Here is a 115,343-nt window from a genome sequence, read left to right as displayed (position 1 = left end):
TCATATGCTTCGATAGTGTCAGCAGCAAATCGTGTTTGTTGATGTCTTGATACTCAGGATGCTGAGCCACTGCGTCAATAAGAAATCGCGTCACTGACAACACACGCTCAGGGATTTCACTAGTGTCCAGTTGAGTACTGTTAATCCTTGACGAAGTCAAGTATTGATACAAATAGTATATTTCTGCTTCGGGCAGCGTGGTATTGAGATACTCATTAAGATTCTTAATAACCCGACCGCACACATCTGCAAGATCTTCGTGACGCTTCATCATATCGTTGTCACAGATGTCTTCGCCATCATCAATATGCACCTTGGCATTCCGGAAACGTTCGATAAGAATGTATAAATGAGTGTAAAGATTCACACTATATGGATAAGGAATTTCACTATGTATAAGTTCCTCCACAAGTTCCAATTGATGTGAAACAAAAGCTGCGTCACGCTTCTGCACATACACATCTGGCTGCATAGATTGGCTGCTGACAATCACATCGTCCGACACCAATAGATCAGCAATAGCTTTGCGTATATTGGTTTCACTACCCTCAATCCAGATATAGTCACTTGATCTGTATAGCTCGAGATGGAAGTTATCAGCCATGCGTCGAAGAGCTTTCAAATCAGCGGAAATCGCAGATTCACTAATGAAGTATTTTCCCCAGACCTCATGCAAACGATAACGTTGAGGCGCAGTAATCAGGAGGCGCTTGATGACTTCATCACGACGTTCAACCGAACTCAGTACAGCAACATTCGTGGTTGCTGACGACTCATCTTTACGATCAAAGTAATTCTGCCAATTCAATCGGTAGCCACGACCTCGGCGAGAATCAATAACAGATCCGTCAGCAGACTCGCGATTCACATCTTTAACAATTCGTGAAACGGTTTTGGTAGATACATTCAGAGCATCAGAAAGTTCTGAACCTGAAACAAAATCCCGTCTATTCATCAAATAATTAATGAGTGATTTTTTTGCATCTGACGCCATTGCCGTGCCTCCTTACACACTTTGATAGTAATGAGCATTTTGGCAACTTCGGTGGCTCGTCATACACAACCTCGTCCGTTGACAACGGACATCGACACCTTCACTACCAATGCATCGCAATGCCGCTATATATGGTGTTGCCCGAATAGGCAGCGCAGTAGTCACACAACGTAACTGGGGATATATGACGTACAACAGCATCAACAGCTCATCGTAGAATTTCAGACTGAAAACATCATGCTCAGTCAGGAATTTGCTCCAGCCATCCCGAGAGATGGTCACGTTGTAGCACTCCCAAAGCTCACCTAAGCATTAGCTCCAAGTTATATACTGTGTGTATGTCAGCGCAGACCATCACGGTTAACCATTTGACCCGCGATTATGGGCCAAACAAGGGTGTATTCGACTTGTCGTTCGATATCGCAGCAGGTGAAGCATTTGGCTTTCTGGGCCCTAACGGTTCAGGCAAGACGACCACAATTCGTCATTTGATGGGTTTTCTTAAACCCAATTCTGGCACTTGCACCATATTAGGCAGAGACTGCTGGAAAGAACGCGATACTATACAAGCTCGAGCTGCTTACATCCCAGGTGAAATCGCCCTTTTCAACGACATGACGGGAAACAGTTATTTAGACTTTATACAGCGTTACCGGCATATTCATGGGTCACGGCGCCGACGTGAATTAACGGAACTCTTTGAGCTCGACGCTTCAGGTCCAATTCGCCGCATGAGCAAAGGAACAAAGCAGAAGATTGCTATTGTCGCAGCATTGATGTCACGTCCAGAAGTCCTCATTCTTGATGAAGCTACTAGTGGACTTGACCCTTTAATGCGCAATCGCTTCATCTCACTAATCGATGAAGAGAAACGTGGCGGAGCGACCATACTGATGTCAAGTCATATGTTTGAAGAAGTCGAACGTACATGCGACAGAGTTGGCATCATAAACCAAGGCAGGTTGCTTGCCACCGATTCTATCGACGCTCTCAAGGCACAACAGACACGGCGTTATGTCTTAGCCTTTGCGGATGAGACTTCAACGCAGCGCTTCTTGCAAGAAGATTTTGTTTGCAAAGTTCTACATCCGCAACACATTGAAGTCACCATCAGCGGGAATCTATCAGAATTCCTAGTTGCCTTGAGTCGTTATCCCATCACGAACCTGTTTACACCGGCACAAAGTCTCGAAGAGGTATTTATGCACTACTACAGGGACGGGGATCAATCATGAATGCTGCATTGTATCGTCGCGGAATTGCACAAACATGGAAAGTGCTGGTTATCATCGCCGTTGTGCTCACTATGTACACCGTAATTATCATCGGGATGTACAACCCCACACAAACTGAACTGTTGAATCAATTCATTGCATCGATGCCTGATGTAATGAATTCGCTGGGTATGAAAGCTCAAAGTGCACATCTCATAGCCTTCATCATCTCGTATCTTTACGGCATGCTGTTGCTCATTTTCCCTATGGTATTCACCGTGATCAGCGCTAACACTTTAGTAAGCAAACATATTGACCAGGGCTCTATGGTGACTCTTCTTGCAGCACCGATTAAGAGGCGACAGGTCATGTTGACTCAGATTACGGTGCTAATCAGTGAAATAGCATTGCTAGTGCTCTATCTCACAGCGCTAGAAATTACTGTCTCACAAATTCAATTTCCAGGGCAACTTGAAATTGGTACACTGCTGGTGGTCAATCTTGGGTTGTTTGGACTTCAATCATGCATCGCTGGTATAAGCATTCTCTGCTCAGCTATAGCTCAGGATTCGAGTCACGCACTACTCTTCAGCGCTGGCGTACCCACACTGATGTATGTGGTGCAAATGATGGCAAACCTTGGAGGAAATCTCAAAATTGCCCGATATTTCACTATGTTCAGCCTCTACTCCCCTGATGACCTAGTATCAGGGCAGACATGGGCGGCAGTTGGAGTGGTGGTGTTGTTCACCGCAGCCATTGTTCTATTCGTAGGTGCTGTGCGCATATTCAATACACGAGACCTCAACATCTGACGAATCATTCCCCAAGAGTTCTGTGCATGCAGGCACGCCTTGATAATTTCACTTAGCATTGCTTCACATCGTGCTATTCTCCACCGTGCTGTTTCGCACTCAACAGTGCTGTTTCAACTAGTACTGCTCAATACTGCTACTCACATATTGCTACTCATCTCAGGCGCTATTTTCCTATGTGCTGAAAAGATCATATCTAGCATCTGTACCAGCTCGCTGATGCTAGCGTCGAATGAAAACAAAGGTTAGGGAATCGAAGGAAAGGTGAGCAGTTACGATTCAAGACACTTGAGAAAGGCCTACTATTCGACTTCTCACAGCGTACTTGCAACTTCATTTTCCAGCCTTGCTGCTGTAGCAACATCAGGAGGAGAATGACATGGCACACGTCACTATTATTGGGGGTCACGGGAAAGTCGCGTTGTTGGCGAGCCCACTGTTCAGAGCGGAAGGCGATTCACTCACCTCTATCATCCGTAACCCTGAGCAGATAACAGAAGTTGAGTTAGGCGGAGCAGACGCCGTGGTACTCGACATAGAACATGCGTCAACTGACGAGCTCGCCAAGGTGTTCTCTGGAAGCGACGCCATAGTGTGGTCTGCAGGTGCCGGCGGGGGTGACAGCTCAAGGACCTATGCTGTCGATCGCGATGCTGCAAAACGCAGTATCGATGCTGCGGCAATTACCGGCATCAAGCGCTTCATTACTGTCTCTTACTACGATGCCGACCACCCAGAAGTATTTGGACCAGAAAGTTCTATGTACGCGTATGCGCAGTCGAAAGCTGCAGCGGATCAGTATTTGCGAAACTCCACATTAGATTGGACAATTCTCGGTCCAACCGCACTGACATTGGAAACGCCCAGCGGCCGCATCACTATAGATAAGGCGAGGAAAACTTCAACCATACCTTCGACTTCACGCGGCAACGTGGCGGCTGTAATCGTTGCTACGGTGCATGCTCCGAATACCATCGGTACTACGCTCAATTTCTATGACGGCGATACCGATATTCGTAGTGCACTACAGACAGTACAACCTCAGAAAGTCCTCTGATCACTGAATGTAGCAGTAGTTGCAAATCAGCACCAGCAACACTTTGAGAGCTTCTTAAAATCTGTTATCACAGTAGTGGTGAAGTGCAATTATCGTGGGTTTATGTACGTATAGATAGTATGGAAGCTATTATGCACCCGTGCTGGATCAAGGTGCACCCGTGCTGGACATCATCATGAGCTGGCAGAAAAGTGTTGCTCACATAATGTCAGTAGTATGTCGGCTATGCCTACGGCCACTCCTGTCACACAGACACCTCGCGGTCTCCTCGCGATAACCATATCCAGCGTAGCTTGGGGATTATTCCCCATCTATTGGGATGCTCTGCGCAGCGTCCCACCAAACACTGTGCTCGCATATCGAATCATTACCACGATGATAACGATGTTCGTACTGTTGGTACTACTACGAAAGCATCGTCACTTTATTGCTAGTTGTGCAAAGTTATGGAAAAACAAAAAACTCTTTCTACTGGCTGTTATCGCTGCACTACTGATCAGCGCGAATTGGCTGCTATATATCATTTTGGTGGGTGCAGGCAAGACTCTGGAAGCTTCAGCCTCATATTTTTTGATGCCAGTGATGAATATGCTCATTGCCATTCTTGTGCTACACGAACGCACCAATATATTCGGTTGGGTGTCCATTGCACTGGCAAGCATTGGAGTCAGCATATTTATCTTCGGCAGCGGTGGTGTACCCTGGCTGGGCTTAATTATGGCATTAACCTTCTGCGGCTATGGTCTACTAAAACGAGTAGTGCCTCTGGACTCGCTACAATCCATAACCTTCGAAACAGCAGTAGTCACTCCTCTAGCTTTTCTGTGGTTGATATGGCAACCAGGATTCGGGATTGTACATCAGCAGAGCACGATAATCGCGCTACTGATGGGTGCAGGAGTCGTTACTGCCGTACCGCTTATCACCTTTGCCTACGGAGTGCAGCACTCTCAGTATCTCACCGTTGGGTTTGTGCAGTATATCAACCCAACTCTGCAGTTTCTTTCTGCAATTTTCTTTCTCCACGAAGCCATTAACCACACAGTACTTTTGGCATTCTGCGTGATCTGGCTGTCACTGGCCGTGTACTCCTTCGCCTTGGTTGCCCTGCACCGGAAAACTGCGATACTGCACTCCGCTACAGCGTCGCAGACACAGCCACAGGCACCAACCGCACCTGTTTAGACACCAGCGGCGGCTGATTCAGTCTGAATTGCTGCCACATCAGCCTCTTTTCCGTTTGTGTAGGGATTTATTGCGAGTCAGCGACTATCAAAAAATCATAATGGCGGAATTCCAACGATTTCAACCAGCAAAATCGCCCGAATAGTAATAAATCCCTACACAACTGACATAGCAGTGGAATTTGCGGTGAAAGACCTCAACAAACGCCCAAGATTGCTCCACTAGTACTCCAATCGAGGACCCACCGAGTGCTAGCAACGAGATCTAAGAAGTATGAGTCATGCGAAATTACCATAACCGCACCAGGGAATGCCGCCAGAGTCTTGCCCAGTGCCTGCTTCGAATGCAAATCTAGATGATTCGTGGGTTCATCCATAATAATTAACTCAGGATGTTCTCTAGCGCCTAGACACAATAAAAGCTTACGCAACTCGCCTGGTGAAGGCGACTCACCGGTAAGCAGCTTGTCAGGGTCAGCATTGAGTTGAGCCATGGCACTCAACACAGCAGCACGATCCTGGGATGACATATCTCGCAGCCTTTGCATCGCCCATGCGGCTTGGCGCTGACCAGTGATTTGGTCGATAGCAAGTACTGAAACACCATCTTGTTGTGCGTTAATACATTCAAGCACAGCACGGTATAACGTACTTTTCCCAGTGCCGTTTGGCCCCGAAATACCGATGTGATCATGCGGCCCCACGCTTAGCGTCGGAACAATCACACCACGTCTTGGTGCATCACGAGGAGCATTCGCATCTGACGAAGCATACGGTAATAAACCTTCTTCGATTCTGATCAATTCCTTACGGTGACTGACCTGAGCATCTAACCACATATCACCGTCGTAACGTTTACTCGCTGTTGTTATGCCGTCAACCCGATGGTGTGCAGCTTGCACTTGATGATCAATACGTGCACTAGCAGCACCGGCACGGGCATCTTTACCTGTTACAATGGCAAAACGTCGTTTAGCACGGGCATCGTGGTCTTTTCTATCGATCTTGTCTCCGCGCCTTTTTGCCGCAGATTGAGCTGCCTCATATACTCGATGAGCTTTAGCCGAGTCAATTCTGTTTGCAGTACGTTTGGCTTCTTTTAGCTCTTGAGAGGCACTGTCTGCCTCAAGTTGCGCTTGAGATGCGGCTTGCGTGTAATTGCCTTTCCTCATGGTCAGTACAGTCAGATTGTGTCCATTGCTGTGCTTTCGTTCCATGAAGAGACACTGTTGCACTGTGGCATTAATCAAATTGACATCATGCGAAATTACGATTCCTATACCCTGAAAATGTTGCATCACCGTTGCGATTGCTTGTGCAGTCACTTCATCCACATGGTTGCTTGGTTCGTCAAAAATAAGCACATCAGGATCTAATGCTAATGCGCAAGCCAACTGAACACGCTTCTGCTCACCACCTGAGAGAGATTCGAAACGCCATAACCACGATTCTTCAAGATTCAAATCATCTCTGATACTGATTGCTAAGGCTGACCAGTCTGAGGCAAAGTCCTCTATATTCTTCGGCCGAATCGTATTATCTTGTGGGCAATATCCAAATATCACATTCTTTGGCGAGGGCGTGATAGTCCCATGTGCTGCGGGAATGTCGCCCATAATCACACGTATGAGCGTGGTTTTGCCTATGCCATTATCTCCGAGAACGGCCGTCCAACCTTGTGAGAAAGTCACATTGGCGCTATCGAACAGTGTGTTCGATGTACCTATTTGAGTAACAGTGATGTCATTGAGCGTTAATACCGTGCGTTGAAACATTATTCCTCGATTCACATATCAAGATGAAGGTTGATAGATGTGTGATGACGAGAACGGAATGCCTCAATGCTAACGAACATGTGGGAATTATTAGCGAGCTAAGGGTCTGATGATATAGCTGCTTACTGGTAAGTCATTAAGTAATCAATTTCCACAGACATTGCAGTATTGAGGCATACTTCAAGCAACTTTGGCTATATGCCGCCTCGTCTGTTATCGGGAAATCGTCAGAAGAACTCCTTGTTTGCAGTTCCCTTGGCATTTGGGGGAACCTCACGTGTTACTGATGCGAGTGTAGCAAGACCTCCGCCGTTTGTGTAGGGATTTTCTATTATTCATGGCAAGTCGTTGCACGAAAACGTTGAAATATCAACACATTCGACAGTACTCATTCAGCGTTTCTTTCCAAATCCCTACACAATCGTAAATGACCCTATGACATCAGGGATAAAGCGAGTTTTTTGAAGGATTGAGCCAAGGCTGAATTATCGAGTGCCCCATCTTTGTTGAGCACTGCTGGACGTCCCGACTCCGCAGTTGTACGCATATCGGTTTCCAAGGGCAATTGTGACAATAACGGCACTGGATATTGCAGAGCATGCGTCAATCGCTCGGATACCCGTTCGCCCCCACCCTCACCAAAGATATGTAGATGCTCACCTTGATGATCGAACCAACTCATATTCTCGACAACGCCGCGAACCTTCATAGGTACTTGCAAAGCAACTAGACCAGAACGTACTGCAACCTCTGAAGCAGAAGGTTGAGGAGTTGTCACAATCACCAGCTCAGCATTAGGCAGGGTCTGCGCAACCGAAATAGCCATATCTCCCGTGCCTGGAGCAAGGTCAAGAAGAAGTACATCAGGCTCACCCCACCACACATCGGAAAGAAACTGCTCGAGTGAACGCTGCAAACGTGGACCTCTCCACAGAATCGCACGGTCTGCACCCGTGAACATTCCAATGGACATAAGCTTTACTCCCCACGCAGTCACTGGCATCAGCATGCCGTTGAGATTCGTAGGTTGAGTGTGCACACCAAAAATTGAAGGCAGTGAAAATCCATAAATATCAGCATCGATTGCTGCAGTGTCATACCCAAGCGAAGCAAAGGTAGCTGCCAAATTCGCAGTTATCGAGGATTTTCCTACGCCACCTTTACCAGAGGCAATAGCAAAAATCCTAGTTTTCACATCTTTTTTCGTGAATGGGTTGCTTCTTCTGGCCTCTTTAAGCCCCTCCACCAAGTGCGAGAGTTTCTCTTTACTCATCGATGACACTTCAATATGTGGAGTTAAATCAGCTGAAGGATATGAAGAAATGGCGCCCTTAATTTGATTAGTAATAGTCTCGGAGAGCGGGCACCCTTTCACGGTTAGCTCGACTTGAACCACAACATCGTATGCGGCAATACCGTTCTCGACAGACGGCACTCTCGGCACTGCTTCTATAGAAACAATCATGCCCATATCTGTAATTGACCGGCCAAGTTCAGGATCGATAACTTTGCTCAATCGCTGATAGAGATGTTGCTCGATGCTTTGCGAAGCAGACTCTTCGTTGGTGTGCATCATGGTCATACTCATGTTTGACTCATCTCCTCATTCAACCTTGCTCAACTACCCTAATGCTGCTGCTCATACAATATTGTGCAGAGCCGGTGAAAACTCCCCTGCGCAGTCTTGCCTCATGCATCTTGCACGAGACGAGACGAGACAGTGCAGCATGCACACCTACATACGACACGTCAACAATGTGGATCGAGATATCACAAACATGCATACTCCTCAGAGCCACCGCCTGAAACGACTACACTAGGCATCTTTTGGTGAACCATGTTGCAACAAATGCTCGAACTCAGCCTCATCCAACATTGGTATACCTAGACTTTCAGCTTTTACTGCCTTTGAACCTGCGTTCTCGCCCACCACCACATAGGTGGTTTTCTTACTCACCGACCCAGAGGCTTTGCCACCACGTTCAATAATCGCCTCTTTTGCTGAATCCCGCGAAAAATTCTCAAGACTGCCTGTAACAACTACGGTCATACCGCTAAGGGTTTGCGTAACAGTATGCTCTTCAACGTTCATGCCCACACCTGCACGTTTCCAAGCTTCCAATATGTTGCCACGCCAGTCACCTGAGCTTTGGGCTGCAGCAAACCAATGCACAATCGATTCAGCAATCTCCATGCCCACACCATCAAGTTCTGAAAGCTCCTCAACGCTGGCCTGCCCTAAGGCATCTAAGGAACGGAAACGCGAAGCAATCATATGAGCTGATGTTGGCCCAAGATGACGAATCGACAAGGCTACTAGTACACGCCACAAATCGGCATGTCTCGCATTATCTATTTCTTCGAGCATACGCAGCGTATTTTTTGAAGGCTTCCTAGTGGCGCCTTCCTCATAATCCACGTCGGCAACTGCCTCACCAGTCATGCCGCCTTGATCATCATGAGTATCGAGGTCGCTTGCATATTCCGTGTCGCTAAGGTTATCAACGTCGCCGATGCTTGAAGTCTGATTGGTGAACGCATAACGCTGATACCACAGTCCACTACTGCCGACTTTGCGACGTTGGCGACGGACTTTACCTTGAATGACTTCCTCGGTCACCTCAATAATCGGAGCTTCCCGCCAAACACGTACATCTTGCAGCTGCTCGACAGTCAAATCAAAGAGTCCTGCCTCGCTAGACAGCACAGCTTGTTGCGCCACAGGCAATTGCAAATTTGCTGGCACTTCGTAAGGTTCCGGTTCTTCCCCAGGTCCGACAATAAGTTCACGGATTTCCGGAGCAAACACATCCACACTTTGGGGGCGATTATCTTCGGGGTTGGTTAGCGCAATTGCACTCTGCTCCCCTAGATGCTCAATATCTAAGGCTTTACGCGATGCAATATGGATTACCCGTTCAGTAAGTTGAGCTGGACAGGACTCCACGTTAGGGCAACGAATGTCAATATCGCCTTCTTTTGCAGGAGCTAACAATGCGCCACAGCTCGGGCAATGAGTTGGCATCACAAACTCATGCAACTGTTGTTCACGGCCTTTGCGTCGTTCAACCACAGGACCCACAAGCTCTGGAATTACATCTCCAGCTTTACGCACCACCACTGTGTCACCGATCAGAACACCTTTGCGCTTCACTTCGGAAGGGTTATGGAGAGTCGTTCTAGAGACCGTGGAACCAGCTACATACACCGGTTTAAGCATGGCGACAGGCGTAACACGACCCGTTCGACCAACTTGCACGGTAATGTCAAGCAACTCTGTGTTAACTTCCTCGGGTGGATATTTATAGGCAATCGCCCATCGAGGTGCTCGTGCAGTTGAACCAAGACGACGCTGTAAAGCCAAATCATCAATTTTTACGACGATACCATCTAGAGCGTGCTCAATATCTGCGCGATGCTCACCGTAATATTCAATCATCGTGAGAATATCGGCAAAAGATCCTACTTCGCGATTATGCGGTGATACCGGAACACCCCAACGCTGGTACAACTCGTAGGCCTGAGATTGATCCTTGACTTCATCATGACCAGCGTGGGAACTTTCACTACCCCAACGAAGCGTGCCAATGCCATGTGCATAAAAACTTAAGTGCCGAGATGCTGTGATTTGGGGATCTTTTTGACGTAATGAACCTGCCGCGGCGTTTCGAGGGTTAGCAAAGGGTGGTTTACCCGACTGAGCCTGCTGCTCATTTAATGCAGTAAAATCCTCGAAGCGCATAAACACTTCACCACGTACCTCGACCATCTCAGGAATGTCGTTCTTAGGGCCACCCAAGCGTCTGGGAATTGTGCCAATGGTTCGAACGTTGAGAGTAATATCCTCGCCCGTAACACCATCACCGCGAGTAAGTCCTTGGTCAAGCACGCCATCTCGATAGATCAGATTTAGTGCCAGACCATCAATCTTCACTTCGCAAGTCATCGGCAAAGACTGGCTCTCAGACCAATCTAAATCACGTCGAACTCCGTTATACCAATCTCGAAGTTCTTCGATGCTAAACACGTCATCAAGACTCATCATCCGAGAGGGGTGGCGTACAGACGTGAAATCATTGGAAAAAGTACCACCAACACGATGTGTAGGTGACTGAGGGCTATCAAGAGAGGGAAACAGCCGTTCGAGCTCCTGCAGGCACAACATACGTGCGTCGTATGCAGCATCTGAGGACGTTGGAGCATCATCAAGGTAATAAGCAATTTGGTCGGATTCAACCCAAGCAACCAACTTGGTCCACAGCCTTCTGGCTTCAGTACTCGATAGCGTACCCACATCGACTTGTTGTAACGCTAAAGCATCAGCGTCGGTCGGCTGCATGTTGTCAATCCACTCACGACTGCCTGCCACGTTTACAGCACTGTCTGACGAGTTATCAGAAGAACTTTCGGTAGATTGATATCCTTGATCTGGCATATCTGACATATCTGGCGTACTGGCGATAGATTTCGGATCTAATTGCTCAGGCATTCAATGTCCTCAAGAATTGGGCTTGCACCACATCAATACCGCCGTTTTCGTCGTCATTCATCCTCGCTGAAGCAACCGAAAGTGTGCGGGCAGGAACAAACATACCGTGATCAACACAAACCCGTGCTGCATCACGCACGATTGAGGCAACTTCTGTGCGGGGCCACACTGGAAGGTCATAATGATGTAGCACTTGTTGAGCCTCCTCTACGGTCTGAGGAACTGCTACACACTGAGATTGAGCACGAGCATGAATCTCTTGCAGCTCAGCTTGAAGAGCAGGTATCTGGCCAGGGCTGATATGTTCACTCATCACGTATGCAGCCGTAGCAATGTCAAATTCATCCCGCATCCACGAAGCATAAGCCAAACGATAGTATGCAAATGATGCATCGTCTCTATCCAAAGCAACTCGCAAGGCATTCAGGGTTGCAGCACGAGCAGAATCCCAGTCCTCATTACGCGCTAGTTGCACGGCTAATTTCAAGTGCGACAGCGGATATGCCGGAGCATACGAGACCATAGTATTCAAATGAGGCAATGATTCTTCAGCACCACTGAGTTGCGCGAGCACATCCGCAAGCTCCATATGCGCGTAAAAGAGATTGTCTGGGATCAGTACCGTTGATTCGCCAGGAGTTGCAAACAAACGGTTATAGACCACACGTTCTGCATATGAATTGAAATATCGAGGTATGCCATCGCCAACAGCAAAGTGGGCATCCATTTGTTGAACGGCTGCTTGGGCTGTCTGAAGTGCTTGCTCAGTTTGACCAGAAAACAGTAAATCTCTGGCTTTCACCCGTTCTTTGTCGAGATCATTAGCAAAAGTGAAATCAACATCAGGGGTGTCCGTTCCATCAATCAAAGCACTAGTAACCTCGGAAGCCAAGGCAAGCAGTTCTGGATCGTTAACCTCGGTAATAATCCCCATAGCCTCTTGCGCCTTTTGCACCGATGGCATCTGCTCATTCTTTGCCAACTGGTGGAAATCGTTCACCGATCTCTGCAACACATCCATGCGCTGAATAGACAGACCATTCGCATTTCTGGCTCCAAGGACTTTCGCAACTTCACCTCCAAGCTGCATATCAGTCAGTTCAGGTTCTTCTTGAGAAGCGTGAGGAGCGAATATGTCATCTCTAAGATCAAAATCAGCATTAACAGGTTTGAGACCACCTTTGCCATCCACATTCATTACTGCCTCAAATGAGCGGAAAAACTCTTTAGGATGATTAAGACCCTCTTCACCCAATGCTTTCAGGAAGCTCTTGCGTTCAAACGTCACCGTAGCCATATTGCGTACAGTCGGGTTGCGGTGCAGAGCGCTGAGTGGGTCTTCCTGAGCGTCGTCATTATCTAATATGGCTGAGCTTGGCATATCGCCGACACCCATATCATTCAAACCCATAGCGTCTGACCCAGCACCTCGAGCTTGTGAATCCTCGGTATCGTTATCTTGCTCGGAAGCGTCAGTGTGCCCATTGCCGTGTGCACCACTGTCTGATGATGATGGACCATCATGACGCACATCATCTTTACCGACGTTATCAGCATCATCATCAGGTGCCATGAAAGTCATTTCATCGAAGTCAACATCTCGCATCAAGCTTTGGAAGGTGCTATTCAACGAATCATCATGGTCGTGATTATCCGAAGCAGGTGATGAAGCGTGTGCGGGATCACCGTGTACGTCACCGTCTTTCGGATCAGCCTTGGACCCTCCAGGCGCTAGATGCCCTGTGCGGATACGCTCAAATGCAGCCAAAGCCTGGCTCATCAGCTGCGTTATTGCGGAATCCTGCTCCGCAACGGCCTCTTCTAATCCGATGGAATCAATATGCAGCGACACTCGTTGAACATTGCTATCAGCACCGAAGGCCAACGCTGCCATCATGATGCCAACACGAAGGTTGTAGTCAGCACTCATAGTGGCTTTTTGCACATCATCCAGCTCGACCCATGCTCGCTGATTTTCGTCATAACGACTATTGGGCATCATGGTTACACCTGCGGTAGTGAAGGCAAGAGCCACGTCTCCACCTTCAAGATTTGAACGCATTTCTACGTCGAATCGGTATGGTAAACGCAACCTTCTCAGAAGCAAAGACATCGTCTGCCGATACACCCACTCCGACGAACCCGCATCCGTTATATCCTCAGATTTGTCTGCAGCAAACTTTGTATCAGTTGGGTCAGGAAATTGTTCGTAAGTCTGAGCAGCAGCTTCCTGAGCCAATTCAACCAACATGAATGCGGCATATTTGCCGTCATCATGAACAGGATCGAAATTCTTGGGAAGTTGTTCGTCCAATGGCATTGCGGACAAAGCAGGGTTATTAAGCAGAGCAAAATCTATCTGCGATGCTTCAGCACGCGTGACTGTGTCCTCTGTGGGAAACACACCAAGACGAGAATTCCGCTCAAGCCAAGCACCTGTGGCTGCAAAACGGTTGAGATTACCCTCTATCTTCAAAGAACGTAAAGCAGCTGAGAATTCCAGCCCGGAGTCCCAAGAAAAGAAATAACTTCCGGAAAATGATGAGGTATATAGATGCAAGGGTTCAGCACCGTGGATTGACTCAAGACCCGGAGCTGGGTCAAGAGCTCCAGCCTCTCTCATAATGTCAGCGAAATGATCTTCTAAACCAGAAGCTCTCAATCCTTGAGCACGCGCATGTACCGTGTCTTGGACACTGCGTCGAATTGCGCCAATAGGGGCTTCTCTATTAAGACGACGAAATATATTACCGGACCCAAACCCAACTAGAAATCCCCGTATCTGTGGAAGCATATAACTGGCGAAGAAACTAATAGCCATAGCATCGCGGTACTCCAAATCCGTGCGCATGTCTGATGGCAGCGGCGTCCTCATCTGCTCAAGGGTGTAGCGATTGTCGTATTTCAACCATGAAGCCAACCAAGTTAGTCTGCCATGAGAATCACGGCCAACTACTCCACCTTGAATAGCATCAACTATCTCAGGTGAGTCATCCTCTACACCAAATCTTTGGCCGTAGGGGATGTTCACCTCGGTTTCCTTGCTCAACATGAATCTCGGCTGCATATCATGGGTATCCATGCCGATCTGAGTTCCGACAAAAATTCTGCCACGGTCATCTGCCACAGCCACTTGCGCAAAATGATCGCTATCTGGAAATACACCTAAAGCAAAGCCGGTACCTTTGAACTCTGGAAGCTGTGCCCAGCCGATGGATAATTCACCTGGTACTCCTGGAAAATCCTTGAAAATCCTTCGCTTTACCAGAGGACCAAGATGCTGAGAATTCTTTTGCAACTCTTGCAACACCATGTTCGAATCCATGTCGTCTACATCGCGATGTTCAGGATTCTGCCCTGTTTTCTGCGATAACGCCTGCTCAGAAATAGTCCTCAAGGTTGTTTCAAAGGCGTCACGGGTTTGGCCCAAGCGGTCAATCATGCCGTCCAGACCCAATGTGCGACGAATTCTGGAAGCCAGTCGCCTGCTGCGCTTATTGATATTAAATGGGATTCTTCGGCTGCGTGACATAGGGGTATTCTCCCAATTCAACCCGACATCTTGCCCTAAGAATAAGGCGTGAACACACGCTCATGATCTTGTGCATACACATACACACGTATATATAGCAAGGTGACTGTATAGAATAAGGTTCGTGATTGCTCCCCACCCTGCCAAAGCATGCCAACGCCATCGCTTGAGATACATTCTGGCTGTTTTGGCGGTATTGCTATGCGAATTACTCGTGTTTAACATGCCTCATCTGCTGTCCATGCGTTACCTCGACAATCACCCATCATCACAAGTATCAACCGTCATCGGCTCTGGACTAAGTAAAGATGAGCATGGACTGTTGACCGTAACGGAACCCACAAAAGCATATATTGAATTGCAGCATGTCAACACCAAAGTTGGCTACGTCAAGGTGAATTTCACCAAGCAGATTTCCCATTCCCAGAACTCTGAGAGTCAAGAAGTCACCACCAGTGTTCGAGTAAGACTTGATACTCTCAGCACTCAAGACGATAACCAAACATCATGGCACGCCAGCAGAGTTACCACTGTTCGCAACACTGTGCTCACCAGCAACTATCTTCGCAGCACCGAATCAACAACATCTGCAGACAAGTTGCGCTTATGGATTCAAGAACCCACTGGAACTACCATTACTATTTCAGGATTCAACGTCAATCCTCGAATTCCATGGCATGTTGATGTGATGCGAATAGCAATACTCGTTCTCATAGCATTAATCGTCATAGCCTTCTTACCACACTCATGGTTGTGGCGCACAAAATTTGACATAGCACAGCGCAAGCAACAGCTGCTCTTATGTGGCTTACTGGCTCCACTGGCGATACTCACCGCATACATCACCGTTCACGTCATCGTATGGCCGGGGCAACAGATATTCCACAACCCCAACGGGTACACCTATGATTTCAATCAATATGGCTACGTTGCTGATGCCCTATTGCATGGCAGACCGTGGCTCAATCTCAAAGTGCCCGACCAACTTCTGCTCAGTAGAAACCCACTCAACGTCGAGACCAGGCAACAACTCCTAGATCAAGGAACACAGCCTATCTACTGGGATTACGTGTTGTTTGAGGGACGTTGGTACTCATATTTCGGAGTGCTACCAGCTGTGGTGCTGTTCCTTCCCTACCAAGCCATAACATCTCTATGGGTACCTGGCGGGCTGATGCTACCTTCAGAGGCTGCGAGCGCTCTACTACTGTTCATCGCATGTGTGATGATGATTCTGTTGTGTGCACGCATCATCCACCGACACTTTAGTTCTATCCCAGTTGCTGTAATGGTTTTAAGCTCTCTAATCTGCATTACCGCTTCCAATATGGTGTATCTATGGCATAAAGGCAATTTCTACACGGTACCCTTCGCTGCCTCATTGGCCTTAAGCGCACTTGGTCTTTGGCTATGGCTCGGTGCACGAAGGGTCAACACGTCAACAGGGACACGATTATGGCGATATTCTGACATCCAAGGTACTTTGCGCGGTAACATCGTCACCACCTTGTCGCTTCGGCGCATGGCACTCGGTTCACTCTGTCTAGGCGCTAATATTGCTTGCCGACCGCCTTTCGTATTGCTGTGTTTGTTGGCAATTCCCATCTTCTGGGACGAGTTTGTATCGTTACTACCACGACACAGCAGACATCGTTACGCTGGCATCGTTGAAGCTCCAAATCACTTCGTCTCAATGCTCAAATTTGCTATCAGTGCAGTGCTTCCCGCCACGCTGGCTGTATTAGGTGCTTTAGCATATAACTATTGGCGCTTTGCTTCCTTCTTAAACTTCGGCAATCTGAATCAGGTAACTGTTGTCAATTTGCAGGAGTACCAAACTCCCCTTGACAATATTCCATATGTTCTTGGTTATTATTTCGTACAACCATTGAGTTTGAGTGCTCAATTTCCATGGGTGAACTACGCTCCTGCTCCACTGCCTAGATGGCAATATACCGAAAGTGGCATTGGAGGTCTGCTGATACTCTGCCCTGCATTGATACTCGTGGTATTACTTCCTGGGCTTCGACGATTGTTGCGTTCACGCAGAATCTATTCACTAGCCTGGTCTCTGCCTATATTGGGCTTCATTATTGCTACATTCGACACGATTGTTGGGGGTTTTGTTTGGCGATACATGGCAGATTTCGGTTTGCTCTTCGCTTTGGGAGCGATGATTGTACTGTGTGCTATCGCTGAGAGAAGGGGGTTACCAGACTTTAAGGCTCCTCATATGTCAGCAGCCACGCAACTTGACGCTCATAACAACCTAGCCAACAGCACGAGAGGAATCATTCTCGGGATGATCACAGCCCTTGTTCTCTTGGGCGTGCTGATTAGTCTGCTTGCAGGCGTAGCAATTGACATGCGCGCTAATCCTGACGCATATGCCAATATGCAAAGCTGGTTTTCATTGCTCCAGTGAGGAAGCACCTGCTGCTGATTAGCTCTACGCTTCAATGGATAGCTGTGAATGGACTTCACTCAGCACATCACGTACGTTGCTTGCAAATTCTGCATGTTCTGGCAATAATGACAGTGCCAAGAATCCGTTGGAAGCCATATCAAAAAAATATCCTGGTTGTGCCGTGAGTTTATGGTGTTTGATGAGTGCGAGTACTAGGTCATCTTCATCAATAACTGCTGGAACGCGCAGTAGCACATTCCAACCTCCCTCAGCTCGTAGGACATCAACCAGCCCAAAGTGATCCTCGGCTAACAGCTGTCTCAGCAAAGCATAGTTATCAACGATTCGCTGACGTACCAAAGCAAGTTGTGAGTCGATAAGAGCAAGCATCTGCGACATATGGCATGTGATAAGCGCGCTCATGGGTAGATAGTCATCAGCGATAGCATCCAATCGTATTTGTGCTTCTCGAACATCAGACTCGGGCCCTGAAAGTTGTATCCACCCAACTTTGGCGTGAGGAGCCGCAAGCATCTTGGAAAAACCATCCAGAGCAAAGGTCAGGACTTGCCGCTCTCCTGCAAATCTTCTTCTTGGAGATGCTTGCTCTCGATCTGTAAGCGCATAGTCAAAAAACACTTCATCGGCAATAATCGCTACACCATGCTGCTTGCAAAGTTCCACCACTGCTTTACGCTCTTCTTCGCGGACGTAAGATGCTGTGGGGTTGTTGGGATTAATCAGCACCAAAGCCTTGATGTGCCCTCCGACATCGTTGACCATCATTTCGCGAATTGCTGCTATATCGATGGTCCACGAACCGTCATAATGCAGTGGGTAACTGATGGCGTTAACACATTCCAATCGAGCAATCGATTCGATGAGTGGATAGCCAGGTTTCGGTATCAGAACAACATCTTCTGCATCGCATAACAACTTGATAAGCCAAGAGTATGCTTGCGATGTCGAGCTGAGTAAATAGATATCTTCTGGATCAACATTGCCCTGACTCTCTGTGCAGTTAGAGCTGTCACAGTATTGATAATTGCGGCGGCTGAGCATTTTTGACAGCATTATCCGAGAGTCTTGTGGTCCCTTCGGATCAGCATCATAAACTTGTGCAATAAGCTCAGGCCCCAATCCGTGTTTCGTCGGGTTGGAATCGTTGAGCTTGCATAAGGCATGCCCAGTACTTCGCGCTTGGGCCTCTGCGAGTGCTATGGGATTAGGATCATTGGGCACTGTTCTTGAAGAAAACCGTATAGCTGTGTTCACTGTATTAAAAGTACGCTACGGCCTCGGCACACGATCAGCAGCAACAACAAAGGCACTCTGTGGTAACGCGAAAACTCTTGAATTGCGCTACACACAAAGTGCCTGCTCTACGTATATTTGCCAGGTGTTCCTGTGAGGTATTGTTACTCTCCCCTAGTTACAACAATCAGCCGTAGAGATAAGTTTGAGAGATCAGTCCTGGTGAATGCTGGCGAAGTAAGCTGCACCAACAATGCCGGCTTGATTACGCAATTTAGCAGGGACAATTGGTGTTTTAATATCGATCAGCGGCAGGAATTTCTCGCTCATACGGCTAACACCTCCGCCGACAACAAACAGGTCAGGATTGAGATACGTTTCTAGAAGGCTGTAATACTTCGTCAGACGACCAGCCCACTTCTTGTAGCCAAGATTCTTCTGTTCACGAACTGAAGCCGCGGCATACTTCTCGGCATCCTGATCTTTCAAAGTCAAGTGACCTAACTCGCTGTTAGGAACCAATACACCGTCATAAATAATGGCAGTACCGATACCAGTACCAAGCGTGGTAGCAATGACCAAACCCTTCTCACCTTTGGCTGCACCAAACTGAACTTCTGCAAGACCAGCAGCATCGGCGTCATTTACTACGTTGACAGGACGGCCACATGCTTCGCTGAATACTTCCTGAACATCTACACCGAGCCAAGACTTGTCAAGGTTTGCCATGAAATCTAGAGTCTTGCCAGGCTTAATAGGGGCAGGAAAAGCAATACCAACAGGCACATCTTCAGGAACTTCAAAATGCTCAAGCATTTGCTTAGTAATCGCACCAACAGCTTCGGGAGTTGACTCCTCAGGAGTTAAAATCTTCCATCGCGGTTCTGCAAAGTCACCGATAGTCAAATCGACAGGAGCACCTTTGATGCCTGAACCGCCAATATCAATGCCAAATGCCTGCGCTGTCTCAATCATCCTTGATCTCCTTGTTACTGGAAACTCTTAGTGCCCATATACACCCACCGAAATGAATAGCATCGGACTGGTATGCATGCATCATATCCCTACCACATCCCATATGCCACGCCATATGACTTGGCAAAAGTAGAAATTACTTGACGCAAGCATAATAATATAGTTATGGCAGAACATACACGTCTGATTGACGCAATTGACATACGAAAAACCACCAGAAATTACGATCCAGAATCACTTGCTGAAGACCATATCCGAAAAATTAATGCAACAATCTCAGCAGTCAATACGCTCTCTGGACTACATATTCAGCTTATTAACGACTGTCCCGAGGTATTCGCTGAAGCCAATACCTCGGGGCATTTCACCAATGCTAACAATGTCATCGCGATAGTCGGTCCGAGTCAGTCGGCAATAAGCCATGAACAAGCAGGCTTTTATGCACAACGTATTGTGCTTGCTGCCACACTGTTTGGACTCGGCACTGGATGGGTAGCAGGTAGCTGGGATCGTCAAGCTGCAGAGCAACGCTGCTCTATAAATCCGGACGAAGCCCTGTATTTGGGAATCACCATTGGATATCCAGCAGATCAAGCTCGTATGCTCTCTTCAAGCTTCACAGAACTACGTGAAGAACAGCTAAACCATCGTTCATCAATCACGCTCGCGGAAGCAACTTCTGAGATGGACGATCATGAGCGTAATGCTGCTCCGAGCTGGTTTCTCGATGGTGTTAGAGCAGCATTGAAAGCACCTTCAGCGATGAATCGTCAAACCACACGCTTCCGCTACGAAGCCTCATCGAAGAGCGTCACGGCATATATCACTCCAGGAGCTTCAAGCCATTTTTTGCTCAATGATTTAGGTATAGCGAAGCTTCATTTTCAGATAGGTGCAGGTGGTGGCACCTGGCAGTGGGGAGATAAGGCTGCTTTTACTCGTCCGTAACAGCGTCGTACCGGTACCGAATGTTTGTGTAGGGATTTTCTTAATACTGGGCAGTATCGTGATTTGAGATCATTGAAATTGCAACGATTCTGATTAGACGCTTGCCTTGGTACAAGGAAAATCCCTACACAAACGCATTCTGCACTACTGAAGCGGCGGCATTGGCTTCCACGTAGAGTCGTGAAGAAGTTTTCTTGAATCCCACCACCCTGTTATCAGCTTTTTTATACCGGTGCCGAAGCTGCCACGATCCACAGCAACGAGTCTGATGACTTCTTTGGCAAAAGTAGCAGCAGTGCCGAGCCCAAATAGCATTGGACGATAATCACCGTGCTGCATAAAGTATCGGGCCATATAGCCCCTGTTGCGCATAATGTGATAGCGATTCATATCTGATGTTGAATTAAGCTGACGAACACCGGCAATATCCCAGTTGCCAATCTCTCTGGTTCTTCGCATCACCACATCAGGAACCACGATCGGCGTGGTCACTTTACTGGCAAGATACCCGTACAAGGTGTCATCCCAATAGATGAAGAATCGTGGATCAGGAAAACCAATCTTCTCGACCACACGTCTGGCGAAGAAACCACCTTCAAAACACATCGTATTCATCACTCTATAACCTGCTTGACCAAATGCTGCTGGTGCAATCGGGTCGGGGATGCCCATGGAAACTATGAAATGATACTGCCAATAAAACGGACCACCGTCATAATCTAGGCGTGAGCCTTGAATAACGTCATGGGTATCTGACCACTTCGCAAGTTTTTCAAGTCCTTCTGGTTCGACAGCGACATCATCGTCCATCACCCAAAACCACTGAGCTCCGAGTTCATATGCACGCTTCACTCCAGCTGAGAATCCACCAGCTCCCCCGAGGTTGTCACTCTGAGGGGCGTAAACCACACGACTATCACCACCGTGAGCATCAGCTATGGTTTTTCCCCATTGTGTGGTGACTCTGCTTTCGAACTCTTGAACCATCCGTGAAGTCTGGTCAGATTGCTCATTATCAACGATTACAACTCGCCAAGGAGCTGTCGTGAGTTTGAGTATTGATTCAAAGAGTGTCGCCAGCAGTTCCTGCCTGCGATAAGTCACCACAACAATTGCCACTTTATCCATGCTCTCTATTGTTGCACGCCTTAAATACCTATGCATCTGCTGTCATATTGAAACACGCCTACGCTTCATTGACCTTCCAAATCGCAACAGCAGGCCTTCTCCCTGAGCTTGACAGTCTGTGATAAATTGGTGTCGTCAGTTTCAGGGAAGGTGCAACTCCTTACTGGCGGTAACGGGAGCGTCGAAAATAATAACGACGACAACCCGAAGCCCGCGACCCGCGCAAGCGGCTGATTCGGTGAGAATCCGAGGCCAACGGTTACAGTCCGGATGAAAGAAACGAGGCTCAATATGAGCATGCCTTCAGATGGGTCAAAACCCTCGAATCCCAAAAAATCTTCGGCAGTGAGAAGAGATCCTCACTCGACCACGGATATTCAAGAAGGCCGTTGGTCAACACGACGAATCGCCATTTATGCATTGTTTGTAGCTCTATCGATAGTGGCCAGTTTTATCGAATTGCCGCTATTCCCTGCTGCTCCCTATTTGAAATATGACCCCTCAGGCATTGTTTCACTCATCTCTGGTTTCGCTTTTGGACCAATGGCAGCCGTGCTTGTAAGCATTCTGTCTTGGGTTCCTCACCTTTTCACTGATCCATACGGAGCTCTTATGGCCGTAGCAGTGGCTCTTTCTTTGAGCGTTCCAGCATCCTTGGTGTATCGCCGCGTTCACACCAGAAAAGGTGCTCTTCTCGGCATTATCGTTGGATCGATTTGTGCTCTAGCAGTAGCAATAATTGGCAATCTCATTATTACGCCCCTGTATGCGAATATTTCAGTCGCCGATGTAGCGAAGATGATTCTTCCCATTCTTCTGCCATTTAATCTCTTGAAATTAGCAATCCACGGTATTGTGACCTTCTTGATTTATAAACCAATCTCGATGTTGGTTCATCGCTGAGGAAGCATCGTATGAAACGACTGTCAGACTCGCCGGCATGCATAGTCAGCCTTCGTGATGTGGATTTCAGCTATGACCGAGGTAATACTTGGGCATTGAAAGATATCAACATTGATGTACATGCAGGCGAACGAATCTTTGTGGTTGGATCGAACGGTTCAGGCAAGTCAACTTTGTCTCGAATTATCGCCGCTTTCGTCAGTCCAGATGATGGTTTGATCTCGTATTTTGGCTCAGAAGTCTATGCCTTCGGCACTATTGATGCCGAAGGCTATAGACAGGCCAGGCACCGCATCGGAATGGTATTTCAGAATCCGGAAGACCAAATTGTCACCACTGTTACCAAAGATGATGTGGCATTCGGTCCAGAGAATCTTTCGGTACCACGTAAAGAGATTATCGAACGTGTAGAGCAATCCTTACAGCATGTTTCCATGACGACTTCAGCATTACGCGACCCTACAAAAATGTCTGGAGGGCAACAACAACGAGTTGCTATTGCCGGTGCACTAGCCATGCAACCAGATCTGTTAGTGCTTGATGAACCTGAAGCAATGCTAGACAGCGAAGGCAAAGAAGATGTGATGCAGGTCTTAGATGTACTGTCCTCACGCGGCACAGCAATCGTGCATATTACGCATGATTTTGAAGACCTCTCCAAAGCAGACCGTGTAATTGCTCTCGAAGAGGGTCGAATTATTGCTGACTGTCCCCCAGAAAAACTTCCTGATGCTCTATCAAAACTCAACACTGCAACTACACACGAAGATGACAATGTTGAAACTGCAACACCGTCTTCTCCGGTATTACCGCGAACGAGGCCGCTGGCAGAGGCGTCAACGCGCCCCTCTCCCAGCGATCACACCATACCCTCGCTGGGATGGCAGCCATCATTGCCCGCTGCTGACAACGTAATCGATGTTCGCGATGTCTCATTTCGTTTCAGCGATGGAGATCACGATGCCTTAACAGACGTCTCATTCCAAGCCAAGCAAGGTGAGGTTATCGCTATTGTCGGTCACAATGGATCGGGAAAATCTACGCTGTCACGGATATTGTGCGCTCTAGTGAAGCCAAGCTCAGGATTAGTTGATGTTTGCGGTATTCGATTGAGTGGTAATGGCACAAGTGCCAAACGACAATCGTTGCGTGCCCTGCGTCACAAGGTAGGCTACGTTATGCAACACCCTGAGCGTCAGCTTTTCGCGGATACGGTGCGCGACGACGTCGCTTATGGGCCCAAAAATCTAGGGTACTCCAAACAAGAAGTTCAACAACGAGTCGACGAAGCAATGCAGTTCCTTGGGATTGCAGTTCTCGCTGATCGTTCACCATTCGAACTATCGGGTGGACAGCAACGCTTGTGCGCCATAGCTGGGGTGATTGCTTGCACACCCGACGTACTTGTTATGGATGAGCCTACTGCCAATCTTGATACCGAAGCACGGACTCGGATGAACGATTTAATTGCCAAACTTAGCTCGCGTGGCGTTACGGTGATTATGACTACGCATTCCCTTAATGATGCCCTCAAACTCGCCGACCGCAGTCTGTGGCTTGAAGAGGGACAAGTCAAAGCTTTTGGCCCATCCAAAGAAGTGCTCGGCAGTTATCGTCATGTGATGTCCGAAGCAGCCACATCACGATCGTCGAGTGACCGTCAACTAGCTGAAGGTGACCAGCAGCAACACTCTAACAACAGAGCTTTCTGCGAAAGGTCGGATGCTCAAATTCAATCATCGCTGCTTAGTAAGATGGATCCGCGTGCAAAAATGTTGGGATGCTTAGCGATGATGTTAACCGCCTTCTTTATCACTACGCCGTATCAACTGGCTCTAGGCGCTGCTATGACACTGGTTATCACCGCCGCCTCACGCATACCCCCACTGCGCATACTGCATTCTGTACGCGTTTTTCTGGCTATGTTTGTCATTATGGGATTGCTCAATCTCTTCGTGGTACATACCGGTACTGTGCTCATTCAGTGGGGACCACTGCTCTTGAGTACTGGCGGTATATGGAGCGCTGTGCTCTATACCTGCCGATTCGCCTTGGTTATCATCTTGGGTGCTGTAGTTATGCAGACCACCACACCCACACAGATGACTGACGCCTTTGAATCATTATTGAAACCATTACAAATATTCGGCATACACACTCATGAAGTGTCTCTGGTCATGTCCTTAGCGCTTCGTTTTATACCGATTCTCACCAAAGAAACTTCTTCCGTTATAGATGCTCAATCGGCAAGAGGAGGAAGCGTTGAGAGTGGTGGAGTTTTGCAGCGTATCAGAGCAATCACAGCAATCATCGTTCCTGTGTTCGCAGGCACATTGCGCCATGCAGACAATCTTGGCTTAGCTCTAGATGCCCGTTGCTATGAAGGTGGCAATAATCGCACACATTTGCGTGTGCTTCGTTTCTCACACCGAGACACCATATTTGGCGTATTAGTTCTTGTCTATATTCTCACACTCCTGCTGATACCTTGAGATCATCAACGCATGCATTAAGCAACAATTCGGGCGCCATAGCGAGCTCCAAATCGCGATATATCAACGATTAATTCATCTCATGACCTGAGTCGTAGTGGCACATATACGCACTGTGCTTGACCTACTCTTAGGGCGTGAATCTCTTACGATGACTTTCGGATGCGTATTGTTAGTCCGGGAATTACAACGATGCCACGTCACCGAGAACATGGCGTAGTGCATGCATGTAACCACAGCACTCATAGCGTTGGAAATTGATGCGTCAATACTTGGTGCACGCGTAGGGGAAGAAGGGGATGCATGCAGCTCGCATGGAAAGAAATCCGACATTCAAAAGGACGATACGCCCTAATTATGGCGGTTATTGTACTCGTCGGATATTTATCGTTTTTCTTAACTGCTCTGTCTTATGGTCTTGCGCAAGCAAATCGCACATCAGTCGACGCTTGGGACGCTTCGAGCATACTGCTTTCAGACGATGCCAATGGCAATCTTGTCTCTTCATCAATAACTAAAGGCGAAGAGTCAACGATTCTCGGTAGCAGCGCGGGCAGTGATGATATCGGCCAATCAGGGAACAAAGCAATCGAGCCAGTTAGCGTGCTGCAGGCCGTAACGAAAATCAAGAAGTCAGGAACCGTTAGCGGTGAAGGCTTCAACACCGTCTTGCTTGGCGTACGAGAATCATCCACTCTGATTCCAGAACTGGTGAATGGACGCGCTGCCGACAAGGATACAGAAGCGGTTGCTAGTGAAAGCCTTTCAACAAAAGACGGTGTGCAACTCGGACAAACCGTGAGCGTAGGTAGAGCTGGGTACACATACAAGATTGTTGGGTTCACGAAGACTGCAGAGTACAACACCGAGCCGGTGATTTATGTACGCAATGGCACCTTCACACTGCCCTCCGCATATGCATCAATGGCTTCTACATCCGCTGCGACATCAACAACTGCAGCTAGTTCTCAACAGCAAACCAGTCAATCTGCAAGCTCAACGAATTCCGATGAGACCGTAGTAGCAAGCGGATTGGTAGTCAGAGATGCGTCCAAGCACATATCTCTTCCGAGTGACATGGTATCGCTCGATATGAACTCGTTTATCAACAACATTCCTGGTTATCAAGCTCAGGTGTTGACCTTTTCCCTGATGATTGGATTCCTGGTGGGGGTATCCGCTTTGGTGGTTGGAATTTTCATATATATCCTGACCATGCACAAACGGCACCTCTTTGGAGTGCTCAAGGCGCAAGGATATTCCAATGCCTTCATATCTCGTTCGATTCTTGCCCAGACCTTGATTCTTTCGGTACTAGGCACCCTGATCGGTCTATTGCTGGCTTTACTCACCATTGCTGTAATGCCTGTAACCGTTCCAATAACAGTGAGTACCTATTGGTTTGCAATTATTTCTGGTGTGCTGGTTGTATGTAGTTTGATTGGCGCCGCATTCTCCGCACGAGCAGTTTCATCTATAGACGCTATCGAGGCTTTGTCATGACATCAGCAGATACCAGTAATATGCAACCTTCACACGCTGTATTGGAATTCAGCGAGGTATATAAAGATTATCCGGACGGGGACACTACTGTACACGCTTTGACACCGACTACCTGCACTATTAACTCAGGAGAATTCGTCGCTGTTGTTGGCCCAAGTGGCTCCGGAAAATCTACGCTGTTAACCATCATGGGTGGTTTGCAAAAACCAAGTGGTGGTTCTGTGAGTTTAGACGGCAAAGAATATTCTCATATGTCCGCAAAGGAACTCGCTCGACTCAGATTCAACACTGTAGGCTTTGTATTGCAATCGTCGAATTTGGTTCCCTTCCTAACACTTCAGGAGCAACTCAAACTCCGGTCATCCTACGCACACGAGAAGTTTGATGCGCGTCGTGCTACTAGTCTGATGCAGGATCTCGATATTGAGAAGCTCAGCAACAAATATCCCGAAGAATTGTCGGGAGGCGAAAAACAGCGCGCGGCGATATGCGTTGCCCTATTCAGTCGTCCCGCTGTAATCCTCGCAGATGAGCCAACAGCCAGTCTGGATACTGCCAGAGCCATGGGAGTCGCAGACATTTTCGCTCGAGCATCACGTCGGGAAAACACAGCGGTCGTGATGGTGACTCATGACGAACGATTACTCAGCGAATGTGACCGTGTGCTCACCATTCAAGATGGTCATGTTGAAGAAAGCTCCCCTGAACAGGCATCTCAAACAGTCTGATTGTGCACAGGTCCGCCTTATATAGCCGTACACCAGAGGTAACTGCATCATCAGCACAGCTGAACGACGATTATTTTGTCATAGAGCTGCACTGTTGATGCAGTTATCTCTTCGTGTAACAGACAATCTACTAGTGCCTTGTATTACCGTTTTCTTGCGACGACAGAGAAGGTGAGCGGTATGTCTGGCATGCCCTTAGGCATGTGCCAGCCCTCATCGTTCTCTGAGAATTCCAAGATGGGCAAAGAACGCCACTCTGTGATGCGTTGCTCCCCTACTGCTACTATTTCAAGGCCGGCACCGAGTAAACTACCGATTATTTCTTGAAAATCGTGAGCCCAATTGTGGTTGTGACCGTGGGCAATAGTATTTTCCGAACCCTCGGTATATGAGGAGTGAGACTCATAAGAAACCTCAGTACCACTGAAATAATCTTGCACCACAGTCAGCCCCATGTTATCTAGTGCGAAGAGCAGCGGATGATCATCTCGAATCATAAATACTCCACCTGGTGCGAGTAACTCGGCAATAGACTGTGCCCATTGTTGCAAATCAGGGAGCCAAGTAATCGTACCTGCACTCGTCACCACCACATTGAAAGATCCTCGTTGTTCTGGCATTGCGGATGCAGCATAACGGGCATCACTTTCTACGAAATGAATATGTTCTCCTGCTCGCCGAGCAGTCTCCTTGGCATAAGACAGTGATACCGACGAAAAATCAAGACCCCATACCTCCTCAGCCCCCAATCTTGCCCAACTCAGAGTGTCGGTACCAATATGGCACTGTAAATGCATGAGTTTCTGACCGCGCAGGCTGTGGTGTGGCAGATATGGCCTCAAAACGGCCATATCTCGTCGTGCAACTGCGGTGGTTGCTTGTGGATCGTCGATGAACGCGTCTATATCGCCATAACCCCCGTGCATATGCACTTCGGCACGATCATTCCAATTGTCACGATTATCGTTGATATTCTGCATGATATTTGCATGTTCTGGTGTTACATTAATCAAAATTTTTTCCTCGATGTAAATACTGTATCGCTGAATGACAAAGCTCAGCCTTCAATAACGTATAGAGCACCCATGCTCAATACCGAGTGGAATATGTCGAATTGTTGTAGTTGCGCTGCATATATTGCACTATCTATATTGCACTGCGCATGCTACACCGTTCAAATCAAAGGATTTAACCGCGGTGCTACGCCTAACAAGGACGTCATGGGTGCTCACATCTTCATACATTCAAGTCAAGTTAATGGTATCACTGCTGGTGAAACACCCTGAAAGTTCTCACAACACCATTCATATTCATGTGTAAGCAACAGGTATTGACCATTACACCTTGAGCTGATGCTGTACCTGAGAACAAGCTGTGCGATAGTTGTTATGCAGTTCGCTGCCACGCTCCACACACCGACCCAACACTAAGGCTTCTTATGGCTCAGGCATCACTTCAGCAGATGTCCAATTGGCGACGCAATAGTTATCTGTTTCTGTTCAGCCAGTTCATGACCGGTATCACCTCGATGATTGTGCAATATGCCATTATTTGGTATCTCACGCAAGAATCTGGCTCGGCTACGATTTTAAGCTATGCCACGTTGCTAGCCATGCTTCCTATGGTGTTGCTCAGCCCATTTGTCGGAACCTTTATTGACCGTTGGAATAAAAAAGCGCTACTCATCGTACCTGATCTTGTTGCAGCAGCATTCGCTATTGTGCTGTCTGTCGTAGGCACGGTCAATTCAACGTTCCCGCTATGGCTGGTATTCATCTCACTCTTCGTGCGATCCTTAGCTCAGGCTTTCCAGATGCCTACAATCCAATCTATCTTGCCAACAATTGTGCCCGACAAAGAAATTACCAAAATCAATGGTCAGCTAGGCATGGTGCAGTCAGCAACAATGGTCATTTCTCCTGCTTTAGGAGCATTTCTCTATGCATTCATCCCCATCAACTACTTGATTCTGATGGATGTGCTTGGAGCTGTACTTTCAGTCGGCATTTTAGCCTTCATACGTATTCCTTCGAATCTCAGCAATATCGTTGAAAAACCACGAGTTATAGCGGATGCAGTATTTGGATTCAAACGTATTGCCAGCGCTCGCGGTTTGTGGTCGATGCTGATTATCAGTTCGCTGTTTACCTTGATGTTCATGCCTGCTGCAAGCTTGTACCCTTTGATGACCTTCCAATACTTCAAAGGAACAGTATTCCAAGCTGGCGTAGTTGAAATGGTATGGTCCATCGGTTCACTTGTGGGCGGTGCAATCATAGGCATATTCGGCAATTGGAAAGACCGTATGCGTCCCTCAATTCTTGCGATTCTTGTATTAGGTGTGGCCTTCGCTCTTAGCGGTCTATTGCCTGCATCCATGACAGGATTCATACTCTTCGTGGTACTCAATGCTTTCGCAGGCATGGCTATAGCTTTCCCCAGTACACTTCCTATGGCAATGATTCAGCAATCGTTCCCGCCAGACGAGCTTGGTAGAATTTTTGGCGTTTGCATGTCGCTTTCAGGTCTCGCAGGACCTGTTGGACTACTGTTTGTCGGACCACTTGCCGATGCCCTTGGTGTGGAGTGGATTTTTGTACTTTCAGGCATTGGGTCGCTGCTTTGCGGCCTGTTGATGTTCGCTGTACCATCCACGCGTCTCTATGATCGCCGATTGCAGCAACGTCTTGCACAAATTCCCGCTGAGCAACAGCTCATAGACGAATAATGGAGCATGTGAACGGTAAATTCATGTGGGATTCGCCTGAGTTTCCGTTTGTGTAGGGATTTTCCTTGTACCAAGGGCAACCGTCTAATCAGAATCGTTGCAATTTCAATGATCTCAAATCACGATACTGACCGGTAATAAGAAAATCCCTACACCAATGAATAAGATGGGCCACGAAATTTCATTTCGTGGCCCATCTTGGGTATATGTACCGATTGAGAAACTATTCTGCAGTCTCTCCATTATCAGTACCGGTATCTGCACTATCACCATCGGTGGAATCCACGTCGGTAGAGGTCACTGCGGATGCACCAACCAACTGAGGCGTATTCCCATCAGCATCTTGCTCAAAAGGTTTACCGACAAAGGTAAATTCTCCGAGTATTCCTTCGCCCTCAGCATCAACTAACACATGCTCGTTATCTCCGAGCTCTCCCATGAGAATCTTCTCGGAAATAGCATCCTCGATGTCGCGTTGAATGACTCGGCGCAGAGGCCTGGCACCCAGCAAGGGATCGAAGCCTTTCTGTGCAAGCAAATCTTTGGCTGCATCGCTGAGCTCAAGTGACATATGACGCTCGAACAAACGATCGTTGAGCTGCTGAACATCCAAATCAACAATCTGACGAACCTGCTGCTCATTGAGCTGCTGGAAGACGATGATGTCATCAAGACGGTTCAGGAACTCAGGGCGGAACTGCTGCTTGAGTTCGCTGGTGACTTGATCCTTCATCCGCTGGTAGCTGGTCTCGGTGTTGTTGCCGAGATTGAAACCGGTGTTGGCGGCACGGGCGATGTCCCGAGTACCAAGGTTGGTCGTCAGAATGATAATCGTGTTCTTGAAGTCCACCTTGCGTCCCTGACCATCGGTTAGATGGCCTTCATCAAGCACCTGCAAGAGCGTATTGAAAATATCCGGGTGAGCCTTCTCAATCTCATCAAAGAGCACCACTGAGAATGGCTTACGACGAACCTTCTCAGTCAGTTCGCCACCCTCTTCGTACCCTACATACCCTGGGGGTGCACCGAAGAGACGTGAAGCTGCATATTTCTCAGCGAACTCAGACATATCAACACGAATCAAAGCATCTTCGTCATCAAAGAGGAAGGAAGCCAGCGTCTTAGCAAGTTCAGTCTTACCGACACCAGTTGGTCCTGCAAAGATGAACGAACCTGCAGGGCGCTTTGGATCTTTAAGCCCCACACGAGTTCTGCGAATAGAACGAGACAATGCACTAACTGCTTCATCCTGGCCAATGATCCGCTTATGCAGCTCACCTTCCATATTGAGCAGTTTCTTAGACTCCGCCTGTGTCAGCTTAAACACAGGAATGCCAGTGCTTGAAGAAATCACTTCAGCGATAACATCCTCGTCCACAACCATGCGCACGTCGGACTCACCTTCGCGCCAGGACTGTTCCTTCTCCTTGCGCTCAGTTTCAAGCTTCTCTTGGCCGTCACGTAATTCAGCAGCCTTCTCGAAGTCTTGATCCTTGATAGCCTGATCCTTTTGCTCGCTCAGCTTAGCGATCTTCTCGTCAAGCTCACGAAGTTCAGGAGGCGCGGTCAAGCGCTTGATGCGCAGACGAGCTCCAGCCTCATCAATCAAGTCGATAGCCTTATCTGGCAAGTTACGATCCTGAATATATCGTGCAGAAAGTTCTGCTGCAGACTGTAGAGCACCATCGGTAATAGTCACATGATGGTGATTCTCATAGCGGTCGCGCAGACCTTTAAGAATCTCAATCGTTTCAGCGACTGTCGGCTCAGGAACCTGAATTGGCTGGAAACGGCGCTCGAGTGCCGCGTCCTTCTCAATGTACTTGCGGTATTCCTCAGTGGTTGTGGCGCCGATGGTTTGTAGCTCACCACGAGCCAACATAGGCTTGAGCATATCCGATGCACCAAGTGCACCGTCCGCTGAACCAGCACCAACGATAGTGTGAATCTCGTCAATGAACAGCACAATATCACCGCGAGTTTTAATCTCTTTAAGCACCTTCTTCAAGCGCTCTTCGAAATCACCACGGTAACGTGAACCAGCCACCATAGAACCAAGGTCAAGCGAATACACCTGCTTGCCTTTCAAGGTCTCAGGTACATCACCAACATGAATTTTCTGGGCGAGTCCTTCAACTACTGCAGTTTTACCTACACCAGGCTCACCAATCAGCACAGGGTTATTCTTTGTGCGACGTGATAGCACTACCATCACACGCTCAATCTCTTTGCTACGACCAATAACTGGATCAAGCTTGCCTTCCGCAGCCTCCTGAGTGAGATTGCGTCCGAACTGATCCAGAATGGCAGATCCTGTCTGTCCTTGCTTGTTTTGTACGCTACCTGCATTCGCCAAATCAGCTTTGGCTGCGTCAGAGCCTTCGTGACTACCACGAATTAGGTCGAATAGTTGATGTGCGGAGCTCTCCGAGATCCACACCCATCTTAATGAGGACTTGGGTTCCAACACCTTCACCCTCACGAATCAGCCCAAGCAGAATATGCTCGGTACCAATATAGCTATGGCCCAGTTGTAAGGCTTCACGCAAACTGAGCTCGAGCACTTGCTTGGCATGCGGTGTAAAGGGAATATGCCCATTTGGAGCAGCGTTCCCCTTGCCAATCATTTCCTCGACTTGTTTACGTGTGGCATCTAACTCCACACCTTTTGCCTCGAGTGCCTTGGCGGCGACACCTTCACCCTCACGAATCAGTCCGAGCAGCAGGTGCTCAGTACCAATGTAATTGTGTTGAAGGGCGCGAGCCTCTTCCTGCGCCAGCACGATGACGCGCCGCGCACGGTCGGTAAACCGTTCGAACATGCTTGTCCTTCCCTTTGAAACTGTCACTCACTCTACAGATTTGCGATGACGTTTATTCACAGCCGTTTCCCTATTGCGCTATGAACGCAAATTCGCGGTTATGCTGGTTTATATCAACCATGTTAGGAGTGTGACAGCGATGACACAGCAAAATGGCACTTATACGAGACAAGGACATGCAAACATCACCGCTGAGGCCGACATTGTTGTCGGTGTTGATGGTTCTGAAGAGTCCTTCGCCGCACTACGTTGGGCGCTCTCCGAGTCTGTTCTTAGCGGGCAGCATGTCAACGTGGTATTCGGTTGGACTGACTCCTGGAATGTGGGGGCAGAGCCTCAAGGCGAAAGCGAGTGGCGCGCTGTACGTTCCAGCATTAGCAAAGTGCTCAATAATTGGGTTAATACTCAGTGTGCTGACATACCCATCGATAAATCAACACTGAGCTTCACACCAGTCAAAGCCTCAGGGCCCGAAGCGCTGCTCGAAATCGGACAGCGAGCCCAACAGATTGTAGTTGGTAGACGCTCTTTGGGTCGTGTTGCGCGATGGTTCTTAGGATCAACCTCAGCATCGTTGGCTGAAGCGGCAACAGTACCTGTAACCATTGTCAGACTCCCAGAGCATGACGCGAATCAAGTTCAGCAGGACATTGAAGAGGCATTCACAGGATCTATTAACACCAGCGGTGAAGATGTCTCAGAACGCGAACAACATATACCTATTCAAACAAAATCTATCGCAGTCGGGGTCGATGGTTCCCGACTCTCTACTGCTGCATTGCAATTTGCAGTCCGTGAAGCGGCTTTGCACAAGGCTGAGCTACATGTGTTGTATTGCTGGCAACTCAAGGATTTAGGCACTATACAAGGTTACGAGAATGCAATAGCGCCTATCGAAGTTGGGCAACAAACTGCGGAGGCAACGCTCCATGACATCCTCAGTAAGGTCGATATCCCTTCCCACGTGAATGTGCATTCCCATGCATTCCATATCTCTGCTGCTAAGGGCCTTATCAATGTCTCGCAGTATGTCTCGTGGATTATTGTGGGTTCTCGAGGGCTATCAGGGTTGGACGCACATTTCTTAGGTTCTGTCAGTAAGCAAATGCTCACTATGACTGAGTGCACAGTTACCATAGTGCGTTGAGGCCAACAGGCACTTACTTGTCAGCTGTTACCTCGTTCTGCACGGGATTGTCATCCCTTGCAGCCTTGCGCTTACGCGTGTTGGAATGTTTTTTCGTGGCTTCAGTTGTTGAACTTGTGGTCTTGCGACGGCGACGTACGACTTTTTTGCCAGCTGTGTCGCGCTCAGCAGCTGCGTCATCCTGATCTTCGACATCAGCTTCCTCTGCTGGCATCGACGATTCCTCAGCGCTAATTTGTTGCGATTCGAGAATCTCTACCTCAGGGAGTTCCGCATCTGAAGCTGGTTCAGAGGACTGTGAAGACAGATTATCCATATCTACTGTCTTGATGGTGCGATGCCGTTCCACATCGATATGGAGATCATCGTACGCAGGCTCTGATTGCACCCAAAGTTGGCTACCTTCAGCGGCCTCGATTTCTGAATGTTCACCACATCCGTGGTCTAAAGAGACTACCTTGCCATCGTCCGGACTCCACTTGTTAGCACATACTCCAAATAAACGACCCAGCTCCCCCTGCAGAGGAATTAAAAATCCGCATTCCTCACAAGTCAAACCATCAGCTGTTTTGGTTGATAATGACTTAGGTCCATGCTGACCTGCATACCAGCGTTTAGCAGTTTCTGCTCTGCCTTCAGCAGTCATCACATGATTTCGGGTGAGATGAAAAGCTATTGCAGCATCGGCAAAATCTTCGGCATTACGCGCATATTCAGCAGAGTCTGGATTACTGCTGTCGCTTTGGGAATCAGTATCGCTCGATTCCTCCTGAGTGATATCGTCTGACGGTGTTTCAGACTCAGCGTTCGCGTGCTGTTCAGCACGCCTCAGCTCTTGCACATCGATTCCAGGCTCAATTCGAGGATCATCAGCCTCAGTACCCATCGCATCTGTAACAGAGAGGTCTTCGGGTAACAGGCGATCTTTCCAAGGAATCCATGCCGGAGGTAGCAAGGCACCTTGGGCGGGAATTAGTGACGACTCATTAACGGTCCATTTATCGAACTCGACATCGTGGAACAGCGTCACTGACCATTGCCAATTCTCGTAACCGCGAACATGCGAAACAAAGCGGAAGTCGGTGATGTTGTTTTCTTCATCGAGAGCGGTGACAAAATCACCGACTTCTTCTGCAGTGGCAGCAACTTCGAGAGCCACCGATTTGGCAAGCTCCTGTGGATCGGATAGTTTTTCAGACATCTAGAGCACCTTCGATGGCGACGGTTGATTAACGACTGTTCGGATGATTAATCCTGAACGTCGAAGTTATCAGCAACTGCTCGCAACACTGTTGCTAGTTTCCTTGAATCAGACGGTGACGGGTAATGGTGTCTACGCAGGCCATTGCCTGCAGAGTCCAGCAATTTGATGAGATCCTCTACAATTGCGACCATATCGTCAGGCTTGGGTCTAGTGGCCTTAACCACCGATGGAGCGGGGCCAACTAGAGTTAAGCCGAGCGCCTGCGGACCCTTTCTTCCTTCTGCAACGGAGAATTCGACCTTAGCGCCCTTGCGCAATGTAGATACGCCTGCAGGCAACGCACTTGAGGGAAGAAATACATCCTCACCGTCGTCGCCGGTAATGAATCCGAAACCTCTCGCGGCATCGAACCAACGCACTTTCCCGCTGGGCATATCTGCTCCTCACTGCATCGTAAATCGGCACGCTCACACGTGTGGCTTCATAAGAAACCGAATACCAAGTCTAGCGCAACCTCAGCCGCCCTGTATTTCTCTTAAGGGTCAACTTTTTTACTACCCCGATTCATTGGCGAAGTTGCACTAATTCACCATACGATACAACTCAAGGTCTACGCACTCCAAGAGCTCACAGCTGATGGTGTTCATTGGCAAGGTTCTGTGCAGTAGTACTTAGCGACTCAGAGCCCTGCTCTACTGAACGACTCGTTGCCCCGCCCTGCTGAGGAGCGGAAAATCCGTTCTGCTGCGTCGTGGCTTTGGTTGAACCATTTCCTTCTGTATCTGCTACTGGCGTTGTCACATCTGCTGAAGACTTATGCACTGTTTTATTGTGTTTATTGCTCTGTTTGCTCTTTCTACTGCTATGTTGCTTAGTCGTCGCTGCTGGTGATGGTGCATTCTGTTCCTTGTCTGCTGCTTTGCTCAACAAAGGCAAAATAACAGTAAACGTTAGACCGCCACCCTGTGTTTGGGTTGCACAAATCAGACCATGATGTGCTTTCACTACAGACAGCGCTATAGCCAAACCTAATCCAGTACCGCCTTTTTCACGAGCTCTCGAGGGATCCGCTGTATAAAAACGCTCAAAAAGCTGAGGAAGCGATTGTTCTGGAACTCCTGGACCATGGTCGGAAAATTGGACTACTGCATATCGCGTGCCCATGTTGTTGGCTTGACCAACCTCAGCTGCTTCGATGAATCTTGCGAGAGACGCGGCTGTTGAAGGCAAACGAGACAGTGCTGTGGCACTTATTGAAGCAGTCATGATGCCCAATCCAACCTGTACTGGTGAATCAGTGGGTGTGTATCGATGAATGTTTCCCACGATATTGGTCACGACTTGACGAAGCCGTGAAGGATCACCAGGGATTGTTACCTCTGGCACTATACCTGGTTTAAACGCAAATGAAGGTTCACTTTTGGATTGTCCAAAAGAAGCAGCAAACGTTGATGGAACTACTGTGCTCTTGCGGTTTAATGCTGCCAGGCCAGCGACATTGTCAGCTTTAACCTCGCCATGAATGCTCAAAGAACCGAAAGCGATATTTCTGCTTGGATCGAGAGCATGCAGATCATCGACAGCATCGTTAACCACAGAAGTCAATTTGACCTCTTGATGGATATCTATTCCTCGCCCCTCGTCAAGCCTTGCCAATGAGAGCAAATCCTCCACAAGAATCGCCATGCGAGTACTGGATGCTTCAATGTGTTGTATCGATTCGTCTGCGCGCTCTAAGGCTCCTGGATAATCACGTTGCATCTTGAAGAGCTCCGCATATCCGTGTATGGCAGCCAGAGGGGTGCGCAACTCATGACTGGCATCCGATACGAAGCGCTTCATCTTCTCTGTAGTTTCGGTCTGCTCATCAAAACTCTGCTCAATACGTGCCAACATCGCATTAAGAGAAGAAGACAACGAACCAACCTCGGTATTATCTGGTGCCGGTGGAATACGCTGAGACAGATCACCAGCTGCTATTTGTGCGGCTGTTTTTTCAATACGTTTCAGAGGAAGCAGCGTGCGCTGTATAGTCAGCATCGCCAGCAAAGCTCCGAGCAACACAATACCTATGCCTACGATGATGCTGTACTTTGTCAGGGTCTCAGTGGTGTCAAGTTGGTCGCTCAACGATAAGCCAATAAAGAGCACGCCATGAGACGCATCCTGCCCACTCCCCTGACCCTGAATTTCCCATTCCAAAGCCACTACTCGCCAAGGAGCCTGAGCCATCTTCAATGTTGTGCTATCGATCTGATTCTGATCTTGGCTCACAGAAGCGGTTGTAGTAAAAGGTTGGCCGATCTGCACACTTCCCATAGAGCCTGAGGGCGGAAGTACCGGCGCAGAGGTTACACCCGAAGACAGTGAAGGTGTCAGCGCTGTGGTCATTATCTGATATTTTGCATCGCGTATTTGAAGAAAATAATCAGTTGGCCCTACTCCACCCTTGCCATTATCTTCCTGACTTAACTGACGGATGTTATTAAAAATCAATGAAGCTTGCCTAGTTAACTGCTGATCAGTTTTATCTAACAAGTATCCACCAACAAGGTAACGTATGGCGAAGGTAATGCCTAATGTACCCATCACTAGAACCACAAGCATGCAAGCGACCAGTTTGGTACTCAACGGCACAGAATCCATTTGCCGCATCATTGGTGCGCGCAGTCGATCAAATCGGTGCCGAAAAGCATTGGTCTTCTTGTTTGCTGTGGGCTCATCAGGGCTTGCTGATGAGCCATGCAGTTGCTTGTTCACTGTACGCCCGAGACAGTCTTTGGCTCACGAATCATGTAACCAATACCACGTTTGGTTTGGATCAGAGGCACAACCTTATGGCTAGCACCTTGTCCATCTGTGGTTTCTATGCCGTCAACTTTCTTACGCAAATAGGAAATATATGATTCCACTATGGCCGCATCGCCACCCCAATCATATTGCCAAACATGATCAAGAATTTGAGCTTTACTCAATACGCGTCCCTCATTATCCATGAGGTAACGAAGCAATTTGTATTCGGTTGGACTTAGATCTATAGGTTGTCCGGAACGTGAAACGTCATGTGAATCCTCATTAATCTCAAGGTCACCAACACGAATAATTGGGTCATCTTCAACCTGCTCACGCGTTCTACGCAGTATTGCTCTAATACGAGCCACCACCTCTTCAAGGCTGAATGGCTTAGTCACATAATCATCGCCACCAACAGTCAAACCCATAACTTTATCCTGGGTATCATCTCTAGCGGTGAGAAATAGTACGGGTGCGTCGATACCCTCCTGACGGATACGGCGCGTGACAGTGAAACCATCGATGTCTGGGAGCATCACATCTAACACGATGAGGTCTGGCTGCACTTTTTCAATTACTTCAATGGCCTGGGAACCCGACGCGGCAGCATTGACCTCAAATCCTGAGAAATGCAAGGAAGCAACCAACAATTCTCGAATTGATGGCTCATCATCCACAACTACAATCGATGCTTCTATTTGCTTAGTCATGTCTTATAGCTTGACGCTATTGGCTGGAGGTTTCCTGAATACCATCTGAATTGTTGTTGGAATTTTTTGGCTCTCGCTCTTCTTGGATACTGTGTTCATCACTAGAATCAGCACTTCGCTCATTTCGATGAATGAGATATTGACGCCTTTACCTATGAGTTTTCCTAGTTTTTGCCCTACTGGTCGTCTCAGACTGTTCTTGATGATCTTCGCTTGAAGAATCAGAATCTGGATGCGTAGAGGCTTGATGCTGTTGTGAGGAAGCATCGTCAACAAGGCTCTCGTGATCCGAACGTCGAGTAGCTCTGCGGTTATTATGCCCTTTGCGAGTGCGTTTTGTTGCCATTGACCTTCGGGATGATTGTCTCCGTGAGCTTTGTTCATCACTTGAATGCTCTTGATCTTGCGATGTGGCGGCTTCATGTCTTTCACGCTGATGTCGGGTATGACGATCAGCACGTGAGGTGTTATTACCCAGTTTCTTCTTACGCTGATGGAATACGAACATAACTACTGCCGCGATAAGTAAGAGTACGAGAACCGCTATAAACACCGAAATACCAACATGCTGTGTCGTGGTGGTTGTCGAAGTCTGTTCAATCTGAGTAATTGACGACATCATATTAATCGCAGATTTTGCCCAATCTGGCGTATCACCCTCTGTAATCGGCTTCCACGCAGCATCCGACAATTCGTCCACAGTTGATTGTTGTTTGAGCCAGTCGTCAGAATTCCCTGAAACAGCAACTACCAAATTCCCATCTTGCGAGGCAACAGCCAACAACACGGTGTTAGCGGGAGGATCAGTCGACTCTAACACTGCACTAGTCCATTTTTCGGGATTACTGTTGCCAGAAAATGTGGACAAATACAGTAACCGTACTGTTACGCCAGTCTCACTTTTTGTCTTGACAATGGTGTCGTTCACCAGACTTGCCTGGGAACCGAGCAGATTCTGTGTATCAGTGATGGAATCAGTGACTGTCATGCCACCAGTACTGGCACTCTGTGAAGCTGATGCTGACGGCGTAGCAGAGCTAGTTGTTGAAGTACTTGCTGAAGGACTCTCATCTGCAACGGCTAACGGTGCTTGTAGTGCTGTAAACGAAGTGATGAGGAACAACATCAAGAGTACGACAGCTAACAAAGAGCTGTGTGACATACGGCTTTGTTGTTTATGAAGCAATCGAGATACCGCTCCGACACAGCTGCGCTCGTCCTCCATTAATCCCCCTTAGATGATTCAGTGGCACATTCGTCCACAGTAACGGTCGCTCTGTGTAAAGAATCCCAACGTGCCATATTCTCCACCTTAGCGGTTGCCTCAGCATCGTGGCTGAATTATATGAGTTCAGCATTTTATAACATAACAACAATAAGGATGTAACAATGACTAATTTTCAAGTTGATTCAGAACAAATCAGGACCTCAAGTGCAGCAGTGCAGCATTCCATTGAGGCGATACGTGATTCTGTACATGGCATGTATGGCAATTTACAAGGGCTTGAAGGCATTTGGACCGGTTCTGCAGCCACGCAATTCACCCAAATCTCGCAACAGTGGAGAAACGCGCAAATTCAGATGGAACAATCTCTCGAAGCTATCCAACGCGCCCTCACACAGGCATCATCGCTCTACGAGGAAGCAGAGAGTCAAGCGACAATGTTGTTCGTGAATTAGTAGATACTTGGCGTCATAACTATGCACCAGTGGTGTGTCTAGTTGTCACATTATCGAAGCAACAGTACAGCCATGCACAACGGGTATAACAATGAAGCTTGTAATACAAACAGTGCGGCACCCCTTCTGGGATGCCGCACTGTAATCTACGACTGATACGCGTAAAGCGAATCAATACTGCAAATCAGTAACCCATGTCAGGAGCCGCTGGAGCAGCTGCTGCCGGTGGTTCTGGCTTATTCGCTACTACCGCCTCGGTAGTAAGGAACAGACCTGCAATCGAAGCCGCATTCTGCAGAGCGGAACGGGTGACCTTCACTGGATCTGCAACTCCTGCTGCGAGCAAATCAACATATTCGTTGGTTGCAGCGTTAAAGCCCTGGCCGTCAGGAAGTGAACGGACCTTGTCAATGACTACGTCGCCGGAGAGCCCTGAATTCTGAGCAATCTGCTTGATAGGAGCTTCGATTGCGCGGAAGACAATAGCTGCACCTGTAGCTTCGTCACCTTCGAGATCAACAGTTTTCTCTGCCTTGGCAGAAGCCTGGATCAGCGCTACGCCGCCTCCTGGAAGCAAACCTTCCTCGATAGCTGCCTTCGCATTGCGAACAGCATCTTCGATGCGGTGCTTACGTTCCTTGGCCTCAACCTCAGTTGCTGCGCCAACCTTGATAACGGCAACGCCGCCGGCAAGCTTAGCCAGTCGCTCTTGCAGCTTCTCACGGTCATAATCAGAATCGGTGTTATCGATTTCTGCGCGAATCTGGGAAACGCGAGCCGCAACCTCGTCCTTGGAGCCACCACCGGAAACGATAGTAGTTTCATCCTTGGAAACGATAACCTTCTTGGCAGTACCAAGCACGCTGGTATCGATGGACTCAAGCTTGAGACCAAGCTCATCGGATACAACTTGTGCACCCGTAAGAATTGCCATATCTTGCAGCATCGCCTTACGACGATCACCGAAGCCTGGGGCCTTGACTGCACATGAGTTGAAAGTGCCACGAATCTTGTTAAGAATCAAGGTTGGGAGAGCTTCTCCGTCAACATCTTCAGCAATAATCAGCAGCGGCTTGCTGGTCTTCATTACCAGCTCTGCAATATGAACGACATCCTGTTGGCTGGAAAGCTTACCAGATGTGAGCAGGATATAAGGATCATCCAGTACAGCAGTCTGCTCGTCAGCATTCGTTACGAAGTAAGGTGCAATGTAGCCCTTATCGAAACGCATACCTTCGGTGAACTCAAGGTCCAGACCGAAGCGATTGTTGTCCTCAACGGTTACAACACCGTCTTGTCCAACCTTATCGAGTGCCTCTGCAATCTTCTCGCCAACCTCTGGGTCAGCAGCAGAAATTGTTGCAGTAGCAGCAATCTGATCTTTGGTTTCAACGTCCTTAGCAGCTGCAATCAGTTCCTTGACGATGGTGTTTGCGGCCTTTTCGATACCGCGACGAAGCGCGATAGGGTTGGAACCAGCAGTAACATTCTTCAGACCTTCGTGAACGAGGGACTGTGCCAGAACGGTAGCAGTTGTGGTACCGTCGCCTGCGACATCATCAGTCTTCTTAGCAACTTCCTTGACAAGCTCTGCACCGATGCGCTCGTATGGATCTTCGAGGTCAATCTCCTTAGCGATGGAAACACCATCGTTGGTGATTGTTGGAGCACCATAAGTTTTGTCAAGAACTACATTGCGACCCTTGGGTCCCAAAGTGACTTTTACGGTATCTGCGAGTTTATCAAGACCCGCAAGCATTCCTTGACGAGCTTCCTCGTCATAAGCAATAATCTTTGCCATTGTTTCCTCCATAATGGCTTGAGGTATACGTGCCCACCCAAGTCAAAAGAATAACCAAACCGTCAGCTGCCTGATTATCACTCTCACTCCTTGAGTGCTAACAGTGAGATTAGCACTCTGCCGGCTCGAGTGCCAACTTCGCGTGCTGCGAACATCATTCCGAGCGAAAAATAATCTTCCGCACCCGCTTGGAGATCCCCAATGAACTTTTGAATCAAAATTTGCATTCACTACGACGCAATACTTGATACGCAGTCTCCACAACACGGGAATGCGACATTACTGTGGACGAAAATCCCCTAATACAGAGAGAAAGCTGCGTTTGTGTAGGGATTAATCGGGGTATCTGTTTTAATAAATTTGCTTTTGCCTGCAATTCAGGCGTTTTCATATTGCTTCTACTGCGTGTATCACCAAAAATCCCTACACAAACGACTATTAAGGCTCTTAAGCTATGAATTCGACCCCAAATGCGACATATTGCACCGTTGCAATGCGCTTGACAGCCCAGAACCAGTCGTTCAAATCTTTACAGTTCAAATCTCGACAGTTTGAAACCTACACTCTTCAAAAAATATGCACAGTTACAACCTTCACAGTTCAAACGTGCACGGTTAGAACTTGACAATGGGCATGAAAAAAGGCCCCGGACTATGCCCGAAGCCTTGATCAGGACGATGCCCGAGGAATCTCAGATCTTGGAGACCTTTGTTGCTTGGAGACCCTTGGCCCCTTGCTCTACCTCGTACTCGACCTTATCGCCCTCATCAAGAGATTTGAATCCATCTGACTGGATAGCGGAGAAGTGAACGAATACGTCCTCGCCACCGTCATCGGGGTTGATGAAACCATAACCCTTGCCAGCGCTGAAGAATTTCACAGTGCCTTGTGCCATAACTAACTTCCTTAGAAAATGTGCCGCTTCACGGCAGAGGCGAAACTCACCGCTTCTTACCGGTCGGCTTAATCATTGTAAGCGAGATTTAACAGGAAACGCCGAAAAAACACTAATTCATCAAAACTACGACGACTGGTGCAGAGATATTCGATATTTGTGAAACTGTCGAAATTCCCAAAGTGCTGGCTATATTCTCTGCTGTAGCTTTATCGGTCTCGTTTTGATACCACACCACACTCGCCGACGGTAAAGTCCCCGTGGGATTGTCAGCAACCACATTGCTGTAGCCTGCCTGTGTCAACACTGCTTTTTTAGTAGCAGCATAACCGCTAGTACCAGTGCCGTTGATAACCCTTACACTGGTCGCTTTGTTAACAGTTTGAGAAGCAGTCGTTGAGGTTGAAGTCGAAGGTGACGAACTTGCACTGCTAGAAGATGCAGCTGAGGAAGCAGCAGCTGACGAACTTGTGGAGTCGCTTGCTGAGGACGAATCTGATGCAGTGGCACTGCTAGATGAATCACTCGCGCTCGCTGAAGTGCTCGATGTTTGCGAACTCTGCGATGCAGTCCACGGGAAGCGGATATTGTTGAGGCTTCCTGAGAACATCAACCAAGCCGCAAAACCCAGCAGCACTGCAACGACGAGAACCACTATGTAGGGCACTACCCTAACAGCTAGTGAGCGCGGTCCCCTATGAACACCGACTGGTCCTGCTGGAGGATTATCAAATTCGTCAGGCGTATACGTTTCGTGTGCGTCGCCCGCGTTGCGCTGTTGTGTCATTAAATCTCCTCATTCGGCTACACATGAGTGTAATGGGATATCAGGTCAACTACTCACATACAACTCACATACAGATGCGCACACTGCCCATACTCACTACATTCCTACGCACATACTACTGTGGAAAGCATGACAGAGACCAATGGCACCCATCCCAAAGCACTTTCTGAACTCGTTGATGCAGGTTGGGCGCAAGCCTTAAGTGGAGTCGAAGATGATATTCACCGCATGGGATCTTTCTTACGAGAGGAACATGCACAAGGTAGGCAATATCTTCCTGCCAGCAAAAATATTTTAAGAGCGTTTACCATTCCTTTTGACGACATCAAAGTATTAATTGTCGGCCAAGACCCTTACCCCACACCAGGACATCCAGTTGGACTCAGCTTTTGTGTTGACCCAGCGGTAAAGCCCCTTCCTGGAAGTCTGCGGAATATCTACAAAGAGCTTGTTGACGATGTACACGTACCTCAACCAACCAACGGCGATCTCACTCCTTGGACAAAACAGGGGGTGATGTTACTCAACAGATGTCTCACCGTGGCAGTCGGAGCGCCTGGAAGTCATCGAGGCAAAGGCTGGGAACACATCACTGATGCAGCTATTACCGCACTCAATAACCGCACGGATGAACATGGTCATATCAAACCCTTAGTTGCAATTCTCTGGGGACGGCAAGCCCAGAGTATCGCTCCTTTACTGACGAACGCTACAATCATCACCTCTGCTCATCCGAGCCCGCTGTCCGCACGCTATGGTTTTTTCGGTTCGCACCCTTTTTCACAAGCAAACGCTGCACTAGTGGCACAAGGAGCAGAACCTGTTGATTGGAGTCTGCGTTAAGGGACCCAATAGCATAAATTAGTCAGTGGTCAGAAACAGCAGTTACAGTGTTGTCTATGGCTTTATTCCCAGTGCAACCGCAGAACAGTATTTCACAACCGAAGCTGCCTTCACCTGAACCAGGGCAGAAGAGTCCGCTCAGCCGTGCAGATTTGGACAGAACCCGCGATTTAGTAGGTAAAATCCGCACACGCTTCGCACGCACGCTTGTGGGGCAAGACAATCTACGCGATTCGCTCATTGTCACCTTGATTGCCGCGGGCCACATTTTGATCGAATCTGTCCCTGGACTGGCCAAGACAACAGCCGCGCAGACTCTAGCAACATCAGTTTCTGGCAGTTTCAAACGCGTGCAGTGCACACCCGACTTAATGCCATCAGATTTGGTTGGCACTCAGGTCTTTGATTTCTCTGCACAGAAATTCACCACAATCATCGGTCCCATTCACGCAAATTTCGTGTTGTTGGATGAAATCAACCGCTCTAACGCCAAAACACAGTCAGCGATGCTTGAAGCTATGTCCGAAGGCAACACCACTATCGGCGGTGAACGCATTACACTGCCTAAGCCTTTTATGGTAATTGCTACACAAAACCCTATCGAAGAAGAGGGCACGTATAATCTTCCTGAAGCTCAGATGGACCGCTTCATGATGAAGTCACAAATGACGTACCCCACAGCTGATGAAGAGCAACGTATGCTCCATCTGCTGGCTGAACGTGGCTCTGATACCCCTGAATATCAACGCCTAGGACAAGACGATATTATTTCCATAGCTGATGTTGAATTCCTCAGATCTGCTTCGAGAAGAGTTCATATTTCGGACTCTATTGTCGAGTATGCAGTAGATTTAGTCGCCACGAGTCGTGGCGCTGGAAAACACCCAATACAAGGTTTGTCTAGTCTGGTGCGTCTAGGCGCGAGCCCACGTGCATCGATTGCATTAGTACGTATCGCGCAAGCCAATGCCTTGATTGCCGGACGTGACTACGTTGTACCCGAGGATGTCAAGCTCTTTGCACATGAGGTACTTCGCCACCGCATTCTGTTGACCTTTGAAGCTCTGGCCGACGATGTTTCCAGCGATCAAGTCATCGATTCTATGCTTCAGGCGGTGCCCGTACCATGAGTTCAGCTCAAGATTCAAGGGATCCGGTTCGCAGAAAAATCGAAGCCCTTGGCATCAAGCTCTCCTTACCCACAGTACGCAAAGCTCTAGGAGTGTTAGAAGGGGAGCATCTTTCTCACCGCTTAGGTGGCACGGGAGACACGATGGATATTCGTGCCTACGAGTCAGGCGATGAAGCTCGCTTCATTGATTGGAAGAGCAGCGCCCGTGCTGGTCGTCCGATGATTGCTCAACGCGAGCGTCTGACCACCAGCAGAGTGTGGATGCTTCTTGATGTTGGTCGTGAAATGAGTGGTAGCTGTGTTGGCGGAGAACGTGCCATTGATGTAGCAGCTAACGCATTGGCGATGTTCGCAGCATTATGTTTGCGACGCTCTGATGATATTTCTCTAGTACTGGCAGATGCTGTCAGCATTACCCGAATGCAATTCAGCGGAGGTTTCACCGAATTCGAGCATCGTCTTGACAACTCGCTTAATTCTCAGATGAAGCATCCCCGGCACATTGACGCTCTTTTGGACTATGCCAACACCATAAAGGACCGCAATGCTCTAGTAGTGCTGGCCACAGACGAAACTGCTCTTGGAGACCAGCAATTACACGCTATTAAACGATTAGCACAGAGCCATCCGATTGTTGTTGTCGATATTGCAACTATTAATCCTTTCAGCAGGCCCTCGGGATACCGACATGTGATTAATGCGCGCGACGGTCGTCGCGTACCTGCTTTTCTATCTCAACCAGATGTGGTTACGGCAGTTCAAACACATCGTGGATTCGCAACTGCGGCTCTACGGCAAGAACTCGACCATGCAGGTTCAACGCTGCTGCATTGCGCTTCGAGTGAGCTGATGTTTGGCGAATTTATCAGGATTATTTCTTCGAGCCTCACACGCTCAGGACGCAATCATCTGCTCACACCCAAGATGCTGAATCTCGGGGGAAAGAATGAGTAATTCCATTTTGGCGAGCATTGATGTCTCAAAGCTGACAGTCTTAGAACAATATTCACCAGTCATTTTTTGGTCTGGACTATTGTTATGCCTTCTAGCAGCATGTGCATTAATCATTCTCGCTAAATACTTAAGCCGTCCTCGCAAGACAAAAATACATACCGTCAGTTCACACAGTAGTGAAGCACGCTCAAACCCTTGGAGAATTAAGGTTAATGAGATCGTGAAGTCCTATGACAACCAAGACATCACCAAAGAAGAGGCTTTTTTGGCCTTGGCACAAACCGCGAGAGATTTCGCTTCCAACGCGACTGGAAGGAATATGGCCTCTCACACTTTACTTGATTTGAATCTCGAAGCACGCAATGCTCAGCAACGCGGACTCGATATGCTCAGAAGAACCATCGCAGCCCTATACCCACCAGAATTTGCAGATGCCTTAATCAATGCCCAAGCTCGTGAGACCAGCGTTGATGAAGCGTCAGGATGGGTATTGAATTTGATAGATCGTTGGGGGCGGTGAACACTTCAATGAATGCTTTATTAATTTGGCGTTGGCCCTGGGCCATGCTGGTAGCAGCTCTGATAGCTTTGGTACTGCTGGTAGTTGTATGGTTCCGTTCTCGGCGACGCCCGCTAGCTGCGGACCCGAAGCAAGATGCATTCAGCTGGAACATCAGCGCTGATCTTCATAACGAAGAAGTCTCTCGTCAATACCGCCTATGGACCACACTAAAGCGGATAGCTTTCGCTCTACTCACTTTGGCAATTATTAGTAGCGTCGCACTCATTGGGCGTCCCTCAACTGTGAATTCAGAAGATGAACAGTCCAACACCCGTGACATTGTGCTCTGCCTAGACGTCTCGGGATCTACACTCCCCTATGACCGCGAAATCATCTCTACCTATTTGGATCTTGTATCTCAGTTCCAAGGTGAGCGAATAGGTCTGAGCATTTTCAATTCCACATCACGCACCGTGTTCCCTTTGACCGATGACTACTCCCTGGTTACTAAACAGCTGTCATCAGCAAAGGAAATACTGGGAGGAGTACAGTCACAAGACGATATCGATAAGATGAGCGACAAACAATATCAACAAATTTCTGATTGGCTCGATGGTACCCAAAACATCAAAGATCAAACCTCGTTGATTGGTGATGGGCTCGTCAGTTGTGCTGCGATGCTCCCTGGATTTGGATACAGCAGCTCAACGCAGAACAGCAATAGCACACAACGCTCTGCTTCTATCGTTTTAGCGACCGACAATGTAGTTTCAGGCACGCCGCAATATACACTCCAACAGGCTCTAGATCTTGCGAAAAATGCTCAAATCAGCGTGGACGGTATTTTTGCCGGACCTGATGCAAGCCTCAATGATTCGACTACTAAAGCAATGAAGAACCAGATCGAGAGTGACGGCGGCGTATTCCTGAGCGAGCGATCAGGTGCGTCTATAGATGAACTCGTCAGGGAGATTGATACCAGACGCGGAGGTAAATCTCAACAGGCTTCACAGTCCAGTCTCCTAGATGCGCCTGGATGGTGGGTGTTGGTAATTTCTATCCTCTTTATAGGGTATGCGATCACTGTTTGGAGGCTTAGACGATGAACAGTGTGCTAGGAAATTTCACATTTGCCCCAGCTCTAGGTTGGATTCCAGCCATAATCATTTGTGCCGCATTACTTGTGGTAGCCATAGTAGGTATTGTGCTCTATCGACGTCGTGGCACCAGTTCAGATACCACGGTTTGGGCTTGCGCGCGCAGAAGCGCAATAGCTCTTGTACTCGCTGTTATGACACTCACGCCCAGTATGGTGACCAGCACCACTAGCAAGGCTGTGAACGCCACTGATGTGTTCATCGCTGTTGATGTCACGGGATCTATGGCTGTTAACGATGCCCACTACGATTCTGATACCACCATTACTCGTAAGGATGCAGCAGTTCAAGCTATACAAAGCATTACGAAGCTCTATCCTGATGCGAGTTTCGCAGGTATCCGATTCGGCGCTAGTGGCACACTTGATGTTCCTCTAACACCAGATAGCAATGCTATTGACACTTGGGCTCAAACGCTTTCAACTGAATCGACTTTTGCATCGTCAGGTTCAAATTTGGACGCTCCTTTGGACCAGCTGCTAATCCAGCTCAAAGCCGCACGAACTCAGCATCCAGATGATGCGCTCATCGTATATTACATATCTGATGGCGAACAGACCAGCACAGAAACAAGACGTTCATTCTCTTCACTACGTCAATACCTTGACGATGCCACTACCGTTGGAGTTGGCTCTAGCGAGGGCGGAAAAATTCCAGTAACCGATAGCACGGGCTCCAGTACAGGCCAGCAATGGGTTATTGATCCAAGCACTAAACAACCCGGTATCTCAAAGATGGACAGCAAGAATTTGAAAGCCATTGCTGACGAAATGAGTGGCAGATACATCGCGTTGGATGCAAACCATACCTTGGCGAATAGCGCATCCGCAGAAGCGTCGAAACAATATCGACTGACAATAACCCCTAAAGAGCGCATTGTCACAGCACCATTAATCTGGCCTTTTGCAATTGCATTGACCATACTCTTGCTTTGGGAGGCTGCTGCATGGTTAGTAACTTCAAGGAGAATGCTATGAGCACAACAACCAGCAATAGCAAGGCTTCAGCCGCCAAGAGCAAAGGACCTTTAGCGCTCCGCTTGGGATTGTATGTTGTGGCTGCACTAGTGCTCATAATTGGCATAATTGCAGCGTGCAATGCCATTGCTCTCAACACGTATAACCAGGCTACACAAAGTCTTGTCAGCAATATCAAGACAGCGAAGAAAGACACAGCCGATTTGGCTATGCTAAAAAGCTCACAGGAACAGACGGATTCACAATTCGCTGATGCGCAGGCATTGTCAGCAATATTATTACCGACAACAAACAACACCATCAAGCATAATGCTGAAACCTCGCGCAAACTAACAGCGCTGATTACGTCAGCACTCAAAGCACAACAATCCTCAACCACATCCTCTGACAGTAATCAGGCCGAAACTGATAAAAAGAGCACTAGTTCATCAACTTCTGGTTTGTCTCAGGAGGAGCGAGAGAAAGTTCAAGAGCTCCTCAAGCAAAATCAGGCAACACAAACTCCTACTCCGAGTGCATCATCGTCATCAAGTAACACCAGCACAAGCGAGAACGTGAAGCCCTGGTAGTTAGTCTTCACACTTGCGCCAAAGATATCCACATCACTTGAATCGATTACATATTCGACCACTCAATGCGATGTATAACAGTTAGTACCTCAATATCAGCTGAAATATGATTATGAGCAACAGATACAACACCTCAGCTGCACGGCGAAGCACTAATACATCGAGAAGTTATACGCGTATACCGCAAGGCGACACAGCTAATCAATTCTCTGAGCCGGTAATACTCACTTGTGAATGTCAGCGTGCAGCGCAGGAATGTCGCATAATACTTGCCAGGATTATTGCTGATTGCAATCTCACGGTCAAAGATATCCAACTGCCTCTCGCCTCTGCAAAACGCATATCATGGCAGGGTTCAGCGGCTCAATATTTTCGTAAAGAAATTATATCTCTCGAAAACTCGTTGCACACCATCGCTGAAGGTGCTCAAACACTTGGACAACGGCCAGATTTCAGGGCACTCTAATGTGGGAAGTATCAGCATCGGTATACGGAGACACCCACCAAACACAAGTGAATCTTGATGATTTAGACAGTCACGCACAAGCACTCTACCAAGTTGGCAGACAACTCGAAGTGTTGGGTAACGCTTGGTCCTGTGCAGTACTACAAATAGGCTCTCTTGCATCCAGAGCAGTGTGGTGCACGTCTGGCAACTCACCTGAGTTCTACAACGTGAATCGAAGCATAATCCAACACAGCACCATGAATGTGCAATCACTAATTTCTGCATGCAACACTCAGGCACGAAGAACTCATGATCTAGCGCAGCGTTGCACAAACATAGCCCAACTACTGTGGCGTGCCCGTGGAGTGTATTCGGATGCAGAATATCGAACATTGGCCTTCATCGGACGTGCTATACAAAGCACTGTCACTATTTCACCTGTTGGGTCTGTGTTGGGAGGAATTATTTCTGCAGGCACGTCCCTTGCATATGGAGCACTCAAAGAAGGCAGCTACAACGGAGCATATGCTGTAAGTGGCACAGCTTGGGCTCATGAAGGTGTGGTCGCCGCTGTAGCACAAGGAATTGGCCAGATACCAACCTTTCCCCTCGTCACTGGTCTTATGCACAGTAATGAGAGTAATCGTGCAGCAAGCCGCTTGGCACCACTGGCACAAGGTGTTGCATGGAGTCTCCAGTCAGATAATTTAAGGGTCACTCAACTCACACCAAGTAAGGTCGCATCTGAGAAGGTTCATTCGGTAAGCGCCGCACTTGAGCACCTTGATACACTCAGCGACCCAACATATTCGGGTTTGCCACACTCGACTCTTTCCATTCAGCGATACCGTAATGATTCAGGTGGCAACAGTTGGTTAGTGACCATACCAGGAACACAATCCGAAACAGATTCGCCCTTGGGTTGGGCACAAAATGTGCAGCTTATGAGTGACAATGACAATCAACGAATGCAAGCAGCGAGCGCCAGATTCGTACTTTCAGCAATGGAACAGGCTGGGATACAACCACAAGATAAAGTTGCGTTGGTAGGGCATTCCCAAGGAGGCATAGTGGCAGCTACCTTAGCCTCGCAGAGTAATGTCGCATACCGTATCGAACACATCGTTACTGCTGGCTCGCCAATAGCCAACCACCCTATCCCAAGCTCAACCTGGGTTACCAGCGTTGAAGTCGAAGACGAATTGGTATCGGCATTAGATGGTGCACCCAACCCGACTCGTCAGTCGTGGATCACAGTACGAGGGAAAGTACAGCCTAAATCAGTAACTACTGCCACAGTATCGAAATACATGGCGGCAACAGTGCTGAACAGTGGCGACAATAAGGAGCTGCCACACGGTATGAATTATCAACGTGCTACTTGGCAATCTGCTCAAGATCTCGGTGCCCCCGATACCGAAGAACACGACGAACACTTTTGTAAAACAATTAGTGGTGAGCTACAGGAAAGTCTGTATTTTCAAGGTCGCATGGTGCCCTAGAACCACGACGAACTCACTTTCACGTTTACGGCTCCGAGTAGGCTTTATCGCATGAAGATCACTGATATCAGCCCAGCAATCGCACTGAGCCCTCTTGACGGGCGATACCATTCCCAAACCGCTCCCCTGGTCGAATATCTGAGCGAAGCAGCCTTAAACCGAGAACGTATGCGCGTGGAAATCGAGTGGATGATTCTCCTCGCCAACGGTTTTGATAATGACGCTGCGCACCCAGACAGCCAAGCTGCGATTATCGGTGGCGTTACACCTTTTACAACAGAAGAAATTGCATATTTGCGTGCAATTCCCGAAGATTTTGATGCGGACAGCATTGAAGAATTAGCCAAAATAGAAGCTAAAACTCATCATGATGTCAAAGCAATTGAATATTACATTGATCGGCGACTTGATAACGCTAGTGCAACACTTGGTGCGCAAACAGAGCTCTCCCGTCTCAAACCTTTGGTTCATTTCGCCTGCACCAGCGAAGATATTAACAACATTTCATACGCCCGCTGCATCAAGAATGCAGTGCAACTTGTGTGGGTACCAAATGTGCAAACGATTGTAGATTTGTTAGGTTCACGAGCACAGCAGTACCGCGACTTAGCAATGCTCAGCCTCACACACGGTCAACCCGCAACACCCACCACACTTGGCAAAGAGCTCGCCGTTTATGTATACCGGATCAACCGTCAACTCAAGCACTTGGAGCAGCAGGACTACCTCGGCAAAATTAATGGTGCCACAGGAACCTTTGGAGCTCACCTTGCAGCATATCCTGAGGTTGACTGGGCCGCTGTTTCACGCGAATTCGTGGTGAATCGCATGGGTCTGACATGGAATCCGCTGACTACGCAGATCGAATCTCATGATTGGCAAGCTGAGGTCTATTCAACGATTTCTCATGTTAACCGGATTCTGCATAATCTCGCCGTGGATGTTTGGATGTATATCTCACGCGGTGTATTTGCGCAAGAACCAGTAAAGGGTGCCACAGGTTCTAGCACTATGCCGCACAAAGTTAATCCGATTCGTTTCGAAAATGCCGAAGCAAATATGGAAATATCTTGCTCTCTACTCGATACGCTCGCGCAAACACTTGTTGAATCGCGTTGGCAGCGAGATTTGACGGATTCCACGACCCAACGCAATGTCGGCTCTGCGATAGGATATAGCCTGCTCGCGCTCAATAATTTACTCGGCGGATTGCAGGCCATTCATCCCAATATTGCTGTTATTGAGGAAGAACTCAACAACAATTGGGAGGTTTTGGGTGAGCCTATCCAGACAGCAATGCGAGCAGAAGCTCTTCTCGGCAAAGAAGGTATGGATAATCCATATGAACAAGTCAAGGAATTGATGCGCGGGCACCACATCAGCCAACAAGATGTGCAGTCCTTCATTGATTCGCTGAACTATGATCCACAAACGGCGCAACGACTGAGAAACCTTACGCCTGCAACATACACAGGAATTGCGGATAGCTTGGTTGATTTCGCCACGCGATGAGTGCTCTGGAGGAAACAGAAACAAGCATGAACACGGATAGCAGCGGCGACGACACCACCATCGTCGAAGCGGATGCGACTGAATTATCATCGCGTATTAACGACACCCCACCTGAACGAGTACGCGATTTGGGCGATTTAGTGCGCATCATAGGCACACTCATAGCGGGCATACTCGTTGTGCTGATTGCTGTGTATCTTCGGGGAGTAACGCAAGGTATTGAGTCTGATGTGCATACTGCAAGTCAAGCACTCGATTGGCTGTATGACCTACCCACGTCGCTACTCCAGCAGTTCACCACTATCGTTGTGGTACTGATGGTGCTCTTCCATCTGCTATTCACTCGTGAATATCTTCAATCCATTACCTCATCCATAGCGCTATTCTGCGGATATGGTGCCATTTGGGCTATCTCAACCTTTATTGTTCACTCTGGGAATGAGACGATTATCAATGCGCTGAGCCCCTCAGTGATGATTAGTGGGGCAGCACTCCTTCCAGATATTTACGCTGGAATAGGAGCTTTCCTCAGCGCTGCTGGGCCACGGAGGCTTAGGGGCAGCGTGAAATGGGGATGGAACCTCTTATACGCTACGGCAGTTGTTGTTGTGGCCCTTTCCGCAAACGCTCTCAGTGGGGTGTTGCTCTCATTCTGCATCGGGCGCATTGTTGGTTTAGGTATTCGTTTCCTCGCGGGAACTCAAAATAAAGGCGCATGGGGATCAGCCATAGTTCAGTCATTAAAGTCCATTGGGATAACCGTCAACGCCTTGCGAGCTGTAGAAATTCCAGCATCGCCGAACCATTTCGGTACTGAACCATCGCTACATGATGACCTTGTGGAGGGTTCTCGTATCTACGAGGTAGAAGATACCAAAGGCAAAACGTATACGGTTTCAGTACTTGATGCCCAGAAGTATACCGCGGGCTATCTGATGCAACTGTGGCAGTGGTTAAAATTCTCAGGTATATCTATGAGGCGTGACCGGTCGGTCAAAGACACTACACAACATCACTTTGCGATGCTTCTTGGTCTGCGCAATCTCGGTCTGACCACAGTTAAGCCTTATGGGGTTGCTGAAAGTGGAGAGTCATCCATCCTAGTGCTGGAATCCGACGCTGCCTTGAGTTCGACTGATCTGTCTACGCTGAGCGACAGCAGCGTCAAGGAACTCTTACACTTCGTAGATACAGCACTTGAACATGGCTACACCAACAGAAGTATTACCCCAGAATCAATAGCTCATGATGCCACTGGGAAATTCTGCATCGCTGGTTGGCAGAACGGTGATTTCGCTAGTTCTAGTGCCAATGAGTCAATTGACCGCATTCAGCTCTTGACTTTGTTAGCTTGCACAATTGGTCATGATCGTGCCGTTGATATCGCCAAACAAGTGTGGGGCGATGACATGCTAATAGGACTTATCCCATTCCTACAGAAGGTTGCTGTGCCGGCAGCTACAAAAGCATTGCCCGGATGGGATAAGCATTTGCTTGCTGAGCTGCGTAACGATATTCGTGCACTGACATCTGAAGAGGTTAGCGAAGCAATTGAGCCTGTGACTCTAACGCGCTTCAATTTACGCTCATTTATGGCTTTAGTTCTGCTAGTTATAGCAGTTGCAGTAGTGCTCACTCAGCTTAATTTGCAGCAAGTAATTTATGCCATATCCCATGCAGAACCATGGATGGCGGTGCTGTGCTTTGTCTTCGGCATATTCGCTTGGATTGGTAGCGGCATCAGCTTAGGTGCCTTTATGGATGCTGACCGACGAAATTATCTAGGAATATTCATGGCGCAAGTAGCGGCGAGCTTTACCGCCGTTTCTATGCCTTCTGGCGTTGGTCCAGCCTTCGTTAACTTACAGTTTCTTAGGAAGAGTGGCTATCGCAACACCATAGCCACAGCAATTATGAGTGCAGTTATTGCTGTACAGTTTTTAACCACATTTTTGCTGTTGATTCTGATTGGTGTATTCACAGGGCGCAACTCGTTTTCCAGTATGATCCCGACCAACACTTTAGTAATTGTGTTAGGTGTTATCGCCATCGTAGCCTCACTATCTATGGCTATAACACCGATTCGGAAACTCCTCATTGATAAATTATTGCCTATCATCACCGGATATGCGCGCCAGCTTCTTGATGTACTCACCCAACCCAAACAGCTCATTATGAGTGCACTGGGTGCTCTGCTGCAGAGCTTGGCATTCGGTTTAAGCTTCTGGGCGGCATTAAAGGCTTTCGGATATCCAACCAATATCTTTGAGACAACATTCATTTTTATGTTGGCGAATACTCTCGGCTCTGCGGTGCCTACCCCTGGTGGTCTTGGAGCGGTTGAGGCAGCGCTCACCTTTGGTTTCTCAGGCCTCGGAGTTCCCACTGCTGTTGCGCTATCTGCAACGCTGCTATTCCGAGTAGCCACCTACTGGCTGAGAATTCCATTAGGCGCGCTGGCAATGAAGTGGCTCAACGCTCACAATCTTGTCTAAACAACACGCACGTACTCATCATCTTCTCTACATCGTCAATTCTCTGCTTCTACACCCCATGCGACTGTGAGTATCACGTGGCATGTTCATGATCTGTAACACTTGTGTAGGGATTTAACAAAGACGTCCTTTGCCTCAATCTCATAAAGACTGCAATCACGCCATTCTCATTTCTTGTATACTCCATCATGCGCCAGAAATCCCTACACAATCGAGTTTCAAACATCATTCAACAGCAAAAATGCTCGAGTATGATGATTTTTCCTCTTCGAGATTTACACAAACTTCCCTGAAGCCAAAAAATGCTGCGAAAACCCTGCTGAATACAGCAGTTTCAAGCAATCTGCGCTAGTATCGGATTGACAGTTGGGTTTCCAGTTAGGAAGGGGACCCCCGACAGAAGGATGCTTTATGGCATACAACAAGTCTGATCTCGTTTCGAAGATCGCACAGAAGTCAAACCTGACCAAGGCACAAGCGGAAGCAGCAGTCAATGCTTTCCAAGACGTTTTCGTTGAGTCCCTGACTTCAGGCGAAGGTCTGAAGCTCACTGGTCTGTTTTCAGCAGAGCGCGTGAAGCGTGCCGCACGCACCGGCCGCAACCCACGCACAGGCGAGACCATCAAGATTCCAGCAAGCTACGGTGTTCGTATCACCGCAGGCTCACTGCTGAAGAAGGCTGTAGTCAAGTAATTACTTCGCTCTCCTCACAGAGCCCAGTTCAAAAACCCCGATTACACAGGTGTGAATCGGGGTTTTTGTTTATCTCTTATCCACGAAGGTCTGAGCTCATTTACTGGTATCACCAATTGCTGTGTGGTTTAGGCTCATCCATTGCTGCCATAACAGCACGATAATCCTCACTGGCGGTTGCACTAAAGGGGTCAAGCATCTCAGCTTCAATCCTGTTTGAAGAAGCCAGAGAAATATGAGTCCAGTCGCATGCCCATAGGAAATCACTACGTAAAGCCTTCTCAACAAATGCTCCACGAAGTGCTGCACGCGTATCATCTGGCGGAGTATTTACAGACTTTCTGATGCTTTCTTCACTCAACAGCGATCTCATTGCCCCGTGATGCAATAATGCCGGGTACGTTACACCGTTGATGATGTCGTGATATTCAAAGTCGATCTGCTGAGCTCGAGCTTGAGCATACTCTTGCTTCGAAGAGTATCGTGCTCGTATACGTTCGAATAAGCTGAGTTTCGCAGCCCAATCAACCCAAGACGATAAATCACGCCACCGATGCGAATCTATGGTGTCCAAGGCATTCTCCCATAGCTCCAACACTTGCGCCGCATCAGGAAGAATACTGTTCATCGTTGCAGCATGTCTTGATACGAAGGATTGCGCAGCTTGCAAATAGACTCGCTGAATATCCAAAGCGCAGCTCGTCGAGCCACCAGATACACTGTCGGCAAGCTGAATTGACGATTTTCCTGTTATATCCTTGCTAACCGTGCTGATTGCTGTGCCAGGATCCAACAATGCATAGGGTTCAAAAACAGAGTTCGTTTCGTTGCTAACAGCTTCTTCGATTACCGATAGTACCAAATGTGTTGTTGCTAATTTCATCCAAGTGGCAATCTGTGAGCGATTGGAATCTCCAACAATCACATGAAGCCGCCGGTAATGATCTGGATCTGCATGTGGTTCGTCTCGTGTGTTAACCATGGGTCGAGAACGAGTAGTCGCGCTTGAAACCGCATCATCAAGAAAACGGGCACGCTGTGAAAGTTCAAATCCCTCGGGGCCAAGCAAACCTGCACCTGTGAACAGCTGTCGCGTCACTAGGAAGGGTATCAGCTCTCGTTCGATGGTCCGCAAAGACACAAAACGACGCAATAAATAATTCTCGTGGCAGCCGAAAGAGTTACCGGAAGAATCCGTGTTGTTTTTGAATACATGGATGGTGGTGTTGTTACCGTACTGTTGTCTTAACTGTTGCTGCGCATCCAGAGCCAGGCGCCCCATGATGCGCTCCCCTGCCAGATCCTGAGATAGAGCTTGCATCGGCGTACGCGCCTCTGCTGTCGCATACTCAGGGTGAGAACCGACATCAAGGTAGAGCCTTGCCCCATTCGAAAGATAGGTATTCGTGGAGCGAGAGCGTGTTACCACAGGTTGAAACATCATCATGGCGACTTGGCTGGCCTCGACCGGCTTCTCGTTTTCAGTAACGCTCACTCCATATTCAGTCTCAATACCGAAAATTCGTGAAAATCCTTTGTCGTGTATATCCTCAACAAATTCATCCGCTCTGGAGACATGCCTTGAACCGCGCAGTTGCGGCATCACTGCCCGCCCTTCTGCACAAAACTACTGACATACTCCTCAGCATTGCTCTCTAACGTTGACTCAATATCGTCGAGAACAGCATCAAGGTCTTGTACTTGTTGCTGGCTGCGTTCTTCTTCAATCGATTCTTGAAGCTCCTGTGGCTGCTGCTGTGCATTGCGCTGTATATGTTCCTGTGGCATTTTGCTTCACCCCTTGTTTATAAAAGCTTTCAAGTCTTTGACCCCAACCAGAACCCTAATTATGAACAGCTAAGCACACTAGATCAAGTATGGTCTCAAATCCTCGATAATCAAACCATTGGACGCGACTACATCGTTGTTGCGATCCCAATGGAGTCCATCACCGTTCCACTGCTCAATCTGACCTTGAGCTTCGCAAACCACCACCATAGCTGCTGACACCGCAGGAATATCCCAAGAGTGCAAGGTCGGCTCAAAATACGCATCATAAGTGCCATCAGCGACTTTGCACAAGTCTAAGGACGTTGGTCCTATTCGCTTAATATCCGCAGGTTTGCCCGCCAACGAACCCGCCGTGCGTAAAGCCCGTTTGGATTCTTTAGGGAAATATGACATGCCAAAACTCACCACAGAACCGTTAAGTGAAGAAGTCGTTGAGGGCATAACCTTTTCCCTCTTTTCGCCGTTTGGCGTACGTCGAATCCGAATAGCTCCTTGACCCTTAGCTGCCAGATACGTCGATCCCAAAGCAGGAGCATGCACAATGCCTAGAATAGGAGTGGCCTCACCATCTTCGCCAACTTCGAAAAGGGATATGGTTATTGACCATTCAGCCATATTCCTCACGTAATTAATCACACCATCTATATGCCCAACGCACCAATACTTTTTCCCGATCTCGCGATCGCTGCCTTCGTCTTCCCAAAAGCCGTCGAAAGGCTCAATACTAGCAATCCGTTCACGACAATATCGCAGCAGTCGATCGTCAACTTCAGAGGTGTATTGGCGTTCTTGCTGGGGGTGTAAAGCTCTGAGATCATGAGGATTTACCTGATCTTGCAAAGCGTATGAACCTGCCTGAATCGCCACTTGTGCGACTCGTGTGGTCAGTTCACGCAATTCCATGGTCGCTCCCCCTCTAATCTATTGTCCTCTGAAATAATACACATTACGTATGATGTAGCGTTGCGCTGTGTGCGTGATGCTCCATTTCACATCTCGTCAAGGCTTGCGCAGCATGTTGCGAGGAAATCAATATCGATTCGACTTCCTCTTTTCCATATGCCAGTGGGTCTGAAGTATCAAAACTACGCAATGTGCTAGAAGCGCCTGACTGAGTGCTGATGCAATCTCGTACAGTGATACTGCTCCACGACATCGCCACCACCTCATCTGGGAATACATCCAGTAATCGAGAACGCAGCCATGCGCGAGTATCAGGCGGTGCCTGACGCTCAGCAATCGCAATAGCTTCCTTGCTCACTGGGCAGTCGCAACGAGCTACAACTTTTTCAAAAACCGATGCGCCCGATTGCAACGATCCCCATGACAAATCTAAGGCTCGAAGTTTCGAATCATTCCAGCCGTATTGATCTGAAGAAGATACATTTGGGTAGTATCTGCGGCGAAGACCTTCCAATAATTGCCATTTTAATAACCATTCGAAACGCGACGCTTCAGTTACCAGCGATAATCGTTGCGTTGCACTGCACGAGGCAATATGCATCACATCATTCAACGAACGACGCCACATCACCATAATGCTCCGTGTAGCAGTATCTGGCCAGAGCACCTCGTCTGTTCCGTCTGTGCCATACACTCGCCGTGCAACTACACAAACCGCATCATATAAACGCTCTTGGATCTGCAATGCAGTGAGTTGAGTACCATTACGCATATTCAAAGCTTGATGCAAAGAAAGATCATGAGATACCTGATGCAAGGCACGCACAGGATCTGAGAATTCTACTTCGTCAAGCAACTCCTGAAGATTTACACCAACAATCTGGGCATGTTCAGTAAGCCACAGCAACATGCTAGTGGTGCCTAATTTCAACAGTTGAGGAACTTGCATGCGATTTGCATCACCAACAATTACATGAAGACGTCGGTATTCGCCACAATCGTGAGATTCATCTCGCGTGTTAACGATTGGTCTGTCAAATGTCGTTTGAAGTCCAATCGGTGTGTGTATATAGTCAGCCCTTTGGCTTAATTGATATCCCGAATATTCACTGCGCTCACCTACACCCACTCTGCCTGAACCAGTAAACAGCTGTCTGGTAACGAAATGTGCAGTCATCATCTTGCTAACTACAGCAAATGGCACAGCTCGCAAACTCCGGTAACTTTCATGGCTACCCCAGCTAGCACCTTTGCCATCAACGTTATTGCGATGCAGCACTATCTGTTTATGTGTTAACCGAGTAGCCTGCTGCGCTGCAACTCGCATCAACGCATCGCCAGCAGCGTCATAAGCTACTGCCTCAAAAGGATTAGTGCTTTCAGGTGAGGAGTATTCGGGGTGAGCATGATCTACGTAGATTCGCCCACCATTAGGTGCTATGACGTTAGTAATGTGCAATGACGGCGTATCCGTAAGCATTTCAGGACGGGCTGCGGCACGTTCAAGACGCGTACCCCGAGCATCATTAATAGGATCCTCTTGCCGGTAATCCCAACGAATATGTCTGCTGCGCTCATCGCTCGCACCTCGGACCACATCAAATGACAGGTGAATTGGGTCATAGCCACTAGCTGCGCTGTCAGAAACAGCATATTCAGTCTCTGTGCCCATCACCCGATGCACACTCATAGCGCCTCGTTCTCTGCTGTAATATGCGCTTCTTCACCTGTCACATCACTTACCGAGTCTTGTCGTGGCACAATACGTACCACACGTCCCTCACCAAGACCTGTAATCCGTGCCCATTGAGTGGGATCAGCATCACATACCGAATCAACAGTCTCAAGAAACTCGTCCCGAATCGCCTGTGCAAACATTGGTGCGTCCAAAGCAATATCTACACCATGCTCAATGGATGCCTTGACTGCTTGAGTTTTAGCTCGGTCTACGATGTTGCGCAGCATGGCGCCAGATACCAAATCTCCGAAGTAGATTGAGGTCCACACACCTTGCTCATCACTCACGTCACACACATGTCGGCTATTATTTCGAGCGTAAATATCTTTGACTAGTTCAGCAACCAGTACATCTGCATGATTCATATCGCCAAGGGGCAGATCATCTGTCAGATAGTGGCGAAGGATACCGTCTGCCTGTTGAGCATGAGGCCGATCCACACGAATTTTGACATCGAGACGGCCAGGGCGTAGCACCGCAGGGTCAATCATATCTACACGATTCGAGGCACCAATAACCATGACATTGTCGAGTGACTCGACACCATCGAGCTCTGCTAGGAACTGTGGCACGATGGTGGTTTCTACATCAGAGGAGACACCCGTTCCTCGTGTACGCAACAAAGAGTCCATCTCATCGATAAAAACAATCACTGGGGCGCCACTGGACGCACGTTCACGAGCACGTTTGAAGATACCTCTGATGATTCGCTCAGATTCTCCGACAAATTTGTTTAATAACTCTGGACCTTTTACGGAAAGAAAAACACCTGATCCAGCAGAGCTGCCTTCTGCAAGGCTGTTAGCAACTGCCTTGGCAATCATAGTCTTGCCATTTCCTGGAGGGCCATATAGCAAAATCCCTTTAGGAGGACGCAAACTATAGCGTTCAAACAGCGCACGATGTTGAAAAGGCAATTGCACTGCGTCACGTATGCGCTCTATTTGCTCGTCCAAACCACCAATATCGTTAAAGGTCACATCTGGAGTTTCTTCAAGAACAAGGTCACTATTGTCCTCGGATGGGAGCATTCCTAATGCAACATGTTGAGAATTGTCGAGTATCACTCGATCTGAGACTTTTAAGGATGCTGATGTTAAACCCTGAGCACAGGTGACCACAGTTGAGGTACCAGATACGTCTGTAACGATTACACGTTGACTATCAATGATTTCTTGCACGCTGCGAACCACACCAGTAACAGGCGTGTCTCTGGTTTGCACCAGCACAAGGCTCTCATTTAACAATACGAGTTGACCGCGCTGTAAATGTGCAGTATCAATCATTGATGAGACGGGCACAATCATGCGTCGTGAGCCAGAAAGCACTTCTGCATTGGCATGACTCACGCCTTGCTCATCCGTGTGAATGCTGTCGATACTTAGTAACACCGCAAAGGTCAATGGAGGTTGAGTTTGTTGCATCAACTGAGATTTTGCCTTGCCTAGCTCATGTCCTGCTCTCGTCAGAGCCTTAGCTAGAGCATGGTTCTTCTCACGGCTGGTGTCTAGTAAATCCCGCAATTCCTGTAATTGCTGTGCTTGCTCATGCTCAACACCAGCATGTTGATTCTCAGTCACCACCTTGCTTTGCTCCACTGAAATTGCCTCCATCTTCATGCTGTTCCGGTGAGCTCATAGTGCCCGAACGCTTTGAAGTGCCAACGTCGACACTGTTGTGTCTGGTAGCATCCGCATCTGGTAGCTGTGAGCCTTGACGCTTCTCAAGAACAAGATTACGCAACCAACGCACAATCAGCAGAAGTATTCCACAGGCGATAACTACAATAACGATATTTTCGAAAATACTGAGCACTCCAAGGATTGAACACCACTGCCCTCCTAAAACATATCCCAACGAAATCAGCAATGTATTCCATACAGCTGAACCAAGCACGGTCCAACCTGTAAAACGTAGGAATCCCATCTTATTCAGCCCAGCTGGAATCGATATCAGTGATCTCACGATAGGAATGATTCGTCCAAATAGCACCGACCACGTACCATATTTCACAAACCATCTGTCGGCTTTTTGTACATCCTTGCGACTGGTACCAGGTATCTTGTCGGCAATAACGTTGATCCGTTCAAGACCGATCAGGCGAGATGCTCCATACAGCACCCATGCCCCAACAACAGAACCGATTGTGGCCCACAAGATCGCTTCAACGATCGAGAGCCTTCCCCGTGCAGCTGTAAACCCTGCAAGTGGGAGAATTATTTCACTGGGAATTGGTGGGAAAACGGATTCTAAAGCTATTGCAGTGCCAACTCCGATACCCCCCGCTTGCTCCATTAAATTGACCAGCCAATTGGTCATTGCACCTATGATGCCGGATTCGCCAGTTGTGCAGACAGGCGCGGCCAGAACTAGTGCGTCTGGATTCATGTTGGCCATTGTCCCAGCAATTTCAGACAATCAGAAGCATGTCCGATGAAACTTTGCAAGCTCCGCACGAGTCCACACGCCTAATAGTTATGGACGTTGATTCCACTTTGATTGATGAAGAAGTTATTGATTTACTCGGGGAAGCAGCCGGTTCTGGTGACTGCATCGCTGATATCACTAGACAAGCCATGCTTGGTGAAATTGACTTCTCTGCTGCTTTAGCGAAGAGAGTGGCATTACTGCGAGGAATGTCCACCAAGGTGTTAGACACAGTTTTCAACAATCTTCATTTCACCAAAGGTGCTGTGGAGATGATAAACACCGCACATCACCGTGGGTGGAAGGTGGCTGTCGTCTCTGGTGGCTTTAGCGAACTTGTAGACCGTCTTGTAGAGCAAGCACACATAGACCATAGTCTTGCTAATCACTTGGAAATCAAAAACAACATCTTAACGGGTAACACCACTGGCCCAATAGTAACCAAAAGTACCAAATTAGAATCTCTACAACGTTGGGCCGCGCACGATGGCATACCTATGTCACAAACGGTAGCCATCGGTGATGGAGCCAATGACATTCCTATGATTCAGACAGCTGGAATCGGTATAGCTTTCTGTGCCAAACCTCTTGTGCAACAAGCAGCTCATTACTCGATTACACAACGCGATTTAATGCAAGTTATCAATATCATTGATGCTCATGACCGTGAGATGGAGCAACACCGCCACTGAAGGTCAGATAGCAAGCACTTCAACACAGTAACGTACTTTTTACGATGCTCGGGTGTGACGGAACGGATGCATTATTCGCCGCTGGCGTTGGCACTTCATACGCAACGCACGTCAGCGTCAAGGTGCGCTCCTCTCACCCAATCAGCTGCCTTCATTGCACGTTTACCCTGCGGTTTCACCATGATTAACTCATAAGGTCCAGTCAACGTGCCTAACCAAACATGTTTTTTGGAAAAGGCTAGATGGCCGGGGAGCAGAGACTGCGGTATTTGTGGATCACTTTGATCAGCAATTTTTCCTTCGACAACATGCAAAGTGGTGCCCTGAGTATTGCTCTTCATATCCTGTTGGGATGTCATGACACACCAAGCGCCAGGTTCAGGAGTGCAGGCTCGTACTTGTCGGTCAACCGCAAATACCGGTGCATTGAGATTGATATGAGCATCATCAACCGTGATTTTTTCCGCACGTTCATATGCACCTTGAGGCTGCTCAATCGCTATAGCTGTTCCATCTTGTACCGTTTGCAGAGCCATCATCAACAATTGTGCACCATCTATTGCGAGACGGTCCAGAAGTTCTCCCGAAGTTTCGTGTGCACCAATCGTGGTTGTGGATTGCGCAATAATAGGGCCTGTATCCATGCCAGCGGTAATACGAAATACCGTCGCACCGCTCAATGACTCCCCCGACCATATGGCTCGCTGAACTGGTGCTGCACCTCTCCATTGTGGCAGTAAGGAAAAATGCAGGTTATACCATCCAAGCTCTAGAGCATCGAGAACAGGTTGCCGCAGTATCTTGCCGTAAGCAACAACAGCTGCTAATTGCGCGCCGGTGCTTGTAAGTTGCTCGATGAAATCCGAATCCCTTGGGTCAGATTCGATGACTGGGATTCCGAGCTCTTGCGCTGCAACCTTCACTGGACTAGCTGCAAGATGTCTTCCTCGTCCCTGAGGTGCGTCTGGACGTGTAAGGACAGCTACAACTTCAAAATGCTCGCCGTCAGCCGCCAAAGCTTGTAAAGCAGGTACAGCAACAGTGGGTGTTCCAGCAAATAATACTTTCATGACGTTCTCTCTGACTCCCCATAACGCAATGGTATTCAACACTTTGGGTTGATTATTTTACCGACCCTAACACAATGCAAATCGCGGATTTCACAGTAATACTCGCATTTACTGCACCGCTGGAATGTCAATTCCTGATTCGATAAGCAATGCACGAAGTTTGTATGGGTCAGTAAAACGTATTCCCCTAATACCAGCCTCATTGGCTCCCACGATATTCATGGCTTTATCATCTATGAATATGGCCTTATGCGCTTCAATACCGAAACGCTGTAACAAGTACTCGTAAATCTTTACTGATGGTTTTCGAATGTCAATCTCTCCCGAGACAACCTTGCCTTCTAAAGAATGCAGTATTTCGTATCGTTCCCAGGCAATAGGGAATAACTCGGCCGACCAGTTAGACAATCCCCACACATGGATGCCAACGGCTTTGAGATCTTCTATAAGCTTGCGGGCGCCTGGTACCACTCCGGTAAGTGAATCCACGAAATTATCGCAATAAAATTGAAACACCTCAGCCCAATGATCTCCTTTATTCTCACGAAGCCACTCAATGGTTTCCTCGCAGCTGCCACCAGCGTCCATGCGATCATTCGCATCATAAAAACCTGAAATATCGTTATCAAGCAATTGATCGATGCTCTCTTGAGAATATCTACTCATCATCGCCGCTGCAGGGTCCCAATAGACCAGCACATTGCCGAAATCGAATATCACATCGCTGATGGGATTGCCAATTGCATTCGCTGCTTGCTTTTGCGCGATAATGACATCATTGTCCATATCAGGCTCGTTGGGCCAACCCTTCATTATATTTCTCCTATCGCTCTGAGTAACAAACGTTCTATCTATCGGTACTGTCTTGTGTGCACACCGTTCGCCGGAAGCTACAGGATGTGCGCCATGCTCACTCTATGATGCCATTGAACCTTGTCTTTAGCGCAAGCATAGTTTTTTGAGGCAATGCCCTGCTACACCGTGCCTACCCAACAGTGCTGTTCCAACTGTGCTGATCCAACCGTACTGTTCTAACCGTGCTGTTCTATGACAAAGCAATAGTAGAAGGTTTAGAGCAGGTTCTTAGGATCAATTTGAAATCTCAGCTCTTGTCTATCCCTTGAAGCTACGTGACGGCCTACAACAGTTCGTAAACGTAATGCCAACTCATCATGCTGCTCAGGAGAAACTCTCACTAACACGCGAACTCGATCATCAGAACCTTCAAATTGACGCGCACTAATAGTTCTTGGTTGAGGTATCGGCACTGGACCAAGGAATCCTGGTAAAGCACTGTCACCCTCACCAATTGTGGAAAAATCTCCTCCTATAGCACCGATTTGGGCAAGAGTGTGCATCACAGCATCTCTACCTCCCCAAATACACGCTGTAGCATAAATCGGAGGCATACCGGTTTCAGCCCGATCTTGCAATTCTCTGGAAGCCAACACTGTTGAGTTCCATGTCAGCAACGATTGAGCACAAATAGGGTCTGCTTCGCCTATTAGCAACGCTTGACCTGCCTTGGAACGAGGCTGGCACTGTGACACGATGCGCATCCAAGTATCGAGCGTGTCAACGCGAGCATCAACACCTGGTGCATACAAACCAGTCCAAGCATCAAGTATGGCTACGGCTTGGTATCCACTGTGTACGGGGGCATCGCATACTGGGACACCATCTGATGAAACGCTCACTACCGACCTCACATGAGGCTCAGCTCCCGGTGTAGCAATGACAATTTGAGGTTTGTTGGTGATCTCTTCAACAATGCCTCGGGGCTGGTGTGGTGTAGAAATCACTTGTGGCACATGTCGAAAGAGCTGTCTCAATTCTGCTGCTGTTCCTGCAGCTCCTACACGCACCAGTTGCAATCGTTCGGATGAGCAGTATGTACAATGCCAGTCAACTGCAATAGCACCGCACCACATACACTGTGGAGCTCCCGAAGCTTTAGGTTCTAGCGGACCAGTGCAACGTTTGCATTGCGCTCTGCGATGGCAGTGTGCACAACTTAATACTTGACGAACACCATCATACGGAACAGACAGCAGCACCGGTCCCGACTGCAATGCTTTTGTCAACACAGTTACGGCAGTGTGTGGTACACGAGCGCCGATGGTAGGATCCGCCAGTCGTGATAGCTCTTCCCTGTTCAGCCAGCGAATCCACGGCATACTATCTTTCACCACACTGGGTAAACCGCGAAGTGCCTCGCTAGGCCCAGTAACCAGAGATGTATCGCTTCTCGAGACTGAACACTCCCACTGACTTGCGACACTTCTCGCAAAGGAGATTACTGCAAACACACCATGATGATTTTTTGCCCTGAGTCGTTGTACTCCCCTGGCATTGGCATACGGCATATGCCCGTCTGCATTCTGATATACACCGTCGTCAACAATGGCAAATAACGCAGGACCCTGAACTGGGGCATACATCGCTGCGCGAGTGCCAATAACACAGCGTAATTGTCCACTTGCTAAGGCGCCATAAGACCGGTATCGTTCGGCGGGCGACATCGAACTCCCCAAACAAACATAGTCACCTGTCCATCCACCGTGTTCCACCTTGCCAGGCGCAAAACGTCGCATACCGATAGTTTCTAAGACAATGTCCATCTCTGCGAGAGAACGAGTATCTGGGAGTACCAGCACTACGGATTTTCCGCTGGTCAATGCCTCTATCATCATCCATGCAGCATCGCTGGCCCAACGCAAAGCACCAGGTAGAGTGTCAAGAATAAAAGCAGCAAAAGCATTTCCTGCAATACCTTGTTTTAATGATTGAGCTGCTTCGTAGGATGCGCTAAAGTGCTCTGATTCTTGCTCATGCCAAGCAAGTGTCTCTTGGCTCAAACGATAGCGAGTCTTACCAAAACCAGCACATGATCCGAAACGCTGTTCAGCATCAATACGAGCAACTCGAGGAGGCACAGCTAATCGCAGAATGTTTGCTCGAGTTCCCCCATAAGCCTCAGCGATATCAGTGATATCATCGCGTAATTCTTGAGGCACCAACACTTCTGGTGCCAATACTCGTTCAATGAACTTCAATGACGAAGCAGCAGTTTCACTTATCGCTGTACGTTTCCACACCACACCATTAACTAAGCGGCCACCAAAACGTACTCTAACAAGAACTCCTGGAATTGCGGTCTCATCATCGCGACTCTGTACTAGATAATCAAAAGACCTACCAAGATGAGTGGCTTGTACATCGAGCACCACCTGAGCTATCGGATTGTTCACTGCAGCGATACGCTGCACAGCAGCACGTTTACGTCGTTTCGGAGGTGCCAAACCATCGAGCGCAGGCTGTTGTGCGTCTGACTCAACCATCATGCCTCACCCTCAAGCTTGTCGACCCAGCTCACACAACGCGCTGGCTTATGAATGTCCTTGTCATGCAAGTCTGGCCTTGCAAACACGTGCCCATGAACAAGAACACCGTGCCCTGATGGACACGGTGCCGAAAAATCATGCGCTAACTTACCAATGAGGTAAGGACAGTACTGCTATTACAGATTGTCCTACTCAGATACGGCAGCCTTCAGCTCATCCACTTTATCAGTGTGTTCCCATGTGAAATCAGGATCAGTGCGACCGAAATGTCCATATGCTGCGGTCTTTGAATAAATTGGTCTGAGCAAATCTAGCTCGTCAATAATCGCAGCGGGGCGTAAATCGAATACCTTACGCACAGCCTGCTGAATGCCTTCGAAACTCACACCCTGCTCAGTGCCATACGTTTCAACGTTGATGCTCACTGGATCAGCTACGCCAATGGCGTATGCAATCTGCACTTCCACACGGCGAGCAAGACCAGCTGCGACAATGTTCTTAGCAACCCAACGCGCAGCATACGCAGCAGAACGATCAACTTTGCTTGGATCTTTGCCTGAGAACGCACCGCCACCGTGATGTGCTGCCCCACCGTAGGTATCAACAATAATTTTTCTGCCGGTCAAGCCTGCGTCTGCTGCCGGCCCCCCAAGAATGAACGAACCAGTTGGATTAACTAAAAGACGGTATTGCTCATGCTCTACTTTGTCACCACACACCTCATCAAGCACAGGCTCTATGACATTGTGCTGAAGTTCCTTCGCTAACCAGTCGCGGTCAACTTCAGGATCATGCTGTGTGGAAATCAATACCGTATTGACTTTAAGCGGTCGATTGTCCTCATCATATTCAATGGTGACCTGAGTTTTACCGTCAGGACGCAAATGGTTGACAATACCTTCTTTGCGTACCTGCGCCAGACGAAATGCCAGTTTATGCGCAAGATAAATAGGCAGTGGCATCAGCACATCAGTCTCATCGCACGCATAACCAAACATCACACCCTGATCGCCTGCTCCTTGCGATTCGTAACGTTCTTCTCTAGTCGCAGCAGACTCCTGCTCTTGAGAGAGCCGGTCGACACCTTGACGAATCTCTGCACTCTGTTCCCCCAAAGCAACGAGCACGCCACAGGAGTCCGCATCGAGACCAATTTCTGAGCTGGTATAGCCAATCTTGCGCAAAACTGAACGAACTTTATGCTGAATATCCGTGTACCCCTGCGAACTCACCTCTCCGAAAACGAAGAACTGACCTGTTGTCGCTGAAGTTTCTACAGCAACGTGGGAGTGCGGATCCTGTGCAAGCATATCGTCCAGAATTGCATCCGATATCTGGTCACAAACTTTATCTGGATGACCTTCTGTTACGGATTCTGCTGAAATGAGACGACGTTCTGGCATGTCCCTCTTACCCCCCCAAATATGATTTTGGCGCACCATGTGCGCCGTATCCGCGAAAGCGGTGGGGACCTTATGTTGACTCCTACGCCGAATCACGGATTCTTAATAATCCATTACATGGTATGTATCACACAATGCAATAAACACCGTGTAATACATACGATGTAACCACCACTGCCTTGATGAACAGTAGTGAATACAGTTGATATACCCCGCGCCAAATTACCTGCGCGGAACAGATGCTTAGTTTCCTTCGCTTAAATCGTCCTCAGCGAGAGTCTCCTCGAGAAGACCTTCGTTAATTTCCCTGAATGCGATAGACAGCGGCTTCTCCTGATTCTGATACTCCACCAATGGTCCTACGTTTTGCAATAGGCCTTCATTAAGCTGAGTGAAGTAGGAGTTAATCTGGCGAGCACGCTTTGCAGCAAAAATAGCGAGTGCATACTTGGAATCAGCATGTCTCATAAGGTCGTCTATCGACGGATCTACAAATCCCTGAGCTGTTGGCTCGGTACCGAATGCCATATATTCTCCAATACAATGTCTGCTGTTCGTTCAATCCCCGCGATTATACCGCGTAGCTGAGATTTTGTGAATATAGTAATAACGCTGTTATGGCTTCTTTTCGTCCAGTATTCGGCCCTCAGCAGCATAGTGTCGCCGATGCCCACTTGAATGAAGATATGCAAATGAGATCAGCCAAAATAATGAATGGACGAATGTTCGCAGGAGCCCGCGCCCTTTATAGGGCGGCAGGCGTTGATGAGAAAGACTTTGGCAAGCCCATCGTAGCTATTGCCAATTCATTTTCAGAATTTGTTCCAGGACACGTACACCTGAACAAGGTTGGCCGACTGGTTTCTCAGGCTGTCAAAGAAGCTGGCGGCATTCCTCGAGAGTTCAACACCATAGCAGTTGATGATGGTATAGCTATGGGCCATACTGGCATGCTGTATTCTCTCCCTAGTCGAGATATTATTGCTGACGCCGTCGAATACTCAACAAATGCTCATTGTGCTGATGCTCTGATTTGCATCTCAAACTGCGATAAGATCACGCCTGGCATGCTTCTGGCTGCTCTACGAATCAATATTCCAACCATCTTCGTTTCTGGCGGTCCTATGGAAGCTGGAACCACAGTAATGCCAGATGGTTCCGTCAAAGAGAATACTGATCTGATCGATGTGATGTACGCATCTGCCGACGATTCGATGAATGACGATGATGTGCTCGCTCTAGAACAAAGCGTATGCCCTACCTGCGGCTCTTGCGCAGGTATGTTCACTGCAAACTCCATGAACTGCCTCGCCGAAGCATTAGGATTGGCTCTTCCAGGCAATGGCACCACGCTTGCTTCTCATACTGCACGTCGTGCTCTGTTTGAAAAAGCTGGACGTGTAATTGTAGATCTGGCCAACCGCTACTATCACGAGGATGATGCATCAGTGCTTCCTCGCGCTATAGCTACCAAACATGCATTCGAAAATGCGATGACCATGGATGTGGCCATGGGTGGTTCTACCAATACAGTGCTGCATATTCTCGCCGCTGCACAGTCTGCAGATGTAGACTTCACGCTCAACGACATCGAGCGCATCTCACATACCGTTCCCTGCATATGTAAGGCCTCACCTTCTGGTGAATGGGAAATCTCTGATGTACATCGCGCGGGAGGCATCAGCGGCATTCTTGGCGAACTTGATCGTGGGAACGTTCTTCACCGTGATACCCACTCAGTTGATTATCCAAGTCTTGAAGCCAAACTTGATGAGTGGGATATTATGCGTCCTACATGCATTGATGAGGCGAAGAAGCTCTATCATGCGGCCCCTGGCCACATCATTTCCCCTGAGCCTTGGAATCAGTCTGTTGAGTTCGACAGCCTCGATACTGACCGCGAAAACGGTGCAATCCACGACCTTGCACACCCTGCGGTTACTGAGGGTGGACTAGCAATTCTCCGCGGCAATCTCGCTCCTGACGGCTGCGTAGTTAAAACCGCAGGCGTGCCAAAAGAGATATGGGAATTCCGTGGGCCAGCACTTGTTGTGGAATCGCAGGAAGAAGCTGTCAAAGTTATTCTCGACAACACTCTTCAACCAGGTCAGGCGCTCATCATCCGTTACGAAGGTCCAAAAGGTGGACCAGGCATGCAGGAAATGCTATATCCAACGTCCTTCGTCAAAGGCAAAGGTATTGGCAAGGATGTGGCGTTGATAACTGATGGTCGATATTCAGGTGGATCCTCAGGTCTGTCCATTGGGCATGTGGCTCCTGAAGCTGCCAGCAAAGGGCCAATTGCGCTGGTTAAGAATGGCGACATCATCAACATCGATATTCCTCATCGTGCCATCAACGTGGAACTCAGCGATGAAGAACTAGCGCAACGCCGTGCCGATCTCGAAGCTGGTGATGGTTATGTGGCACACCGTAATCGCCAAGTATCACTAGCGCTGAAAGCGTATGCTGCTTTCGCTCGTTCTGCGGATAAAGGTGCCACGCGAGATCCTGAACTCATTGAAAGTCTTTCAGGTCTCGCCTAAAACCAAGCGATTACAATAACTGCTTCAAAAGCACAGCAACTTTTCGATTCTGCAACGAGAGCTGTTCTTTTGGAGCAGTTTTTTGTATGCACTCATTGGCAATGAATCTCATTATTCTCTTATTTACGCGCTCAACTGGCACTGTTTATACAGCGTTTACCCTTAAGACTTTCAGGATTTAGATCGTTTTCATATCTTCACCATAGGAGCACTCATTCTTGGGAGCACCTATAGCGACGAATTGATATTCGAGCAACATGTGAAGAAGACCAAGGGGAATAATCCGATGACACGAAAAACTCACCATGCTCGCAAGGTCATCCTTGCAGCGTTAACAGCGAGCATTACCCTGTCCGTAGGCGGCTTTGGCACTGCAATGGCAGCGAATGTCACTTCCGCGCCCACTGAGCACGGAGCAGCCCAGCGCATTGCCACAATCGGTAACGGACAAGCAAAAAATGTGATTCTCTTCATCGGTGACGGCATGGGAGATTCAGAAATTACCGTCGCTCGTGATTATTTACACGGAGCTGCGGGGAAGTTTGAAGGACTTGATGCCATCGGGCAACCAGGTCAGCTCAACGATACAGAAGCTGGAACAGGCCAATACACCACGTACTCTGTTGGCGATGGCATCGCTGATAAAGGAAAAGCAAGCATCACGCCGGTCACGGATTCCGCTGCATCCGGTTCGGGCTGGGCAACAGGGACAAAAACTTACAACAATGCCATCGATGTCGATGCCAATGGCAACCCACAAATCAATCTTCTTGAATTAGCCAAGGCGGCCGGCAAAGCAACAGGTAATGTAACTACAGCTGAAATTCAGGATGCTACACCGGCAGTGCTTGCTTCACACTCAACCTTGCGCTCATGCTATGGACCGCAAGGTAAAACGGATGGCAGCTCGGACAATTCAGCAAAGAATTGCGAGGCATCCCAACTCCTGCAGAATGGTGGTATCGGCTCAATATCCGAACAACTGCTTCAGACCAGAGCAGATGTCACACTTGGCGGAGGCAACAAATACTTCAAGCAGACTGCGCAAGCAGGAAGTTATCAAGGCAAGACACTTGAACAACAGGCTACCGAACGCGGTTACAACTACATTACTGATCCAACACAGCTCGCTTCGGTCACCGAGGCCAATCAAGATAAGCCGTTGATCGGTCTATTCTCAAGTGGGAACATGCCCACACAGTATCTACCGTCCGAAGCTACAGCCCAAAATTCATCCAAGGATGGGTCCCCAACACAGTGCACCACTAATCCAGAATGGCTTGGCACATCCGGTGCCTCCCTTTCAGATATGACTGACTCTGCTATTTCTCTCCTCTCAAAGAACCAGAATGGTTCAAGCAACGGATACTTCTTACAAGTTGAGGGTGCCTCCATAGATAAACAAGATCACAATGCCAACGCGTGTGGTCAAATTGGAGAAACCGACGATCTCGATCAGGCCATTGCCACCGCACTGAAAAAAGTTGACCTAAGCAACACATTAATCATTGTCACTGCAGATCACGCGCACACTAGCCAAATCGTTGAATCACAACCTGCATATGCCTTGAGCACCGTGCTCAAATCCCCTGTTGACGGCTCAAAAATCGTTGTAGCTTATGGCACAGCAACCGCAGATGCCAAGAACGAGAACGGTGGTTACAACGGTGGCAGTATGTCGCACACCGGAACGCAACTGCGCATTGCTGCATCAGGTCCTGGAGCTCAGCGTGTTTCTGGTCTCACAGATCAAACAGACAATTTTTTCACTATCGCTAAAACTTTGGGGCTAGCGAGCAGCAGTCAAGAAATCGCTGCCTTATCTAATAACGCGAATGTGACCGTATCCAAAGATGGCGATGCCGTTAATGCGCAGATCACTGCTTTCAACGGTGATGCTTCAGTGTCCTACTCATTGAAAAATTCTGCTGGTACTACCGTTGCACAATCGGTGTCAGACAGTTCAGTGTCTGGATTGCGTCTCAACACTACTGCTGCTACACCAATAGACTTGAGCACATACCTCAATGAGGGTGAATCGTATACTCTCACGGTAAAGGGCTTGCAGTCTGGCGTTGAGAAAACCATCTCACTGCAAGGACCTGCCAAATTGGCATCAGGGTATATACCGGTAACCCCATCAGATACTGCTCAGCCGCAAGGCAAGAATACTGCCGGCAACAAGGTGATTAGTGATGTCAGCACTCTAGGTACCAAACAGCTGGGGCGCACTGGCAGCACGATTGTCGCAGTACTATTACTGATGCTCGCAGTCGGTAGCACCGGTGGTTTGATACTTGCATGGCGTAAAGGAACGTTCTCGAAGTAATGTATTGCGCTAAGAGATAGGTGCTGCTGCGTAGCACCACTTTGGCCCCGATCTGCGCTCAATGCAGATCGGGGCCAAAGCATAGTTCATTAAGCTGAATACAGCTAGATTAGAGTATCTATGACGTTTGTGAAGTATTAGGCATACTCTTTGCTGATAACCTTCCAGAGCTCTTCAGCAGCATGCTCAACCGTATCATTGGTAATGACTACGTCGTATTCCCCTTCACTGGCCAACTCCACCTTGGCAGTTTCCAATCTTTTCTTACGCTGCTCATCATTTTCTGTTCCACGCGACTCCAAGCGATGAATCAGATCCTCAAAACTTGGGGGTGCCAGAAACACATAGACCACATCGATCCCAAGCTCGACTGCTCTCTCTTTGACGCGACGAGCTCCCTGCAAATCAATTTCTAATATGGTTGGAATCCCTGCATCCATATGCTCTAACACTGGTTTCAGAGGAGTCCCATAGTGTGCCATATTATGCACGAGAGCAGTTTCTAGGAATTCTCCTCTGCGCTCCATTGCAGCGAATTCCTCCTCATCAACAAACCAGTAGGTTATACCGTGAACCTCTCCTGGGCGTGGTGCTCGAGTTGTTGCTGAAACAGACACCCAGACTTCAGGATGTGCAGCTCGAAGTTGAGCCTCTACAGTGCCTTTACCGACAGCAGTTGGCCCGGTGAGTACCACCAAACGGTGTTTTCCTAGGGGACTATCACTTGCCTGGCTCACTGCCTGCTCCTCTTCTTGTCACATACATATACAAAACCACATCTGACCAAAGAATAATGTTGACGGTATACCTCTACAGCGCATCATTCATTGTGTGGGATTATTTACCTGGGTTAATGCCTTTTTGATATCTTTGGCGATATCATCGGTAGCTTTTGCCAAGTCTTTGATTACAGGACCTTTCACAGCTATCGAACGAGACACAGTGACCAGCACATTACCATGAGTTCCGGCAAAAACGGTTTTAATATCTTTGGCTTCGGCACCTTGCCAACCGTAACCTGGAGAAAGAATTGGACCAGTGAACGCTGATGGGTCTACACCACTTTCTGTAATCCAATCACTTATGGTTGCGCCAATAATTAAACCGACTGAACCCAAACCTGTCATGTCCGCATTAAATTTTTGTGCTGTCGATGCAATGCCATACGCAACTGTTTTGCCCTTGTACGTACCTTTTTGCCGAATCGCAGATTGTAGGCTCGCACCTTCAGGGTTTGAAGTCAAGGAAGCCACAAACACTCCCCTACCGTAATTCAGCGCTTCATCAATCAAACCGCTTAAAGAGCGTGCACCGTAATACGGTAACAAGGTAATAGCGTCGGCAAGTAATGGAGCTCCTGGTTTAAAATACGCATCAGAAATTGCAGAAACTGTTGTGGACAGACCTCCGCGCAGACAATCAACTATGGTAATAATACCCATCTGTCTAGCAGCAAATAACACTCTCTCTAAAGCAGCAAATCCTTTAGCCCCATAACGCTCAAACATACTGGTCTGAAATTTCACAGCTGCTGCTCTGCCGTATGCCGCCTGCAACATACGCATAGAAAATAATTCAGCACCCTCCGCATCAACCTGATAACCCCAGTCAGTCAGGAGTTTGCGGTGGGGATCAATACCGACGCACAGAGGGCCAAAATGAGCCATTGATTTGCTCAAACGCAACCCAAAATCGGAACGTTGGGCTCGAATTTCCTCTGCGCGTCGGTCGGTCATCAGTTCACGCTGCCTTCCATGGCATAGAGCTGTTCAGCATGTTCCTGAATGCTCATAATCTGATAATCATCATTACGTACAGCCTCAATAGCCATCAGCACGGCTGAGAACTCAGTAATCGTGGTGAATTGAGGCAAATCAGCTGCTATTGCCGCAGCTCGAATGGAATAGCCATCAGAGCGTGAACCGCGAGAATTTGGAGTGTTGAGCACCATATCGATGACACCCTCCTCTATCAGCTGTACCACGTTCTTGCCCTGCTCGTGCCGCTGCTCATCAGTTCCCAGAGGGACGACGCTCGAATCAACACGAGTAGTGATCTTCTCAACAACCTGAGCCTCGATACCGTAACGGCGCAGCACAGAAGCAGTGCCCTCGGTTGCCCACAGCTTGAAACCTAACTCCTGCAGTTTGGAAGCCATAAGAGGGAGTTGACGCTTGTCGGTGTCATTGACTGAAAGGAATACATTCCCATCTGTGGGCAAGCCACCGTCATAGGCTGCAAGCTGGCTCTTCGCAAACGCATGTGGGAAGTCACGGTCGAAGCCCATGACCTCACCAGTTGAGCGCATTTCTGGCCCAAGAAGAATATCAACCGTACGTCCCACAGGAGTTCTGAAACGCTTGAATGGCAGCACAGACTCCTTCACTGCGACCGGCTGACCCAGACGGATATCCCCGCCGTCACCAGAGGGAAGCAACAAACCGTTTCTGCGCTGATCAGCAATGCTCTCACCCGCCATAATGCGCGCAGCAGCCTTTGCTAATGCCGTTCCAGTAGCTTTTGATGCAAAAGGCACAGTTCTAGAAGCTCTAGGATTTGCCTCAATCACATACAAAGTATTGGCCATAAATGCATACTGGACATTGACCAGACCACGTACATCACAACCACGAGCAATTGAGAGAGTCCCTTCTCGCAAACGCCGAATCTGGTCTTCCGACAAGGTACAAGGAGGCAAGGTACATGCCGCGTCGCCAGAGTGCACGCCTGCTTCTTCAACGTGCTCCATAATGCCACCGATGTACAGCTCTTCACCGTCAAAGAGAGCGTCAACATCAATTTCTACGGCATCCTGAAGGAATTTATCAATCAGCAATGGCGATGCGAGACGGCCAGAGACGATGGTGTCTGCCTTCGCTTCATCTAAGGCACGATTGACGTAAGTAGTCAGTTGAGCATCATCATAAACAATTTCCATGCCACGACCACCGAGCACATATGAAGGCCTCACCAGCACAGGGTATCCGATGCGGTGTGCCGAATCCATAGCCTCGTCTAGCGATAAGGCAGTGCCATAGCGTGGAGCATTCATATGTTCTTTGGCCAGAACTTCGCCAAAGAGCTCACGGTTCTCAGCCAAATCGATAGCCTCTGGAGAGGTGCCAAGAATGGGCACACCAGCAGCCTTAAGACGTGCTGCCAACGACAGCGGTGTCTGCCCACCGAGTTGCACAATAACACCCTTAACAGGACCCATCTTTTTCTCAGCCTCAAAAACTTCAAGTACGTCTTCGAAGGTCAAGGGTTCAAAATACAGACGGTCAGACATGTCATAGTCAGTGGACACAGTTTCAGGATTGCAATTGATCATGATGGTGTCATAATCTTTGCCTAATTCCTGAACTGCGTGCACACAGGTGTAATCGAATTCGATACCCTGCCCAATGCGGTTAGGACCTGAACCGAGAATGATTACCGCCTCACGTTCACGAGGACGCAATTCTGATTCATCCGCATAACATGAGTAGTAGTAAGGCGTCACTGCATCGAATTCAGCGGCGCAAGTATCGACAGTCTTATAGACCGGACGAATACCATAATTCCAACGCAGTTCTCTAACAGTGTTTTCTCCACCATCGCCGAGTCGACGGAGCTGCGCAATCTGAACATCGCTGAGCCCCGACTTCTTGGCTTTGCGTAATAGCCTGGCACCCAGTGTTTCAGCGTCCCGTACCTCTTGGGCAGTTTGATCCATCATTTCAATCTGGCGCAGGAACCAACGATCAATTTTTGTAGCAGCAAAAATCTCTTCGATACTTGCTCCACCCCACATCGCACGCTGTACTTGCAGATAGCGATGTTCAGTAGGCGTATGCATATCAATCAACAGCTGCTCAACCTCATCACGCTGTGGACGCTCGCCCTCCCAAGTGAAGTTCATATGGCGCTTGTCGATAGAACGAAGAGCTTTGCCCAAGGATTCCTGGAAATTACCCGCAAGAGCCATTGCTTCGCCCACAGACTTCATGGACGTAGTGAGTGTGGGGTCTGCACCAGGGAATTTCTCAAACGCAAAACGTGGAATCTTGGTAACCACATAATCAATAGTTGGCTCAAAGCTTGCAGGAGTGGATTGCGTGATATCGTTACGAATTTCGTCGAGTGTATATCCTAAAGCAAGTTTGGTGGCAATCTTAGCAATCGGGAAACCTGTTGCTTTTGAAGCGAGCGCAGAGGAACGAGAAACGCGCGGATTCATCTCGATGACAATGATTCTTCCAGTGTCGGGATTAACCGCAAACTGAATGTTGCAACCGCCAGTATCTACGCCTACGCCGCGAATAATCTTGATACCGATATCGCGCATACGTTGATATTCACGGTCAGTGAGTGTAAAAACGGGCGCAACCGTGATGGAATCGCCGGTATGTACACCAACAGGATCAACATTTTCAATTGGGCAGACGACTACGACATTGTCGTTCTTATCGCGCATCAGCTCTAGTTCGTATTCTTTCCAGCCTTCGATGCCTTCTTCAAGAAGGACTTCATTAGTTGGAGAATAGTGGATACCTGCACCAGCGATGCGGTGGAGCTCCTCTTCGTTGTGTGCAATGCCAGAACCGAGGCCACCCATGGTGAAACTTGGCCGTACAACGAGAGGGTATCCCAGCACTGCTACGGCAGCATCAACTTCCTCCATCGTATGAGCAATCATTGATGCGGCAGATTCAGCGCCAGCCTTTTCAACAACCTTTTTGAAGAGGTCACGATCCTCACCACGATCGATTGCCTCAAGTGAGGCACCAATCAACTCAACGTTATAGCGTTCAAGCACTCCCGCTGCGCCAAGTGCCATAGCTGCGTTCAGTGCAGTTTGCCCTCCTAGTGTGGGCAGTAAGGCATCTGGGCGTTCCTTGGCAATGATGCGCTCAAGTACTGGAGTCGCAATGGGCTCAATATATGTGGCATCAGCCATTTCAGGGTCAGTCATGATGGTTGCTGGATTCGAGTTCACCAGAATCACACGAATGCCTTCTTCATGGAGCACTCGGCAAGCCTGCGTTCCCGAATAATCGAATTCGGCGGCCTGCCCGATAACAATCGGACCAGACCCGATGACCATAACCGAATGAATGTCGGTACGCTTAGGCATTCGACTTCCCCTCCTTGGCATTACCCATCAATTCAACGAAACGATCAAACAAGTATGAGGCGTCGTGCGGTCCTGCCGCAGCCTCAGGGTGATATTGCACGGAAAATGCTGGAATATCAAGGCACTGTAGGCCCTCAACAACATCATCGTTAAGATCTACGTGCGAAACCCGAACCCTGCCGTAGCGCCCGTTATCGTATGGAGATTCCAGAGTTTCCCCAATTGGGGCGTCCACAGCGAAGCCGTGGTTATGCGCAGTGACTTCCACTTTGCCTGTGGTCAGATCCTTTACCGGCTGATTTATGCCACGGTGTCCGAACTTAAGCTTGTAAGTGCCAAATCCAAGAGCTCTACCGAGGAGCTGGTTACCTAAGCAAATGCCAAAGAATGAGTATTGATGATCGAGGATGGCACGCAATAAGGCAACCTCATCATCTGCAGTTCCGGGGTCTCCTGGACCATTAGAGAAGAAGACACCATCAGGCTGCAGAGCCTCTATATCTTCTATGGTGCTGCTCAGGGGCATCACATGTACGCGGCAACCGCGCTCTGCTAAACGGTGAGGTGTCATACTTTTGATGCCGAGATCTACGGCCGCAACGGTGAATAATGGTTCTTTGCCAGCAAATTCACCAGATGGTTCAACGGTGTAGGTGCTATTCGTGCTGACCTCACCAGTTAAATGTGACCCTTGCATCTGAGGAGTGGCCTTCACCCTAGCAATAAGCTCATCAGTGCTGCTCAAAACGCCTTGAGCATTATTGAGTGCTTCCCCAGAAAAAATTCCAGCTCGCATAACGCCACCTGAGCGCAGGTGACGAACCAGCTTTCGGGTATCGATGTCACAGATGCCGACGATTCCTTGCCCTACCAAGTCTTCGTCAAGACTGCCCTGTGCTCTCCAATTGCTCACATTAGGGCTTGGATCACGGACCACATAGCCTGAAACCCAGATTTTGGACGATTCCGTATCTTCCCCATTAACACCGGTATTACCGATGTGTGGGAAAGTTTGCACCACGATTTGTCGGTCGTAGCTCGGATCGGTCAGTGTTTCTTGGTAACCGGTCATTCCTGTTGCGAAGACGATTTCACCGCTCGTCTCGCCTATCGCGCCGAAAGGCTTGCCCACATACACTTGTCCGTCCTCGAGGACGAGCACAGCATCTTGTTGGGAAAAACTCTCGACTGCAATGGTTTCGGAATCGTTCAACTTCACCAAACCCCCTCTTGCAGCGGATATTCGTATCAAGGATACCGAGCTCCTTGGATAAGCTATCCTTGTGAATGTTCACTTTCCACAGTTATGTCTTGGACAGAATCGCTTGTTGTTTCTAGGTTTTCTGCCTTATCAGACTCTTCTTGACTATCCTCATCGTGCACTGTAACTCGTTCAGATTTCAGCTCTGCGTCTGTCTCACTGTTAAGTTCATCACGTTGCGCACTAGCGTTATCGCCTTCTGAAACATCTGCCTGACTTGGGGTTGCAATATCTTGCGGTTGCAAGTCCACGTCATCGTCACTCGATGCCACATCACCAGACTCAGAACCAATACTCGACGCTGCATCACTATCTTCGACGCTGACATCTGGTTCTTCTTGAACTGGTGCTACTACCTCTGCAATCTCATCACGATGGTCATTTACCGCGCTAAGTAAGCCATGAATAAAACTTGGTGACTCTGCATCTGAGAGCGTCTTCGACAGCGATATCGCCTCGTCTATAGCAACCTTCTCAGGAACCTCATCGTTGTAACGCATTTCCCATACTGCAATCCGCAAAATATTGCGATCGACTACAGCCATTCGTCTGACTTTCCAGGAAGGAGAGTATTCATTCAAGGCAAAGTCGATAGTCCTTTGATGCTCTTGCACACCTTGGATAATCTCAATCGCATATTCCGGTAATGGTGTTTGAGCACCAGGATGATCGATGCGTTCAGCAAGAAGGGACAGGATTTCCTGTCCCTTCTCGTCTGCCTCGTACAAGGTATTCAGCGCCCGTTTACGAGCGGTTGAACGTGCCATGAAGCTGTGTCCTCAGTTCTCTCTACCGAGATATGAACCATCACGGGTATCAACCTTGATGTGTTCTCCCTCGTTGATGAACAATGGGACCTGAATTTCTGCACCAGTTTCAACCGTAGCTGGCTTGGTTCCTGCATTTGACCTATTACCTTGTAGCCCAGGCTCAGTGTGAGACACCACCAAAGTCACCGATGCAGGTAACTCAACAGACAACGGATTGCCGTCATGGAAGCTGATAATGCAATCAGTACCTTCGAGCAGGAATCTCTCCTGGTCGCCAATCAAGTTCTCAGGGATATTCACCTGCTCAAAATTGGTCATATCCATAAACACGAAGCTGCCGTCATCACGGTATGAGTATTGCATCGTGCGATTGTCTACTGTCTCAAACTCGACCTTCATACCAGCATTGAAAGTCTTATCAACAATCTTGCCGCTCAGTACATCCTTCATCGTGGTACGCACGAAGGCAGGGCCTTTGCCAGGCTTAACATGCTGGAACTTAATAACCGTCCACAGTTTGCCTTCAAGGTTGAGGACTGAACCATTCTTAATTTCATTAGTAGTTTGCGCCACGTTCACTCACCTATTCCGAGTCCTCTACGGACTGCTGTAAAAATGCCTTGTCTATTATGCCACATCGTATAAACACCGACTTCTTCGCACCACTTGAAATATCAATGATTACTCGGGGTAAAAACTGTAGAAGCTCGATCTACCTACGTGACCTTGCCTACAAGGTAGCAGAAATCTGCATGTTTACACTGTATTTTGGCGCTACATCGATCAATATGAGATTCGGATTCGTTTGTGTAGGGATGGCAGCAGACAAATCAACAATGAACGCCTCAGAATGGTGGAACGACGGTAACTAGGTTTCACACAGATCCCGAGTATCGTAAAAATCCCTACACAAACGGCATGCAACGCATGTGTAATGCGCTACTTACTCCAATGCGATTAATCTTTCTTGCAAACGTAGCGCGGCACTTCTCAAGTATGGTCAGCGCTACGTAATCAGAATGAGATATATGAATATACAAAAGAGGGACCTGCCGAAGCAGATCCCTCTATAGATTTAAGAGCAGTAAAGACTACTCGAGAACCTTGGTGACACGGCCTGAGCCGACGGTGTGTCCACCCTCACGCACGGCGAAGGTCAGACCTTCCTCCATAGCGATAGGCTGAATCAGCTCAACGGTGAAGGTGGCGTGGTCGCCAGGCTGAACCATTTCGATGCCTTCTGGCAGTGCAATGACGCCAGTCACATCGGTGGTGCGGAAGTAGAACTGTGGACGGTAGTTGGAGAAGAATGGCGAATGACGGCCACCCTCATCCTTGGTCAGCACGTAGACCTCTCCCTCGAACTTCTTGTGAGGGGTAACGGACTTAGGAGCTGCCACAACCTGGCCACGCTCGACCTGCTCGCGGTTGATACCGCGGAGCAACAGACCGGTGTTGTCGCCAGCTTCGGCTTCATCCATCTGCTTGTGGAAGGTCTCGATTGAGGTGCAAGTGGTGGTCTGAGTATCGCGGAGACCAACGATTTCAACGTTGGTGTTCACTGCGAGCTTACCGCGCTCCACACGACCGGTCACCACGGTGCCACGACCGGAGATGGTGAATACATCTTCGATAGGCATCAAGAATGGCTTGTCCAGATCGTGAACAGGAGTTGGAATGTAATCGTCAACGGCCTCCATGAGGTCTTGAACGGTCTTGACCCACTTATCGTGATCAGGAGCATCATCATGCAGTGCACCGTAAGCAGAAGTACGGATGACTGGGCAGTCGCGGTCGAAACCGTTCTCGTCCAGAAGGTCGCGAACCTCTTCTTCGACGAGCTCAATGAGCTCTTCGTCGTCGACCATATCGCACTTGTTGAGTGCAACAAGAATCTTCGGGACGCCAACCTGCTTGGCAAGCAATACGTGCTCGCGGGTCTGAGCCATTGGGCCATCAGTTGCGGCAACCACGAGGATTGCGCCGTCCATCTGAGCAGCACCGGTGATCATGTTCTTGACGTAATCAGCGTGGCCAGGAGCATCGACGTGAGCGTAATGACGCTTTTCGGTCTGGTACTCAATGTGCGCGATGTTGATGGTAATACCGCGCTCTTTCTCCTCTGGAGCCGAATCGATCTGGTCGAAGTCGTACTCAGGGTTCAGATCTGGATACTGCTGGTGCAGAACCTTGGAGATGGCAGCCGTCAGGGTCGTCTTACCGTGATCGACGTGGCCAATGGTACCGATGTTAACGTGCGGCTTAGTACGTTCGTACTTTTCCTTTGCCATGTGTTTGTCCTCCTGGACATCTCGTAGTTTGTCTGTGCGAAACCATCGCACAAGGCACTCGCTACATATTACTGGGTATTTGGGTTGTTCGCCACTCGTTGCCCTCCGCCCAGTCAGCAGTCAAAAATTCTACTGCTGACAGGAGACAGAGGGCAAATTTGCGAGTCGCGAACTTGGGGTTTAGTACCCCGAGTTATTACTCGCCGCGCTGGGCCTTGATGATCTCCTCGGAGACCGCCTTTGGCACCTCTGCATACGAGTCCATCTGCATGGTAAACATTGCACGTCCCTGCGTCTTGGAACGCAGATCGCCAATGTAACCAAACATTTCAGAAAGCGGCACCTTGGCGTCAATAACCTTGACACCAGTAGCGTCGGTCATGGACTGAATGCTGCCACGACGTGAATTCAGGTCGCCCATCACTTCGCCCATGTACTCTTCTGGGGTACGTACTTCAACCGCCATAATAGGTTCAAGAATCACAGGACGAGCCTTGTGAGCAGCTTCCTTGAAGCACATGGAACCTGCGATCTTGAAGGCCATTTCGGAAGAATCGACATCGTGAGTCTGACCATCAGTAACGGTGGCTTTAACGCCGACTACAGGGAATCCTGCAAGAATACCGGACTCCATAGCTTCCTGCACACCAGAATCAATGGAAGGAATAAATTCCTTGGTGATGTGTCCGCCAGTGACCTTGTTCTCGAACTCGTAGGTTTCACCCTCCGTGGTTTCAAGAGGCTCGAAGTTCATCAGCACCTTTGCAAACTGGCCTGAACCACCGGTCTGCTTCTTGTGTGTGTACTCCTGGTTCATTACAGCCTTGCGAATGGTTTCGCGGTATGCTACCTGCGGCTTGCCAACGTTGCATTCAACGTTGAACTCACGACGCATACGGTCTACCAAGATGTCGAGCTGAAGCTCACCCATACCGGAGATCAGGGTCTGTCCGGATTCTTCATCCGTCTTGACCTGGAAGGTTGGATCCTCTTCAGAAAGTTTCTGCAGAGCAATACCCATCTTCTCCTGATCGGCCTTGGTCTTAGGCTCCACTGCAACCTCAATCACAGGATCGGGGAAGCTCATGGATTCCAGAACTACAGGCTCTTTTTCATCGCACAGGGTATCGCCTGTAGTGACGTTCTTGAGACCAACGAAAGCATAAATATTGCCTGCGATGGCTGCTTCTACAGGGTTTTCCTTGTTGGAATGCATCTGGAAAAGCTTACCGATGCGCTCCTTCTTGCCCTTAGTTGAGTCGAGGACGTTGTCGCCCTGCTTGACCTGACCAGAGTAGACACGCACGTAGATGAGCTTGCCATAGAAGGGGTGGGTAGCAATCTTGAATGCTAGAGCTGAGAATGGTTCGTCAGCATCAGGATGACGCTCAATTTCCACGCTCTCATCACCGGGCTTGTACCCATCGATTGCAGGAACATCCTCAGGAGACGGCAAATAATCAACAACAGCATCCAGCATTGGCTGAACACCCTTATCTTTGAATGCCGATCCGCAGAATACCGGATATGCTTCCTTGGTAACAGTGAGCTTACGGATTGCACCGCGGATTTCGTCCTCGGTGATTTCCTCGCCACCGAGATACTTCTCGAGAAGTGCATCATCGGATTCTGCGACTGCGTCTAACAATTCAGAACGATACTGCTCAGCCTTTTCCTTGAGATCCTCAGGGATCTCAATGGTCTGGTATTTAGCACCGAGATCAGCTTCGTCTTCCCAGTAGTAAGCAACCATACGAACCAAATCGACGACACCATGGAAGTCGTTCTCAGCACCGATAGGCAGCTGCATCACGATTGGCTTGGCTCCAAGCTTCTCCTTGATGGTGTCTACCGAGTAGTAGAAGTTTGCGCCCAGCTTGTCCATCTTGTTAATGAAGCAGATACGCGGAACGCCATACTTATCAGCCTGACGCCACACCGTCTCGGACTGGGGCTCAACGCCCTCCTTGCCGTCGAATACGGCAACAGCACCGTCGAGTACACGCAGAGAACGCTCCACCTCAGCGGTGAAATCGACGTGCCCTGGGGTATCAATGATGTTGATCTGGTACTTATCTTTGGTGTCGTGAGTCTGGCGATTCCAGAAGCACGTAGTTGCAGCCGAGGTAATAGTGATACCTCGCTCCTGCTCCTGTGCCATCCAATCCATCGTTGCGGCGCCGTCATGCACCTCACCGATTTTATAGTTGACGCCGGTGTAATACAGGATTCGCTCGGTCGTTGTTGTTTTGCCGGCATCAATGTGGGCCATGATGCCGATGTTACGGACCTTCGTGAGGTCAGTGAGCACGTCTTGTGCCATGGTTGTCCTTAGCTCTTAATCTCTGCAATTACCAGCGGTAATGTGCGAAGGCCTTGTTGGCCTCTGCCATCTTATGAGTATCCTCACGACGTTTCACTGACGCACCCAAACCGTTGGATGCATCGAGGATCTCGTTGGCGAGACGCTCGGCCATGGTCTTCTCACGGCGTGCACGGCTGAAATCAGTCAGCCAGCGAAGTGAAAGAGTGTTGGCACGAACTGGCTTAACCTCGACCGGCACCTGGTAGGTCGCTCCGCCAACGCGGCGTGAACGAACCTCGAGGCTTGGACGAATGTTGTCCAGAGCACGCTTAAGTACTGCTACTGGCTCTTGTTCGGTCTTTTCTTTGACCTGATCCAGCGCGGTGTACACGATGTCCTCTGCGATTGACTTCTTGCCGTCGAGCAGAATCTTGTTGATGAGCTGCGCCACTACCGTCGAACCGTAGATTGGATCGGGCAGGAGCTGGTGCTTCTTAGCGGGTCCTTTGCGTGACATGTCTTACTTCGCCTTCTTTGCTCCGTACAGGGAACGTCCCTGTTTGCGATCCTTAACTCCCTGGGTATCCAGTGCACCACGAACGATGTGGTAACGAACACCAGGAAGATCCTTGACACGGCCACCGCGCACAAGCACGATGGAGTGCTCCTGCAGGTTGTGTCCTTCGCCGGGGATGTAGGCGGTAACTTCAACACCGGAGCTCAGGCGCACACGGGCGACCTTACGCAATGCCGAGTTCGGCTTCTTCGGGGTTGTGGTGTAAACACGGGTGCACACGCCGCGGCGCAGCGGGCTTCCCTTAAGCGCCAAAGTCTTCGACTTGCGAGGCTTGGCGGAACGTCCCTTGCGGACGAGCTGTTCAATCGTAGGCAACTGATTCTCTCCGATTCAGATGATTAATATTCGGTCTACGTGGAGCCGCCGCATTGCAGCCTTGACGCAACCGTAAACGGAGAGTCAGCCACAGTCCACCGGCCCGATGGCCCTCGCTTCTTCTGCATGACATTACTGCCTGCATTCATCGAATCAAGGGATATCCCGCTACTTAGCACCTATTACATAAGGCGCTCAGCGGCACACACAGTCTATAACTATATCACAAGGACACAGCCGGAGATAACTGCAATAAAAGTGGAGTTATTTTGCGATTTTTTCCTCAAATAACTCCACTTTTATCGCAGTTATCTTATTTGTTGGCTTGCTGACTGCCCAACACTGCATGATAGGTCTCTATTTTGTAGTCGGTGACCTCGAGCGCCAAAGACAGTTCGTTGATTTGGCGCTGAATGCGGCTTCGTTGTTCAATCATGAGCTGCCGGCGCTGCTCAATCGTGGCATCGCCCTGCTCGACCAGTGCTATATAACGCTTCAAATCGCCCATAGTCATCCCAGAGACCCGCATGCGCGAGATAAACACCAGCCTACGCAATGCGAAGGCTGAATATTCACGGTATCCGCTGGCATTGCGGTCTGGATGCACCAGACTTTGCTGCTCGTAGTAGCGCAATGTGTACACGGATGTGTTCAGTAGCTTTGCCGCCTGCGCTATGCTCAACGGTGATGCGGATGATTCGATGGTCGAATCATTCATCAACTCACGAAGCACCTCCACAGTGGATGAGTCCGGATTTCCTTCGGCGCAATCCATCAATCGCCTTACGAGTGCCTCAGTCGCCATGAATACGTTATCCCCTATCTGCCCGGCCGGCTTGAGGGCGCGATGCCCGGGAAATCCGCCGACTGTGAAAGCTCTGCCCATCGTTCGGCCGAAGCAAGGTTGTCGCCGTATATGCGCTTCAGGTTTCGCACAGCCTCTGCCCCGAGCGGCAATCTCAGCGGAGCATCTTGATCATTAATCACACGACGAATCACTGTTGCCGCACGGTCAGGATCCCCCTCTTGTTTGCCGTCAGAACCCAACATATCAGCACGGATATCAGCCACCACTGAGTCATATTCAGCATTTTCGTCGGCTTTGAGCAATACATCACTGCTGTTAAATTCAGTGCGGAATCTACTGGGCTCGACGATCAGCACCTTGATGCCAAAAACTTTTACTTCAGCAGCGAGCGCCTCTGACCACCCTTCCAAGGCAAATTTCCCAGCAGAATAGCTCCCAACAGCAGGAAATGACCCTCGACCTCCCTGACTGCTCATCTGCACAATAGAACCGGAGCCCGCTTTACGCATATACGGCAGTGCTGCTCTCACTAACGCAGCTGGTCCAAACAAATGCTGGGCGAGCATATCTTTCAATTGGGCGTCGGTAACCTCCTCCGCCGTTCCCACTTGCCCCACTCCCGCATTATTGACCAGTACATCAATACGCCCGAAATCAGCTACAGCTCTGTCGATTACCTTATGGACGGCATCCGTATCACGCACATCATGCTGTACTGCAATGAAGCAATTACCAAAGGATTCTTGCAAATCAGCAAATTTTGACATATCTCTTCCGGTGCCAAGCACCCGTTCCCCTGCGTTAAGAGCCGCTCGAGTCAGTGCAAGGCCGAATCCTGATGAGGCTCCGGTAATCACCCATACTCGGTTGCTGATGCCGGCGACTTTCGGTACAGCACTGTCTGCAACTTTGTTATTTGGCACGATTTTGTTTACGAGTGCGTTATCTACAACAGCGTTATCTATAACAGTGCTGTTCTGAGCCATATTTTCTGAGTTTGTATCATTCATTCGACCCACGATAAAGCTTCTAGCGCACTAGAAGGCAAATCCAGTAACTGGAGGGATTACATGGACCGAGATACCAAGGTCACGAAACCCTTCCTCAACACCGAAATACCAAGTGCTAGTTTGGACAGAAAGACATCAGCTGTGTGAATATTCGACGCATACACATCCGACACAGAGGACCACGGGAATGACAAGTCTGACAAAGGGAAAATCGAATTCATGAGCAGTTTCGAAAATCCAAAAGTACAATCGCCCTCACCGACGACGAACAACGTCGATGACGGCAAGCACGACTCTTCACTCTATGATCTGACCCCACGCTGGTTTTATGTAGCTATGGGTTTGGCACTTGCAGGACTCATCACGTCACTTTCCTTGATGGTGAGAAGTGAAAGAATAATCTTCCCCATGCTGATGTTGATCTGCTTGGCCATAATAACCGGACTGTCGCTCTGGCATTCCAAGCATCGTAATCCGCGGCGAAAGTTTCTTCGCAGCTTCACATCAGCCATGCTTTTCGCGGGAAGTATCATTCCTCTGCCTCTGGGTGGCTTGGGAACCATATTCCTCAGCATTCACACCAATGTGCATTGGAGCATTCTGTTACTCGTCGCTTGCGCCACCAGTTTTCTAATCATGGTATTGGATATCAAGTATAAGATATCGCAACGAGAGGCATCCACAACAACGCAATAAGATATTGCATAGGGGTTCCAGCCCATGCTCACCATGTTGTTCGCTATATTATCTGTTTCGCAACCTACCCAGTGCACAAAATCTGCTGATACTAAATTTGGGTAGGCGTTTCAGTGATGCCACTCTCCCCTACTTGAGCCGCCAAGGTGTGGTAGTGCCGGAAGTTATAGATTAAAGGTTTCCATACACGTGGATCAACGTGCGAAGTCCCCTGGACGACGATTGCGGGATCGGCATGCACGCGCAGCACCTGTGTCTGGGCAATCACGAAACCGTTGTCTGCGTCCGGTTCACAATGTTTCACTTTTACCTCAATTTGAAGTTTGCACTCTGCGACGCGATCACACGAGACCATTGCCGCAGGCTCAGGAGTCAGTCCAACAGCGATGAATTTATCCCGTGTGGGTATGCTGCCATGTCCATGTTGCTGTTGAGAACGCTCTCCTCCTGTCATGTCACCGAGACGCTCTACCTGCTCCCAGAGTTCAGGTCCAGCCAGATTCAGCACCGCTTCGCCACGCTGCATCAGGTTCTCAGCCGTGCGGCTTCCAATCCCCATGCCGAGAACAATAGTGTTGCCAAGGGCCCAAGTACTGCTCATAGGAGCAATATTTGTAGAACCGTCTGGATTGAGGCTGCTCAGCAAAACGACTGTGCTGCCGTAATACAGCATTCCCGGCGTGATGTCGATATGCGCGAAATCCGGTACTGCGCTTGAAATATTGGCGGCTGATGTATCTACGGAAAGACTTGCTTGTTTGGTCATAGCAGGATTGTTACACCAAAATAGTTCCATCACCATGGAAGTGAAGCCGCGCTAGCATAGCTACCATGTGTGGATTGGATACAGGCAGCGATATCAGTCAAATGGCATCAGTACTAGCCGACGCCACAAGAGCCAAAGTCTGTGTGGCCCTGATGGATGGTTGCGCTTGGACCGCTGGAGAACTGGCACGTCACACCCAAACCAGTCCTCAAGCGATGAGTTCATGCCTTATGCGTTTGGAGGATGCTCAAATCATCTCGCGCATACGGCAGGGCAGACATCAATACGTGCAGCTTTCGGATGAACGCACCGCAAAAGTCATCGAATTTCTCGGTTCCATGGTGGAGCCACGTCAAGAAAAGCCCATTGGATATCGACAGGTCCGTGCCGATCAAAGGTTGCGCTATGCACGCAGCTGCTACAACCACATTGCCGGTCATCTTGGGGTTGACATCGCGCAGTCAATGCAAGGACAACATCTCATCAATATTGAGGATGGCTCCATCCGCTTGACGGATGATGGTCTGCACTGGTTTGCGCATAAGGGCATCGCACTTCCCGAGTCACGCACAGCTCCAAGAATCAAAGCTTGTCTGGACTGGACGGAGCGGCATTTTCATATTGGTGGAAGTGCCGGAAGTGCACTACTCTCGTATCTGTTAGACCATCAACTGATAGTGAAGGCTACTCCCAAGCGGGCATTGCACGTCACTGAAAAAGGGACACAATGGTTTGCGGACGAGCTAAATCTCCAGATTGTGAATCCCACCAGCAAGCAGTAAATAGTGCACGGTAGGAGTAAGCAGAGTAAATGCTGACATACAGCGTCAGTACCTGTGCTATCGATTGCCAAATCAGGACACAACAGCTTTGCCTATGCTATTGAAGCGGTGCTTTCCGCTAGATTAGTAACTCTCACTAGCAAGGTGATCGAGTATATAGTCTCGTAACACTGCGGCATGATTAATGTTGGTGTCTTTCGCTGCATAAATCAGCGTAACGGTAGGATGGTGTTTCACCATGTCACTAAGATCTTCCACAGCTGGATTATTATCAAGTTCAGCACAGTAGCGTTGAGAAAACTCATCCATTCGCTCTGGATCGTGATTCCACCACTTACGCAAATCGGGGCTTGGAGCAATCTGTTTCATCCACTCATCCAGGGCAGCGCGCTGCTTGGAAATGCCTCGTGGCCAAAGCCTATCCACCAAAACTCTGTACCCATCGGATTCATCTGCTTGTTCATATACACGTTTGATACGGAGTATCGAATGATTCTGTGATGAACGTAATGAACGTGATGATATATTCATACCTGCCATACTGAAACCTGCCTTACTTATTTCCGCCCGTGTTGTATCGGTAATATCAATCTCCTCCTAGACGTCTGCTTTACCTGATGCTATCGCTACTGATTCAGCGGACGGTCCATGAGCAGTATCGCCTCCTCTGTCTGCAATCTGAATACCGCCAGACCTATCTATCGTTGAGGTAGTCTTGGCATCCACGGTAAGCAGCAATTCGCCAAGAAGTGCCGCGGCATACATCAACACCTGAGCAATCAAGTTAAACCACAACAGCACGCCAATAATCGCCGCAAACGGTGCCAGTAAAGGGTTCGATGAAGCACCAGTAATCAGTCGCGCCCCTAACATCTGAATAATAGACAAGGCAATTGCGCCAACCACAGAGGTGATAATGACGGGCCTTCGTGCATGAATCTGCGACACCATAATGAGAAGCACCAACAGTAAGCACACATTCAGTACAAAAGTCACAGCTAGACCAGCCACATCAATCAAGGCTGAAAACCCCCAGAAATCACTGGAAATGCCAAGAACGTTGAGGATCATTCGCATGGCTCCACCCGAGATACCTGTGGCAACACCAGTTAACACGAATAATACGGCCACCAGCAGTACCGCTGCAGCATCCAAACCTTTGGATTTGACTGCATTCACATCCTCGTCTTGTTTTTCCACCACCGTTTGCACAGCGCTGCGCAAGGATCCCAGCCATGAAATGATTTTCCAAAAGAAGGTCACAAAAGTAATCACACCGGTGATGGTGAAGGTTGTTGCAATACCATTCAACGTCGATTGCGAAATGATGCCACTGCCTGAGCTACTTATCAGTCCAGGAACAATTCGTCCCAAAGCTTCAATGAGAGTGTCACGAAAGGCTGTGTTGTTAGAGAAAAATAGTCCGAAAGCACTGAACAGTGTCCATATCCCAGCAAAGAAGGCAAACAACAGCCCGAAAGCTAAACCACCCGCAAGAATCGAGCCATTGTGGTTGCCATATCGTTCTAGTACACGACCCAGCAGAGAGTGTTTCCACCAATCGATAGCTCTTTCTATCTTCTCTCGTATTAATCCCATGCTCCCAACTCTATGGCAGACAATAGCTGAACTCCTTGCTATCGGCGTATTTGCGTTAGTCTGGTCTCAGGCGCAGAGAGGTGGAGCACGATGCATGACGATGATTACACCGCAAAAATGACTGAGCTAATTGAGCTTATGCGCATTATCGGCAACGATACGCAACTGTGCGAAGTTAAAGAGAGCAAACGCAAACTCTCGAGTAGCATCACTGATACCTTGTCAGCATTTTCGAATGGCTCTGGTGGATATATCATTTTAGGTCTCTCCGAAAAAGCTGGTTTCACACCAGTTGAAGGCTTTAACGCTCGTTCTATGCAGGAAGCCTTAAGCCAGGCTTGCGAAAAAATGACACCAGTGGTGAGACCGACGATTATGACATGCCCATTTGAGGGCAGCAATTTGGTATTCGCTCAAATTGACGAAATGCTTCCACGTGACAAACCTTGCTTCGTCACCACTCTCGGAGCATACAGCGGATCATTCATCCGAACCGGAGACGGCGACCGTAGAATGACCGGATATGAAGTCGAAAGACTCATGGAAGAGCATGCCCAACCTGCCTATGACGCAGAAATGGTTCAAGATGCAACCATTGACGACTTGAACCCTGCATTAGTACATGGGTTGTTGGAACGACAACGTGAGGCTCACCCTAATGTATTCAAAGGGCACGGCGATAGTGAGATGCTTCGCGAATTGAGAATTTTGGCACTTGACAGTGCGGACGAACACGATGATGAAGATATAGACCCCACTTTCTCGCAGCTACGACCAACGCTGGGAGCTTTGCTTGCTCTTGGCAGATATCCGCAACAGTTTTATCCAAGACTTAATGTGACGATTGCTGTTTTTCCAGGCACTAGTCGAGCGGAAGTATTTGCTCAGGGAGGACACCTAGTAGCCGCAGAAAGTATCACTGGTCCAATCCCCGTGATGATTGATGATGCTGTTGAATCCTTGATGACATGGACAGCTGGCCCAACAGGTACTGACTCTAGCTCGGAAGGAACACACCCTCCTGATTATCCGAGGTCAGTGCTTCGGGAAGCGATTGCCAATGCACTGATGCATAGAGATTACTCGCCACATGCCCGCGGGACACAAGTGCGGGTCAATGTATTTACCAACAGAATTGAGGTCATTAATCCGGGTGGTTTATACGGCACGGTCACGCATAACACTTTGGTGAATCCCATATCGCCTTCGACCAGGAATCAATTTCTCGTCGCCATACTTGAGGCAACACCATATCCAGACGGTGGGTATGTCATTGAAAATGGCGGTTCTGGTTACCAACAAATTGAGGCAGCTCTGCGCATACAAGGCATGGAGCCGGCGGATATTGAGCACACCATTGACAGCTTCAAATTGACAATAAATCATCGCCGAGCCTTTGACGACATGACTGATAAGAATTATGCACAACGGATTGTCAAACTACTGGAAGAACGACCATCAGCTAGTGTCAGAGACATTATGCTCGAGCTGCATCTATCACCGATTGCTGTAGCGACAGGTCTTCGAGCTCTTCTCAACAAGGGTCTTGTAGAGTCAATCAACGAGCAACCACGGCCACAGAAGCAATATCGTCTGCTGCGTTGAGAACCCACAACGTTTGTGTAGGGATTTGAAAGTATAGAGACAATAATTGACTTGGGAAATGGCGGAATTCCAACAACTTCAAAAAAGTAATACATCAGCTCTTCATGAAAATCCCTACACAAACGAATTTGGAGAGGCAATATACTAAAAAAGGAGCGCTTTGAGCGAGCTAGAACATGTAGAACATGGATTTGGTCCAGTTTGGGATGCCCATTCGCGCGTTTTGCTGCTTGGATCTATGCCCAGCCCTAAGTCTAGGAGTGCAGGATTTTATTACATGCACCCAAGGAATCGTTTTTGGCATGTTCTGCAAGCACTCTATGTGCAATACCCTGATTCATCCCCTGAATCGGAAAGAGCAAACGAAGCTCTGAACTTGACGACTGGGAGTATTGAGTCTCGTGCGGTATTCCTCTTACAACATCACATAGCACTATGGGATGTATTGGAATCTTGCGATATCAACGGTGCTAGCGATGCCACCATCCGTAATCCTGAACCCACAAATCTAGTACCACTACTCACCCAGTCATCTATCTCCTATATTTTCACCACAGGAAAGAAAGCCGCTGCATTATTTAGCAAGTATTCACAACCAAACCTTGAGAGTTCAGGACTTCACGTTTCAATGAGAGCTTTGCCATCAACTAGTTCAGCAAACGCTAGTATGCATTTACCTGAATTAATTGAGGCCTATCGCATTATTCGTAAATACAGTTTGTGAATCAGGGCTCTGCGAGTAATCAGCCTCTTCCGTGTGAAGCAATTCGCGCCGCGATATTGCCGATAATTTGCGTAATGAACACAATAATAAGTATCAATACCATCGATGCAAAAGTGACATCGGTCTGTCCACGTTGATATCCCTGCTGTAGCGCAGTGGCACCGAGACCACCACCACCTACTATTCCTGCCATGGCAGTCAAACCGATGAGATTAATGATGGTAAAGCTTGCAGACCTGATTAGCGAGACCAACCCTTCACGCAGGTACACCCTGTACACAATACCGAAATCGCTGGTTCCCATCGCTTTAGCAGCTTCAACAACACCTGGATCAACTTCAAGCAGAGCATTCTGCACCTGACGAGCAAAGAATGGGATGGTACCTACCACAATTGGTACCGTCACCGCTGTGGTTCCAATGCTGGTTCCAACAACAAAACGCGTGAATGGCATAATAATCGCCAATAGGATGATAAACGGTATGGAACGACCGATATTGACAATCTGATCCAGAGTCCAGTAAATGACCTTGTTAGGACGCAGGCCATGCTCTCCGGTCACTAGCAGCACAATTCCTAACAATAAACCGAGCACACCGGCGATAATCATGGCAGACACAATCATCTGCAGGCTTTCTATCGTGGCCTGTATAAAATCGTCACCCATCTGGCTCGCATTTGGCAGTAAACGTTCGATCATGATTCACGCTCCCCTGCGTTCACCTGCTGCATCGAGATACCCTCGCCCCGCAGGAATTCTTTGACCTCAGTGATTCGGTCGCTGCTATCAAAACTCACCAGCATCGTTCCTAGCGGAGTGTTCTGCAAGTATTCGACACTGCCATAAAGAACATTAGTGGTCAGACCAAATTGTTTATACAATTCCACTATCACCGGTTCGGAAGCCCGTTCACCCGAGAATTTCAGTTCAAAAATGTCTTGGCCTTTCGCATATTCCAAAATGGTCTGCTCAGCCTGTTCAATATGAGTAGCAGTACGTATGAAGTCTGCTGTCAAGGTCTCTTTGGGGTTACTGAAAATCTCAGCCACGCCACCGCGCTCAATAATTCGGCCACGATCCATAACCGCAACTGTGTCACAAATTTCTTTGACAACTTGCATCTCATGGGTAATAAGCACAATCGTAATATCGAGACGCTTGTTAATTTCTTTAAGCAATTTCAGTACAGCAAGAGTCGTTTTCGGGTCTAGGGCACTTGTTGCTTCGTCACAGAGCAATATTTTCGGGTCATTGGCCAAAGCTCGAGCAATGGCGACACGCTGCTTCTGCCCCCCAGACAACTGATGAGGGTATGAGTCCTGCTTGCCTAAGATTCCGACCAGATCAAGCAGATGCTCAATCTTGTTGCGACGTGCTTGCTTATCCAGACCACTACCTTTGAGAGCGAAGGCTACGTTGTCGAAGACCGTGCGCGACTCCATCAAATTGAAGTGCTGGAAAATCATGCCGATATTCTTACGCGCCTCGCGCAACTTTCGCGGAGACAAGCTCAACAAATCGACACCGTCTACCGTGACAGAACCCTCATTCGGCCGTTGCAGCAAGTTGATCACGCGCACTAGAGTCGATTTGCCTGCGCCGGAAAAACCCACGATGCCGTAAATCGAAGCTTTCGGCACACTCAAAGAGACATGATTGACAGCAACTACTGGGTGCTTCTTCTGCTCGAAGGAGACCAGAATGTCATTAAGCTCTATCACTTCCACCTCACTCGCTACAAATCCACGTCAATCTGTCATCGTCTGCTGCACGGTTAACGCGTTTCAGTCTTTACTGTTACTAAGGTAGTGATAATCCTGCCAAAAGGGGAGGCCGGTCACCGGACTCCCCTTTTGGTCATTTATCTGTTGGCGCTGGCTAGCCATCAACCACCAACCATTAATCACCGATCACCAAGCTGGGATATCGTTGGTCTTTTCAATAAGTTTCGCCACAGCATCCGTTTGGTATGCCTTAACAATCTTCTTGAAATCAGCCTTGTCTTTGTCAGCTTTACGCGCCACAATAACGTTTCTATAGATATCATTTACCGAGTCAATATGGTCGGTGTCAATGTAGATTGCTGAATCCTTCGGAGTGGTGTGTAGCTGATCGGTCACATAGTTGGTATTAATGGTCGCTGCGGTCACATCAGGAAGCGCAGCGGCTATCTGATCTGCCTGCAATTCCTTGATAGTGATCTTCTTCACGTAGCTTTCAATATCTTTAGTAGTCGGAGAATCAGGAGCATCTGACTTCAATTTGATAACACCAATTGCATCTAGAAGTTGTAATGCACGTCCCCCATTGGTCACATCGTTCGGAATAGCTACAGTGTCACCATCCTTGAGATCTTTGTAATCCTTGATTATGTTGGAATACAGTCCAAAGGGAGAGATCAACGTGTATCCAATCGGTACTAGATCAGCGTTGTTTTCTTTATTGAAGTTATTTAAATATGCAACGTGCTGGAAGCTGTTCAAATCCAAGCTGCCATCCACTAAAGCAGGGTTTTCTTCGGTGTAGCCAGAGAAGAGTTTCACATCAATAGTTATGCCTTCTTTCTTAACCTGATCACCGACATACTCCCAAATTTCCTTCTGCTGGTCGCTAGCTACACCGACTACATAATCATGCTTCTCCGCGGAAGAACTACTACCACACCCCACCAGGCTCAAGGATGCAATAATCGCGAGCGCTCCTGCCAATAACTTCTTCTTCATGGTCTCTCTCTTTCTCAACCAAAATTCAACTGTGTTCTCAAGCAGTCCAAATTCAATAACGAGTGCCATGCTAGTAAAGCTCCGACACGAAGAACAGGGCGCGCCTCACGGTAAAACTTATAAGCTCTCTTAAATTGAATTAATACCCAATGTCTGTGCGACTAAAAACTCTGCGGTAATTCGCCTTGTTCAATCACACCGTTCAATCGCCTTGTTCAATCACACCGTGATTGCACACTGTGCGAATCGACTTATTCGAATCGGTCGTCCCCTTGATGACGTGGTATGTCAATAGGAAGCGTTCTGGCAGCTTCGACAGACATAGGAGCAAGCTTCGCGTAATTGCTTCTCACAACATCGCATGAAGCCTCAAAACCCTTGCGCTCAACATCCGTCAAACTCAATTCGAAAATGTCGCCAGCTCCTTGTGCACTGATCACACATGGAACTGAAATGTACAAACCTTGCTGCCCATATTCACCGTTGAGCTGTACTGAAGCAGACAGCACCACATGTTCATTGTGAACAATCGCCCTAACAATACGTGTAGCTGCATTGCCAATGGCATACTCGGTGCACTTTTTGCCATGGTATGAAACGTACCCACCTTCTCGAGCCTTAGATTCAACTTCCGCGGCATCTAGATTATATGTTTCGTGTTTGCTGAGACTGCTGAGTAATGTTCCTGCAATGCTAATTGAGGACCAGGCAGCTATCTGGGTATTGCCATGCTCACCAATCATGTATGCCTGAATTGATTCTGGCGCAAGACCAGTACGTAGAGAAATAACTGTTCTCAGGCGCGCAGAGTCGAGAACTGTTCCTGTGCCCATAACATGACTTGCAGGCAGTCCTGAAAGTCGTTGAATTTCACGGGTGACCACATCACATGGATTAGAAACATTAACCCAGAACCCTGTGAACCCCGCAGCTGCAATACGTCCTACGTATGAACGCACATCATCGATAGCTTTGAATAGTTCTCCTGTGCGGCTGATTGCTGAAAGCGTTACCTGACCGGAAGAATTGACTATGACGTCGCACCCAGCAAGGCGCTCGTACTCAGCATGGCAATTGTGCACCACCACACGATGTGGAGCAAAGACCGTGGAATCATTGAGATCTTGTACCTCTGCAGCAAGCTTATCCTCGTTGGTATCGCACAACAACAATTCATCGGCGATACCTTGGAGAATCAGACTGTTAGCCACGTGTGGACCAACATGTCCGAGTCCGATAATACCTACAGACAGCGGTGAATATGACGGTGCCGGCTCAGACCATGCTGGTTCAAACGGTGCTGGTTCAGACATAACTCCCCTTCATTTCTTACGTTCTTACTTCACGGTTGTTACTTCATGTCATAGTGTGTGGATTCATCACCTCACAGCACCGATCAGTCATCTTCGCTTGTGTGAAGCTGAAGCGGCTATTAGTGAGCAAATTCAGGATGATGAATAGCAAACGCTAATTCTGCTAAATGCAATTCTTGCGTCACAAACTCATGTAAACGGCATTCATAACCGTGTGCACGCCCTATCTCAGCAATATACCCATTAATGTAATCCACTTCAGTGGGCCGCCCTTTTGTAAGATCTTGATACATCGAGGGATAGTGCAAAGGATGTGCAACCCCTGCTGTGTGGCAGATCGTATCAACTTCCGATTCGCGTGTGCCCAGCAAAGTCAAACCGGCCTTTTCCGCAGCCGTATAAGCTTCATCGACCAGTTGTTCAGTCATCCATCGAGCCCCTGGATGTTTCATAAACTCACCAAAACGGATTTGATACATCGTGCAGAGCGTGTTTAGCACAGAGTTGAAAACAATTTTTGCCATACACATACCCATGAAATTACTTACTATGGTGGGGTTCAATGTTGCTGCAGTGAAATCTTCAAAAATAGTGTGTTCCACGTTATTAATGGCGTCATCATTCACAGATTCGTCGTAGGCACACATATTCATGGCTTTTGCACTCGCTCCACCAGTGAAGTTCATATCCCCCGGGCCATATACCTCAGCACCGATAAGTGCAGTGCCACCAAAAATATGGGATGGATTAAAATACTGAGCCAACTTCTCAAAATGTCCATAGCCATTCATCGCAGAGAATACATACTGATGACTGTGAAATAAAGCAGCACAACGCTTGAGCACACCATCAAGCTGCATCTGTTTGAGAAATACAATCCACACGTCGGGATCTCCGGTGTATTCCTCAGGGTAATAAATATGGATTGGGGCAAGATGTCGATCTTTCTCATCCTGTGACACATAGACTCCACCTTGCTCACGGATTTTTTCAACGTTGTCTTCCCAAGTATCAATGAAGTCGACTTCTTTACCTGCGAATTCTTGCAACAGGACGCCGTATTGGACTCCCATACCGCCTGCCCCGATTACCGCATATTTCATTGTTGCCCTTCCACACATCTGTATTGCCGTCCATACTGCTGTTATGGCCGGCTGAGGGTCGACCACCAGCAGTTTAGAGCCGGTTTACTCTGGCCTCAATTCAAAGCTGCATAACGACACGCCGAATGAAATCTCTCATGTCACTCTCTATTGCTCCATGAATAGATGAACAGGATGAGCTAATCAGCAAATAAGCACCCGGAAAGTTACGCAGTTCACGGATTCACCAATGTTGCGGCACTGCTGTCCTTATTCACCACACAAGCCCCAACTTTCAACGAGTTATAACTATTCAATATAACGTGACAGTCTTTAGGACTCGTTTGCAGAGCTCGATGCTGTGGATGATTTATCACTTTTGAAGAAATCCACCAGCAATTTGACCTTCTCAGATAAATCCGTGCCCTCCAAGTCATCGAGAAAGTTCTGCAAGCGTTTTTTGAACTTCGCTCGCGAATCAGGATCAATGTTCAGTCCATAGACAATATTTTGCCGTATGCTTTCAAAATCAGTATTTCCCAAGACGTTAAGCGTCTGAAGAGCAACAAAGGCCTTTAATTCCGGATATCTATCGCGAATATAATCTTCGCGATCTTCTGCAGCCTGGAACCAATCACTCATATTCGAAGTGGAAATCACACCCATCGCAGATCCACTACGCAGTCTGTAGTGATAGAGCACATCCGGGATACGCAGGATGTGTTGGGACTCCCCAATAATGTTACAAATTCGAGCCATATCTTCAATCTTGCGGCCAACAGGGAACGAGAAATTCTGCTTAGTGTATGTTGATCTGGGAGCTAGGAAAGCCCAAAAATAACCATTGATTTCGGATTGAATCTGTTGCTTAATAGCTTCCTGCGGCGTTAATAATTGCGATTCATCATAGTCGTTGTGTTTGTATGACGATTCAAGCTCTTGACCGGATTCTCCAATCGTATCGAATTGGAACATCACTAAATCAGCGCCAGCGTTATCCATCGCAGTTAAGCAGCGTTCCACAAGATGAGTTTCAATTTCATCATCAGGGTCCATGAAATAGATGTACTCGCCCTTAGCAGATTGCAATCCTGCATTTCGAGCAGCAGAAACCCCACCGTTGGACTGGTGAATCACTCGCACCCGATGATCATGTTGCGCCCAATAGTCACATATTTGTGGACTACTATCTCCGGATTCATCGTCAACCAAAATGAGCTCAATATTCTGGTAAGTCTGAGTCAAAGCCTTGCGTATACTCACCTCGAGGAATTCCTCAACGTTATATACAGGCACGATGATGCTCACCAAAGGAGCATCGTTAGCATTCATATCCATACTCACCATTCAACCGCCAATCTTGTCTTCTTAACCATGAAACTGGCCAAATCTATTGACTATCTTCTCAGCCACACAGTGAGTCAACGCTAACTCAAATTGTGCTCTCGCACCTTCTCGATGTCATCGCGGGAACGTTTTCTAAGCACAGAAGCATCCTGAAACCATTCGGAAACTTGCTGCTCGCTGATACCAAATGCCTGCTGCACTTCCCTAACGAAGTGATGCCAAGCATTCTTTTTTGCTTCGGCATTATTATCGCTTCTGCGTGCCTCATGAATGTAACGTCGAAGATAGTTGAGAAACTTTCTGCGATCTTTTTCAGATAGCTTCATGAAGCTACTCACACCAATTGCATCAAGTTCCGAGATGTCCGCTAAATTCTGCTGTTTTGATGCGTTCGACATAAAGGAGCGCACAGGAACAATAATAAACAGCACTAAACCTGCAATAGGACTGAAATATGCCACAATAATGAAAATAATAATCATGGTAATGCTGCCAATATTCGTTTTACCGAAAATATAGGTATACACGCCCTTCATGCGTTCAGGATCACTGTATTTCGCAGGCAGTATGGATCTGGCGATAACGATCTCCATCACCGTGACCACCAGATATGCGACACCACACATCATCACTGTGGTCTGAGTAATATCAGAAATCATCAACTTAGTAAACGCCGGGATTAATGAAACTGCTAATACTAATAGAAAATCTCTGATAATAATGCGATGTGAAACCTCATCTACCTCGTTAAAAATCAATGCATGCTTATACCAACAGTCAGCAACAAAACAGAAGCTCACCACATACACACCAATATTTTGAGCTAATTGGGTGTAATCAATCGTTCCATTGACAACTTCGACAGGAACTTCCAAGACCATGATGGTCAAAATGATTGCGAATACAGCGTCGCTGAAAACGTCGAACCTCTCCTTGAACTTCTTCATACCTTCAGTATGGTACGACGCACATACTGGATATTTGATTCAGACGAAGCATGAAAGTTCTAGTGCGCTCAGTGCATGCTTTGCTAATGGGCAGTAGAATTAGAGAGACTGTTTTCGAAACAAGGAGAGAGAAGCATGTCACAACCACAAATGCCGGGAATGCCTTACGCACCCGCTGCACCACCGCAAACATTCGAACCTCCTATCGACTTACCTTGGTATGGCATTACTTTTGGAAAAGCAATCGAACGCTTCTTCAAGAAATATGTCGTGTTCTCTGGAAGAGCTTCAAAAAGTGAGTATTGGTGGGCTCAGCTGTTCTTAGTGCTCGTGAGTATCGCGTTCTCATTCGTCTCAGGACTCACTAATCAGAATGGTTTCATCGAATTTCTCTCAACAGCATGGGGAATAGCTGTGTTTATCCCTGGCCTTGCAGTAGCAGTACGCCGTCTACATGACTCGAACAAGCCAGGCATTATGTTGTTACTCCCCTACGGACTGATGTTCGTTGGCATCATCCTCGCCTTCGTTGGAGGCATAGGAAGTATCTTCTTTGGCTTTGCTTCTCTTGGTGGCAGCAGCTCAGCTGCTCAGGCCGCAGGAACCGGAATCGTAGCTCTACTGTTTGCGATACTCCTCATCATTGCTGGATATGTCACTTTGGTAGTGCTGATGTGCATGGCATCGAATCCTGAAGGTGCACGTTTTGATCGCAGAGCTGCATCTAACCCCATGGCTCCTAATACCATGAACCCTATGGGCGTTCAGCCGATGCAACAACAGCCATATCAACAACAGGATCAAAGCGGACAGCCATACGTACCGCAAACAGCACCACAGCAATATGGTCAGCAGCAACACCCCTACTACCCACAGAATCCTTCGTATACTCAAGGTACGTCAGCACCGAGCGGATACGATCCAAACAACCAAGCTTCGGCACAACCTTATGAACAGCCCGCTGCCCCAGAACAACCGTATGGACAGCCCTCAGATCCAACGCAACCATACAGTCAGCCTCCACAAGATCCCAACGATCAAAGTGGTCAATCAGGGCAGCAGTTTAACCCGCCTTATGAAGGTCCACGTCAATAACCAATCACGTCAGCGATTTTGCTGATTCTTGCTGTGCGCAGTCGATGTTAAACATATCGACTGCGCACAGTTGTATGTATAGACAGCGTTGTTTTCTATAGAAAATATTGTGATTGCTAAACATCATAGAAATGCACAATGGTAATGCTCTTCAGCTGTGCACACTGTATGATGCATAGTCAGTATCTAAGGTCTTCCTAACAGGTTATGTCGAACTGAATTCTCTGTTTTTGAGTATCTACTCAGCATCTGTATCTGCCCATGGGATAAGCACATGTGCAGCAATGTGTGACAACTATACTGAGCCTCATGTGCCAATACGACCAGGATTGCAAAGTTGAGGCACACCCCCACGGTGAGGTGTGTCCCGTTTTTGAGAAAAAACGTAAGCGTCGCGAACGCTTGGACTTGGTTGTTGTCATTTTAGCTGTGGTCGCAGCAGCGATCGTGGTCGTCGCGTCTTTCCTAGGTTTTTTGTGACGCATTAAAGCATGAGAAGCAAGAGCTTTTCATTACAAGCACTACAATCCATCGGCTATAAGATTGAATCATGTGCGGGCGCTTTGCTAACGATATCCCTATTGATGAGCTCGTAGAATATTATTCTGCGGTTGCTGATGGAGACATCCCTGCACCTTCATGGAATATCGCACCTACAGCTAGGATTACTACCGTGCTCGATGGTAGAGATGGTGTGAGGCATGCAGCTGCGGCATATTGGAATTTAATCCCCTCCTGGTCGGCCACTGCGAGACTCGATTACCCAACGCACAACGCTCGAGTTGAGAGCGTTTTCCAGAAGCGAAGCTATGCACTATCGGCTCGAACGCAACGTTGTATTATTCCCGCTTGCGGATGCTACGAGTGGGATGCACACCAGAAACCGCATTATTTCTCTAATCCAGATGGTAAACCGCTGTCACTTGGCGGACTTTATACCTGGTGGCGTGCTCAACGAGGTGATCCTTGGATGTTAACAGCGACAATACTTACGCGGGAATCTACGGGCAATGCTGCCACGGTGCACAACAGAATGCCTGTGCTTATTGCTGACGAGCTCCGAGATGAATGGGTTAAACCGACAAACAGATGGTCAACACATTATTCCGGTGACTGCCAAAGAAGGTGCAATTCAATCTTCCGCTTTGCTTTCATGGACCGTTGAGGCTCTTAGGGGCGACGGGCGGCAATTGATACAGCCCAAGAAGCCCAAAGTATGACGTGAAATGAGAAATGGGAGGGATATTACGTGATACTCATTGTTCTCATGCTATGTACGTGAGTTAGGGTCAAAGGACACTTGAAAGAACATGGAGGATGAAGGAAAATCCTCCATGTTCACGCTCAAACTGCTACTTCGCAAAAAACTAAGAGACTGAGGCTCGGGCCCCTTTTTGAAATGGAGACAACATTGGTGATCTCAACCAAGTATTGGCGTCGATGGTATTCAACCTTTGCAACTTAAAATAGCTTTAGCAAAAGCACTGCTCAAGGCACACGGTTTTACCTACCTAAAGTATGACCATCTACAACTGCCAAGTCCTGGGAGAATCTGGTATTAGGCATCCCCATCAACTAGATAATGCTGAGTCATGCCCTATTCAAATTCAACGCAACATTCTCAACACATTCCACGACTCCTTGGAGTCAGTGTTCCTTGCACTTGAGACGCATAACAATTTCGCCGTCATCCACAACCCCTGTGGCTTGGAATCCGACCTTGCGATACACATGTTCTGCCATAGCGTTGCCAGGAACATACGACAATTGAATCGAATCGTATGATTTCTGCTCTGCTTCGCGGATTATCCGTTGCAGTATTAAGGTCCCATAACCTTTTCCGGTGTATTGCTCAGGTATGAGGATTCTCCAAATATCCAGCACTCCTCCATGCGGTTCTTCACTAGTCATAACAAAGGCAATGAGTTTCTCACCTGCATACACAGCGAATGGGTTAATAATCTGTTCGTCGCGGTACAACCACGCTTCAGCTAATGAGTACACAACCGGTGCAACGAAATCTTCAGATTCAGGACGCTTGAGTTCAAGGACCTGCTTAAAATTTGTCTGATCTATTTGTCTGAATTCCAGTAAATCCTTTTCCTCTATTTCTTTCATAGTGGCAGAATATCATCACATTTTGGCACTTGTGACTCCGTTGGCAAGTTCATGTCTGACTGTCAATAGGTGAGACAATAACACCATGCAGAAAAACATCTGGCTCTCCGGCATTGAAGGTTTGTTGTTCGTTATTGCTCTAATCAGCCTCTTGCTATCTGCGCTTGGCCCTGCAATCTTTCATTTCTCTAGCACAAGGTCGCTCAGCTTCGCCGCACTGGCTGTGATTGCGGCTGTGATATCTCTTATATGCAAACGCCTTCGACGCAAATAAGTATTGTGCAAAACTGATGGGTATCGATATGAGTGTTCCAACGAACATCACGCGCATAGCAATTTTAGGATATAGCGGTTCAGGAAAATCTACACTTGCAACACAGCTGGCTGCTCAGAAATCATTACCGGTACTCCATTTAGATACAGTTCATTGGCTCCCCGAGTGGGTTGAGCGCAGCGATGAAGAATGCACCATCATCGTCAACGACTTTCTTGATCATCATTCTTCGTGGGTAATAGAAGGAAACTATCCCAATATAGCGTTCGTCAGACGTCTTCAAGAAGCTGATGTGATTCTTATTCTTGATGTAAATCGTATTACGTGCTTATGCAGAGCCGTTTCCCGATGGTGGAAATATCGAGGCTCTCATCGCCCCAATATGACAGCAGGCTGTAATGACAAATTAGATGCAGAATTCTTGTGGTGGCTTGTTTGGAAAGGTCGCTCACCACAACGAGCACAACAATATCGCTCGATTGCATCCCAATATCGAGAAAAATGCGTAATCACTCATTAAACCGCCAGTTTCAAACACCAACCAGGCCTTGTAGCTATCACGCATCTAGCTTGGAACAACAAATTACGGCTGCAATACAACAACCATTTCTGTGATGAGACACAGCTAAAGCTGACTCCCAGCAGCATGACCTACTTCACGACTACTCCACTCAGAGGCTAATTGTTGCGTGTGAATCCCAGACATTTCCTAGCTGCCCTACATTACCTTGGTGAGGTTGTCTCAGACCAATTACAAGCAACGTAGGCTTGTACGATTCTATTATCTATGCCAAGCCATGCACAGAGTGTCATTGGGAGACAGCTTGGGATTGCTGATCGTCAATCGAATTATTGATTGATGATGTTGATACGCCAAGCTCGTTGCTGCTCAATGGTAGGTGCAGGCATGTCACTGCTGATGTATACGTCGAGATTGAAAATTCTTGTCGGTGAATCCAGCTGAGAGTAGTCAGTGACGGCCGTGTCTAGGAGCCTGACACTCATCAGACGATTAAGCCCTCTGATTGGTCTCAGATCACTCAAATGTGTTAATCCATCGAGTGAGATGGTCTGGATGTTAGAGAAGTGTTCGATACCCGATAGGCTGGTGAGATTCTTCAGCTTTATCCCGCAATCTGGGTGTTCTGTGTCAGGTAGACCGGATCCGTTAGATACGCCAATACCTCCTATGCCAGTGAGGTCCTCCGCTGCTTTGCGAGTAAGTTGGTCGTCGACATGTTGATCCATTATTTCAGCCATGCATTGTGCCAGTATAGGATCGGCAAATAATTGACTGTAGCTACCCAAATATTCCTGTGCACTTGTGGAATTCGTTGTAGCAGCGTTGCTTGATGAAGAATTATGTGATGGAGTATTGATTGACGGTGATGGAGCGGGAGAACGTTCATCATCACCGCTGACCGAAGTTGACGCATAGGATTGCTGTGTCGATATCTGTGCTGTTGATTTGTCAGTCGAGCATGCTGACATTGCCGCAATCATTGCATCGGATATGCCTATTGTTGCAACGCTGCGAATGATTCTTATCATTGTTCGACATATATGCTGTCCCCATTCCGCCGCCGCTGTCTTCATTGGCTGCTTGCACTATTCGAGATGATCCTCAGGCGTGGAAGCTTCAGCCGATGAGTGAGCATTCGATTATCGCATCGATTCTTATATACTCTTCTCATCATATAGATGTGATCAATGTGAAGCTTGACGACTGGCCAATTTTTCAACGCTAGTACGTATCTCACGCAACTAGTGGCTTTGATACTTAGCTGTAATATTTTCATAATCAACGTCGGCAACAGCGCGAAAGCATATATAGCCAAACTCTTCGATCAGTTTGTCAAATAGATGCTGAGAAAATGCTAAGGTGACAGCCCTCTCACTACTCCTGTTGCAATATATCCTCGCTGATGTGAGCAAACCCTTCGGCTGTTTCAAAGGACCAACACGGATTGTTTCGTTTTACTAAAGAACATCTCGAAGAACTCGGAATCACCACTGGAATACACCCAGGAAAACGTGGATTCCGCGTCTACCCGAGCTGGTGTATGGGGCTGAATACTGGAGCTATCAACACTCAACGCAAACAGGCTCGCGCATTCCAAGAGCTTGGATGAGTTCAAAGACGTTACAACTCTAAAACTCTATGATTGACGGATAGGGAAAGCATAACCAACACTATGAAGGGATATATACGTAGACCTAATAGTCAAGCACCAGTAAATACGAAACTAGTGGCTTTACAATCTTTCTCGCTGTTTTTGTAATAATCGCATCACCTTTTTCTTTACTCCGCTTTGTGATTTGCTGGATTATTCAACAATCTTGCCTTAATACATATGCTCAAACTTTTTAGAATTCACACTATTTATATAGCTAGGGTTACTATTTTTTCGGGCATTGATGCCATCTGAGGGGTTTAAGCAAGGGGAAATTATGAGTTGGCAGTTTCGGAAAAATGACGATAAGCACAATAACCGTCGAATGATTGACACAGATGCAGCAATACGCACCACATCGAGCAACAGCACCCTACCTCATGCAGCAGTGACATCAAGCGACACCCGAGGCAGTGCGAATATATTTGATACGAAGCCGGACGATTCTCAACAAATCGGCAACACTGCGACTACACAATTTCCCGTCACTCAGCAAATTCAACCAGTCCCTGCTCAAACAGCAGTACTGCCGCCGAATGTTCCACCCTACGCACCTTCAAATCCGCCGGCTGCTTCACAACTCCCATGGTCAAAGCTAATAATCGCTGCCTGTATCTTAGGAATAATTGGGTTGGTATTCTCATTTACACCTGCCGCAGCATTGGGAGCTTTGGCCGGTTTCATAGCATTCTTCCTAGGCATCGCGGGACTGCTGCTTATAGCGATAAGAAAAAATCGGAAGAATATACTGGCTGCAATCTTATCTATTGTGCTCTCTCTAGTTTCATTCATCGCCGGAGCAGTCAATACCCCAGAAACCACATCAGCAGAGAGCCATTCCACCTCAAAGATCAGCGATGAAGAAGCTTCTCAATCAGCTGAAGCTGCAGCAGCTTCAGCTTCAGCATCTGCATCTAGGTCTGCGGAAGCACAGAAAAAGGCTGATGAGAATGCAGCAAAGCTAACAGACGCGAAGACCACACTGGCAAGCGCAATCAACGATGCCAACACATTACTTACCTCGTCGAATAACAATGTCGCCGACTCACAAACCCGCACCGCTTTAACAGAAGCAATCAACACCGCAAACGCCGTCAGCTCAGATGATCCCCAAAGCTATATAGACGCGGTCACTCCCCTTCAGCAAACAATGGACGCGGTGAATGCAAGCGTTGAACAGAAAAAGCAGAATGACGCTGCAGCAGCGCAAAAAGCTGCCGAACAGAAAGCAGCAGAAGCTCAGAAAGTCGCAGAACAGCAAGCTGCTGCACAGAAGGCCGCACAGCAGAAAGCGGCTGCCGATGCCGCAGCCGCGCAGAAAGCCCAGCAACAGCAGCAACAACAGCAACAATCCGGCAGCGGTTCACTAATAGCAGTCTGCAAAGATGGAACTAGATCAGCCTCTGCGCCAGGCGCGCCAAACTATCGAGGTATGTGCTCACATCATGGGGGTATAGCCCAAAAACTTGGGCGACAGTAGTTTTCATAGCGATTGGAAACCAGAGGTAACTCCGATTGGTAAACCTGATTCTGGGGCTCGCCGTCAACACAGCAAGCCCCGTCACTTGTGCGGCACACGGACCACCGCAGTTAAAAAACAATCAACGAAGATATCTCGTACTATTTGCCAAAATGATATCTTATGATCTTTCATATTTAACTGCAGCATCCCGTATCCACAGTCCACTAATATATATGCCTTATCCCTGATTAAGGTTTATTACCCTATACAAATTTTGGAGGAATATGTCAGTATCCAGCAAAGCAGTTGAGGATTTATTGAGCTCACTCAATCTTGCATACAGAATTCAGCAGCACGCGCCTATCACTTCGATTCAAGAAGCGATGGAATCCGGCGTGCTGATAGACCTTGGCATCACAGTCAACAGTACGGTGAAAAACTTACTGCTCAGCAGTAGTGATGGCAATTGTTATCTGCTAGTTGCACCTGGCATGGGCAGAGTCGATCTTAAGGATGTAGCTAAGCAAATCGCTTCGAAACGTTTAAGCTTCGCATCCTTAAACACTTTTGGCACCGTTTTTGGAGAGTCCAAAGGTCAGGTCACCTTATTCGATCTACTAGACAGTAATGAACGCGTGCGCAAAGTGCAGCTAGTATTGGATTCCAGAGTGAGCAAAATCGTTGGAAACACAGCGTTTCATATCGGATCGAATCACGTTTCTGCTCTGGTAAAAGCAGAAGATGTTCCCACAATCGCAAAAGCTATTCAGCCCTCATATCTGACTTATTCCAAGGACTGAGTTGCTCGTGTCAGTTGTTTGCTGCCCGCGCACTGTTTCAAGCACCAGGTGCTGCAACAAACGACCTAGAGCCACATTACTTTTAAGGCTGTGATATCCGAATAAACCGAACTGTCCGAATGATTTTCGTGGTGTCCCAAGACTAATACCGCACCACAGCAACAAAACTTAGCATAATCAAACAAGAGCTCAACAACTAGAGTAATTCTGACCCCTCAGAGACTATTCGTTAATAGGTTGTTCTGTCTGATGGTTTATTCCCATACCCTCTAATTGTTATTCAACTCGCACGCCCTCAGTGCAGCATTTTTTCTCTCCTCAACTATCGTAATCTCGAGCGTTATCGTTATATGGTGGCAGAACGTTTTTGCTTTCACACCAAAACCTGAGATATATGCACACAATAAGGGATTGCTGCTGGCAAGGCCCATCCAGACAATATTTCGTTTACTGGCGAATGATTTTATTATCCTATTCAATATCAGCAAAGATACACAGATCATTATCGCGTCGCTAATACTCGTGGGATTTGTTTTGACGATAACCCTCCGGAATGTGAATCCTGATTGATTTGGTGAAAAAAGAATGTTGTATTTCACTTGTTGCTTTGCTGCTGTGGGCACGGCCACACTCATATCTCTCTCCTTGTTTCTCACATGGAATCAACCATCAGAAATGGCAAAAACCTTAGCTCTACAAGGCTTTCAGATGAGATATCTGTACCCGTTATTGCCGATGCTCCTATCTCTGTATATCTATAAACCATCAGATACAGCACACCATCGTGAAGGAACACCTGATAAGACACCCGCTTCCTTGCCAGCAGTAATTCGTCAAGGCGCTTGAGCACCACAATTACTCCGCGCAGTACTTGCTATCATTCTGATGCGCGACCGTCCTATTGACGTAGGAAGTATTCCTGCCCTAAACGTGGCAATGAACTACGAGTGTCTATGTCGAGAAGCACTGGGATTAAGGTAGCGTTCTGTATCTGTTACCTATCGGCGTGGCAAGTACGCCAATCGTGTATAGTATTCATCTGTTGTGTGTTTCGGCATGCCGAAACACACACGTATGGTGGCTATAGCTCAGTCGGTAGAGCATCTGATTGTGGTTCAGAAGGTCGCGCGTTCGAGCCGCGTTAGCCACCCCACTCGAAAGGCTTACAGTCTCAATGGCTGTAAGCCTTTTCTATTAGTTGAGAACATCAAATTACAGCGAAAATGTAGTCCACATGTAGCCCAAATGCATCTGTGTATTGCCGGATCTTTTGATAGGCAACACCTTCAGCTCTTGCAACGCTTGTTCGCAGATACATTAACTGGTAAAGACGTTAACTCTTAGATATACCGATTCATTGACACCACCCACTACAGTTGAACGCACGTAGTCAATCACTTGATAGGGGGATCTTTCAATGTCTGAGTACCAACAAACTGACACAAATAATCCACCAGACACTATGAATTCAGATACCGACTGTCAACCTTCAGAAGCTAGCGTTCACCATGCGCTTCATAATCCAGATTGGACCTCGAATGCAGTGTGGTGGCATGTATATCCTCTAGGATTTGTTGGTGCCAACATACGACCGGATTCACCGTTACAACGCCGCTGCGACAGAGGTCTTGATGCACTGATTCCATGGTTGGGGCGAGTCAAAGAACTAGGTTTCACAGGTCTCCTGTTAGGCCCAATCTTTCAATCCGAAACTCACGGCTATGACACCACAGATTTCAAACATATTGATGATCGACTTGGTGGAGACGCTTCCTTCGACAAACTAGTAGAGGCATGTAGAGATCAAGGCTTGCAAATCATCCTTGATGGAGTTTTTAACCATGTTGGCAGAAACCATCCGGCAGTGGCAGCCGCGTTAGCAGGAGATTCAAACTCAACCTGGAATGGTCTAGTTTCCTTAATACCTGCAGACCATTCCTCTCACCACCATGAAGTTTCATCTGCAGAAGATGCAACCGCTAGACTGCCAGTATTTGAGGGACACAAGAGTCTTGTTGAACTCGATCACCACTCCCCCGAAACTGTCGCTTATGTTGCAGGGATTATGAATTATTGGCTAGATCGCGGCGCAAATGGATGGCGGCTAGATGCTGCATACTCAGTAGATTCAGAATTCTGGGCTCGAACTCTTCCCTCTGTGCGTCAACAACATCCAGATACTTGGATCTTTGGTGAGGTCATTCACGGGGATTATTCGAAATTTGTGCTTGATTCCACCGTAGATTCAGTAACCCAATATGAATTATGGAAATCGATCTGGTCAAGCATTGCTGAAGGTAATTTCTTTGAACTTGATTGGAATTTGAAACGCCATAATACCTTCCTCGACAGTTTCGTACCGCAGACATTCATCGGGAATCACGATGTTACTCGTATTGCCAGCCGCATAGCAATCCCAGGCGCAATTCTTGCACTTACCGTCCTGATGACCGTTGGCGGTATACCAAGCATTTACTATGGCGACGAATATGGCATGACAGGAATCAAAGAAGAGCGTCTTGGCGGTGATGATGCCATTCGGCCATCATTCCCGCAACAACCAGAAATTCTCGATACAAAAGCTCGACGCATGTTTGAGACTCACCGTGCATTAATCGCCTTACGACATCAGCATCCTTGGCTCGAACATGCACGAACCATTAGTGAACATCTAGAAAACCGTAGCTTCAGCTATCGCTCGTATAACGATACGGGCGATAAATGGATATTGACTCAACTCCACCTTGATCCTGAACCCTATGCGACGGTTCAAGCCGCCGATGGCAGCCAGTTGTACGATTCTCGTCATAGTGTTGGATAATTCACAGTCGGGAATCTCAGGAGGAACCATGCTGCATTTTGAAAACGACTATTCCGAGGGTGCACATCCGCTCGTACTGCAGAGTCTGATTGACACCAATAATCTGCAGCTTCCAGGCTATGGCTCCGATGATCTCTCTGCACAAGCCAAACAACGGATTGCTGAAGCTTGCGGCAAACCTGACGCAGATGTGTTTTTATTGGTCGGCGGAACTCAAACCAATATGGTCGTTATCGCATCTATGCTCAATCAGTTCGAAGGTGTTGTAGCGGTTGACACTGGTCATGTGAGTATGCACGAGGCAGGAGCTATTGAAGCTTCCGGCCATAAAGTGCTGACAGTTCCAGGGCACGATGGCAAGATGGAAGCTAACATTCTTCAACAATATTTAGCAGGTTTTTTTGAAGATGCTAATCACGATCACATGGTTTTCCCTGGTATGGTCTACATCTCGCACCCCACTGAATATGGAACTTTGTATTCCCGAGCAGAACTTAGCGCAATCTCCTCCGTCTGCCACGAATATCATCTTCCCTTATTCATTGATGGTGCACGCCTCGGCTATGCACTAGCATGTCCGCAAAGTGATGTCACCCTCACGGACATCGCCACATACGCCGATGTCTTTTATATTGGTGGAACAAAAATCGGTGCGCTCTGTGGCGAGGCAGTGGTATTTCCGCAGGCCAATGCACCGAAACACATGCTCACCATGATTAAGCAGCGTGGAGCTTTGCTTGCGAAGGGGCGGCTATTAGGCGCTCAATTCGCAGCATTATTCACCGACGACCTCTATTGGCATATCAGCAAGAATGCTATCGACACAGCAAGCGTATTACGCACAGCACTCGTAAAACGCGGATACCGCTTCTATATCAACTCCCCCACGAACCAGATTTTCGTCATTCTTGATGATAAAAAGCTCGCAGAATTATCAAAACAAGTAATTTTCAGCATCTGGGAACGTTTCGATACCGATCACACCATAATCCGCTTCGCCACAAGCTGGGCGACCAAGGAATCGGAAGTCCAATCCCTGATTAAGCTGCTCTAGCAAGATAACTGCAATAAAAGTGGGGTTTTTCTCAACATTTTCGACAGATTATCTCCACTTTTATTGCAGTTATCTCAATTCCGTTCATTACAGATGCGTTTCGCAGCTTCGGCAAGGTCGGATTCGGGCTTCAGCAGGCTCAAACGGACATATCCCGCACCCGTCGGGCCGAAATCTGAACCTGCAATTACTGCTACACCAGCTTTGGCAAGCAACCACTGCGAAAACTCTGCGTCACTGGTACCTTCAGGGACTCTCATCCATGCGAAGAGACCGCCGTGAGAATCGCAAACTTCAAGACCCGCCTGCGCAAGGCCTTGTTGCAAGGTTAGAAAACGTTGCTTATAACGCTGTGCAAGCACACGAACAGTCGATTGATCGCTGTTAAGGCCAGCAGCGCCTGCATCTTGCACTGTGGTTCCCATCAATAGGCTGGTCTGTCGATGCACCATCTTCAATGCATGCATAAGCTCAGCGTTGCCGGCCACAAAGCCCCCTCGCCAACCAGCAATCAT

At 48.2% G+C, this 115,343-nt stretch carries 94 protein-coding genes, 1 tRNA gene, 2 pseudogenes and 1 riboswitch (2 of these 98 running past the window's edge); of the genes and pseudogenes, 42 read left to right on the top strand and 55 right to left on the bottom strand.

Annotated elements, in window-relative coordinates; translation table 11 throughout:
• A protein-coding gene (locus tag LKI20_RS05200; protein WP_291771152.1) for a BglG family transcription antiterminator crosses the window boundary here: on the bottom strand, positions 1-994 show its 5' portion. The gene continues 497 nt to the left of window position 1, outside the view; the window shows 994 of its 1,491 coding nt (coding positions 1-994); it begins with the start codon at positions 992-994; its stop codon lies off the left edge, out of view.
• A gap of 338 nt (positions 995-1,332) precedes the next feature.
• On the opposite strand from LKI20_RS05200, the gene LKI20_RS05195 reads away from it, so the two are divergent.
• The 4 genes from LKI20_RS05195 to rarD all read left to right on the top strand — a co-directional run bounded on the left by LKI20_RS05195 (position 1,333) and on the right by rarD (position 5,265).
• The gene (locus LKI20_RS05195; RefSeq protein ID WP_291771149.1) at positions 1,333-2,229 is read left to right on the top strand and encodes an ABC transporter ATP-binding protein; all 897 of its coding nucleotides are present in this window, start codon (positions 1,333-1,335) and stop codon (positions 2,227-2,229) included.
• A complete protein-coding gene (locus tag LKI20_RS05190; RefSeq protein WP_291771147.1) occupies positions 2,226-3,023 on the top strand; it encodes an ABC transporter permease subunit in 798 nt (265 codons plus the stop codon). Before LKI20_RS05195 ends, LKI20_RS05190 begins: the two co-directional genes overlap by 4 nt.
• Positions 3,024-3,402: 379 nt before the next feature.
• Positions 3,403-4,080 carry an SDR family oxidoreductase gene (locus tag LKI20_RS05185; RefSeq protein WP_291771144.1) on the top strand — a complete coding sequence of 226 codons (678 nt, stop codon included), beginning with the start codon at positions 3,403-3,405 and terminating at the stop codon, positions 4,078-4,080.
• Positions 4,081-4,296: 216 nt separating this feature from the next.
• Positions 4,297-5,265, top strand: a complete 969-nt coding sequence (gene rarD, locus LKI20_RS05180; RefSeq protein WP_291771142.1) for an EamA family transporter RarD — start codon at positions 4,297-4,299, stop codon at positions 5,263-5,265.
• 196 nt (positions 5,266-5,461) lie between these two features.
• Here the strand turns inward: rarD and LKI20_RS05175 are convergent, their stop codons facing one another.
• From LKI20_RS05175 to LKI20_RS05160, 4 genes are all read right to left on the bottom strand, one after another.
• Positions 5,462-7,039: an ATP-binding cassette domain-containing protein gene (locus LKI20_RS05175; protein WP_291771139.1), complete on the bottom strand. Its 1,578-nt coding sequence runs from the start codon at positions 7,037-7,039 to the stop codon at positions 5,462-5,464.
• 433 nt (positions 7,040-7,472) lie between these two features.
• Positions 7,473-8,621, bottom strand: coding sequence for a P-loop NTPase (locus LKI20_RS05170; RefSeq protein WP_291773374.1), 1,149 nt, complete (start codon positions 8,619-8,621; stop codon positions 7,473-7,475).
• Positions 8,622-8,855: 234 nt separating this feature from the next.
• Positions 8,856-11,528, bottom strand: coding sequence for an NAD-dependent DNA ligase LigA (gene ligA / locus LKI20_RS05165; RefSeq protein WP_291771136.1), 2,673 nt, complete (start codon positions 11,526-11,528; stop codon positions 8,856-8,858).
• Positions 11,521-14,853, bottom strand: coding sequence for a tetratricopeptide repeat protein (locus tag LKI20_RS05160; RefSeq protein ID WP_434734942.1), 3,333 nt, complete (start codon positions 14,851-14,853; stop codon positions 11,521-11,523). Before LKI20_RS05160 ends, ligA begins: the two co-directional genes overlap by 8 nt.
• A gap of 331 nt (positions 14,854-15,184) precedes the next feature.
• Here LKI20_RS05160 and LKI20_RS05155 point away from each other — a divergent pair, with 331 nt between their 5' ends.
• The gene (locus LKI20_RS05155) at positions 15,185-17,485 is read left to right on the top strand and encodes a hypothetical protein (protein WP_291771130.1); all 2,301 of its coding nucleotides are present in this window, start codon (positions 15,185-15,187) and stop codon (positions 17,483-17,485) included.
• Positions 17,486-17,509: 24 nt separating this feature from the next.
• On the opposite strand, the gene LKI20_RS05150 is transcribed toward LKI20_RS05155, so the two are convergent.
• Positions 17,510-18,730, bottom strand: a complete 1,221-nt coding sequence (locus LKI20_RS05150; protein ID WP_291773372.1) for a pyridoxal phosphate-dependent aminotransferase — start codon at positions 18,728-18,730, stop codon at positions 17,510-17,512.
• 204 nt (positions 18,731-18,934) lie between these two features.
• Positions 18,935-19,696 (bottom strand): polyphosphate--glucose phosphotransferase, encoded by a 762-nt coding sequence (gene ppgK, locus LKI20_RS05145; protein ID WP_291771127.1) that lies wholly within the window; start codon positions 19,694-19,696, stop codon positions 18,935-18,937.
• A gap of 165 nt (positions 19,697-19,861) precedes the next feature.
• Here ppgK and LKI20_RS05140 point away from each other — a divergent pair, with 165 nt between their 5' ends.
• Positions 19,862-20,644 (top strand): nitroreductase family protein, encoded by a 783-nt coding sequence (locus LKI20_RS05140; RefSeq protein ID WP_291771124.1) that lies wholly within the window; start codon positions 19,862-19,864, stop codon positions 20,642-20,644.
• 144 nt (positions 20,645-20,788) lie between these two features.
• Here the strand turns inward: LKI20_RS05140 and LKI20_RS05135 are convergent, their stop codons facing one another.
• Positions 20,789-21,772, bottom strand: a complete 984-nt coding sequence (locus tag LKI20_RS05135) for a glycosyltransferase family 2 protein (protein WP_434734906.1) — start codon at positions 21,770-21,772, stop codon at positions 20,789-20,791.
• A gap of 133 nt (positions 21,773-21,905) precedes the next feature.
• Positions 21,906-22,058, top strand: a riboswitch (FMN riboswitch).
• On the opposite strand from LKI20_RS05135, the gene LKI20_RS05130 reads away from it, so the two are divergent.
• The 4 genes from LKI20_RS05130 (at position 22,043) to LKI20_RS05115 (ending at position 27,398) form a co-directional block, all read left to right on the top strand.
• The gene (locus LKI20_RS05130) at positions 22,043-22,675 is read left to right on the top strand and encodes an ECF transporter S component (protein WP_434734905.1); all 633 of its coding nucleotides are present in this window, start codon (positions 22,043-22,045) and stop codon (positions 22,673-22,675) included. It overlaps the preceding riboswitch by 16 nt.
• A gap of 11 nt (positions 22,676-22,686) precedes the next feature.
• A complete protein-coding gene (locus LKI20_RS05125; RefSeq protein ID WP_291771116.1) occupies positions 22,687-25,167 on the top strand; it encodes an energy-coupling factor transporter ATPase in 2,481 nt (826 codons plus the stop codon).
• 303 nt (positions 25,168-25,470) lie between these two features.
• Positions 25,471-26,670 (top strand): FtsX-like permease family protein, encoded by a 1,200-nt coding sequence (locus LKI20_RS05120; RefSeq protein ID WP_291771113.1) that lies wholly within the window; start codon positions 25,471-25,473, stop codon positions 26,668-26,670.
• Entirely contained in the window at positions 26,667-27,398 is a 732-nt protein-coding gene (locus LKI20_RS05115; RefSeq protein ID WP_291771111.1) for an ABC transporter ATP-binding protein, read from the top strand. Before LKI20_RS05120 ends, LKI20_RS05115 begins: the two co-directional genes overlap by 4 nt.
• Before the next feature lie 143 nt (positions 27,399-27,541).
• Here LKI20_RS05115 and LKI20_RS05110 read toward each other — a convergent pair whose 3' ends face one another.
• Positions 27,542-28,378: a class I SAM-dependent methyltransferase gene (locus LKI20_RS05110; protein ID WP_291771108.1), complete on the bottom strand. Its 837-nt coding sequence runs from the start codon at positions 28,376-28,378 to the stop codon at positions 27,542-27,544.
• Between the two features lie 458 nt (positions 28,379-28,836).
• On the opposite strand from LKI20_RS05110, the gene LKI20_RS05105 reads away from it, so the two are divergent.
• Positions 28,837-30,126, top strand: coding sequence for an MFS transporter (locus LKI20_RS05105; RefSeq protein WP_291771105.1), 1,290 nt, complete (start codon positions 28,837-28,839; stop codon positions 30,124-30,126).
• A 223-nt stretch (positions 30,127-30,349) separates the two neighbouring features.
• Here the strand turns inward: LKI20_RS05105 and LKI20_RS05100 are convergent.
• Positions 30,350-32,948 (bottom strand): annotated as a pseudogene (locus LKI20_RS05100) (ATP-dependent Clp protease ATP-binding subunit).
• A gap of 139 nt (positions 32,949-33,087) precedes the next feature.
• Here LKI20_RS05100 and LKI20_RS05095 point away from each other — a divergent pair.
• Positions 33,088-34,095, top strand: coding sequence for a universal stress protein (locus LKI20_RS05095; RefSeq protein ID WP_291771102.1), 1,008 nt, complete (start codon positions 33,088-33,090; stop codon positions 34,093-34,095).
• 13 nt (positions 34,096-34,108) lie between these two features.
• On the opposite strand, the gene LKI20_RS05090 is transcribed toward LKI20_RS05095, so the two are convergent.
• From LKI20_RS05090 to LKI20_RS05070, 5 genes are all read right to left on the bottom strand, one after another.
• Complete coding sequence (locus LKI20_RS05090) at positions 34,109-35,296, bottom strand: DUF3027 domain-containing protein (protein ID WP_291771100.1); 1,188 nt, start codon at positions 35,294-35,296, stop codon at positions 34,109-34,111.
• Positions 35,297-35,343: 47 nt separating this feature from the next.
• The gene (locus LKI20_RS05085) at positions 35,344-35,733 is read right to left on the bottom strand and encodes a cold-shock protein (RefSeq protein ID WP_291771098.1); all 390 of its coding nucleotides are present in this window, start codon (positions 35,731-35,733) and stop codon (positions 35,344-35,346) included.
• Positions 35,734-35,926: 193 nt separating this feature from the next.
• Entirely contained in the window at positions 35,927-37,957 is a 2,031-nt protein-coding gene (locus tag LKI20_RS05080; RefSeq protein WP_291773370.1) for a sensor histidine kinase, read from the bottom strand.
• 98 nt (positions 37,958-38,055) lie between these two features.
• The gene (locus LKI20_RS05075; RefSeq protein WP_291771095.1) at positions 38,056-38,802 is read right to left on the bottom strand and encodes a response regulator transcription factor; all 747 of its coding nucleotides are present in this window, start codon (positions 38,800-38,802) and stop codon (positions 38,056-38,058) included.
• Between the two features lie 148 nt (positions 38,803-38,950).
• Positions 38,951-40,027 (bottom strand): TPM domain-containing protein, encoded by a 1,077-nt coding sequence (locus LKI20_RS05070; RefSeq protein WP_291771092.1) that lies wholly within the window; start codon positions 40,025-40,027, stop codon positions 38,951-38,953.
• Between the two features lie 164 nt (positions 40,028-40,191).
• Here LKI20_RS05070 and LKI20_RS05065 point away from each other — a divergent pair, with 164 nt between their 5' ends.
• On the top strand, positions 40,192-40,482 hold the full coding sequence (locus tag LKI20_RS05065; protein ID WP_291771089.1) for a WXG100 family type VII secretion target: 291 nt from the start codon (positions 40,192-40,194) through the stop codon (positions 40,480-40,482).
• A gap of 184 nt (positions 40,483-40,666) precedes the next feature.
• Here the strand turns inward: LKI20_RS05065 and groL are convergent, their stop codons facing one another.
• The 3 genes from groL to LKI20_RS05050 all read right to left on the bottom strand — a co-directional run bounded on the left by groL (position 40,667) and on the right by LKI20_RS05050 (position 43,965).
• The gene (gene groL, locus LKI20_RS05060) at positions 40,667-42,283 is read right to left on the bottom strand and encodes a chaperonin GroEL (RefSeq protein WP_291771085.1); all 1,617 of its coding nucleotides are present in this window, start codon (positions 42,281-42,283) and stop codon (positions 40,667-40,669) included.
• A 691-nt stretch (positions 42,284-42,974) separates the two neighbouring features.
• A complete protein-coding gene (locus LKI20_RS05055; protein WP_033496639.1) occupies positions 42,975-43,178 on the bottom strand; it encodes a cold-shock protein in 204 nt (67 codons plus the stop codon).
• A gap of 112 nt (positions 43,179-43,290) precedes the next feature.
• Positions 43,291-43,965 carry a LytR C-terminal domain-containing protein gene (locus tag LKI20_RS05050; protein WP_291771081.1) on the bottom strand — a complete coding sequence of 225 codons (675 nt, stop codon included), beginning with the start codon at positions 43,963-43,965 and terminating at the stop codon, positions 43,291-43,293.
• 129 nt (positions 43,966-44,094) lie between these two features.
• Between LKI20_RS05050 and LKI20_RS05045 the strand changes: the two genes are divergently transcribed.
• The 12 genes from LKI20_RS05045 to LKI20_RS04990 all read left to right on the top strand — a co-directional run bounded on the left by LKI20_RS05045 (position 44,095) and on the right by LKI20_RS04990 (position 56,749).
• Complete coding sequence (locus LKI20_RS05045) at positions 44,095-44,808, top strand: uracil-DNA glycosylase (RefSeq protein WP_291771078.1); 714 nt, start codon at positions 44,095-44,097, stop codon at positions 44,806-44,808.
• Between the two features lie 56 nt (positions 44,809-44,864).
• On the top strand, positions 44,865-45,938 hold the full coding sequence (locus tag LKI20_RS05040) for an AAA family ATPase (protein WP_291771076.1): 1,074 nt from the start codon (positions 44,865-44,867) through the stop codon (positions 45,936-45,938).
• Complete coding sequence (locus LKI20_RS05035) at positions 45,935-46,894, top strand: DUF58 domain-containing protein (protein ID WP_291771073.1); 960 nt, start codon at positions 45,935-45,937, stop codon at positions 46,892-46,894. Before LKI20_RS05040 ends, LKI20_RS05035 begins: the two co-directional genes overlap by 4 nt.
• The gene (locus LKI20_RS05030) at positions 46,887-47,414 is read left to right on the top strand and encodes a hypothetical protein (RefSeq protein WP_291771070.1); all 528 of its coding nucleotides are present in this window, start codon (positions 46,887-46,889) and stop codon (positions 47,412-47,414) included. Before LKI20_RS05035 ends, LKI20_RS05030 begins: the two co-directional genes overlap by 8 nt.
• Positions 47,378-48,502 carry a vWA domain-containing protein gene (locus LKI20_RS05025; protein WP_291771067.1) on the top strand — a complete coding sequence of 375 codons (1,125 nt, stop codon included), beginning with the start codon at positions 47,378-47,380 and terminating at the stop codon, positions 48,500-48,502. The genes LKI20_RS05030 and LKI20_RS05025 overlap by 37 nt, the downstream gene beginning before the upstream one ends.
• Entirely contained in the window at positions 48,499-49,530 is a 1,032-nt protein-coding gene (locus tag LKI20_RS05020) for a vWA domain-containing protein (protein ID WP_291771065.1), read from the top strand. The genes LKI20_RS05025 and LKI20_RS05020 overlap by 4 nt, the downstream gene beginning before the upstream one ends.
• Positions 49,527-50,099: a DUF6466 family protein gene (locus LKI20_RS05015; RefSeq protein ID WP_291771062.1), complete on the top strand. Its 573-nt coding sequence runs from the start codon at positions 49,527-49,529 to the stop codon at positions 50,097-50,099. The genes LKI20_RS05020 and LKI20_RS05015 overlap by 4 nt, the downstream gene beginning before the upstream one ends.
• 106 nt (positions 50,100-50,205) lie before the next feature.
• On the top strand, positions 50,206-50,565 hold the full coding sequence (locus LKI20_RS05010) for a hypothetical protein (RefSeq protein ID WP_291771059.1): 360 nt from the start codon (positions 50,206-50,208) through the stop codon (positions 50,563-50,565).
• On the top strand, positions 50,565-52,049 hold the full coding sequence (locus tag LKI20_RS05005) for an alpha/beta hydrolase (RefSeq protein WP_291771056.1): 1,485 nt from the start codon (positions 50,565-50,567) through the stop codon (positions 52,047-52,049). The genes LKI20_RS05010 and LKI20_RS05005 overlap by 1 nt, the downstream gene beginning before the upstream one ends.
• 51 nt (positions 52,050-52,100) lie before the next feature.
• A complete protein-coding gene (gene purB / locus LKI20_RS05000; RefSeq protein WP_291771053.1) occupies positions 52,101-53,561 on the top strand; it encodes an adenylosuccinate lyase in 1,461 nt (486 codons plus the stop codon).
• Positions 53,562-53,587: 26 nt separating this feature from the next.
• A complete protein-coding gene (locus LKI20_RS04995) occupies positions 53,588-56,056 on the top strand; it encodes a lysylphosphatidylglycerol synthase transmembrane domain-containing protein (RefSeq protein WP_291771049.1) in 2,469 nt (822 codons plus the stop codon).
• Positions 56,057-56,467: 411 nt separating this feature from the next.
• Positions 56,468-56,749, top strand: coding sequence for an HU family DNA-binding protein (locus LKI20_RS04990; RefSeq protein ID WP_034252119.1), 282 nt, complete (start codon positions 56,468-56,470; stop codon positions 56,747-56,749).
• Positions 56,750-56,858: 109 nt separating this feature from the next.
• Here the strand turns inward: LKI20_RS04990 and LKI20_RS04985 are convergent, their stop codons facing one another.
• The 6 genes from LKI20_RS04985 to LKI20_RS04960 all read right to left on the bottom strand — a co-directional run bounded on the left by LKI20_RS04985 (position 56,859) and on the right by LKI20_RS04960 (position 63,569).
• Positions 56,859-58,352 (bottom strand): proteasome accessory factor PafA2 family protein, encoded by a 1,494-nt coding sequence (locus tag LKI20_RS04985; protein ID WP_291771044.1) that lies wholly within the window; start codon positions 58,350-58,352, stop codon positions 56,859-56,861.
• Positions 58,352-58,537, bottom strand: a complete 186-nt coding sequence (locus LKI20_RS04980; protein WP_291771041.1) for a ubiquitin-like protein Pup — start codon at positions 58,535-58,537, stop codon at positions 58,352-58,354. Before LKI20_RS04980 ends, LKI20_RS04985 begins: the two co-directional genes overlap by 1 nt.
• 78 nt (positions 58,538-58,615) lie before the next feature.
• Positions 58,616-59,443, bottom strand: a complete 828-nt coding sequence (locus LKI20_RS04975; protein ID WP_291771038.1) for an inositol monophosphatase family protein — start codon at positions 59,441-59,443, stop codon at positions 58,616-58,618.
• A 43-nt stretch (positions 59,444-59,486) separates the two neighbouring features.
• Positions 59,487-61,133 carry a depupylase/deamidase Dop gene (gene dop, locus LKI20_RS04970; protein ID WP_291771036.1) on the bottom strand — a complete coding sequence of 549 codons (1,647 nt, stop codon included), beginning with the start codon at positions 61,131-61,133 and terminating at the stop codon, positions 59,487-59,489.
• Positions 61,130-62,764: a proteasome ATPase gene (gene arc, locus LKI20_RS04965; protein ID WP_434734941.1), complete on the bottom strand. Its 1,635-nt coding sequence runs from the start codon at positions 62,762-62,764 to the stop codon at positions 61,130-61,132. Before arc ends, dop begins: the two co-directional genes overlap by 4 nt.
• Positions 62,754-63,569 (bottom strand): DedA family protein, encoded by an 816-nt coding sequence (locus LKI20_RS04960; protein WP_434734940.1) that lies wholly within the window; start codon positions 63,567-63,569, stop codon positions 62,754-62,756. The genes arc and LKI20_RS04960 overlap by 11 nt, the downstream gene beginning before the upstream one ends.
• A 38-nt stretch (positions 63,570-63,607) precedes the next feature.
• On the opposite strand from LKI20_RS04960, the gene serB reads away from it, so the two are divergent.
• Positions 63,608-64,300: a phosphoserine phosphatase SerB gene (serB, locus tag LKI20_RS04955; RefSeq protein WP_291771032.1), complete on the top strand. Its 693-nt coding sequence runs from the start codon at positions 63,608-63,610 to the stop codon at positions 64,298-64,300.
• Positions 64,301-64,395: 95 nt separating this feature from the next.
• Here the strand turns inward: serB and fmt are convergent, their stop codons facing one another.
• From fmt to rpoZ, 5 genes are all read right to left on the bottom strand, one after another.
• Positions 64,396-65,370 (bottom strand): methionyl-tRNA formyltransferase, encoded by a 975-nt coding sequence (fmt, locus tag LKI20_RS04950; RefSeq protein ID WP_291771028.1) that lies wholly within the window; start codon positions 65,368-65,370, stop codon positions 64,396-64,398.
• Between the two features lie 108 nt (positions 65,371-65,478).
• Positions 65,479-66,183 (bottom strand): HAD family hydrolase, encoded by a 705-nt coding sequence (locus tag LKI20_RS04945; protein ID WP_291771025.1) that lies wholly within the window; start codon positions 66,181-66,183, stop codon positions 65,479-65,481.
• A gap of 257 nt (positions 66,184-66,440) precedes the next feature.
• The gene (locus LKI20_RS04940) at positions 66,441-68,711 is read right to left on the bottom strand and encodes a primosomal protein N' (RefSeq protein WP_291773365.1); all 2,271 of its coding nucleotides are present in this window, start codon (positions 68,709-68,711) and stop codon (positions 66,441-66,443) included.
• A gap of 191 nt (positions 68,712-68,902) precedes the next feature.
• Complete coding sequence (metK, locus tag LKI20_RS04935) at positions 68,903-70,117, bottom strand: methionine adenosyltransferase (RefSeq protein WP_291771023.1); 1,215 nt, start codon at positions 70,115-70,117, stop codon at positions 68,903-68,905.
• A gap of 243 nt (positions 70,118-70,360) precedes the next feature.
• On the bottom strand, positions 70,361-70,645 hold the full coding sequence (gene rpoZ, locus LKI20_RS04930; RefSeq protein WP_291771017.1) for a DNA-directed RNA polymerase subunit omega: 285 nt from the start codon (positions 70,643-70,645) through the stop codon (positions 70,361-70,363).
• A gap of 158 nt (positions 70,646-70,803) precedes the next feature.
• Here rpoZ and ilvD point away from each other — a divergent pair, with 158 nt between their 5' ends.
• Both ilvD and phoA read left to right on the top strand, forming a co-directional pair.
• Positions 70,804-72,663 (top strand): dihydroxy-acid dehydratase, encoded by a 1,860-nt coding sequence (gene ilvD, locus LKI20_RS04925; protein ID WP_291773362.1) that lies wholly within the window; start codon positions 70,804-70,806, stop codon positions 72,661-72,663.
• A gap of 286 nt (positions 72,664-72,949) precedes the next feature.
• Positions 72,950-74,992, top strand: a complete 2,043-nt coding sequence (phoA, locus tag LKI20_RS04920; protein WP_291770985.1) for an alkaline phosphatase — start codon at positions 72,950-72,952, stop codon at positions 74,990-74,992.
• 137 nt (positions 74,993-75,129) lie between these two features.
• Here the strand turns inward: phoA and gmk are convergent, their stop codons facing one another.
• The 12 genes from gmk to LKI20_RS04860 all read right to left on the bottom strand — a co-directional run bounded on the left by gmk (position 75,130) and on the right by LKI20_RS04860 (position 89,445).
• Entirely contained in the window at positions 75,130-75,729 is a 600-nt protein-coding gene (gene gmk, locus LKI20_RS04915) for a guanylate kinase (RefSeq protein ID WP_291770971.1), read from the bottom strand.
• Positions 75,730-75,816: 87 nt separating this feature from the next.
• Positions 75,817-76,728 (bottom strand): orotidine-5'-phosphate decarboxylase, encoded by a 912-nt coding sequence (gene pyrF / locus LKI20_RS04910; protein WP_291770958.1) that lies wholly within the window; start codon positions 76,726-76,728, stop codon positions 75,817-75,819.
• Complete coding sequence (gene carB / locus LKI20_RS04905; RefSeq protein WP_291770942.1) at positions 76,728-80,108, bottom strand: carbamoyl-phosphate synthase large subunit; 3,381 nt, start codon at positions 80,106-80,108, stop codon at positions 76,728-76,730. The genes pyrF and carB overlap by 1 nt, the downstream gene beginning before the upstream one ends.
• On the bottom strand, positions 80,101-81,330 hold the full coding sequence (carA, locus tag LKI20_RS04900) for a glutamine-hydrolyzing carbamoyl-phosphate synthase small subunit (protein ID WP_434734904.1): 1,230 nt from the start codon (positions 81,328-81,330) through the stop codon (positions 80,101-80,103). The genes carB and carA overlap by 8 nt, the downstream gene beginning before the upstream one ends.
• A gap of 53 nt (positions 81,331-81,383) precedes the next feature.
• On the bottom strand, positions 81,384-82,136 hold the full coding sequence (nusB, locus tag LKI20_RS04895; protein ID WP_291770897.1) for a transcription antitermination factor NusB: 753 nt from the start codon (positions 82,134-82,136) through the stop codon (positions 81,384-81,386).
• Between the two features lie 12 nt (positions 82,137-82,148).
• The gene (gene efp / locus LKI20_RS04890; protein WP_291770884.1) at positions 82,149-82,712 is read right to left on the bottom strand and encodes an elongation factor P; all 564 of its coding nucleotides are present in this window, start codon (positions 82,710-82,712) and stop codon (positions 82,149-82,151) included.
• 518 nt (positions 82,713-83,230) lie between these two features.
• Positions 83,231-84,430 (bottom strand): elongation factor Tu, encoded by a 1,200-nt coding sequence (gene tuf, locus LKI20_RS04885; RefSeq protein ID WP_291770873.1) that lies wholly within the window; start codon positions 84,428-84,430, stop codon positions 83,231-83,233.
• A gap of 196 nt (positions 84,431-84,626) precedes the next feature.
• A complete protein-coding gene (gene fusA / locus LKI20_RS04880) occupies positions 84,627-86,753 on the bottom strand; it encodes an elongation factor G (protein WP_291770857.1) in 2,127 nt (708 codons plus the stop codon).
• Between the two features lie 28 nt (positions 86,754-86,781).
• Positions 86,782-87,252, bottom strand: a complete 471-nt coding sequence (rpsG, locus tag LKI20_RS04875; RefSeq protein WP_033496665.1) for a 30S ribosomal protein S7 — start codon at positions 87,250-87,252, stop codon at positions 86,782-86,784.
• A gap of 3 nt (positions 87,253-87,255) precedes the next feature.
• Entirely contained in the window at positions 87,256-87,627 is a 372-nt protein-coding gene (gene rpsL / locus LKI20_RS04870) for a 30S ribosomal protein S12 (protein ID WP_033496666.1), read from the bottom strand.
• A gap of 313 nt (positions 87,628-87,940) precedes the next feature.
• On the bottom strand, positions 87,941-88,432 hold the full coding sequence (locus LKI20_RS04865; protein WP_291770788.1) for a MerR family transcriptional regulator: 492 nt from the start codon (positions 88,430-88,432) through the stop codon (positions 87,941-87,943).
• A gap of 14 nt (positions 88,433-88,446) precedes the next feature.
• Positions 88,447-89,445, bottom strand: a complete 999-nt coding sequence (locus LKI20_RS04860) for an SDR family oxidoreductase (RefSeq protein WP_291770753.1) — start codon at positions 89,443-89,445, stop codon at positions 88,447-88,449.
• Between the two features lie 219 nt (positions 89,446-89,664).
• On the opposite strand from LKI20_RS04860, the gene LKI20_RS04855 reads away from it, so the two are divergent.
• Positions 89,665-90,141, top strand: coding sequence for a hypothetical protein (locus tag LKI20_RS04855; protein ID WP_291770739.1), 477 nt, complete (start codon positions 89,665-89,667; stop codon positions 90,139-90,141).
• Positions 90,142-90,232: 91 nt separating this feature from the next.
• Here the strand turns inward: LKI20_RS04855 and LKI20_RS04850 are convergent, their stop codons facing one another.
• A complete protein-coding gene (locus tag LKI20_RS04850; protein WP_291770726.1) occupies positions 90,233-90,907 on the bottom strand; it encodes a flavin reductase family protein in 675 nt (224 codons plus the stop codon).
• Between the two features lie 101 nt (positions 90,908-91,008).
• Here LKI20_RS04850 and LKI20_RS04845 point away from each other — a divergent pair, with 101 nt between their 5' ends.
• Positions 91,009-91,689, top strand: coding sequence for an ArsR/SmtB family transcription factor (locus LKI20_RS04845; RefSeq protein WP_291770711.1), 681 nt, complete (start codon positions 91,009-91,011; stop codon positions 91,687-91,689).
• Between the two features lie 123 nt (positions 91,690-91,812).
• On the opposite strand, the gene LKI20_RS04840 is transcribed toward LKI20_RS04845, so the two are convergent.
• Entirely contained in the window at positions 91,813-92,220 is a 408-nt protein-coding gene (locus LKI20_RS04840; protein WP_434734939.1) for a DUF488 domain-containing protein, read from the bottom strand.
• Positions 92,221-92,286: 66 nt separating this feature from the next.
• Positions 92,287-93,288, bottom strand: coding sequence for a YihY/virulence factor BrkB family protein (locus LKI20_RS04835; protein WP_291770680.1), 1,002 nt, complete (start codon positions 93,286-93,288; stop codon positions 92,287-92,289).
• 90 nt (positions 93,289-93,378) lie between these two features.
• On the opposite strand from LKI20_RS04835, the gene LKI20_RS04830 reads away from it, so the two are divergent.
• Both LKI20_RS04830 and LKI20_RS04825 read left to right on the top strand, forming a co-directional pair.
• Positions 93,379-94,893: an ATP-binding protein gene (locus LKI20_RS04830; RefSeq protein ID WP_291770670.1), complete on the top strand. Its 1,515-nt coding sequence runs from the start codon at positions 93,379-93,381 to the stop codon at positions 94,891-94,893.
• 160 nt (positions 94,894-95,053) lie between these two features.
• Positions 95,054-95,617, top strand: a complete 564-nt coding sequence (locus tag LKI20_RS04825; protein ID WP_291770660.1) for a DNA-deoxyinosine glycosylase — start codon at positions 95,054-95,056, stop codon at positions 95,615-95,617.
• A 19-nt stretch (positions 95,618-95,636) separates the two neighbouring features.
• On the opposite strand, the gene LKI20_RS04820 is transcribed toward LKI20_RS04825, so the two are convergent.
• The 7 genes from LKI20_RS04820 to LKI20_RS04790 form a co-directional block, all read right to left on the bottom strand.
• Entirely contained in the window at positions 95,637-96,317 is a 681-nt protein-coding gene (locus tag LKI20_RS04820; protein WP_291770650.1) for a methionine ABC transporter permease, read from the bottom strand.
• Positions 96,314-97,339, bottom strand: a complete 1,026-nt coding sequence (locus LKI20_RS04815; RefSeq protein WP_291770641.1) for a methionine ABC transporter ATP-binding protein — start codon at positions 97,337-97,339, stop codon at positions 96,314-96,316. Before LKI20_RS04815 ends, LKI20_RS04820 begins: the two co-directional genes overlap by 4 nt.
• A gap of 189 nt (positions 97,340-97,528) precedes the next feature.
• Positions 97,529-98,341, bottom strand: a complete 813-nt coding sequence (locus tag LKI20_RS04810) for a MetQ/NlpA family ABC transporter substrate-binding protein (protein ID WP_291770633.1) — start codon at positions 98,339-98,341, stop codon at positions 97,529-97,531.
• Positions 98,342-98,592: 251 nt separating this feature from the next.
• A complete protein-coding gene (locus LKI20_RS04805; RefSeq protein WP_291770625.1) occupies positions 98,593-99,654 on the bottom strand; it encodes an L-lactate dehydrogenase in 1,062 nt (353 codons plus the stop codon).
• A gap of 119 nt (positions 99,655-99,773) precedes the next feature.
• A complete protein-coding gene (locus LKI20_RS04800; RefSeq protein WP_291770624.1) occupies positions 99,774-100,757 on the bottom strand; it encodes a ketopantoate reductase family protein in 984 nt (327 codons plus the stop codon).
• Between the two features lie 312 nt (positions 100,758-101,069).
• Positions 101,070-102,074 (bottom strand): glycosyltransferase family 2 protein, encoded by a 1,005-nt coding sequence (locus tag LKI20_RS04795; protein ID WP_291770623.1) that lies wholly within the window; start codon positions 102,072-102,074, stop codon positions 101,070-101,072.
• 89 nt (positions 102,075-102,163) lie between these two features.
• Positions 102,164-103,030 (bottom strand): TMEM175 family protein, encoded by an 867-nt coding sequence (locus tag LKI20_RS04790; protein WP_291770622.1) that lies wholly within the window; start codon positions 103,028-103,030, stop codon positions 102,164-102,166.
• A 135-nt stretch (positions 103,031-103,165) separates the two neighbouring features.
• Here LKI20_RS04790 and LKI20_RS04785 point away from each other — a divergent pair, with 135 nt between their 5' ends.
• Both LKI20_RS04785 and LKI20_RS04780 read left to right on the top strand, forming a co-directional pair.
• A complete protein-coding gene (locus tag LKI20_RS04785) occupies positions 103,166-104,125 on the top strand; it encodes a DUF805 domain-containing protein (RefSeq protein ID WP_291770618.1) in 960 nt (319 codons plus the stop codon).
• A gap of 550 nt (positions 104,126-104,675) precedes the next feature.
• Complete coding sequence (locus LKI20_RS04780) at positions 104,676-105,290, top strand: SOS response-associated peptidase (protein ID WP_291770610.1); 615 nt, start codon at positions 104,676-104,678, stop codon at positions 105,288-105,290.
• Between the two features lie 482 nt (positions 105,291-105,772).
• Here LKI20_RS04780 and LKI20_RS04775 read toward each other — a convergent pair whose 3' ends face one another.
• Positions 105,773-106,243, bottom strand: a complete 471-nt coding sequence (locus LKI20_RS04775) for a GNAT family N-acetyltransferase (RefSeq protein ID WP_291770589.1) — start codon at positions 106,241-106,243, stop codon at positions 105,773-105,775.
• 302 nt (positions 106,244-106,545) lie between these two features.
• On the opposite strand from LKI20_RS04775, the gene LKI20_RS04770 reads away from it, so the two are divergent.
• Complete coding sequence (locus tag LKI20_RS04770; RefSeq protein ID WP_291770581.1) at positions 106,546-107,037, top strand: hypothetical protein; 492 nt, start codon at positions 106,546-106,548, stop codon at positions 107,035-107,037.
• A gap of 329 nt (positions 107,038-107,366) precedes the next feature.
• On the opposite strand, the gene LKI20_RS04765 is transcribed toward LKI20_RS04770, so the two are convergent.
• Entirely contained in the window at positions 107,367-108,113 is a 747-nt protein-coding gene (locus tag LKI20_RS04765; RefSeq protein ID WP_291770573.1) for a hypothetical protein, read from the bottom strand.
• Between the two features lie 365 nt (positions 108,114-108,478).
• Between LKI20_RS04765 and LKI20_RS04760 the strand changes: the two are divergent.
• The 3 genes and pseudogenes from LKI20_RS04760 to LKI20_RS04750 all read left to right on the top strand — a co-directional run.
• A pseudogene (locus tag LKI20_RS04760) lies at positions 108,479-108,649 on the top strand (MepB family protein); the annotation flags it as partial.
• Positions 108,650-108,968: 319 nt separating this feature from the next.
• Entirely contained in the window at positions 108,969-110,171 is a 1,203-nt protein-coding gene (locus LKI20_RS04755; protein ID WP_291770566.1) for a DUF308 domain-containing protein, read from the top strand.
• A gap of 266 nt (positions 110,172-110,437) precedes the next feature.
• Positions 110,438-110,953: a YbaK/EbsC family protein gene (locus LKI20_RS04750; protein WP_291770560.1), complete on the top strand. Its 516-nt coding sequence runs from the start codon at positions 110,438-110,440 to the stop codon at positions 110,951-110,953.
• 269 nt (positions 110,954-111,222) lie between these two features.
• Here LKI20_RS04750 and LKI20_RS04745 read toward each other — a convergent pair whose 3' ends face one another.
• Positions 111,223-111,588 (bottom strand): hypothetical protein, encoded by a 366-nt coding sequence (locus LKI20_RS04745; RefSeq protein WP_291770544.1) that lies wholly within the window; start codon positions 111,586-111,588, stop codon positions 111,223-111,225.
• 40 nt (positions 111,589-111,628) lie between these two features.
• Between LKI20_RS04745 and LKI20_RS04740 the strand changes: the two genes are divergently transcribed.
• The 4 genes from LKI20_RS04740 to LKI20_RS04725 all read left to right on the top strand — a co-directional run bounded on the left by LKI20_RS04740 (position 111,629) and on the right by LKI20_RS04725 (position 114,828).
• Entirely contained in the window at positions 111,629-111,799 is a 171-nt protein-coding gene (locus tag LKI20_RS04740; RefSeq protein ID WP_291770539.1) for a hypothetical protein, read from the top strand.
• A gap of 231 nt (positions 111,800-112,030) precedes the next feature.
• Positions 112,031-112,106: transfer RNA gene (locus LKI20_RS04735), tRNA-His, on the top strand.
• 309 nt (positions 112,107-112,415) lie between these two features.
• The gene (locus LKI20_RS04730) at positions 112,416-113,774 is read left to right on the top strand and encodes an alpha-amylase family protein (RefSeq protein WP_434734938.1); all 1,359 of its coding nucleotides are present in this window, start codon (positions 112,416-112,418) and stop codon (positions 113,772-113,774) included.
• Positions 113,775-113,802: 28 nt separating this feature from the next.
• Positions 113,803-114,828, top strand: a complete 1,026-nt coding sequence (locus tag LKI20_RS04725; protein WP_291773359.1) for a threonine aldolase family protein — start codon at positions 113,803-113,805, stop codon at positions 114,826-114,828.
• A gap of 74 nt (positions 114,829-114,902) precedes the next feature.
• Here the strand turns inward: LKI20_RS04725 and LKI20_RS04720 are convergent, their stop codons facing one another.
• Positions 114,903-115,343, bottom strand: partial view of a pyridoxal phosphate-dependent aminotransferase gene (locus LKI20_RS04720; RefSeq protein WP_291770532.1) — the end only. The gene runs 732 nt beyond the window's last position; 441 of the gene's 1,173 nt are visible here — the last part of the coding sequence; its start codon lies off the right edge, out of view — the gene reads right to left on this strand; its stop codon occupies positions 114,903-114,905.

The sequence above is a fragment of the Bifidobacterium sp. genome (assembly GCF_022647885.1).
In the GTDB taxonomy this organism is placed as follows: domain Bacteria; phylum Actinomycetota; class Actinomycetes; order Actinomycetales; family Bifidobacteriaceae; genus Bombiscardovia.
The sequence above is the reverse complement of the archived record's forward strand: the minus strand, read 5'-3'. Positions and strand labels throughout refer to the sequence as shown.

Excerpts from the sequence above, each read along its gene's own strand:
- LKI20_RS04840 (WP_434734939.1), bottom strand. The coding sequence starts at position 92,220 with ATGAATATATCATCACGTTCATTACGTTCATCACAGAATCATTCGATA.
- LKI20_RS05050 (WP_291771081.1), bottom strand. The coding sequence starts at position 43,965 with ATGACACAACAGCGCAACGCGGGCGACGCACACGAAACGTATACGCCT.
- LKI20_RS04780 (WP_291770610.1), top strand. The coding sequence starts at position 104,676 with ATGTGCGGGCGCTTTGCTAACGATATCCCTATTGATGAGCTCGTAGAA.
- LKI20_RS04750 (WP_291770560.1), top strand. The coding sequence starts at position 110,438 with ATGTCAGTATCCAGCAAAGCAGTTGAGGATTTATTGAGCTCACTCAAT.
- LKI20_RS05115 (WP_291771111.1), top strand. The coding sequence starts at position 26,667 with ATGACATCAGCAGATACCAGTAATATGCAACCTTCACACGCTGTATTG.
- LKI20_RS05030 (WP_291771070.1), top strand. The coding sequence starts at position 46,887 with ATGAGTAATTCCATTTTGGCGAGCATTGATGTCTCAAAGCTGACAGTC.
- LKI20_RS04945 (WP_291771025.1), bottom strand. The coding sequence starts at position 66,183 with ATGAAGGGTTGGCCCAACGAGCCTGATATGGACAATGATGTCATTATC.
- LKI20_RS04860 (WP_291770753.1), bottom strand. The coding sequence starts at position 89,445 with ATGAATGATACAAACTCAGAAAATATGGCTCAGAACAGCACTGTTATA.
- LKI20_RS04960 (WP_434734940.1), bottom strand. The coding sequence starts at position 63,569 with ATGAATCCAGACGCACTAGTTCTGGCCGCGCCTGTCTGCACAACTGGC.
- LKI20_RS05135 (WP_434734906.1), bottom strand. The coding sequence starts at position 21,772 with ATGGATAAAGTGGCAATTGTTGTGGTGACTTATCGCAGGCAGGAACTG.
- LKI20_RS05020 (WP_291771065.1), top strand. The coding sequence starts at position 48,499 with ATGAACAGTGTGCTAGGAAATTTCACATTTGCCCCAGCTCTAGGTTGG.
- LKI20_RS05070 (WP_291771092.1), bottom strand. The coding sequence starts at position 40,027 with ATGGAGGACGAGCGCAGCTGTGTCGGAGCGGTATCTCGATTGCTTCAT.
- phoA (WP_291770985.1), top strand. The coding sequence starts at position 72,950 with ATGACACGAAAAACTCACCATGCTCGCAAGGTCATCCTTGCAGCGTTA.
- tuf (WP_291770873.1), bottom strand. The coding sequence starts at position 84,430 with ATGGCAAAGGAAAAGTACGAACGTACTAAGCCGCACGTTAACATCGGT.
- LKI20_RS05085 (WP_291771098.1), bottom strand. The coding sequence starts at position 35,733 with ATGCCCAGCGGGAAAGTGCGTTGGTTCGATGCCGCGAGAGGTTTCGGA.
- LKI20_RS04805 (WP_291770625.1), bottom strand. The coding sequence starts at position 99,654 with ATGTCTGAACCAGCACCGTTTGAACCAGCATGGTCTGAGCCGGCACCG.
- LKI20_RS05170 (WP_291773374.1), bottom strand. The coding sequence starts at position 8,621 with ATGACCATGATGCACACCAACGAAGAGTCTGCTTCGCAAAGCATCGAG.
- LKI20_RS05075 (WP_291771095.1), bottom strand. The coding sequence starts at position 38,802 with ATGACTAAGCAAATAGAAGCATCGATTGTAGTTGTGGATGATGAGCCA.
- LKI20_RS05015 (WP_291771062.1), top strand. The coding sequence starts at position 49,527 with ATGAGCACAACAACCAGCAATAGCAAGGCTTCAGCCGCCAAGAGCAAA.
- LKI20_RS05105 (WP_291771105.1), top strand. The coding sequence starts at position 28,837 with ATGGCTCAGGCATCACTTCAGCAGATGTCCAATTGGCGACGCAATAGT.
- LKI20_RS05130 (WP_434734905.1), top strand. The coding sequence starts at position 22,043 with ATGAAAGAAACGAGGCTCAATATGAGCATGCCTTCAGATGGGTCAAAA.
- LKI20_RS05065 (WP_291771089.1), top strand. The coding sequence starts at position 40,192 with ATGACTAATTTTCAAGTTGATTCAGAACAAATCAGGACCTCAAGTGCA.
- LKI20_RS04990 (WP_034252119.1), top strand. The coding sequence starts at position 56,468 with ATGGCATACAACAAGTCTGATCTCGTTTCGAAGATCGCACAGAAGTCA.
- LKI20_RS04865 (WP_291770788.1), bottom strand. The coding sequence starts at position 88,432 with ATGGCGACTGAGGCACTCGTAAGGCGATTGATGGATTGCGCCGAAGGA.
- LKI20_RS04775 (WP_291770589.1), bottom strand. The coding sequence starts at position 106,243 with ATGAAAGAAATAGAGGAAAAGGATTTACTGGAATTCAGACAAATAGAT.
- LKI20_RS04975 (WP_291771038.1), bottom strand. The coding sequence starts at position 59,443 with ATGGAATTGCGTGAACTGACCACACGAGTCGCACAAGTGGCGATTCAG.
- LKI20_RS05110 (WP_291771108.1), bottom strand. The coding sequence starts at position 28,378 with ATGCAGAATATCAACGATAATCGTGACAATTGGAATGATCGTGCCGAA.
- LKI20_RS04740 (WP_291770539.1), top strand. The coding sequence starts at position 111,629 with ATGGCAAAAACCTTAGCTCTACAAGGCTTTCAGATGAGATATCTGTAC.
- LKI20_RS05045 (WP_291771078.1), top strand. The coding sequence starts at position 44,095 with ATGACAGAGACCAATGGCACCCATCCCAAAGCACTTTCTGAACTCGTT.
- LKI20_RS04820 (WP_291770650.1), bottom strand. The coding sequence starts at position 96,317 with ATGATCGAACGTTTACTGCCAAATGCGAGCCAGATGGGTGACGATTTT.
- LKI20_RS05190 (WP_291771147.1), top strand. The coding sequence starts at position 2,226 with ATGAATGCTGCATTGTATCGTCGCGGAATTGCACAAACATGGAAAGTG.
- rarD (WP_291771142.1), top strand. The coding sequence starts at position 4,297 with ATGTCGGCTATGCCTACGGCCACTCCTGTCACACAGACACCTCGCGGT.
- LKI20_RS05090 (WP_291771100.1), bottom strand. The coding sequence starts at position 35,296 with ATGTCTGAAAAACTATCCGATCCACAGGAGCTTGCCAAATCGGTGGCT.
- LKI20_RS04745 (WP_291770544.1), bottom strand. The coding sequence starts at position 111,588 with ATGAGTGTGGCCGTGCCCACAGCAGCAAAGCAACAAGTGAAATACAAC.
- metK (WP_291771023.1), bottom strand. The coding sequence starts at position 70,117 with ATGCCAGAACGTCGTCTCATTTCAGCAGAATCCGTAACAGAAGGTCAT.
- LKI20_RS05040 (WP_291771076.1), top strand. The coding sequence starts at position 44,865 with ATGGCTTTATTCCCAGTGCAACCGCAGAACAGTATTTCACAACCGAAG.
- rpsG (WP_033496665.1), bottom strand. The coding sequence starts at position 87,252 with ATGTCACGCAAAGGACCCGCTAAGAAGCACCAGCTCCTGCCCGATCCA.
- LKI20_RS05140 (WP_291771124.1), top strand. The coding sequence starts at position 19,862 with ATGGCAGAACATACACGTCTGATTGACGCAATTGACATACGAAAAACC.
- LKI20_RS04850 (WP_291770726.1), bottom strand. The coding sequence starts at position 90,907 with ATGACCAAACAAGCAAGTCTTTCCGTAGATACATCAGCCGCCAATATT.
- purB (WP_291771053.1), top strand. The coding sequence starts at position 52,101 with ATGAAGATCACTGATATCAGCCCAGCAATCGCACTGAGCCCTCTTGAC.
- LKI20_RS04830 (WP_291770670.1), top strand. The coding sequence starts at position 93,379 with ATGCATGACGATGATTACACCGCAAAAATGACTGAGCTAATTGAGCTT.
- LKI20_RS05185 (WP_291771144.1), top strand. The coding sequence starts at position 3,403 with ATGGCACACGTCACTATTATTGGGGGTCACGGGAAAGTCGCGTTGTTG.
- ilvD (WP_291773362.1), top strand. The coding sequence starts at position 70,804 with ATGCAAATGAGATCAGCCAAAATAATGAATGGACGAATGTTCGCAGGA.
- ppgK (WP_291771127.1), bottom strand. The coding sequence starts at position 19,696 with ATGATTGAGACAGCGCAGGCATTTGGCATTGATATTGGCGGTTCAGGC.
- LKI20_RS05095 (WP_291771102.1), top strand. The coding sequence starts at position 33,088 with ATGACACAGCAAAATGGCACTTATACGAGACAAGGACATGCAAACATC.
- fusA (WP_291770857.1), bottom strand. The coding sequence starts at position 86,753 with ATGGCACAAGACGTGCTCACTGACCTCACGAAGGTCCGTAACATCGGC.
- LKI20_RS04785 (WP_291770618.1), top strand. The coding sequence starts at position 103,166 with ATGTCACAACCACAAATGCCGGGAATGCCTTACGCACCCGCTGCACCA.
- LKI20_RS04800 (WP_291770624.1), bottom strand. The coding sequence starts at position 100,757 with ATGAAATATGCGGTAATCGGGGCAGGCGGTATGGGAGTCCAATACGGC.
- LKI20_RS05195 (WP_291771149.1), top strand. The coding sequence starts at position 1,333 with ATGTCAGCGCAGACCATCACGGTTAACCATTTGACCCGCGATTATGGG.
- nusB (WP_291770897.1), bottom strand. The coding sequence starts at position 82,136 with ATGGCACGTTCAACCGCTCGTAAACGGGCGCTGAATACCTTGTACGAG.
- LKI20_RS04755 (WP_291770566.1), top strand. The coding sequence starts at position 108,969 with ATGAGTTGGCAGTTTCGGAAAAATGACGATAAGCACAATAACCGTCGA.
- LKI20_RS05035 (WP_291771073.1), top strand. The coding sequence starts at position 45,935 with ATGAGTTCAGCTCAAGATTCAAGGGATCCGGTTCGCAGAAAAATCGAA.
- LKI20_RS05175 (WP_291771139.1), bottom strand. The coding sequence starts at position 7,039 with ATGTTTCAACGCACGGTATTAACGCTCAATGACATCACTGTTACTCAA.
- LKI20_RS05120 (WP_291771113.1), top strand. The coding sequence starts at position 25,471 with ATGCAGCTCGCATGGAAAGAAATCCGACATTCAAAAGGACGATACGCC.
- LKI20_RS04810 (WP_291770633.1), bottom strand. The coding sequence starts at position 98,341 with ATGAAGAAGAAGTTATTGGCAGGAGCGCTCGCGATTATTGCATCCTTG.
- LKI20_RS05125 (WP_291771116.1), top strand. The coding sequence starts at position 22,687 with ATGAAACGACTGTCAGACTCGCCGGCATGCATAGTCAGCCTTCGTGAT.
- LKI20_RS04795 (WP_291770623.1), bottom strand. The coding sequence starts at position 102,074 with ATGGATATGAATGCTAACGATGCTCCTTTGGTGAGCATCATCGTGCCT.
- ligA (WP_291771136.1), bottom strand. The coding sequence starts at position 11,528 with ATGCCTGAGCAATTAGATCCGAAATCTATCGCCAGTACGCCAGATATG.
- LKI20_RS04765 (WP_291770573.1), bottom strand. The coding sequence starts at position 108,113 with ATGAAGACAGCGGCGGCGGAATGGGGACAGCATATATGTCGAACAATG.
- serB (WP_291771032.1), top strand. The coding sequence starts at position 63,608 with ATGTCCGATGAAACTTTGCAAGCTCCGCACGAGTCCACACGCCTAATA.
- LKI20_RS04845 (WP_291770711.1), top strand. The coding sequence starts at position 91,009 with ATGGCATCAGTACTAGCCGACGCCACAAGAGCCAAAGTCTGTGTGGCC.
- LKI20_RS04730 (WP_434734938.1), top strand. The coding sequence starts at position 112,416 with ATGAATTCAGATACCGACTGTCAACCTTCAGAAGCTAGCGTTCACCAT.
- carB (WP_291770942.1), bottom strand. The coding sequence starts at position 80,108 with ATGCCTAAGCGTACCGACATTCATTCGGTTATGGTCATCGGGTCTGGT.
- LKI20_RS04835 (WP_291770680.1), bottom strand. The coding sequence starts at position 93,288 with ATGGGATTAATACGAGAGAAGATAGAAAGAGCTATCGATTGGTGGAAA.
- fmt (WP_291771028.1), bottom strand. The coding sequence starts at position 65,370 with ATGAAAGTATTATTTGCTGGAACACCCACTGTTGCTGTACCTGCTTTA.
- LKI20_RS05080 (WP_291773370.1), bottom strand. The coding sequence starts at position 37,957 with ATGATGCGGCAAATGGATTCTGTGCCGTTGAGTACCAAACTGGTCGCT.
- pyrF (WP_291770958.1), bottom strand. The coding sequence starts at position 76,728 with ATGACCGACCGACGCGCAGAGGAAATTCGAGCCCAACGTTCCGATTTT.
- LKI20_RS05010 (WP_291771059.1), top strand. The coding sequence starts at position 50,206 with ATGATTATGAGCAACAGATACAACACCTCAGCTGCACGGCGAAGCACT.
- LKI20_RS04790 (WP_291770622.1), bottom strand. The coding sequence starts at position 103,030 with ATGAAGAAGTTCAAGGAGAGGTTCGACGTTTTCAGCGACGCTGTATTC.
- LKI20_RS04985 (WP_291771044.1), bottom strand. The coding sequence starts at position 58,352 with ATGCCGCAACTGCGCGGTTCAAGGCATGTCTCCAGAGCGGATGAATTT.
- groL (WP_291771085.1), bottom strand. The coding sequence starts at position 42,283 with ATGGCAAAGATTATTGCTTATGACGAGGAAGCTCGTCAAGGAATGCTT.
- LKI20_RS05055 (WP_033496639.1), bottom strand. The coding sequence starts at position 43,178 with ATGGCACAAGGCACTGTGAAATTCTTCAGCGCTGGCAAGGGTTATGGT.
- LKI20_RS05025 (WP_291771067.1), top strand. The coding sequence starts at position 47,378 with ATGGGTATTGAATTTGATAGATCGTTGGGGGCGGTGAACACTTCAATG.
- LKI20_RS04980 (WP_291771041.1), bottom strand. The coding sequence starts at position 58,537 with ATGCCACAGGAACATATACAGCGCAATGCACAGCAGCAGCCACAGGAG.
- LKI20_RS04770 (WP_291770581.1), top strand. The coding sequence starts at position 106,546 with ATGAGTGTTCCAACGAACATCACGCGCATAGCAATTTTAGGATATAGC.
- rpoZ (WP_291771017.1), bottom strand. The coding sequence starts at position 70,645 with ATGGCATTCGGTACCGAGCCAACAGCTCAGGGATTTGTAGATCCGTCG.
- LKI20_RS04725 (WP_291773359.1), top strand. The coding sequence starts at position 113,803 with ATGCTGCATTTTGAAAACGACTATTCCGAGGGTGCACATCCGCTCGTA.
- LKI20_RS04940 (WP_291773365.1), bottom strand. The coding sequence starts at position 68,711 with ATGGTTGAGTCAGACGCACAACAGCCTGCGCTCGATGGTTTGGCACCT.
- LKI20_RS05005 (WP_291771056.1), top strand. The coding sequence starts at position 50,565 with ATGTGGGAAGTATCAGCATCGGTATACGGAGACACCCACCAAACACAA.
- LKI20_RS04855 (WP_291770739.1), top strand. The coding sequence starts at position 89,665 with ATGAGCAGTTTCGAAAATCCAAAAGTACAATCGCCCTCACCGACGACG.
- dop (WP_291771036.1), bottom strand. The coding sequence starts at position 61,133 with ATGAGTGTGCATCGGGTGATGGGCACAGAGACTGAATATGCTGTTTCT.
- LKI20_RS04995 (WP_291771049.1), top strand. The coding sequence starts at position 53,588 with ATGAACACGGATAGCAGCGGCGACGACACCACCATCGTCGAAGCGGAT.
- LKI20_RS05160 (WP_434734942.1), bottom strand. The coding sequence starts at position 14,853 with ATGGATTCGAACATGGTGTTGCAAGAGTTGCAAAAGAATTCTCAGCAT.